The 115,343-nt window shown below is 57.2% G+C and carries 98 protein-coding genes (1 of these 98 only partly in view); 36 read left to right on the plus strand and 62 right to left on the minus strand.

What is annotated here, in order from left to right; all coding sequences use genetic code 11:
- The 4 genes from E0L20_RS03115 to E0L20_RS03130 all read right to left on the minus strand — a co-directional run.
- Positions 1-1,085, minus strand: partial view of a type II toxin-antitoxin system HipA family toxin gene (locus E0L20_RS03115; RefSeq protein WP_131632636.1) — the 5' portion only. 247 nt of this gene lie to the left of the window's left edge; 1,085 of the gene's 1,332 nt are visible here — the first part of the coding sequence; it begins with the start codon at positions 1,083-1,085; its stop codon lies beyond the left edge, outside the window.
- The gene (gene hipB / locus E0L20_RS03120) at positions 1,085-1,351 is read right to left on the minus strand and encodes a type II toxin-antitoxin system antitoxin HipB (RefSeq protein WP_131632637.1); all 267 of its coding nucleotides are present in this window, start codon (positions 1,349-1,351) and stop codon (positions 1,085-1,087) included. Before hipB ends, E0L20_RS03115 begins: the two co-directional genes overlap by 1 nt.
- A gap of 103 nt (positions 1,352-1,454) precedes the next feature.
- Complete coding sequence (locus E0L20_RS03125; RefSeq protein ID WP_131632638.1) at positions 1,455-2,747, minus strand: glycoside hydrolase family 28 protein; 1,293 nt, start codon at positions 2,745-2,747, stop codon at positions 1,455-1,457.
- A 113-nt stretch (positions 2,748-2,860) separates the two neighbouring features.
- Positions 2,861-3,625 carry a DeoR/GlpR family DNA-binding transcription regulator gene (locus tag E0L20_RS03130; protein ID WP_131632808.1) on the minus strand — a complete coding sequence of 255 codons (765 nt, stop codon included), beginning with the start codon at positions 3,623-3,625 and terminating at the stop codon, positions 2,861-2,863.
- A gap of 86 nt (positions 3,626-3,711) precedes the next feature.
- Here E0L20_RS03130 and E0L20_RS03135 point away from each other — a divergent pair, with 86 nt between their 5' ends.
- Positions 3,712-4,296 (plus strand): NUDIX hydrolase, encoded by a 585-nt coding sequence (locus E0L20_RS03135; protein ID WP_131632639.1) that lies wholly within the window; start codon positions 3,712-3,714, stop codon positions 4,294-4,296.
- 80 nt (positions 4,297-4,376) lie between these two features.
- Positions 4,377-5,135: a trans-aconitate 2-methyltransferase gene (tam, locus tag E0L20_RS03140; protein ID WP_131632640.1), complete on the plus strand. Its 759-nt coding sequence runs from the start codon at positions 4,377-4,379 to the stop codon at positions 5,133-5,135.
- Positions 5,136-5,153: 18 nt separating this feature from the next.
- On the opposite strand, the gene E0L20_RS03145 is transcribed toward tam, so the two are convergent.
- The 5 genes from E0L20_RS03145 to E0L20_RS03165 form a co-directional block, all read right to left on the minus strand.
- Complete coding sequence (locus E0L20_RS03145; RefSeq protein WP_131632641.1) at positions 5,154-6,344, minus strand: cytochrome c biogenesis protein/redoxin; 1,191 nt, start codon at positions 6,342-6,344, stop codon at positions 5,154-5,156.
- A gap of 137 nt (positions 6,345-6,481) precedes the next feature.
- Positions 6,482-7,780 (minus strand): sensor histidine kinase, encoded by a 1,299-nt coding sequence (locus tag E0L20_RS03150; RefSeq protein WP_131632642.1) that lies wholly within the window; start codon positions 7,778-7,780, stop codon positions 6,482-6,484.
- A complete protein-coding gene (locus tag E0L20_RS03155) occupies positions 7,777-8,517 on the minus strand; it encodes a response regulator (protein ID WP_131632643.1) in 741 nt (246 codons plus the stop codon). Before E0L20_RS03155 ends, E0L20_RS03150 begins: the two co-directional genes overlap by 4 nt.
- Positions 8,518-8,561: 44 nt before the next feature.
- On the minus strand, positions 8,562-9,557 hold the full coding sequence (locus E0L20_RS03160) for an alpha/beta fold hydrolase (protein ID WP_131632644.1): 996 nt from the start codon (positions 9,555-9,557) through the stop codon (positions 8,562-8,564).
- Positions 9,558-9,706: 149 nt separating this feature from the next.
- Positions 9,707-10,177, minus strand: coding sequence for a GNAT family N-acetyltransferase (locus E0L20_RS03165; protein WP_131632645.1), 471 nt, complete (start codon positions 10,175-10,177; stop codon positions 9,707-9,709).
- A gap of 107 nt (positions 10,178-10,284) precedes the next feature.
- On the opposite strand from E0L20_RS03165, the gene E0L20_RS03170 reads away from it, so the two are divergent.
- A complete protein-coding gene (locus E0L20_RS03170) occupies positions 10,285-10,833 on the plus strand; it encodes a GNAT family N-acetyltransferase (RefSeq protein WP_131632646.1) in 549 nt (182 codons plus the stop codon).
- On the opposite strand, the gene E0L20_RS03175 is transcribed toward E0L20_RS03170, so the two are convergent.
- From E0L20_RS03175 to sad, 10 genes are all read right to left on the minus strand, one after another.
- On the minus strand, positions 10,821-11,735 hold the full coding sequence (locus tag E0L20_RS03175; RefSeq protein WP_131632647.1) for a bestrophin family protein: 915 nt from the start codon (positions 11,733-11,735) through the stop codon (positions 10,821-10,823). The two genes, E0L20_RS03170 and E0L20_RS03175, sit on opposite strands and share 13 nt — an antisense overlap.
- A gap of 201 nt (positions 11,736-11,936) precedes the next feature.
- Entirely contained in the window at positions 11,937-13,388 is a 1,452-nt protein-coding gene (locus tag E0L20_RS03180; protein WP_131632648.1) for a tagaturonate reductase, read from the minus strand.
- A 116-nt stretch (positions 13,389-13,504) separates the two neighbouring features.
- On the minus strand, positions 13,505-14,029 hold the full coding sequence (locus tag E0L20_RS03185) for a GNAT family N-acetyltransferase (protein ID WP_131632649.1): 525 nt from the start codon (positions 14,027-14,029) through the stop codon (positions 13,505-13,507).
- An 85-nt stretch (positions 14,030-14,114) separates the two neighbouring features.
- Positions 14,115-15,080, minus strand: a complete 966-nt coding sequence (locus E0L20_RS03190; protein ID WP_131632650.1) for a sensor domain-containing diguanylate cyclase — start codon at positions 15,078-15,080, stop codon at positions 14,115-14,117.
- 53 nt (positions 15,081-15,133) lie between these two features.
- Positions 15,134-16,126: a sensor domain-containing diguanylate cyclase gene (locus E0L20_RS03195; protein ID WP_131632809.1), complete on the minus strand. Its 993-nt coding sequence runs from the start codon at positions 16,124-16,126 to the stop codon at positions 15,134-15,136.
- A gap of 189 nt (positions 16,127-16,315) precedes the next feature.
- Positions 16,316-17,755: a GGDEF domain-containing protein gene (locus E0L20_RS03200; RefSeq protein ID WP_131632651.1), complete on the minus strand. Its 1,440-nt coding sequence runs from the start codon at positions 17,753-17,755 to the stop codon at positions 16,316-16,318.
- Positions 17,756-17,871: 116 nt separating this feature from the next.
- Positions 17,872-18,228: a DUF4186 domain-containing protein gene (locus tag E0L20_RS03205; RefSeq protein ID WP_131632652.1), complete on the minus strand. Its 357-nt coding sequence runs from the start codon at positions 18,226-18,228 to the stop codon at positions 17,872-17,874.
- Complete coding sequence (gene glsB, locus E0L20_RS03210; RefSeq protein ID WP_131632653.1) at positions 18,228-19,154, minus strand: glutaminase B; 927 nt, start codon at positions 19,152-19,154, stop codon at positions 18,228-18,230. Before glsB ends, E0L20_RS03205 begins: the two co-directional genes overlap by 1 nt.
- Before the next feature lie 62 nt (positions 19,155-19,216).
- Positions 19,217-20,806, minus strand: a complete 1,590-nt coding sequence (locus E0L20_RS03215) for a methyl-accepting chemotaxis protein (RefSeq protein ID WP_131632654.1) — start codon at positions 20,804-20,806, stop codon at positions 19,217-19,219.
- Between the two features lie 122 nt (positions 20,807-20,928).
- Positions 20,929-22,317, minus strand: coding sequence for a succinate-semialdehyde dehydrogenase (sad, locus tag E0L20_RS03220; RefSeq protein ID WP_131632655.1), 1,389 nt, complete (start codon positions 22,315-22,317; stop codon positions 20,929-20,931).
- A 99-nt stretch (positions 22,318-22,416) separates the two neighbouring features.
- Between sad and ptrR the strand changes: the two genes are divergently transcribed.
- Positions 22,417-23,295, plus strand: coding sequence for a putrescine utilization regulator PtrR (gene ptrR / locus E0L20_RS03225; protein WP_131632656.1), 879 nt, complete (start codon positions 22,417-22,419; stop codon positions 23,293-23,295).
- On the opposite strand, the gene E0L20_RS03230 is transcribed toward ptrR, so the two are convergent.
- From E0L20_RS03230 to E0L20_RS03240, 3 genes are all read right to left on the minus strand, one after another.
- The gene (locus tag E0L20_RS03230) at positions 23,249-23,731 is read right to left on the minus strand and encodes a GNAT family N-acetyltransferase (RefSeq protein ID WP_131632657.1); all 483 of its coding nucleotides are present in this window, start codon (positions 23,729-23,731) and stop codon (positions 23,249-23,251) included. The two genes, ptrR and E0L20_RS03230, sit on opposite strands and share 47 nt — an antisense overlap.
- A 79-nt stretch (positions 23,732-23,810) precedes the next feature.
- Positions 23,811-24,605 carry a PhzF family phenazine biosynthesis protein gene (locus E0L20_RS03235; protein ID WP_131632658.1) on the minus strand — a complete coding sequence of 265 codons (795 nt, stop codon included), beginning with the start codon at positions 24,603-24,605 and terminating at the stop codon, positions 23,811-23,813.
- A 27-nt stretch (positions 24,606-24,632) separates the two neighbouring features.
- Complete coding sequence (locus E0L20_RS03240) at positions 24,633-25,421, minus strand: PhzF family phenazine biosynthesis protein (RefSeq protein ID WP_131632659.1); 789 nt, start codon at positions 25,419-25,421, stop codon at positions 24,633-24,635.
- A gap of 176 nt (positions 25,422-25,597) precedes the next feature.
- Here E0L20_RS03240 and E0L20_RS03245 point away from each other — a divergent pair, with 176 nt between their 5' ends.
- On the plus strand, positions 25,598-26,794 hold the full coding sequence (locus E0L20_RS03245; RefSeq protein ID WP_131632660.1) for a sugar transporter: 1,197 nt from the start codon (positions 25,598-25,600) through the stop codon (positions 26,792-26,794).
- Positions 26,795-26,997: 203 nt separating this feature from the next.
- Here the strand turns inward: E0L20_RS03245 and E0L20_RS03250 are convergent, their stop codons facing one another.
- Positions 26,998-27,282 carry a hypothetical protein gene (locus E0L20_RS03250; protein WP_131632661.1) on the minus strand — a complete coding sequence of 95 codons (285 nt, stop codon included), beginning with the start codon at positions 27,280-27,282 and terminating at the stop codon, positions 26,998-27,000.
- 106 nt (positions 27,283-27,388) lie between these two features.
- The gene (locus E0L20_RS03255; protein WP_131632662.1) at positions 27,389-28,054 is read right to left on the minus strand and encodes a MarC family NAAT transporter; all 666 of its coding nucleotides are present in this window, start codon (positions 28,052-28,054) and stop codon (positions 27,389-27,391) included.
- A gap of 256 nt (positions 28,055-28,310) precedes the next feature.
- On the opposite strand from E0L20_RS03255, the gene marR reads away from it, so the two are divergent.
- The 3 genes from marR to marB are packed head-to-tail and all read left to right on the plus strand — an operon-like array spanning position 28,311 to position 29,408.
- On the plus strand, positions 28,311-28,745 hold the full coding sequence (gene marR, locus E0L20_RS03260) for a multiple antibiotic resistance transcriptional regulator MarR (RefSeq protein WP_131632663.1): 435 nt from the start codon (positions 28,311-28,313) through the stop codon (positions 28,743-28,745).
- Between the two features lie 19 nt (positions 28,746-28,764).
- A complete protein-coding gene (marA, locus tag E0L20_RS03265; RefSeq protein ID WP_001303241.1) occupies positions 28,765-29,145 on the plus strand; it encodes an MDR efflux pump AcrAB transcriptional activator MarA in 381 nt (126 codons plus the stop codon).
- 47 nt (positions 29,146-29,192) lie between these two features.
- Complete coding sequence (gene marB, locus E0L20_RS03270) at positions 29,193-29,408, plus strand: multiple antibiotic resistance protein MarB (RefSeq protein ID WP_131632664.1); 216 nt, start codon at positions 29,193-29,195, stop codon at positions 29,406-29,408.
- 37 nt (positions 29,409-29,445) lie between these two features.
- Here the strand turns inward: marB and eamA are convergent, their stop codons facing one another.
- Positions 29,446-30,345, minus strand: coding sequence for an O-acetylserine/cysteine exporter (eamA, locus tag E0L20_RS03275; protein WP_131632665.1), 900 nt, complete (start codon positions 30,343-30,345; stop codon positions 29,446-29,448).
- 192 nt (positions 30,346-30,537) lie between these two features.
- On the opposite strand from eamA, the gene ydeE reads away from it, so the two are divergent.
- Positions 30,538-31,731 (plus strand): efflux MFS transporter YdeE, encoded by a 1,194-nt coding sequence (gene ydeE, locus E0L20_RS03280; protein ID WP_131632666.1) that lies wholly within the window; start codon positions 30,538-30,540, stop codon positions 31,729-31,731.
- Between the two features lie 44 nt (positions 31,732-31,775).
- On the opposite strand, the gene zinT is transcribed toward ydeE, so the two are convergent.
- From zinT to E0L20_RS03320, 8 genes are all read right to left on the minus strand, one after another.
- Positions 31,776-32,414 (minus strand): metal-binding protein ZinT, encoded by a 639-nt coding sequence (zinT, locus tag E0L20_RS03285; protein ID WP_131632667.1) that lies wholly within the window; start codon positions 32,412-32,414, stop codon positions 31,776-31,778.
- Between the two features lie 52 nt (positions 32,415-32,466).
- On the minus strand, positions 32,467-33,165 hold the full coding sequence (gene urtE, locus E0L20_RS03290; protein WP_131632668.1) for an urea ABC transporter ATP-binding subunit UrtE: 699 nt from the start codon (positions 33,163-33,165) through the stop codon (positions 32,467-32,469).
- A gap of 9 nt (positions 33,166-33,174) precedes the next feature.
- Entirely contained in the window at positions 33,175-33,972 is a 798-nt protein-coding gene (urtD, locus tag E0L20_RS03295; protein WP_131632669.1) for an urea ABC transporter ATP-binding protein UrtD, read from the minus strand.
- On the minus strand, positions 33,972-35,045 hold the full coding sequence (urtC, locus tag E0L20_RS03300) for an urea ABC transporter permease subunit UrtC (protein WP_131632670.1): 1,074 nt from the start codon (positions 35,043-35,045) through the stop codon (positions 33,972-33,974). Before urtC ends, urtD begins: the two co-directional genes overlap by 1 nt.
- Positions 35,045-36,619, minus strand: a complete 1,575-nt coding sequence (urtB, locus tag E0L20_RS03305) for an urea ABC transporter permease subunit UrtB (protein ID WP_131632671.1) — start codon at positions 36,617-36,619, stop codon at positions 35,045-35,047. The genes urtC and urtB overlap by 1 nt, the downstream gene beginning before the upstream one ends.
- Positions 36,620-36,643: 24 nt before the next feature.
- The gene (urtA, locus tag E0L20_RS03310) at positions 36,644-37,915 is read right to left on the minus strand and encodes an urea ABC transporter substrate-binding protein (protein ID WP_131632672.1); all 1,272 of its coding nucleotides are present in this window, start codon (positions 37,913-37,915) and stop codon (positions 36,644-36,646) included.
- A gap of 201 nt (positions 37,916-38,116) precedes the next feature.
- The gene (locus E0L20_RS03315) at positions 38,117-39,220 is read right to left on the minus strand and encodes a cobalamin-independent methionine synthase II family protein (protein ID WP_131632673.1); all 1,104 of its coding nucleotides are present in this window, start codon (positions 39,218-39,220) and stop codon (positions 38,117-38,119) included.
- A gap of 156 nt (positions 39,221-39,376) precedes the next feature.
- Positions 39,377-39,790, minus strand: coding sequence for a rhodanese-like domain-containing protein (locus E0L20_RS03320; RefSeq protein ID WP_131632674.1), 414 nt, complete (start codon positions 39,788-39,790; stop codon positions 39,377-39,379).
- A 73-nt stretch (positions 39,791-39,863) separates the two neighbouring features.
- Here E0L20_RS03320 and ftrA point away from each other — a divergent pair, with 73 nt between their 5' ends.
- Positions 39,864-40,862 carry a transcriptional regulator FtrA gene (gene ftrA, locus E0L20_RS03325; RefSeq protein WP_131632675.1) on the plus strand — a complete coding sequence of 333 codons (999 nt, stop codon included), beginning with the start codon at positions 39,864-39,866 and terminating at the stop codon, positions 40,860-40,862.
- A 146-nt stretch (positions 40,863-41,008) separates the two neighbouring features.
- On the opposite strand, the gene E0L20_RS03330 is transcribed toward ftrA, so the two are convergent.
- Complete coding sequence (locus tag E0L20_RS03330; protein WP_131632676.1) at positions 41,009-41,371, minus strand: hypothetical protein; 363 nt, start codon at positions 41,369-41,371, stop codon at positions 41,009-41,011.
- A gap of 218 nt (positions 41,372-41,589) precedes the next feature.
- Here E0L20_RS03330 and E0L20_RS03335 point away from each other — a divergent pair, with 218 nt between their 5' ends.
- Positions 41,590-41,820 carry a DUF2554 family protein gene (locus E0L20_RS03335; protein ID WP_131632677.1) on the plus strand — a complete coding sequence of 77 codons (231 nt, stop codon included), beginning with the start codon at positions 41,590-41,592 and terminating at the stop codon, positions 41,818-41,820.
- On the opposite strand, the gene E0L20_RS03340 is transcribed toward E0L20_RS03335, so the two are convergent.
- Together E0L20_RS03340 and E0L20_RS03345 are read right to left on the minus strand one after the other, a co-directional pair.
- Positions 41,821-43,785 (minus strand): peptidase U32 family protein, encoded by a 1,965-nt coding sequence (locus E0L20_RS03340; RefSeq protein ID WP_131632678.1) that lies wholly within the window; start codon positions 43,783-43,785, stop codon positions 41,821-41,823.
- Positions 43,786-43,865: 80 nt separating this feature from the next.
- Positions 43,866-44,393, minus strand: a complete 528-nt coding sequence (locus tag E0L20_RS03345) for a helix-turn-helix domain-containing protein (RefSeq protein ID WP_131632679.1) — start codon at positions 44,391-44,393, stop codon at positions 43,866-43,868.
- Between the two features lie 92 nt (positions 44,394-44,485).
- Between E0L20_RS03345 and E0L20_RS03350 the strand changes: the two genes are divergently transcribed.
- The gene (locus E0L20_RS03350) at positions 44,486-45,652 is read left to right on the plus strand and encodes a benzoate/H(+) symporter BenE family transporter (RefSeq protein ID WP_131632680.1); all 1,167 of its coding nucleotides are present in this window, start codon (positions 44,486-44,488) and stop codon (positions 45,650-45,652) included.
- Here the strand turns inward: E0L20_RS03350 and E0L20_RS03355 are convergent.
- Positions 45,632-46,504: a helix-turn-helix transcriptional regulator gene (locus E0L20_RS03355; RefSeq protein ID WP_131632681.1), complete on the minus strand. Its 873-nt coding sequence runs from the start codon at positions 46,502-46,504 to the stop codon at positions 45,632-45,634. The two genes, E0L20_RS03350 and E0L20_RS03355, sit on opposite strands and share 21 nt — an antisense overlap.
- Positions 46,505-46,677: 173 nt before the next feature.
- On the opposite strand from E0L20_RS03355, the gene E0L20_RS03360 reads away from it, so the two are divergent.
- A complete protein-coding gene (locus E0L20_RS03360; RefSeq protein WP_131632682.1) occupies positions 46,678-47,574 on the plus strand; it encodes a DMT family transporter in 897 nt (298 codons plus the stop codon).
- Positions 47,575-47,606: 32 nt separating this feature from the next.
- Here the strand turns inward: E0L20_RS03360 and E0L20_RS03365 are convergent, their stop codons facing one another.
- Both E0L20_RS03365 and E0L20_RS03370 read right to left on the minus strand, forming a co-directional pair.
- A complete protein-coding gene (locus E0L20_RS03365) occupies positions 47,607-48,281 on the minus strand; it encodes a DUF3313 domain-containing protein (RefSeq protein WP_131632683.1) in 675 nt (224 codons plus the stop codon).
- Positions 48,282-48,414: 133 nt separating this feature from the next.
- Positions 48,415-50,010 (minus strand): ABC transporter substrate-binding protein, encoded by a 1,596-nt coding sequence (locus E0L20_RS03370; protein WP_131632684.1) that lies wholly within the window; start codon positions 50,008-50,010, stop codon positions 48,415-48,417.
- A 112-nt stretch (positions 50,011-50,122) separates the two neighbouring features.
- On the opposite strand from E0L20_RS03370, the gene pepT reads away from it, so the two are divergent.
- The gene (gene pepT / locus E0L20_RS03375; protein WP_131632685.1) at positions 50,123-51,352 is read left to right on the plus strand and encodes a peptidase T; all 1,230 of its coding nucleotides are present in this window, start codon (positions 50,123-50,125) and stop codon (positions 51,350-51,352) included.
- On the opposite strand, the gene tehB is transcribed toward pepT, so the two are convergent.
- Positions 51,349-51,942: a tellurite resistance methyltransferase TehB gene (tehB, locus tag E0L20_RS03380; RefSeq protein ID WP_131632686.1), complete on the minus strand. Its 594-nt coding sequence runs from the start codon at positions 51,940-51,942 to the stop codon at positions 51,349-51,351. The genes pepT and tehB overlap by 4 nt on opposite strands.
- Positions 51,942-52,934: a dicarboxylate transporter/tellurite-resistance protein TehA gene (tehA, locus tag E0L20_RS03385; protein ID WP_131632687.1), complete on the minus strand. Its 993-nt coding sequence runs from the start codon at positions 52,932-52,934 to the stop codon at positions 51,942-51,944. Before tehA ends, tehB begins: the two co-directional genes overlap by 1 nt.
- Before the next feature lie 122 nt (positions 52,935-53,056).
- On the opposite strand from tehA, the gene ydcK reads away from it, so the two are divergent.
- Positions 53,057-54,037, plus strand: a complete 981-nt coding sequence (gene ydcK, locus E0L20_RS03390; RefSeq protein WP_131632688.1) for a YdcK family protein — start codon at positions 53,057-53,059, stop codon at positions 54,035-54,037.
- On the opposite strand, the gene rimL is transcribed toward ydcK, so the two are convergent.
- The 4 genes from rimL to E0L20_RS03410 form a co-directional block, all read right to left on the minus strand.
- On the minus strand, positions 54,032-54,571 hold the full coding sequence (gene rimL, locus E0L20_RS03395) for a 50S ribosomal protein L7/L12-serine acetyltransferase (protein WP_131632689.1): 540 nt from the start codon (positions 54,569-54,571) through the stop codon (positions 54,032-54,034). The two genes, ydcK and rimL, sit on opposite strands and share 6 nt — an antisense overlap.
- 94 nt (positions 54,572-54,665) lie before the next feature.
- Positions 54,666-56,321 carry a glucan biosynthesis protein D gene (locus E0L20_RS03400; protein WP_131632690.1) on the minus strand — a complete coding sequence of 552 codons (1,656 nt, stop codon included), beginning with the start codon at positions 56,319-56,321 and terminating at the stop codon, positions 54,666-54,668.
- Positions 56,322-56,549: 228 nt separating this feature from the next.
- Positions 56,550-57,323, minus strand: coding sequence for an ABC transporter substrate-binding protein (locus E0L20_RS03405; RefSeq protein WP_131632691.1), 774 nt, complete (start codon positions 57,321-57,323; stop codon positions 56,550-56,552).
- Between the two features lie 31 nt (positions 57,324-57,354).
- A complete protein-coding gene (locus E0L20_RS03410; RefSeq protein ID WP_131632810.1) occupies positions 57,355-58,524 on the minus strand; it encodes a pyridoxal phosphate-dependent aminotransferase in 1,170 nt (389 codons plus the stop codon).
- A gap of 115 nt (positions 58,525-58,639) precedes the next feature.
- Here E0L20_RS03410 and E0L20_RS03415 point away from each other — a divergent pair, with 115 nt between their 5' ends.
- Positions 58,640-59,482: a LysR family transcriptional regulator gene (locus E0L20_RS03415; RefSeq protein WP_131632692.1), complete on the plus strand. Its 843-nt coding sequence runs from the start codon at positions 58,640-58,642 to the stop codon at positions 59,480-59,482.
- Here the strand turns inward: E0L20_RS03415 and E0L20_RS03420 are convergent.
- A complete protein-coding gene (locus tag E0L20_RS03420; RefSeq protein WP_131632693.1) occupies positions 59,469-60,974 on the minus strand; it encodes a carboxylesterase/lipase family protein in 1,506 nt (501 codons plus the stop codon). The genes E0L20_RS03415 and E0L20_RS03420 overlap by 14 nt on opposite strands.
- Before the next feature lie 42 nt (positions 60,975-61,016).
- On the minus strand, positions 61,017-62,360 hold the full coding sequence (hglS, locus tag E0L20_RS03425; RefSeq protein ID WP_131632694.1) for a 2-oxoadipate dioxygenase/decarboxylase HglS: 1,344 nt from the start codon (positions 62,358-62,360) through the stop codon (positions 61,017-61,019).
- A gap of 455 nt (positions 62,361-62,815) precedes the next feature.
- Between hglS and E0L20_RS03430 the strand changes: the two genes are divergently transcribed.
- From E0L20_RS03430 to E0L20_RS03460, 7 genes are all read left to right on the plus strand, one after another.
- The gene (locus E0L20_RS03430; RefSeq protein WP_119936120.1) at positions 62,816-63,001 is read left to right on the plus strand and encodes a con-10 family general stress protein; all 186 of its coding nucleotides are present in this window, start codon (positions 62,816-62,818) and stop codon (positions 62,999-63,001) included.
- Between the two features lie 77 nt (positions 63,002-63,078).
- Complete coding sequence (locus E0L20_RS03435; RefSeq protein ID WP_131632695.1) at positions 63,079-63,576, plus strand: YciE/YciF ferroxidase family protein; 498 nt, start codon at positions 63,079-63,081, stop codon at positions 63,574-63,576.
- Between the two features lie 58 nt (positions 63,577-63,634).
- On the plus strand, positions 63,635-64,141 hold the full coding sequence (locus E0L20_RS03440) for a ferritin-like domain-containing protein (RefSeq protein WP_131632696.1): 507 nt from the start codon (positions 63,635-63,637) through the stop codon (positions 64,139-64,141).
- 15 nt (positions 64,142-64,156) lie between these two features.
- Positions 64,157-65,029: a manganese catalase family protein gene (locus E0L20_RS03445; protein ID WP_131632697.1), complete on the plus strand. Its 873-nt coding sequence runs from the start codon at positions 64,157-64,159 to the stop codon at positions 65,027-65,029.
- Between the two features lie 69 nt (positions 65,030-65,098).
- Positions 65,099-66,502 carry a cytochrome ubiquinol oxidase subunit I gene (locus tag E0L20_RS03450; protein ID WP_010435240.1) on the plus strand — a complete coding sequence of 468 codons (1,404 nt, stop codon included), beginning with the start codon at positions 65,099-65,101 and terminating at the stop codon, positions 66,500-66,502.
- Positions 66,502-67,512, plus strand: coding sequence for a cytochrome d ubiquinol oxidase subunit II (cydB, locus tag E0L20_RS03455; RefSeq protein WP_119936125.1), 1,011 nt, complete (start codon positions 66,502-66,504; stop codon positions 67,510-67,512). Before E0L20_RS03450 ends, cydB begins: the two co-directional genes overlap by 1 nt.
- Positions 67,513-67,520: 8 nt before the next feature.
- A complete protein-coding gene (locus E0L20_RS03460; protein WP_131632698.1) occupies positions 67,521-69,146 on the plus strand; it encodes an alpha-amylase family protein in 1,626 nt (541 codons plus the stop codon).
- On the opposite strand, the gene E0L20_RS03465 is transcribed toward E0L20_RS03460, so the two are convergent.
- From E0L20_RS03465 to E0L20_RS03480, 4 genes are read right to left on the minus strand one after another with little or no spacing between them, the layout of a single operon-like run.
- Complete coding sequence (locus tag E0L20_RS03465; RefSeq protein ID WP_131632699.1) at positions 69,147-70,133, minus strand: SDR family oxidoreductase; 987 nt, start codon at positions 70,131-70,133, stop codon at positions 69,147-69,149.
- Between the two features lie 10 nt (positions 70,134-70,143).
- On the minus strand, positions 70,144-70,659 hold the full coding sequence (locus E0L20_RS03470) for a 2-oxo-tetronate isomerase (protein WP_131632700.1): 516 nt from the start codon (positions 70,657-70,659) through the stop codon (positions 70,144-70,146).
- Positions 70,660-70,670: 11 nt separating this feature from the next.
- Positions 70,671-71,117, minus strand: a complete 447-nt coding sequence (locus E0L20_RS03475; protein ID WP_131632701.1) for a DUF421 domain-containing protein — start codon at positions 71,115-71,117, stop codon at positions 70,671-70,673.
- A 9-nt stretch (positions 71,118-71,126) separates the two neighbouring features.
- Positions 71,127-71,630, minus strand: a complete 504-nt coding sequence (locus E0L20_RS03480; RefSeq protein ID WP_131632811.1) for a hypothetical protein — start codon at positions 71,628-71,630, stop codon at positions 71,127-71,129.
- A gap of 139 nt (positions 71,631-71,769) precedes the next feature.
- Between E0L20_RS03480 and E0L20_RS03485 the strand changes: the two genes are divergently transcribed.
- The 4 genes from E0L20_RS03485 to E0L20_RS03500 all read left to right on the plus strand — a co-directional run bounded on the left by E0L20_RS03485 (position 71,770) and on the right by E0L20_RS03500 (position 76,873).
- Positions 71,770-72,159, plus strand: a complete 390-nt coding sequence (locus E0L20_RS03485; RefSeq protein ID WP_131632702.1) for a YdeI family stress tolerance OB fold protein — start codon at positions 71,770-71,772, stop codon at positions 72,157-72,159.
- 65 nt (positions 72,160-72,224) lie between these two features.
- The gene (locus tag E0L20_RS03490; RefSeq protein ID WP_131632703.1) at positions 72,225-73,109 is read left to right on the plus strand and encodes an SDR family oxidoreductase; all 885 of its coding nucleotides are present in this window, start codon (positions 72,225-72,227) and stop codon (positions 73,107-73,109) included.
- Between the two features lie 165 nt (positions 73,110-73,274).
- On the plus strand, positions 73,275-74,198 hold the full coding sequence (locus E0L20_RS03495) for a LysR substrate-binding domain-containing protein (RefSeq protein WP_131632704.1): 924 nt from the start codon (positions 73,275-73,277) through the stop codon (positions 74,196-74,198).
- A gap of 290 nt (positions 74,199-74,488) precedes the next feature.
- Positions 74,489-76,873: a glucose/quinate/shikimate family membrane-bound PQQ-dependent dehydrogenase gene (locus tag E0L20_RS03500; protein WP_131632705.1), complete on the plus strand. Its 2,385-nt coding sequence runs from the start codon at positions 74,489-74,491 to the stop codon at positions 76,871-76,873.
- A gap of 75 nt (positions 76,874-76,948) precedes the next feature.
- Here E0L20_RS03500 and E0L20_RS03505 read toward each other — a convergent pair whose 3' ends face one another.
- The 3 genes from E0L20_RS03505 to E0L20_RS03515 form a co-directional block, all read right to left on the minus strand.
- Positions 76,949-78,640: a methyl-accepting chemotaxis protein gene (locus tag E0L20_RS03505; RefSeq protein WP_131632706.1), complete on the minus strand. Its 1,692-nt coding sequence runs from the start codon at positions 78,638-78,640 to the stop codon at positions 76,949-76,951.
- 159 nt (positions 78,641-78,799) lie between these two features.
- Positions 78,800-79,918 carry an S-(hydroxymethyl)glutathione dehydrogenase/class III alcohol dehydrogenase gene (locus E0L20_RS03510; protein ID WP_131632707.1) on the minus strand — a complete coding sequence of 373 codons (1,119 nt, stop codon included), beginning with the start codon at positions 79,916-79,918 and terminating at the stop codon, positions 78,800-78,802.
- A gap of 30 nt (positions 79,919-79,948) precedes the next feature.
- Complete coding sequence (locus tag E0L20_RS03515) at positions 79,949-80,224, minus strand: metal/formaldehyde-sensitive transcriptional repressor (protein ID WP_131632708.1); 276 nt, start codon at positions 80,222-80,224, stop codon at positions 79,949-79,951.
- Positions 80,225-80,364: 140 nt separating this feature from the next.
- Between E0L20_RS03515 and E0L20_RS03520 the strand changes: the two genes are divergently transcribed.
- From E0L20_RS03520 to E0L20_RS03540, 5 genes are all read left to right on the plus strand, one after another.
- Positions 80,365-81,033: an epoxyqueuosine reductase QueH gene (locus E0L20_RS03520; RefSeq protein WP_131632709.1), complete on the plus strand. Its 669-nt coding sequence runs from the start codon at positions 80,365-80,367 to the stop codon at positions 81,031-81,033.
- 119 nt (positions 81,034-81,152) lie between these two features.
- Positions 81,153-81,425: a CsbD family protein gene (locus E0L20_RS03525; protein ID WP_131632710.1), complete on the plus strand. Its 273-nt coding sequence runs from the start codon at positions 81,153-81,155 to the stop codon at positions 81,423-81,425.
- A 228-nt stretch (positions 81,426-81,653) separates the two neighbouring features.
- The gene (ycgZ, locus tag E0L20_RS03530; RefSeq protein ID WP_131632711.1) at positions 81,654-81,893 is read left to right on the plus strand and encodes a regulatory protein YcgZ; all 240 of its coding nucleotides are present in this window, start codon (positions 81,654-81,656) and stop codon (positions 81,891-81,893) included.
- 159 nt (positions 81,894-82,052) lie between these two features.
- Positions 82,053-82,313, plus strand: coding sequence for a hypothetical protein (locus E0L20_RS03535; protein ID WP_242673380.1), 261 nt, complete (start codon positions 82,053-82,055; stop codon positions 82,311-82,313).
- Positions 82,314-82,337: 24 nt separating this feature from the next.
- Positions 82,338-82,616, plus strand: a complete 279-nt coding sequence (locus tag E0L20_RS03540) for a biofilm development regulator YmgB/AriR family protein (protein ID WP_131632713.1) — start codon at positions 82,338-82,340, stop codon at positions 82,614-82,616.
- A 79-nt stretch (positions 82,617-82,695) separates the two neighbouring features.
- Here the strand turns inward: E0L20_RS03540 and E0L20_RS03545 are convergent, their stop codons facing one another.
- Positions 82,696-84,159: an EAL domain-containing protein gene (locus E0L20_RS03545; RefSeq protein ID WP_131632714.1), complete on the minus strand. Its 1,464-nt coding sequence runs from the start codon at positions 84,157-84,159 to the stop codon at positions 82,696-82,698.
- A 327-nt stretch (positions 84,160-84,486) separates the two neighbouring features.
- Between E0L20_RS03545 and E0L20_RS03550 the strand changes: the two genes are divergently transcribed.
- Positions 84,487-85,371 (plus strand): MarR family transcriptional regulator, encoded by an 885-nt coding sequence (locus tag E0L20_RS03550; RefSeq protein ID WP_131632715.1) that lies wholly within the window; start codon positions 84,487-84,489, stop codon positions 85,369-85,371.
- A gap of 36 nt (positions 85,372-85,407) precedes the next feature.
- Here the strand turns inward: E0L20_RS03550 and E0L20_RS03555 are convergent, their stop codons facing one another.
- From E0L20_RS03555 to E0L20_RS03570, 4 genes are all read right to left on the minus strand, one after another.
- A complete protein-coding gene (locus tag E0L20_RS03555) occupies positions 85,408-86,583 on the minus strand; it encodes an HlyD family type I secretion periplasmic adaptor subunit (protein WP_131632716.1) in 1,176 nt (391 codons plus the stop codon).
- Positions 86,580-88,745 (minus strand): type I secretion system permease/ATPase, encoded by a 2,166-nt coding sequence (locus E0L20_RS03560; RefSeq protein ID WP_131632717.1) that lies wholly within the window; start codon positions 88,743-88,745, stop codon positions 86,580-86,582. The genes E0L20_RS03555 and E0L20_RS03560 overlap by 4 nt, the downstream gene beginning before the upstream one ends.
- Before the next feature lie 176 nt (positions 88,746-88,921).
- A complete protein-coding gene (locus E0L20_RS03565; RefSeq protein ID WP_131632718.1) occupies positions 88,922-106,927 on the minus strand; it encodes an Ig-like domain-containing protein in 18,006 nt (6,001 codons plus the stop codon).
- A gap of 121 nt (positions 106,928-107,048) precedes the next feature.
- Complete coding sequence (locus tag E0L20_RS03570) at positions 107,049-108,386, minus strand: TolC family outer membrane protein (RefSeq protein ID WP_131632719.1); 1,338 nt, start codon at positions 108,384-108,386, stop codon at positions 107,049-107,051.
- Between the two features lie 720 nt (positions 108,387-109,106).
- On the opposite strand from E0L20_RS03570, the gene E0L20_RS03575 reads away from it, so the two are divergent.
- Entirely contained in the window at positions 109,107-109,850 is a 744-nt protein-coding gene (locus tag E0L20_RS03575) for a DeoR/GlpR family DNA-binding transcription regulator (protein WP_131632720.1), read from the plus strand.
- Between the two features lie 13 nt (positions 109,851-109,863).
- Complete coding sequence (locus tag E0L20_RS03580) at positions 109,864-110,931, plus strand: oxidoreductase (RefSeq protein WP_131632721.1); 1,068 nt, start codon at positions 109,864-109,866, stop codon at positions 110,929-110,931.
- Positions 110,932-111,015: 84 nt separating this feature from the next.
- On the opposite strand, the gene cybB is transcribed toward E0L20_RS03580, so the two are convergent.
- On the minus strand, positions 111,016-111,546 hold the full coding sequence (gene cybB / locus E0L20_RS03585; protein ID WP_131632722.1) for a cytochrome b561: 531 nt from the start codon (positions 111,544-111,546) through the stop codon (positions 111,016-111,018).
- A 190-nt stretch (positions 111,547-111,736) separates the two neighbouring features.
- Between cybB and gap the strand changes: the two genes are divergently transcribed.
- Positions 111,737-112,738 (plus strand): type I glyceraldehyde-3-phosphate dehydrogenase, encoded by a 1,002-nt coding sequence (gene gap, locus E0L20_RS03590; RefSeq protein ID WP_131632723.1) that lies wholly within the window; start codon positions 111,737-111,739, stop codon positions 112,736-112,738.
- Positions 112,739-112,775: 37 nt separating this feature from the next.
- On the opposite strand, the gene aldA is transcribed toward gap, so the two are convergent.
- Both aldA and E0L20_RS03600 read right to left on the minus strand, forming a co-directional pair.
- Positions 112,776-114,215, minus strand: a complete 1,440-nt coding sequence (gene aldA, locus E0L20_RS03595; RefSeq protein WP_131632724.1) for an aldehyde dehydrogenase — start codon at positions 114,213-114,215, stop codon at positions 112,776-112,778.
- Positions 114,216-114,413: 198 nt separating this feature from the next.
- Positions 114,414-115,205: a YdcF family protein gene (locus E0L20_RS03600; RefSeq protein WP_131632725.1), complete on the minus strand. Its 792-nt coding sequence runs from the start codon at positions 115,203-115,205 to the stop codon at positions 114,414-114,416.
- Positions 115,206-115,343: the final 138 nt, after the last annotated feature.

The following is a 115,343-nucleotide window of genomic DNA, read 5'->3' on the forward strand; positions in this document are numbered from 1 at the left end:
CGACCTTTTGAAGCATTCAGGCTCATTGCCAGTTTCAAATCGCTGATGTGTATACCGGCTCCGCCGAGTACGGGAAACGCGGAGATAATGTCGTAAAAGGGCGTTAAACGATAGCTTCCACCCGGCTGAATAAAGACCGAGAAGTTTTTTGCATGCCCATCCGTCGCCCCCAGAAGCCACTGAAAAACCTGAAACTTCATGAAATTATCACGATCGCCCAGGGCGTCGCTGGAGCCGAGTAAAAACGTCATAATCTGCGCAATACCCGGGCCGCCATCGGATTCATATTTTAGTGACGACGGCAGCCCGAAGGCCTGGCACATATCTTCCTGCGGCAGCCGGAACAATACGGAGCGATCGGCGTTCCAGCGCCTGTCAAAGCGTTCAACCGCCAGCGCCCGCATCCCGCCAGCCGTGATTATTTCGGCATTCGGCACGTCAAAACCGAGTGTTTTTGCCAGTTGCAGACAAAAGTACTCGTTATCAACGCTGTCGCTCAGATCCAGCGTGGCGTTAGGCTGCTTAATCTCGCCAATAGGTAGCTTAATGATATGGGTTGTCGGCGTCGTACCTTTGGGAATACACCACGTGTTTCCCATTTTGAGCAGCGCCGTTTTTTCCTGCGCACCGGCAACGGAAATGCGAAAATCATTTTCACCGTCAATCATCCCCAACGGAATATCCGATTTATACGCGGACAGAACGGCTTCCAGCTTTTTCTCGCTCAGCGTTTCCCACGTCAAGCGTTGCGCGCTGACATCCTCATCTTCGGGAAGCAACGTCACGGCACCCACGCTGTCTCGCCCTACTTCTGCGAGTAAATCAAAGGGTTGCTTTGAGCGCGCACGGTAGCGTTTCACAATACGGTCCCGAACCACCGGGCTGTCGGGCAGCAAATTATCAAAGAAGTTGAACACGGCATCGGACGTTATATTGCCAAACTGCAAAGGCAGCGAAAGTGACAACGGCCGCGCGTGGCGATTGTCCATCCAGTCGCGAGAATATTTAAACGTGTGCGCCCCGTTCGGCTGCTTTGTTAATTCACCGACGCGTTCATTGTTCATCCACGTCACGAGCTTAGGCATTACCAGTCAAGATCCTGTTGGTTAGTATCCTCGTCGAGCATGGCATCAGCGCTTTCATACAGCGCCATCGTCATACCCAGCGACTGTAAAATCTTAAAGAAGGTTGTCAGCGTCGACTTATCAGGATTATTTTCGAAATTGGATACGGTGGCTTGCTTGATGCCGATTTTTCTCGCCAGCGCGACCTGCGTCCAGCCATTTTTCTGGCGAACCAGCTTCATATAATTCGCCAGCTGGGTCGGGCTGTAAATCATGGGTGGTTTCATGGCGTTCACTCTCCAGGGCTTATCCTCTTGCAGGGATAATGAGAGTATTATCCCCACAAGCGGATAATGCAAGCTATATCCGCTTGTGGGGATAAATCACGGCTTAGCGCTCGTAGCTGTCATTACAATCGCGCGTGATTTCCGCTGCGGTGACATAGACATCGTCGAAGCGTAGCCCTTCAACGCCCGATATTTTACCGAACTCATTCGCCTCCACGAAAATTGATGACAGTGCTAACTCGCGTACAGGCCGCTCCGGATAACCCTCGATGAAGAACGCGCGTGAAAAAGGCTGACTGGCTGAACGGCGGGCAGTGATATTTTCCAGCGTCACATGGCTTACCTCCGTGAGGCCAGCCTCTCCTTCGACACCTTCGGCGAGCTTGCGCCAGTGTTCGGGCTTCGCCGAAAGATCCTCTTTGGCGGCGTAGCTGTACTGCGGAAACCAGTTTAGCTGGATAAGAACTGGGAAGCGCACGTCGACCAGCTGCAGATCCCGGACGGTGATATTGCGTATAAACCCGCCGCGGTTGCGGGCCGACTTAATGCGAAACCCAACGCCCGTGCCGTTAAAACGGTTCTTCTCGATCGTTACGCGCTCGATACCGCCAGACGTCTCGCTGCCCAGCGTAATGCCGGACCCTTTGTTCAGCGTACAATCGCGAATGATAATGTCTCTGGCGGTGCGTAGCTTTTGCGCGGCTTCAAGACCGCGGCCCGCTTTAATACAAATATTGTCGTCATTGCAGGATACCGTACAGCGCTCAATGCGAACCCGTTCACAGGAGTCTATGTCGATACCGTCAGTGCTCGGCCCCGCCGAATTGGCGATCTGAACCCCAGCGACCTGGACATCTCGCGAATAACACAGGTGCACATTCCAGAAGCCTGATTCACGGCTGGTGAAATCCTTTAGGGTAATATTGTCGCTTTCGTAGACCAGAATATTACGCGGACGCTGGCAGTCATAATCCACGACCCAGCGCAGGCCTTTGGCACTGTATTCCCCCACCATACCACCTTGCTCATCGTCCCCCCAGAAGCGCTGCCACCACGTCAGGCCCTGCCCGTCGATGACGCCGGCGCCGGTTATGTTAACGTTCTGGCAGTTGATCATATTGATGATTGCCGCGGGCCATCGCATATCGATGCCGGCAACGCGGGTATCGATCGTCGGGTAATCGCTGAGGTCCTGACTGCCGATCAGCTGCGCGTCGGCCTCAAGATGCAGCGTTATGCCGCTTTTCAAAAAGAGTGAGCCGGTAAGAAAACGCCCAGCGGGGATAATCACCCTGTCACCGGGCCGGGCGGCAGAAATTGCCTCCTGAAGCGCAGCCGTCGATGGCCGTTGAGCTGTCGGATCGGCGCCATATTCGCAAACAGTAATGTCAGTCATGATGGGTCCTGATTTTAGACAAATCATGAGTATATGAAGCGATGCGCAGGATAACCTTTATCTCATCGACACGATGCCGCTGCGGATGGCAATACCACCGTGGTACGCGTGCGTTATGACTCAGACGTTTTCACTACCGAAACACCCTTCTCTTCTATGGCGCGTATCCAGGCAGCGTCGGTGTCCTTTTCAACAACAAGCGTATTCACCAGCGAAAGATCGCCAATGGCAAAGGACGATGCGGTATTAATTTTTTCAGGCGATGCCAGAACGATGGTTTCAGCCGCTCTGCCGGAAAATGCACGTTTGATGCACGCTTCTTCAAAATCGCCCGTGGTCAGCCCTGCTTCTGGATGGATGCCGGTGACGCCCATAAAGAAGAGATCGGCATGAATTTTTTCGATTCCCTCAATCGCTGCCGCTCCCACTGTGACAATGGAGTGTTTGTACAGTCGGCCACCGATAAGGATCACCTCAATGGAAGGATGCTCAACCAGCCCAATAGCAATGCTCGGGCTGTGCGTAACCACGGTGATGGGTAAATCTGGAGGCAAGAACGTTATAAGCTCGGACGTTGTCGTGCCACCGTCGATAATGACCACCTGACCTGCAGAAATCAGCTGGGCGCCTTTACGCGCCACCTTTTTCTTGGCATCCATTTTTACCGATTTGCGCTCGGCAAACGGGGCAATCGCCGTAGAAGACGGCAGCGCCCCGCCGTGTACCCGCTGTAGGCGCCCTTCTGCCGCCAGCTCACGTAAATCACGACGGATCGTATCCTCAGACACGGTAAAGAAAACGCTGAGCGCTTTCGACTGGACCTGACCTTCCGCCTCGAGTTTTTCGAGGATTAACTGCTTGCGCTGGCTGGTGAGCATCATGGATTCCTGATGTTGCATGTTTTATCTTGAATGTGCACGATAATGCTGTTTATGATAATCACTCTACGTAAGGAGGAACAAACGTGCAATCGAAACGCGCAGATATACGCATCATCGCGAGTGAAACGCTGTCGGATAACTGGTACATCCTCAAAAAATACACCTTCGATCAGCGTCATCGCGATGGTGAATGGCAGCGGCAGGACCGTGAGGTTTACGACCGGGGCAACGGAGCCACAATCCTTCTGTATAACCGCGATAAAAAAACGGTGATCCTGACCCGCCAGTTCCGCTTCCCGGTATTTATCAACGGCCATGAGGATGACCTCATTGAAGCCGCTGCCGGTCTGCTGGACAACATGGAGCCTGAAAGCCGCATTAAAGCAGAAGCAGAAGAAGAAACCGGCTTTAGGGTAACGCACGTTCAAAAGATATTCGAAGCCTACATGAGCCCGGGCTCCGTTACGGAGAAGCTCTATTTTTATGTTGCAGAGTACCATCCGCAGGATCGGTTACATGCGGGGGGCGGAATCAAGTCTGAAGGTGAAAATATCGCGGTACTGGAAATGACGCTGGAAGAGGCATTGCAGGGAATTGAAGCGGGCAAAATCGTTGACGGAAAGACCATTATGCTGCTTTACCACGTCGCCCTGAAGGGCATTATGTAATATTCACGTTCGCAGAGACCTGCCGCGGCGCAGGTGTCTGCCTGTGCTATTCTTGGGGAGTATTCAAACGGAGACGCACTATGGCCGACTGGAACCCTTCGCTATACCTGCAGTACGGTGCTGAACGAACACGCCCTGCCGTTGAACTGCTTGCCAGAGTCACGCTGGACGAGCCCGCCGCCATCGTTGATTTAGGCTGCGGGCCGGCCAACAGCACCGCCCTCTTAAAGCAACGCTGGCCTTCCGCGCACATTACCGGCGTGGATAATTCCCCGGCGATGCTGGCGGAAGCGCGCAGCAATTTGCCTGACTGCAGCTTTGTTGAAGCCGATATTCGCCACTACAGGCCGGGCCGCCCGCTGGATCTGATTTATGCCAACGCCTCTCTTCAGTGGCTCCCCGACCATTACGACCTGCTGCCTCATCTTGTCTCTTTGCTGACGTTACGGGGCGTTCTGGCGATCCAGATGCCTGATAACTGGATGGAACCCACGCACGTTTCCATGCGCGAGGTCGCTTATGAGCAGGGCTATCCCGATCGGGGCCGCGAGCCGTTGCCTGGCGTGCATGCCTATTACGATATTCTTACCGATGCGGGATGCGACGTGGATATCTGGCGGACAACCTATTTTCACAAAATGCGTTCACACCAGGCGATTATTGACTGGGTGAGCGCCACGGGGCTGCGGCCATGGCTGAAGGAACTAAACCAAAGCGAGCAAGAGGCTTATCTGAGGCGGTATCATGAGCTGCTTGAAGAGCAGTATCCGCTCCAGGAGAACGGGCAGATACTGCTGGCATTTCCACGGCTGTTCATCGTCGCTAAACGTCAGCCCTGAGCGGTTCTTTAATAAGTATCAGGAGCGTGCCTCTTTAAGCAGCTGTTGAATGACCTTTTCCTGCTGGTCGACATTTCCTTCGCCAAACGAGGTATAGCGCAGCTGCCCTTTTGCATCGAAAAAGTAATGTGCAGGCCAGTACTGGTTACCAAATGCATTCCAGATCTGATAGTTGTTATCCGTCACAACCCGATAGGGCAACTGCCATTTGTTCACCGCATTTTTTACCGACGAAATCGGTTTTTCCCAGGGATATTCCGGCGTGTGGACACCGATGACCACAAGGCCCTGTGGCTGGTACTTATTCGCCCATTCACGCACGTGCGGGAGCGTGTGCTGGCAGTTGATACAGTCCCAGGTCCAGAAGTCGATCAGCACCACCTTGCCCCGCAGGGACTCAGACGTGACAGGGTCACCGTTTATCCAGCCGGTACCTCCGCTTAATGACGGCAGCTGGCTGCGGGTCACGGGCATCTCCACCGGCTGGAGCTTCACCGAAGGCGCAGCCGGTTCCGTCAGGCTCAGCAGCGTATTTTCCAGCCTGTCCGCCACGCCGTTGGCCCCTTTTACTGCCGACGTCATGCCCGTAGCGTTAAACACCACCGCTGCCAGCATCATAACCCCCGCGCCCTGACGCAGCCTTGCCATGAGCGCAGACTTCGCGCGCAGGGGTGCCATCAGCGCTTTGCCTCCCATGATAAGCAGGCCCAGCATCAGGGCACATCCGCTGCCGTAGGCGGCCAGCAGCGCCCCCGTGGCGATAGCCGAGTGCCCGGCAATATTGATGCTGAAAATGGCGCCCAGTATTGGGCCCGCGCACGGCGACCAAAGCAATCCGACGGCCAGTCCCGCCAGGAAGGCAGAGCCCATACCGCGCGTTTGCCCGCTGCGGGTATTCAGGATATTGCCCGCGCTGACCGCAGGCCCCGCAATGCGCTGGGCGAAGGGAGGAAAAATAAGCGCCAGCGCGGCAATCGCGAAAATGGTAAGCGCCACCCAACGCCCTATTATCGTGGCGCTGGCGATCCACTCGCTGGCAGCCGTGACGACCATGGCTACCAGCGTGAACATCACAATCATACCGACCAGGAGCGCCAGTATATGTCGCCGCTGGCCCTGAAAGCCGGCAAACAGCAGGGGAATAACGGGAAGCGTGCACGGGCTAAGCAGGCTTACCATCCCGCCTAAAAACGCGATTATTAAAAACATATTAACCTCACATGACAAGTTACCTGCGAAGCTGCAGTAAGGTCATTTCAACGCGCGGATATGTTCAGGATATGTGCAAAACGGGGTGTTTTGTCTGCCTGCGTATCGACACGGCAGGCAGATACAAAACCGTACAATCAGCGGCGCGGCAAGGTGATGGACACGTCCAGACCGCCTTCGATACGGTTAGCCAAATGCAGCTTACCCTCAAGCTGTACGGTGAGCTGCGCCGCGATCGCCAGGCCAAGCCCTGTGCCCCCGGTATCCCGGTTGCGTGACGTTTCAACCCGATAGAACGGCTGCAGGACGGCGTCAAGTTCGGCCTCGGGTATGCCAGGCCCACCGTCAATAATATGAATAACGACCTGCCCGGGATCGGAATCCTCAATCTCAATGATGGCGTAATCCCCAAACTTAAGCGCGTTATCCAGCAGGTTTGTCATCACCCGGCGGAGCGCCTGCGGACGAGTGACGATGGGCAATCGTGCTTCACCTGCCTGAAACTGCACGTTTTTACCAATATCCTGATAATCACAGGCAATGCTGTTTACCCAGGCATTTAGCTCCATCCTGAGCGGCGTCTCTTCAAGGGATTCTGATGACCGGGCATAGGCAATGCCCTCGCGTACGAGACGCGACATGTTGTCCAGGTCGTTCATCAGCTTGTCGCGCAGCTCGGGGTGATCCGCCATTTCGACGCGCAGCTTCATCCGGGTGATTGGGGTTTGCAGGTCGTGAGAAATCGAGGCCAGGATCTGGGCGCGCTCGCGAAGATAAGACTGGATACGCGACTGCATGGCGTTGAAGGCGTGCGCTGCCCGCTGAACCTCTACGGGCCCCTGCTCCGTCATCGGCGTATTTGCCGCCGGGTCAAGCGAGTCCACCGCGCGGGTAAACAGCGAAAAGGGTCGCACCACCTGACGAACGGCAATCCATGAACAGGCCGCTACGAGCAGCAGCTGCAGGACAAGCACAACCGGCAACCAGCTGGCGACGGGCGGCATGCGGGGGATCAGATCGATGGTTAACGGCGCGCCGTCGCTCAGGGTGAGATGGGCCTGAATATGGGAAAAGGGTCCGGGAACGGCGGTAAAGCTGAGAGGATAATCTCCCGAGAGCGTCTCTTTCAGGGTGCGGATCGCATCATGAGAGCGCTTATCCTTCGGCGCCGCCCCCGGCTCGCCGGGACCAAGAATGTAACGGTAGTTACCCCGATCCAGGCGCCCCAGCCAGGCCGCGCGCTCTTTCGCCGGCAGCCTGTCGAGGATCGCCACGCTGGTCGCGACATCGTACTCCAGATTGCCTAGCATCACCGTGCGGGCGCTGCGCATCCGCTCGACCATCACCAGCGTCAGGCTAAGCGCATTTGCCAGCAATAGCCCAACAAGAACGATGATGAGCAGCCGGGCCAGCAACGAGCGGGGCCAGAGCGTCATTCATTGGCCTCTTTTATCGTGACAGGCATGGTGAATACGTAACCTTCGCTGCGCACGGTCTTAATATAGGCAGGCGTGCGCGCATCTTCGTTCAGACGCTGGCGAACGCGGCTCACCAGCAGATCGATTGAGCGTTCAAACAGCTCGGCATCGCGGCCCTGCGTCAGGTTGAGAAGCTGATCCCGCGTCAGAACGCGCTGAGGGTGATCGAGAAAGACGCGCAACAGCCGGTACTCCGCCCCGCTCAGCGCCACGATTGTCCCTTCGCCGTCTATTAAATGACGCGCCACGGTGTCCAGCTGCCATTCACCGAAGCTTACCAGCCGCCCGGCTTCCGTTACCTGAAGATTAGGCGGCATCGTGCGAAAACGTCGCAAAATAGCCTTGATACGTGCGAGCAGCTCGCGGGCAACAAACGGTTTAACCACGTAATCGTCTGCGCCCATCTCCAGGCCCAGGATGCGATCGGTATCTTCGTTACGCGCCGTCAGCATCAGGATCGGCAGATCTTTATGCTTGCCGCTGCGTAGCTGTCGACACAGCGTAAGCCCGTCATCGCCCGGCATCATCACGTCCAGCACCACAAGGTCGATATGCTGTTTGTCGAGCACGGCGCGCATCTCTTTGCCGTTTGCCGCCCCGGACGCGTGATAGCCGGACTTGATGAGATAGTCGACAACCAGTTCACGGATATCCCTGTCGTCATCGACGACAAGGATATGATCAATATGCTCCACCGGACTCTCCTGAATGAGGGGTAACGTATTGAAAATAGCACATTTCAGAGTTTATCAGCGTCGATAACCGCTTTGACAAAGTCCTGAGGATCTTCCTGCGGCGGGTTATGTCCGACGGTAGCCCCAAAGGTGCGATGTTCATATTTGCCGGTGAACTTACTCGCATACGCCTGCGGCGCAGGATGTGGTGCCCCGTTGTTTCCGCCTTCGATAGTGATGGTCGGAACGCTGATGTTCGGCAGCGTGGCCAGTTTCTGCTCGTAGCCGTCGTATTTGCGTTCCCCTTTTTCCAGACCTAAACGCCAGCGGTAGTTGCTGAGCGTGACCGCAACGTGATCCGGATTATCCAGCGATTTAGCGCTGGCGTTAAAGGTAGCGTCGGTGAATTTCCAGTCCGGCGACGCCTGGGACCAGATCAGGCGGGCAAAATCATGGGTATTTTTAGCATAGCCTTCAGCACCGCGCGGGGTGGCAAAATAGAACTGATACCACCACTGCAACTCCGCTTTCGGCGGCAGCGGCTGTTTGCCAATGTCCTGGCTGCCGATCAGATAACCGCTTACCGAGACCAGCGATTTTACGCGCTCAGGCCAGAGCGCCGCGACGATGTCCGCGGTGCGTGCCCCCCAGTCGTACCCTGCGAAAACGGCCTGCTTAATATTGAGGGCATCCATCAGGTTAACGATATCTTTCGCCATGGCTGAGGGCTGACCGTTGCGCGGCGTTTTGGCAGAGAGGAACCGCGTGGTGCCGTACCCGCGAAGCGAAGGAACGATGACCCGATAGCCTTTAGCCGCCAGCGCGGGTGCGACGTCGGCGTAGCTGTGAATATCATACGGCCAGCCGTGAAGCAGAATCACCGGCTGGCCATTTTTCGGTCCGATATCGACATATCCGACGCTGAGATCGCCGGCGTTAATCTGCTGAGGTTGATTAAACGCTGCGGCGTAATCGGCGCCGGCTGCTTCGGCCTGACATGACATTACGGTACCGAGAGAAACGGTTAAAGCCAGAGCTGAATATGCAAGTTTGCTAAACATGGTGTTATCTCCGATTGGGTTTAAATCACGGGGATATAACACCATTTATTTGTATAGCGGATATGTGCGAAAAGGTCTTTATTGTATGCCCGTGTAGGTATCCGGAAACCCGATACACTGTGATACAAACGCAGGCGATTAAGCCTGGGTTACAAATCAAGTGCCATTGCAAAACAGCGTAGTTTCGCACCGGCCATGCGGGAATCATGTTCATTTTCACCCAGCGTGACGAACCCTTGCTTCTGATAAAAAGCGTGAGCGTTGGGTGTTGCATCAAGCATTAGTCGCGTAATACCGCGGGCCTGAGCCTCTTGTTTCAGTGCTTCCATAATCTGCGTCGCCAGCCCCTTTCCTCCCGCCTCCGGCAAGGTGAATATCGCCTCTATGCAATGGGTTTTAAGATCCAGATAGCCGGTAGCGGCTATGTCGCCGTTTACATCTTCGACCACGTAAAAGGGATTTTCGATCACCATCTGGCGATAGTGTTCCGGCATTTTCTCGGGCGTCCAGCGCGTAATGACGTCCGCGTCGTAGCTGGCTTTGCAGCCATATCGGATTGCCTGGTTGCGAACGTTCCAGAGTATTTCCGCCTCATGGGGTTCAGCGCGTCTTAACGTCATTGGCACCTCCGCAAATTTAAGTAGTGATGAAATCAAAGAGAGTGTGTTAAAGATAAAAAATACCAGAAGGCCAACAAAAACATAACGCTTAAATAAGGAGATCGCGGATGGCTTTACCGACGCTGGAGACAGAACGTTTGCTGCTAAAACCGCTGGTTGCCGGGGATGCGGTACCGATCCAGAGGCTGTATCCTCGCTGGGAAATTGTGCGCTACATGGTCTCCTCCGTGCCCTGGCCCTACCCTGAAAACGGCGCGGAGAACTATGTGAACAACGTGGCGCTGCCGGATATGGAAAAAGGCATCGCCTGGTTCTGGAGCATCCGCCGTCGCGAAACGCCGGATGAACTGATGGGGATTATCTGCCTGTATGACGTGGAAGATAACAACCGTGGATTCTGGCTGGCACCTGAGTATCAGGGCCGGGGATATATGCGTGAAGCCAGCATTGCCGCCACGGATTATTGGTTCAATACGCTGAATAAGCCAGTGCTGCGCGCGCCGAAAGCGGCCTGCAACAGCCGCTCCCGGCGTATTTCAGCCAGTAGCGGCATGCGGCTAATCAGAACGGAAAAGAAAGCGTATGTCAGCGGACTGCTGGACTCGGAGCTGTGGGAGATTACCCGCGAAGAGTGGAACGCCCGTCACGTCAGCTGATAGTACTTATCCGGGAATCGTCTTTCGGGAATGTTTTCTTCGTCGTTCATCTGCAGCAGATCGCGCTCCATCATGTTGCAGATGGCGTCCAGCGGCAGGTCGTTATCTTCCGTACCAAACGGATCTTCCAGCTCTTCTGCCAGCGTGTCCAGCGAGATAAAGGTGTACGAAATCAGCGCGGAGACAAACGGCGTCATGTAGTGCAGGTCAACAACCAGCGCAAACGGCAGCATGATGCAGAACAGATATACCGTCCGGTGCAGGATCAGCGTGTAGGCAAACGGCACGGGGGTTGTGGCAATACGCTCACAGCCGGAAAGAACAATCGACATATCATTAAGACGATTGTTCAGGCTGTGAAACAGGATGTCTGAAAGCTGTCCGTTTCGGCGGCGCACGGCCAGCCACTCCCCCATGATCAGTAAAATGCGATTCGCTGGCGAATTAGCGCCCATGACCTTGCGCAGATCGTCCGCGGTGAGATAAGGAGAGAGCTGTTCAGCATTGGTTTCACGGCGCAGCGTCATGCGCAGACAGTTTGCAAAGGCAATCTGCAGTCGAACAAACTCCCCCAGATGCTTATCGTCCGGTAAGGTATTTTTAACCTCGCGAAACAGAGAGCGTGCCGCTATCATCAGTTGTCCCCAAAGCTGGCGAGCTTCGACGTAGCGCGAGTAGCAGGCGTTGTTTCTGAAGCCGAGAAATATCGCGATAGCCACGCCGAGGATGCTAAACGGGGCGACGGTAAATTTGATGCCAAGCGAGGTGTACCATGGCAGCATCAGAATAACGGCGATAGAAAGCAGGAAGTTAAGCAGCAGCCGGGTATAAATTTTGGGTAATACCGAACCGTGCCAGACGAAAATCAGTTGTAACCAGTGCTGTTGAGGACGAACAATCATAGTCAGTTTCAGGCAAGTAAAGAGCGTGGCTATTAAACGTGATCCCCATCACGGTTGCAAGCTTGTTAACAGGCCATTGCATTTTCTGTCCTGGCTGGCCTAAACCGCACGGTGCTGCAGGCTATTTTTAAAAACGGGGTAAATAGTATGTTGTAACTAATATTATGTTATTAAAAACCCGGCCTGAGCCGGGCAATGTTGTTAGCAGAGCGGTTTAACCGCGGCACGCATACCCTGCTGCAGAATCGCATCAAGATCCCGCGTAACCTGTTCTACCAATCCGGTAACCTGAGTGAGATCGTTTTCCCAATGCTCGGCCACGCTCAGCACCGACGTCACCAGCTCGCGGGTGCTAATCTGCCTGTCGTGATGCTGGGTCCACAGCTGTTGGTAACGCTCAATCCAGTGAGCATCGTCCTGCACCGGATAGCTTTCGCCGTTACGCTCGCCGCGATAAAACGCAATCAGCGCAGCCAGGGCAAACGTCAGGCGTGACGGCAGTTTACCGGATGCCTTCTGCCCCGCCAGCAGCTGCGGCAGAATGCGCGTGCGGTACTTGGTCATCCCGTTGAGGGCAATCGACAGCAGCTGATGCTTGATGTACGGGTTACGGAAGCGTCCCGTAACCGCACTGGCAAAGGACTCCAGCTCATCACGCGGGAGATCCAGCACGGGGATAATTTCCTCGTAAATCGCTTTTTCGACAAACGCACACACGTCTTTATCGTTCATCGCTTCGCCGACCGTATCGAGGCCCGCCTGAAACGCGACGGGCACCAGCGCCGTGTGCGCACCGTTCAGAATCGCCACCTTACGCTCTTTGTACGGCTTAATGTCATCAACAATCAGCACGTTCAGCGGGAGTTTATCCAGGCGCAGCTCGCTGGCGAGGGATTTAGGCCCCTGGATCACGAACAGATAGAAGTGCTCGGCGGTATCAAGGAAGGCATCGTGATAGCCCAGCTCGCTCTCGAGCGCAGCCACTTCGTCACGCGGGTAGCCGGTAACAATACGGTCGACCAGGGTCGAGCAGAAGCTATTGGCATCGTTGAGCCACTGGGTAAAGGCCGCAGGCAGCGCCCACTCCTGGGCATAACGCAGCACAAGCTGACGCAGCGCATCGCCGTTGTAGTCAATCAGCTCGCAGGGAATGACGATCCAGCCTTTATCCGCTGCGCCGTTGAAATGGGTAAAGCGCTCAAACAGCAGTCGCGTCAGCTTCGCCGGATAGCTCACTGCGGGCGCGTCGTCGAATTTGTCGTTGGCGTGATAGCTGATGCCCGCTTCGGTAGTGTTTGAAAAGACAAAGCGCATTTCCGGATTGTGGGCAAGTTTAAGAAACTCGTCGTATTGGTCGTAAACGCTGATTTCGCGGTTAACGGAGCGGATAAGACGCGCATCGCTGACCGCCTCGCCCTTCTCGTTCAAACCGCGAATAATCGTGGTATACAGGCCATCCTGGGTGCTCAGGGATGGCGGGAAATCGCTCTGGATCGGGCGCACAATCACCACGCCAGAGTTCAGGTCGGTATGTTCGTTTAGCAGATCGATTTGCCAGTCGACGAACGCGCGCAGGAAGTTGCCTTCACCAAACTGAATGATGCGTTCTGGGTAGAGAGCTCCGGGGAAATCACGACGGTTGAGTGTGTTCACGGTGGGGTCCTTTAATGATTAGTCATACAGCCTGATAAGATTGGTGTAATAACTTATCAAACATTTCGACCAGGAACCCCTGTTTCGATCAATTCATGACGTAATTGTAAAAATAATCATAAGAACTTATAGAAGACGGACGTGGCCGTCATTTCTCCGTCCGGCATTAGCGCATAGCGCGGGATCTCCCCAACCTTTTGCCAGCCGGCACGGTGGTAAAAACGTTCCGCACCGCTCCCTGTTGACGTGTCGAGCACCAGTACAGAAATGCCCCTGGCGCGGGCCTCAGCTTCAAGCGCTTCCATCAGCGCCATTGCGGCCCCTTTGCGACGCGCTTTTTCATGCACCAGCAGTTTCGCCACGTCCGCGCGGTGCGGCTGGTTCTCTGGCAGATCGGTGATCAACTGTACCGTACCGATAAGCCCGTCCTGCGGGTCGAAGCAGCCGAGCACAGTGCGCTCGCTGCGCCCGACGCTGCGGGCGATACCGAGCCAGAAGGTGCGCGCCTTTTCCAGGCTGAAGGGCAGCATAAAGCTGACGGATGCGCCGCCGTTGACGCAGTTTTCGAGTACGGCGGCCAGCGCATCAAGGTGTGTGAGTATCTCTTCCCGGGAGAGGGCTTTAACGTGCAGTGAGGACATCGTTGTTTTTCCTTACGTAGAATGCCCTCACTTTGCATTTAACATTTTTGCAACGCAACCACATCGGACATAGGCTTTTGTTATGTCACTTTGCATGCTGACGCTGTTGCTTCATGGCGTACATTTTTTCATCGGCTTCTTTCAGCCACTGCTGGACGTCGTTGTCATTATGATCGAATTCACTCAGCCCCCACGAAAACGCTAAAGCCCACGGATGCAGCCTGCGCGCGTTGTACGCTTCTACCTGCTCGGCCAGATGCTGCATGGCGATCCAGGCGCCCTGCTCATCCGTATCGGCAAAGAGCACGGCAAACTCGTCCCCGCCAAAGCGCACCAGCAGATCCGCCTCGCGGAACGACTTCCGCATAATGCCCGCCATGGCCTTCAGCGCGTTATCGCCCTCTTCATGGCCGTAGCGATCGTTAATGGCCTTGAAATGATCCAGATCCAGCCAGCCCAGGGTTAACGGCTCGGCCCGACGCTGTGCCACCGAAAGCGTAAAGCGAACAAACTGGTTAAACCCGCGGCGGTTAAACAGCCCGGTGAGCTCATCGGTGGTTGCCGCACTCACCGCGGCAAATTCGCCTTCCACCAGCGCCCCAAGGTCATCTAAAACCGCAAGATCCCCCTCCGTAAACGCGCGTGGTGCATAATCTATAAGGCACAGCGACCCTACGCTCGCGCCATCCCTTAATCGCAGCGGAATACCGGCGTAAAAACGGATCCCCGGCTGACCCACCACCAGCGGATTATCAACAAAACGGGGGTCCTGTTGTGTGTCGTGGACCACCAGCGGATTCTGGCTCAGGATCACATGGCCACAAAATGAGATATTGCGGGGAACGGTGTCGGGCGCGTCGCCGTTAGCTGATTTGATCACCAGCGAATGTTCTTCTACCAGATTGACCATCGCCAGAGGAACCCCGAAAAAGCGCTTTGCCAGGCGAGTCAGTCGATCGAACGCCGGTGAGCGCTCAATCTCAAGCAGCCCGGACTCGCGCAGCGAGTTCAGACGGTCCATTTCGTTTTCAGGGGTTGCAGGTGTTTTCATAACGTCTCCTGACGCATAGCTCTACTAAAAGCGTAGCTTAAACAGAGACATTTTCAGTGTGCGAATATTCTGTTCTTACCATCCCGCTTGGCGCGATACAGGGCGTCATCTGCCGCCTGCAGCCAGTCGGTTACGCTTGCCATTTCACGCGTGGCGCTGGCGATGCCAATGCTGAGCGTACAGCGCACAGCCTCCTGCGCCACCTCTTCCATCACCGCCGTCGCGTCCATAATGCGCGTTGCGACGATATGGGCCTCTTCAATGGAGGTATTGGGCAGCAAAATCACGAACTCATCGCCGCCCAGCCGCGCCGGGGTATCCGCCGGGCGCGTTGCCAGATGCAAAATTTGCGACACGGTCGCCAGCATCGCGTCCCCCACTTTATGCCCATACCGATCGTTAACCTCTTTGAAATTGTCGATATCAATAAACATCAGGGCGGATTCGCGGCACGTCTGGCGCAGTTTCTTCAGCTCATGGTCAATGCGCTTTTCCAGTAGCCGACGATTGGCGATGTCCAGCAGCGGGTCCATCATGGCAATCCGCTCAAGCTCCCGACTCTTGATGCGCAAACGGAGCGCGATGCTGTCCGTCAGCACGCTCAGGGCAATAACATAAATGGCGATCAGCGGAAGCGTCGCAAACATCGTGCGCTGCGTGACGACGGTATCCACCGCCATTCCCTGCGTTAGCCAGGATGCGAGAAAAACGCCAAGCATCAGTGCCCCCGCCTTTTTCATCAGCGTATAGCCGCCCGCGGCGAGCCTGTCGGCAAGCAGGATAGTGGCAATTACCACTGAAGGCAGAGGATTAACCGCCATCATGGCGATCCAGAAGCCCCCTGCGCCAGCATCGAGCACCAGATTTTGGTGTTCAGTGGCCAGCGGAATGGGAGAATTACGCGCGCGTTGCCATGCAAGCGTGGGCCAGATAAAGGCGTTTATTCCCAGCAGAATCATAAGCCAGGCGGAACGTTGATGTTCAATCAGGACGGAGAGGATGGGAATGAAGCAGAGCAGCGTACCGAGAATACGCATCAGGTACATGCGTGTGACAAACCGGCTGCCTGGCGCGCGAGGTTTTTTACTCAGCCTGTCAATTCCATTCATTCTGCGATTTTTCCGATATATTTCTCTCGGTATCTTATTGAGCTTAAAAATACGTAGCAAGCAATTTATCAGCTTATCGTTAACATCAATGCCGCATTCTGGCTGGCGTGGTTACGTTTACACCCGTCAGGCTTCACTTTCGGGCGTGGCGGCGACCGGTTCGCCTGACAAACGGGCACTGGTACGATTTCGCCCTGCTTTTTTCGAACGATAGAGATAGTCATCCGCTTCGGCCATCAGCCTGTTAAAAACCTCGGTCAGCTGCCAGGAGCCCGCCCTTCCGCTTCCAAGGCCAATGCTTACCGTCAGCAACAGCGTTTGCTGCCGCCAGGTAAAAGGATGATTAGCGATCGTAACTCTAATACGTTCCGCCAGATTGAAACCGTGTTCGGCATCCCCGGTATTCACGACAACCGCGAACTCTTCGCCCCCCATACGCGCGACCAGCCCGTCCTCACCCACGACCTGCTGAACCTGGCGGGCAAAGGTCGCGAGCACGCGATCGCCACACTCGTGCCCGTAGTTGTCGTTAATGCTCTTAAAATAATCAATATCTAAGAGCATCACCGTCAGGAACCGAGAATGGCGGTGGCGCTCTTCTTGCTTAAGCGCTTCGTAAAGCCCGGAACGGGAATAGACGTGGGTCAGAAAATCAAAATCCGCCCGCAGGGAAACCTGCTGGATAAGAGAGTTGATCGCCGCCACGCTGACGGAAACCATGATCGGGCAAATTGCCATCGTGGCGATGCCAAGCCGCGCCGAGAACATCATCGGCGTCGACAGCGGTGCGGCGACGGCAATATTGATAATGGAATTAGCGACCAGGACGATCTCCACGGCACCCGTGACAAACGTCAGCAGGCAGGTGGCCGGTAAAGAGTAGCGCACCGCGCACCAGATAAGCGCAGGCAGCGGGAAGGCCAGGCTCCCCGCACCGCCAATCACCACGGATGCCAAAACGGAAACCACCAGGGCCAGCACGGGTAACAGCTGTTCAACGCGTATCCGAATCTGCCGCGTCGGCATTTTTACGGTCAGCATACACGGCACAATGAGCACACCCGTTGAAAACTGCTCGCTGAACCAGTCGGCATACAGCGGCCAGAAGGTTTGGCTATCAATACCGACCGAGCCCACCGCTCCCAGCAGGGCGCACAGCAGTGCGGCAATCAGACAGTAGTTAAACAGCCGCAGGGCGTTAAGGGGATCGGGGGTTTTCTTCATCAGCCGTTTATCGCGTATGACCAGCAGCGCGACCACCACGATAAACACCATATTCGACAGGTTAATCACCAGCGAGGCCGCACCCCAGCGGGTGGTCAACGCGTCGTACACCAGCATAGCGACGTAACACACCGCATAGTAATGCAGGCGATTAAGATAGGCGTAGCGGGCGAATATCCCGGCCATGACGCCGTTAAGCGGCCAGAAGAGGGATAGCGCTTCCACCAGGCGTAGCTCCGCGCCAACAAAGTAGAACAGCGTGGTGAGAACAAAGATAGCCGCAGCATTCTGCAGCGGGCCGTCTGGTCGAAAAAGCCTGAGGGTGGAAATCGCAGAACGCATTAAATATCAATCCATATAATTACGCGTTGCAATTATTTGCGGTTGTCAGCATGTGTGTGGGGATCATTCAACATGCATCTATAACACATATACAACAGGATCATAACTCGTCAAATTTAGGGGTTCATTTGCATCACCAGCCAGTGGTGAATGACGCCAACTATGTAATGCTGCTGCTCCCCGCTGAGCTGAACACCCTGAGGAATGTTATGCCATTTCGCCAGGCACCCGCGACAGCAGGTGGCGGTCGCATGCTGGGCGATAAAGACCGGATGCCCGCGCATCGGCGTTTGCTTTCCGTCGTTAGCGGGATGCGCGGGTGCAAGACGTTTTGCAATAAAATCGGCGGCGTGCCGATCGATGGTTTCGGCACCCTTGTCCCAACAGTATTGCCGTTCTTTGTCGCCCAGGCGAAAGCGCGACCGAAAAGGTGAACGCGCCAGGCGAGAAAATAGGGGTTCCAGCGTCGTCATCAGTAAACGGATCGCCCCAGGCGCTGGGTCAGTCTTTCCAGAACCGCCACGCCGGCAAGTGAATTTCCCGTTTCATCCAGTTCCGGGCTCCACACGGCTATCGCCATCTCATGCGGGACAATGGCGACCACCCCGCCGCCTACGCCTGATTTCGCGGGCAGCCCGACGCGCCAGGCAAACTCTCCGGCGTTCTGATACATCCCGCTGGTCGCCATCAGCGCGTTCACCTGGCGCGCCTGCATCGGAGTAACAACCTCCTGATCAAGATGCGGCGCATGGCCCTGATGCGCCAGGAAAAGAAACGTCTGGGCCAGTTCGACACAGTTCATCTTCAGGGCACAGTAATGAAAGTAGTTTTGCAGAACGGTCGCCACGTCGTTGTGGAAATTGCCGAAGGACTTCATGAGCCAGGCGATGGCCGCGTTGCGGGCGGAGTGTTCAAACTCCGAGCGGGCCACGACCGGATCGTAGGCAATATCCGATATGCCGGAAAGCTGGCGCACGATTTCGAGCATCCGCTGGCGAGGCGCGCTTAGGCGGCTTTGCAGCATATCGCACACCACCAGCGCCCCGGCATTGATAAAGGGATTACGCGGTTTGCCCTGCTCCATTTCGAGCTGAAGGAGCGAATTGAAGGGCTGGCCTGACGGATCTTTCCCGACCCGCTGCCAGATCTCCTCTTCTTCGTACTGACGCATGGCCGCGACCAGGCTCAGCACTTTGGAAATGGACTGAATCGAAAAACGCTCCGTCGCGTCACCGGCCTGAAAACGTTGTCCGTCTACGGTGCAAATGGCAATGCCCAGCTTATTGCCGCTCACCGAGGCGAGTGCCGGAATATAGTCGGCCACCTTCCCTTTTCCGAGTAAGGGACGAACCTGCGCCAGAACCTCGTCCAGCATCTCATTATGGATGACCGCAGCCACTCTTTGCTCCTTGCCCTCAGGCTAAAACGGGCTGCGAGTATAACAGACGCTTATATGTTGCGTCAGGCGCTAAGACGAAAACGGGAAACCGCCTGCAGCAAAAGGTCGGACGCGTTGTGCAGGCGATCCGATGCCGTCGACGCGTCAGAAACCAGCGCGTCCGTCTGGCGGGAAACCTGATTCAGCGCCTGCAGCCGGCGCGTCATCTGATGAATACTCTCTCCCTGACTCAGGGTGGCGGTTGAGATATCGTTCAGCAAGCTGCTTAAATTCGCCACCAGCCCGGTCACCTGCTGCAGATTATCCTCCAGACGGTTCACCGCCTTCGAGCCATCTTCAATCCCCTGCAGCGAGTGGTTAATCAGCTCCTGAATAGTTTGCGTCGAGTGGCTGCTCTTTCTGGCAAGCAATCCGACCTCCCGCGCCACCACGGCAAATCCGCGCCCCTGGTTTCCGGCATGGGCAGCTTCGATCGCCGCATTCAGCGCCAGAATATTGGTCTGGAACGCCACGCTGTCGATCATCGCCACGATCCCCCGCATTTCAGCGGATCGGCTGACGATCGCCTGCATGGAGTTATTTACGGTAGACATCATTTGATCGCCACCGGCCGCCGCCCGACGCGCCTCATCGGCACGCGTGCTGGCAAGTTTTGCATATCCCGTACTGCCTTCCACATGGGTTTCTAGCGTGGCGATATGGGCCGTTACGTCGTCCAGCTCTTTCGCCTGACGCGCCGACTGCTGGTAGAGCTTTTGGTTACCCTGCGCCAGAGAGCCAATGTTCTCGACCATTGAGGTTGTCGCATTGCTGACCTGGGTCACCAGCTGCTGCAGCCCCTGCTGCATGGTGGAAATACTGGCGCTGAGCTGCCCGATCTCGCGGTTAAAGCGCAGGACGTCCGGCGGCGTACCGGAGAGATCGCCTGCTGCGAGACGATTAATATGCGTAATCAGGCGACGCAGCGGTGCGATGACCCATTTCACCATGCCAAACCAGACCGCAACGGCGATCGCCAGCAGAACTATCGGCGCCAACAGGAATAAGCGCTGCAGGCCGGAAAGCCGTTCCATCAGGGACTGCCGCCCCTGAATCGCCCGCTTCTCGCTGAGCTGCTGATAGCGCGCATAGTTGTCGTTAAAGTCGCTCTGAAACGCCTGGGCCGGCACGGCAAAGAAGGCGTCAATGGCGTTGGTTTTAATCAGCCCTTCCGCCTGCTCTTTTATGGCACCGTAGAAAAGCTGATAGCTCGTGACCAGGGCATCATCTTTGGGGGGATTCAGCGCAAGCCACGCGTTCCATGCCTGCTGCGAGGCGTCCAGCGCCTGCCGCGCTTCATCCATCAGGCTATGCCAGCTTCCTTCGGAGCCGGTCTCTTTATCCTGCATGAAATACACGCCCGAGCGGTTAAGCAGATCGCTTGCGGCGAGCAGAGACACCCGCGCCAGATCCAGCTTGCCCTGCTGCTGATACGCCAGCTGGTTATGCCGTTCATTACGCTGGGCTTCTTTCAGGGAGGCGGTAAGCAGGAACGATGAGGAAAGCTGCAGGGCGGAGAAAAGACCGATAATACAAAAGATGCCGGCCAGCAGGCCAAACTGACGCGGGAGGATGCGCTGCGCAATACGGCGAAAAATTTGCGTTAGGTTCATAATTTTCTTCTGTAACAACACGTTAGACGCGAAGGAGTCTACGAGACGAAAATGACAGAACCATTGCAAAAAAATGACAGCGCGCGGAGAGTGCCGGGCGGCGCCACCGCCCGGCATCACAATCAAACGCGGTCTTTCCACACCGTCTGCACGTTACAGAATTCGTGCAGACCGAAGTGGGACAGCTCGCGACCAAAGCCGCTCTTCTTCACGCCGCCAAAGGCGACGCGCGCATCGCTGGCGCTGTAGCCGTTAATAAACACCCCACCGCACTCCAGCTCGCGGGAAAATCTATCGGCAAGCGCGGCGTCTGCGGTAAAGACCGTGGCAGACAGGCCAAAGTCGCTGTCGTTAGCCAGACGCAGGGCGTGATCCGCGTTTTTTGCTACCGTCACCGCCGCGACCGGGCCAAACAGCTCCTGACGGAACGCCGTCATCTCAGCGGTCACGTTGCCCAGCACGGTTGGCGCGTAATAGTTACCCTCACCCGCCATTTTCTCACCGCCCAGCAGCAGCGTAGCGCCTTCTGCCAGCGTGGCCTGCACCTGCTGATGCAGTTCATCGCGCAGATCGAAGCGCGCCATCGGGCCAATGTAATTTTCTTCCTCATCCGGTGCGCCCATCCTGAGCGCGGCCACTTCCTCAACGAAGCGCCGGGTAAAGGTATCCGCAATGCCTTCTTCCACAATGAAGCGTTTTGCCGCCGCGCACACCTGCCCGGTGTTTTGATAGCGTCCGGCGACCGCCGCCTTCACGGCCAGATCAAGATCGGCATCGTTCAGCACGATAAACGGATCGGAACCGCCCAGCTCAAGCACGCATTTTTTCAGCGCTGCGCCCGCCTGAGCACCAATTGCCGCCCCGGCGCGCACGCTGCCGGTAACGGTAACGGCGGCAATGCGCCGATCGCCTATCGCCTGGCTGACGCCGTCATTGGTGGCGTTTACCCAGCCAAACACGCCCTGCGGGAAGCCGGCATCGATGAAGATCTGCCCAATCAGCTCTGCCGAACCAAGCACGTTCGGGGCATGTTTCAGGAGATAGCTATTCCCGGCCAGCAGGATCGGTACCGCGCCGCGCAGCACCTGCCAGAGGGGGAAGTTCCACGGCATAACCGCCAGTATCGGTCCCATTGGACGATACTCAATGACCGCCCTGTTGTTCTCCACCAGGGTCGGTTCCGCGGCCAGCATCGCGGGTCCTTGCTCAGCGTACCAGTCGCAGAGGCTGGCCGATTTAGCCACTTCAGCACGCGCCTGTAAAATGGGTTTGCCCATTTCGCGGGACATCATCTGCGCCATCTCTTCCGCACGGTTACGCAGCGCGGCCCCAAGGTCACGAAGCTTTTGCGCGCGATGCAGCACGCTTTCGCTTCGCCACTGGCGAAACCCCGCGTCGGCCAGGGCAATCGCACAGTCAACCTCTTCGGCCGTCGCCCATGGATAGGCCGCGAGGACTGCGCCCGTGGCGGGATTAACGGAGAGTGCGTGTGTTTCAGGTGAATGAGTCATTTTGTTCTCCACATGATAAGAGTTGATTCATTGTGGCCCACTCTGCTATTTCTTAAAACTGAATAATACTAACCACCTTATTCACGAATCGAGAATGCCATGGACTTAACCCAGCTTGAAATGTTTAACGCCGTCGCGCTCACCGGCAGCATCACCCAGGCCGCGCAGAAGGTGCATCGCGTGCCGTCAAACCTGACCACCCGCATCCGCCAGCTTGAGGCCGATCTGGGCGTAGCGCTGTTTATTCGCGAAAACCAGCGCCTCAGGCTATCGCCCGCCGGACATAACTTCCTGCGCTACAGCAGGCAGATCCTGGCGCTGGTCGACGAGGCGCGAATGGTGGTCGCTGGCGATGAGCCACAGGGGCTGTTTGCCCTCGGCGCGCTGGAGAGCACCGCAGCGGTGCGTATTCCGGAAAGTCTGGCGCTGTTTAATCAACGCTATCCGCGTATCCAGTTTGCGCTTTCAACCGGACCGTCCGGGACGATGATTGACGGCGTGCTGGAGGGAACCCTGAGCGCTGCGTTTGTGGACGGTCCGCTATCGCACCCGGAGCTGGAGGGGATGCCGGTTTACCGGGAAGAGATGATGCTGGTGACGCCCGCGGGGCATAGGAAAGTAGCCAACGCTATGCAGGTCAGCGGCAGCGATGTCTATGCCTTCCGCGCTAACTGCTCCTACAGGCGGCATCTGGAAAGCTGGTTCCATGCCGACCGGGCCACGCCCGGGCGCATTCATGAAATGGAGTCGTACCACGGCATGCTCGCCTGCGCGATTGCCGGCGCAGGGATTGCGCTCATGCCCCGCTCAATGCTGGAAAGCATGCCGGGGCATCATCAGGTTGAAGCGTGGCCGCTGGCGGAAAACTGGCGCTGGCTGACCACCTGGCTGGTCTGGCGTCGCGGCGCGATGACCCGCCAGCTTGAGGCATTTATAGCGCTGCTAAACGAACGTCTTCAACCAGCGCCTTCTCCATAAACAGGCTTAGCGGATCTTCACTGTAGGGGGCAAATGCCGTACGCCGTTCATACCCGCTGTTTTCATACAGACGGACGGCGGCATGCTGCTTGATGCCCGTCTCCAGCCGAAGCGTATGGCAATCGCGGCTAAGGGCCTCATCCTCCAGGGCCGCCAGCAGCCGTTCCCCCAGCCGTTGGCCGCGATGGGCTGGATCGATATAGACTCGTTTCATTTCGCCGGTGCCGTCGCCGTTAAGCACAACGGCACCGCATCCCACGGCGTTAAGCTGCGGGTCGCGAATAATCATCAGGATTAACGACGCTTGCGGGAGTGCAGACAGATCGAGCAAATGGTTGCTCTCGGCCGGATAGAGTTCGCTCTGGTAGCGGTCGAGGGCCGCTATCAGGCTGAGAATATCGGGATGACGTGCAGACTCAGAGGTAATGGAATACATGGCAGGCTCCTTGTTATTTTCCTTCAACATAGCGCCCGCCACGTCTTCTCACCTCATAGTTTTTGTTTATGACGGCGGCCTACCGGCGAAGGAAGATCTTTCCTTTCAGATACAGCGTCGCCTGGCCGCCAATCAGCACGCGATCGCCCTTCAGCTCGCAGCGCAGGTCCCCGCCGCGGTTGGACACCTGGCGGGCGTTAAGTGCCGTTTTGCCCAATTTTTCGCTCCAGTAGGGAATCAGCATGCTGTGGGTTGAACCCGTCACCGGATCTTCGGGCACTCCTTCGCCCGGGCAGAAGAAGCGGCTGACGAAGTCATAGTCATCTCCTGGGGCCGTAACGCAGACCATTTTCCCAAACGGGATCATCGCCGCGATATCCGGAGTCAGGGCTTCGACCTGCCGCTGGTTTTCCAGCACCACCATGTAGTCACGCCCGACGCGCACCTCCCGGGCCGCCTCAATGCCCAGCGCGCTGAATAGCGCCGACGGTGGGTTATCGACAGACTCCGTTGACCAGGCCGGGAAGTTCAGCGTTAGCCAGTCACCGCTGCGTGAAACCGTCAGCTCGCCCACGAAGCGCGTTGAGAATGTGATTTCGGTATGCGGGTAATCAAGGTATTCGAAGATGACGTGGGACGCCGCCAGCGTCGCATGGCCGCACAGGTTGATCTCGTGCAGCGTGGTGAACCAGCGAAGCTCAAAGCCGTCGTCAGTGCGAACGAAAAATGCCGTCTCGGACTGGTTATGCTGCTGGGCCATCTTCAGCAGCGTCTCGTCCGGGAGCCACGCTTCAAGCGGACACACGGCGGCGGCGTTCCCGCCAAAGGCTTTATCGCTAAAGGCATCTACCAGATAAAAATCAATTTCCTGCATCGTCTCTACCTCTCTTGTTATACGTCGTTAGCGCAGAAATACTGTGCCTTTCAAATACAGGGCTGCCTGCCCGCTCATCAGCACGCGGTCGCCTTTCAGCTCGCAGCGCACGTCTCCTCCACGCGCCGAAACCTGACGCGCAAGCATCGCCGTTTTGCCCAGCCTCTCGCTCCAGTAGGGAATGAGCATCGTATGTGCCGACCCCGTGACGGGATCTTCCGGAACGGCAACGCCCGGCGAGAAGAAGCGGCTGACAAAATCATATTCGCCCTCTCCGCGCGCGGCGATCGCCACTTTATGATCGCCTGGGGTCATGGCGGAAAAGTTCGGGGCTATCGCCTCAACCTGCGCGCGGTTTTCCAGCACCAGCATCCAGGCGCGGCCTTTGCGGGCGTCAACATACTGGCTGATGCCCAGAGCCGCGAGCATTTCCGGCGGCGGCGTCTGTTCCTGCGTTGGACAGGCCGGGAAATCCAGCGTCATCCATTCACCTTCCCGACTCACGGTCAGTCGACCCGAGGCGGTCTCAAAATGGATTCTCGAGTCGGGATAATTAAGCTCGTTGAACAGGACGTAGGCTGCTGCCAGCGTGGCGTGGCCGCAAAGATTGACTTCGGTAAGCGTGGTAAACCAGCGAAGCTCAATGCCCCCTTTCGTGCAGACGAAAAACGCGGTTTCCGACTGGTTGTGCTGCTGCGCCATTTTAAGTAACGTCTCATCCGGCAGCCACGCTTTCAAGGGGCAAACGGCCGCCGGATTTCCGCCAAACGTGGTATGGCTAAACGCATCGACCAGATAAAAATCAATCTCCTGCATTGTCTTATCGCCTGTTATTGTTGTGTTGTTCTTTATATTCAATGAAAAAAACGCCCTTCGCTACCGCTTTGACAGGGTAAATTTTGAGATCTAAGTCACATAATGGTTGAGTTTTCGCCGTTTCTCGCTTTAAGATCGTCTCCTCATCTTTCAAGCAACGAATCCCAGATATCCCTATGACAACTCAGACTGTTTCCCGCAGGGTCGCGTGGCTACGGGTGGTCACGCTGGCCATTGCCGCGTTTATTTTTAATACCACTGAATTTGTTCCGGTTGGGCTGCTGTCTGACATCGCCGGGAGTTTCCAGATGGAGACGGCTCAGGTGGGCATTATGTTGACCATTTACGCGTGGGTGGTGGCGCTGATGTCGCTGCCGTTTATGCTGCTGACCAGCCAGATGGAGCGGCGCAAGCTGCTGATAGGCCTGTTTGTGGTGTTCATCGCCAGCCATGTGCTGTCGTTTATGGCGTGGAATTTTACGGTGCTGGTCATCAGCCGCGTCGGCATTGCCTTCGCGCACGCGGTGTTCTGGTCGATAACGGCCTCGCTGGCGATACGCCTGGCGCCGGCGGGCAAGCGCGCCCAGGCGCTGAGCCTGATTGCGACCGGTACGGCGCTGGCGATGGTGTTGGGCTTACCGATTGGCCGCATCGTGGGGCAATACTTCGGCTGGCGCACCACCTTCTTCGCTATCGGCATGGGGGCGCTGGTGACGCTGCTGTGCCTGATCAAGCTGCTGCCTAAGCTGCCGAGCGAACATTCCGGCTCGTTGAAAAGCCTGCCGCTGCTGATGCGTCGTCCGGCGCTGATGAGCATTTATTTGCTGACGGTGATTGTGGTGACCGCCCATTACACGGCCTACAGCTACATTGAGCCGTTTGTGCAGGTGGTTGCGGGCTTTAGCGCCAACTTTGCCACCGTCCTGCTGCTGATCCTGGGCGGTGCGGGCATCATCGGCAGCATTCTGTTTGGCAAGCTGGGAAATCAGCATGCTTCAGCACTGGTCAGCAGCGCCATCGGCCTGTTATTAGCCTGCCTGCTTTTATTGATGCCTGCGGCAGGAAGCGAAAGCCATCTGGCGATCCTGAGCCTGTTCTGGGGCGTGGCGATTATGATTATCGGGCTGGGTATGCAGGTTAAAGTGCTTGCTTTGGCCCCTGACGCAACCGACGTAGCGATGTCGCTATTCTCGGGGATTTTCAATCTCGGGATTGGCGCGGGCGCGCTGGTTGGAAATCAGGTAATACTGCACGTCTCGATGTCGGCGATTGGCTATCTGGGCGCGATTCCGGCGCTTGTGGCGCTGATCTGGTCGGTGCTGATCTTCCGTAAATGGCCGGTGGCGATGGAAGAACATGGCCAGCATGGGTGACGTTGTTTGTGCCGGGTGGCGGCTTCGCCTTACCCGGCCTACGCGACTGCGTTAATAATCTGCTTCCTCATTGCCACCCAAATAACGGAACCTGTCCTCCGTCATTTTAGTCTGGCAATTATAGATGCTGGTTCTGGTAGCAAGCGGCGTGGTAGTTGATGACGCGTCGCTAATTTTTCCACATTTCTTCGCTTTTTCGTTAATTAAGCCTTTTCCAGCTCGTTTTTATTCATGACCAGAATCGTCACGCCAGCCAAAGATTCAGAAATATAATCCCTGTTAGCGTATTCATATGAGACTGAAAGGTCTTTACCGTTGTCCGCTAACGACAATGCGTAGACAAATGCATCCCACTGAACGTTATTGTTGAGAACTTTAGCGTCACCCGTAGTGATGCCTTCCAGCATGCGCGGGTTGGAAGCGATGTAGTTCATGATGTCGGCCGGAACGGTGAGTAAAACTTTCGCTGTAATGCGGTTATTTTTCATCCTGAAACTTCGCAAAAGAATAAATTTTCAGAATTGATTTATATTCACAATGATTATGTTGGCAATAAGTAGGCCGGGTAAGGCGAAGCCGCCACCCGGCAAAAAATCAGTGGTAGTTTTTAATAATTTCCAGCACGCCGTTAATAATAAACTGCACGCCCATGCACACCAGCAGGAAGCCCATCAGGCGGGAAATGGCTTCGATACCACCCTTGCCCACCCAGCGCATGATCGCGCCTGAACTGCGCAGCGATGCCCAGACAATGACCCCGATAAGCGCAAAAATCAGCGGCGGCGCAACGGCCAGCACCCAGTCAGGGAAGGTAGAACTGTCGCGCACCGTGGACGCGGAGCTGATGATCATCGCAATCGTCCCGGGCCCCGCCGTGCTCGGCATAGCGAGCGGTACAAAGGCAATATTCGCACTTGGCTCCGTTTCCAGCTCTTCGGATTTGCTTTTCGCTTCCGGTGATTCATGCGCCTTTTGCGCGGGGAACAGCATGCGGAATCCAATAAAGGCCACGATCAGCCCGCCGGCGATACGCAGGCCCGGAATCGAAATCCCAAAGGTATTCATCACCACCTGTCCGGCGTAATAGGCAACCATCATGATGGCAAAGACGTAGATGGAGGCCATCATCGACTGATGATTGCGCTCCGCGCTGTTCATGTTGCCCGCCAGCCCAAGAAACAGCGCTACCGTCGTTAACGGGTTCGCCAGGGGCAGCAGCACCACCAGCCCAAGACCAATTGCTTTAATCAAATCCACCATAATACGTCGTTGTCCTTATCCATATTCAACACCGCAATTATAGGGTGAAACCATGACAATCAGCCATCTACACTACGTAAGCATTATTTACGCCGCACAATGATAACCCTCCGTTATGTTTTTGATTTGAAAGAGCACAAAAAAAGTTCATGAAACGTTTTAGCAATTCGTGGCATCGGCTTATTCATTCAGTTGACTTATACTTGCCTGAGCAATAATATCTGCCGTGACTAAACTACTTGCCAGGGCAACCATTGTGAAAAGCACCAGTGATCTCTTCAACGACATAATTCCACTGGGTCGTCTTATTCATATGGTTAACCAGAAAAAAGATCGCCTGCTCAATGACTACCTGTCACCGCTGGATATCACCGCGACACAGTTCAAAGTGCTGTGTTCCATTCGCTGCGAAGTGTGTATCACGCCGGTTGAGCTAAAAAAGGTGCTCTCTGTCGATCTGGGTGCGTTGACCCGCATGTTGGATCGTCTGGTCTGCAAAGGATGGATAGAACGAAGCCCTAATCCGAATGACAAACGTGGCGTCCTGGTGAAACTCACCGGCGACGGCGCGGCCATGTGCGAGCAATGTCATCAACTTGTAGGACAAACACTGCATCAGGAACTAACAAAAAACTTAACGGCAGATGAAGTGGCAACGCTTGAGCTTTTGCTTAAGAAAATACTGCCGTAAACAGAAAAGAGGTATGACGATGTCCAGACGCAATACTGACGCTATCACCATTCATAGCATTTTGGACTGGATCGAAGATAACCTGGAATCGCCGCTCTCCCTTGAAAAAGTGTCAGAGCGTTCAGGTTACTCAAAATGGCACCTGCAACGGATGTTCAAAAAAGAGACCGGTCATTCATTAGGTCAATATATCCGCAGCCGCAAGCTGACGGAAATTGCCCAAAAACTGAAAGAGAGCAATGAGCCGATCCTCTATCTGGCGGAACGTTATGGGTTTGAATCGCAACAAACCCTGACGCGAACGTTTAAGAACTACTTCGACGTGCCGCCTCATAAGTATCGTATCACCAGTATGCCGGGTGAATCCCGATATCTCTATCCGTTAAAACATTGCAGTTAACACGCTGTAGTTAATCATCGCCTGTAAAAGACATAACCGAGGAATTCATGAAAGTTATCGCCTCCGCCGCCCTCGCCTTGCTGGTGCTCGTTTCCAGCCAGACCTTCGCGGAGCAAACTCCCCGTGCAACGCAGCAAAATAATCGCGATGCGATGATTTTGCCGTCCGCACATGACCAGACGCCGTATGATTTCAACCACATGGGCGCTGGTAGTGACAAATCCGACGAATTAGGCGTGCCGTATTACAACCACGACCTCTGATTCGTTTTGCCCCGCAGATGCGGGGCTTTTTTCTGCCTTATCCCCGCACCCGCGCCGCCCGACGCAAACGCAACCCAAACACGTTGATGTACAGCCCGGTCATGATCAGCACCGCGCCCAGCAGCTGTAGCGCACTCAGGTGTTCATCCAGCAAAATGACCGCGCTGGCAAGCCCCACCACCGGCACAAGAAGCGACAGCGGCGCCACCCGCCAGGTTTCATACCGTCCGAGCAGCGAGCCCCAGATGCCGTAGCCCACAATAGTGGCGACAAACGCCAGGTAGATAAGCGACAAAATGGTCGTGAGATCGATGTCGAGCAGGCTATGTAGCATCGCGTCCGTGCCGTCCAGGATAGATGACGCAACCATAAAGGGCACAATGGGAATTAATGCGCTCCAGACCACCAGCGACATCACCGGCGGGCGCGCCTCATGCTGCATAATCAGCTTGTTGAAGATATTACCGCACGCCCAGCTCAGGCCTGCCGCCAGGGTTAGCATAAAGCCCAGCAGCGCCACGTGCTGGCCGTTCAGGCTGGCTTCAATCAATACCAGCACGCCAAACACCGCCAGCGTGATCCCTGCCAGCTGCTTGCCCTGCAGCCGCTCGCCAAACACAAACGCGCCAAGAATGATGGTAAAGAATGCCTGCGCCTGTAATACCAGCGACGCCAGCCCGGCGGGCATACCAAATTTGATAGCGCAGAACAGAAATGCGAACTGACCGAAGCTGATCGTCAGACCGTAGCCTAACAGTAATGTAAACGGGATTTTCGGACGGGCGACAAAGAAGATTGCCGGGAAGGCGACCAGCATAAAACGCAGGCCGGCCAGCATCAGCGGAGGCATGTTGTGTAAGCCCACCTTAATGACCACAAAATTTAGCCCCCATACTACGACCACCAGCAACGCCAGCAGTCCGTCTTTACGCGTCATACCCTGCCCCTGAATTATTAAATTTTTGTAAACACTTCAAGGTAACAGAAAAAATAGCGCCGCGAATAGATCATTATTTTTGGGAGTCAGTCGAAGCACTTAGGGATAAATTAGGCGCTATACAAGCCCCTTATGCCGTGGTAATCCTGTTAGAACACAACAAAAAAATATAAGCATTTGTCGGGCAGGAATATGAAACCATCAATCAGGCGCTCAACCGCAGCGCTGCTGGCATCGTCATTGTTATTAACAATTGGTCGCGGGGCAACGCTGCCGTTTATGACCATCTACCTCACGCGCGTCTATAACATGAGCGTAGAGAATATTGGTTATGCCCTCACCATTGCGTTGACCATTGGCGTGGTGTTCAGCTTAGGGTTTGGCATTCTGGCCGACAAGTTCGATAAGAAACGCTACATGCTCATTGCCATCGTCGCGTTTATTGCCGGCTTTGTCGCGATCCCGCTGGTGGATAACGTCACGCTGGTGGTGCTGTTCTTTGCGCTCATCAACTGCGCCTACTCCGTTTTCTCCACCGTGCTGAAGGCCTGGTTTGCGGATGTACTCACCTCCAGCGAAAAGGCGCGCGTTTTCTCGCTGAACTATAGCTTCTTGAACATTGGCTGGACGATAGGACCGCCGATTGGCACCCTTCTGGTGATGTACAGCCTGCAGCTGCCGTTCTGGCTGGCGGCCTTCTGCGCCGCGCTTCCGCTCGGCTTTATCCATTTCTTTGTGCAGAAAAGCGTTGCGTTAGATACCGCAGAGGAAAAGATGCCGTGGCAGCCTTCCGTGCTGTTGAAAGACCGCGCGCTGTTCTGGTACACGCTGTCCGGCCTGCTTGCATCATACGTTGGCGGATCGTTTGCAACCTGCATTTCGCAGTATGTTCTTGCTGCGCATGCCGACAGCGATTTCGCCGAAAAAGTGGTGGCCGTGGTGCTGCCCGTCAACGCCGCCGTGGTGGTGACGCTGCAGTATGCCCTCGGGCGTAAGATCTCCGCCAGCAACATCCGTCCTTTGATGACGGCGGCGACCCTGTTCTTTATCGTCGGGTTAGGCGGCTTTATGCTCTCCGGTGAAAACCTGGTTTACTGGGGCATCGCGGCGGCCATTTTTACGCTTGGGGAAATTATCTACGCGCCGGGGGAATATATGCTGATCGACAACATCGCCCCGCCGGGAATGAAAGCAAGCTATTTCTCCGCCCAGGCGCTAGGCTGGCTGGGCGCGGCGGCGAACCCGATGATCACCGGGCTCATCCTGACCCATCTGCCGCACTGGTCGCTGTTCGTAATTATGATGGCCGCCATCGTCATTGCGTGGCTGATGATTTTGCGCGGCATGAGCGTGAAAGCGTGGTGCGAAGCGCCCAAAGTCGCGTAACCCTGTAGGCCGGGTAAGGCGTAGCCGCCACCCGGCAATAAACATCAATGGTGCAACATCTCCTCCACCACCTGCTCTTTGTACATCTCATTTGGATAATAGGTCGGCCAGTTATCCATCTCTTTCAGCAGCACCTCATGGGAGGTGTTGCCCATGAAAATGTGGAAGTGTGAAGAGGCTTTCGGTCCAATAATATGGTCGCTGAACTGAACAAACTTCGGTGCCTTGCTGCTGGCATCCTTACACTCAAACAGATAGCGAACGCCTTTTTTGCCTGAGGCATAGGTCAGGATTTTGTAACCGCTGTAGTCATAGTGACAGCGGCTTACCGTTTCCCCCTGGTGGAATTCCATCACGCTATTTTCGATGCCGATAGATCCCACGTCCGTTGCGTAGCCCGTCCGGTAATAGGCTTTCACCGCCTCGACGGATGTGTGGTCCTTCTCCGCTTTCTTCTTAAACACCGGATCGAGCGAACCGTCCAGCAGGAACGGATAGACGGATTGCCAGGTGCCGTCCCAGTCGGAGAGCGCTCTGTCCTTGACGTCTTTATTCTCGAACACGCCGTTCGCCGCCTTCTGCTCCGCTTCGGTCATCTGGTGTCCGTGCGAATGGGCAAACAGCTGGCCGCTGACCAGCAGCGCCCCCAGAGTCATTGCAAATTTCCCAATATGTGCAGCCAAAACAAAACCCTCATTCCGTTTTATAAGAATGAGGATGTTATAGTATAACATTTCAAATCGCAACCAGCCCGCGCACGCCCTCCTGCTCCATATTTTCGCCGCGCCCGCGCTGGACGATCGCGCCTCGCGACATCAGCAGATAGCTGTCCGCCAGCTCTGCGGCGAAATCGTAAAACTGCTCAACGAGCAGAATAGCCATGTCCCCTCGATCCGCGAGCGTGCGGATCACCTGCCCAATCTCCTTGATGACCGAGGGCTGGATCCCCTCCGTCGGCTCATCGAGGATCAAGAGCTGCGGACGACTCGCCAGCGCTCGCCCAATCGCCAGCTGCTGCTGTTGCCCACCGGAGAGATCGCCGCCGCGACGATGCTTCATCTCTTTTAGCACCGGAAACAGCTGCCAGATATCGTCCGGTACGCTGTTTGCCTCACGCGCGGAAAATCGCGACAGCCCCAGAAGCAGATTCTCTTCGACGGTTAAGCGCGGGAAGATCTCCCGTCCCTGCGGAACATAGGCCACGCCGGACTGCACCCGCTGGTGCGGCCTGCTGTGCGTGATGGTTTTCCCCTGCCATATCACCTCCCCGGTTTTGGCCGGGATCAGCCCCATCAGGCACTTCAGCAGCGTGGTCTTCCCCACGCCGTTGCGCCCCAGCAGGCAGGTGACCTCGCCGGTCACGGCTTCGAAGCTCACGCCGCGCAGGATATGGCTTCCGCCGTAATATTGATTCAGTTCGTTAACCTGTAACATTCCGCCTCCCTAGCGACCAAGATAGACTTCAATCACCTGCTCGTTGGCCTGCACCTCGCGAAGCGATCCTTCCGCCAGCACGCGCCCCTGATGCAGCACCGTCACGTGGTCAGCGATAGTTTCGACAAAGCCCATATCGTGCTCCACGACCATTAACGAATGCTTGCCCGCCAGGGTTCTGAACAGCTCGGCGGTATATTCCGTTTCCGCATCCGTCATTCCGGCTGCGGGCTCATCCAGCAGTAAAAGATGCGGGTCCTGCACCAGCAGCATGCCGATCTCCAGGAACTGTTTCTGGCCGTGAGAGAGCAGCCCGGCACGGCGATCCCGCTCGGCGCTGAGGCGCAGCAAAACCAGCATCTCGTCAATTCGATCGCGCTGTTCGCCGTTGAGCTTTGCCCGCAGGCTGGCCCAGACGGACTTGTCGGTTTTCATCGCGATTTCGAGGTTTTCCCACACGGTCAGGGCTTCAAAGACCGTCGGCTTCTGGAATTTTCTGCCGATCCCCTGACGGGCAATCGCTGCGGGCTCCAGCGTGGTCAGGTCGATGGACTGATCGTAAATCGCCTTCCCGCTTTTTGGCCGCGTTTTGCCGGTGATCACGTCCATCAGCGTGGTTTTTCCCGCGCCGTTAGGCCCAATCACGCAGCGCAGCTCGCCCACGCCGATGTTCAGAGAAAGATCCGTCAGCGCCTGAAAGCCGTCAAAACTAACGTTGATGGCGTCAAGCTGCAGCACCGGATCGGTCTGGTCGCGGTAGCGATCGCCCGGCAGCTGGCGGGTAAAAAGTTCTTCAGCTGGCTGCATTATTTCTCTCCCCTGCGAAACAGGCCATAGACGCCGCGCGGCAAGAACAGCGTCACCGCGATAAAAATCAGCCCTAAAAATAGCTGCCAGTACTCCGGCATCGCGACCGTGAAGAAGCTCTTCGCGCCGTTGACCAGCGCGGCGCCTATCGCCGGGCCAATCAGCGTGCCTCGCCCGCCGAGCGCAACCCAGATCGCCGCTTCAATTGAGTTCGTAGGCGACATTTCCCCCGGATTGATAATACCCACCTGCGGAACGTACAGCGCTCCCGCCAGACCGCACAGCACGGCAGACAGCGTCCAAACCAGCAGCTTGAACCCACGCGGATCGTACCCGCAAAACGTCAGTCGGTTTTCCGCGTCGCGCACCGCGGTCAGGATGCGGCCAAATTTACTCTTCGCCAGCGCGAAGCCCACGCCCAGTGCCAACAGCAGCAGCATTACCGTCGCCAGAAATAGCGCGATGCGGGTGGTGGTCGCGGTCACGGAAAAGCCGAGCAGCGTGGTGAAGCCGGTAAAACCGTTGTTGCCGCCAAAGCCGGTTTCATTGCGAAAGAACAACAGCATGCCCGCGTAGGTCAGCGCCTGGGTCATGATGGAGAAATAGACCCCTTTGATTTTTGAGCGGAAGGCAAACCAGCCAAACACCAGCGCCAGCAGGCCGGGAACGGTGACGATAAGCACCAGAGTCCAGGCAAAGTGCTGCGTTCCCCACCAGAACCACGGCAGCTCGGTCCAGGAGAGGAAAGACATAAATGCGGGCAGCGCCTCCCCGGAAGCCTGACGCATCAGGTACATGCCCATCGCATAGCCGCCCAGCGCGAAGAAAATACCGTGCCCAAGGGACAGCATTCCGGCATATCCCCACACCAGATCGAGCGCCACCGCGACGATGGCATAGCAGAGGATTTTGCCGATAAGCGTCAGCATCCAGGTCGACAGCGCCAGCGGATGCGTTGCCGGCAACAGCGCGAAGAACGGTAGTAACAGCAGGCACGCCACCAGCAGGCTGCCTGCAATTTGCGTTGTACGCGGCGCTTTACGCGCCAGCGTTAAGGTCAGCGGCTGGCTCATCAGTCAATAACCCTCCCTTTCAGTGCAAACAACCCCTGCGGACGCTTCTGAATAAACAGGACGATCGCCACCAGAATCAGGATCTTGCCAAGAACGGCCCCCATTTGAGGCTCAAGGATTTTATTGAAAATGCCGAGCCCAAAGGCGGCGACGACGCTGCCGGCCAGCTGCCCAACGCCGCCCAGCACCACCACCAGGAAGGAATCGATAATGTATCCCTGACCCAGCTCCGGCCCCACGTTGCCCAGCTGAGATAGCGCTACGCCGCCCAGCCCGGCAATCCCGGACCCCAGCCCAAAGGCCAGCATATCCACGCGCCCGGTCGGTACGCCGCAGCAGGCCGCCATGCTGCGGTTTTGCGTCACCGCGCGCACGTTCAGGCCAAGACGGGTTTTGTTGAGAATAAGCCAGGTAAAGAACAGCACCAGCAGCACAAAGCCCAGCACCACGATGCGGTTCCACGGCAGCGTCAGGTTGGCAAACACCTGAACCCCGCCGGACAGCCATGCCGGGTTGGCGACTTCAAGGTTCTGTGCGCCAAAGGTCATGCGCACAAGCTGAATAAGCATCAGGCTGATCCCCCAGGTGGCGAGCAGGGTTTCCAGCGGACGGCCGTAGAGGTGGCGGATGATGGTGCGTTCAAGCACCATCCCAATGCCCGCGGTCAGGCAAAACGCCACCGGCAAAGCCACCACGGGATACAGCGCCAGCCACTGGGGAACCCACTGCGCCATCGCCTGCTGCACCATCCAGGTGGCATACGCCCCGAGCATCAGCATTTCGCCGTGGGCCATATTGATGACCCCAAGCAGGCCATAGGTGATCGCCAGACCAAGCGCCGCCAGCAGCAGGACCGATCCCAGAGAAAGCCCCATAAACGCCTGTCCCAGCAGCTCGCCCCACATCAGGCGGTGCTGAATACGCTCCAGACTCTCTGCGGCGGCGGTACGCACCCGCGCATCCGGTTCGGTTTGCGCCTGGGTGAACGGCGCGAGCGTGGCCTGCACGTCCGGATCGTCAGACTGACCCAGCAGCTCAACCGCCTTAAGCCGTGTTTCGGCCTGCGGGCTTGCCAGCTGAAGGTTTGCCAGGGCCAGCATCAGCGACTGCCGCGCAACGTCATCCGTTTCGCTGCCTGCCCGCTGCTGTAAAAAACCGAGCATATCCGGCCGGGCGTCACGCTGAAGCCGTTGCGCCGCCGCGCGCCTTTCTGTTACGCTGTCACTTACAAGCTGGTGCGTGGCGAGCGCCGTGGCCGCCAGGACCCGCAGGCGGTTGTTCAGGCGTACCGCTTTGGTTTGCCCTTGAGGGGTTTTTGACTCCCCCAGCGCAACCGTCTCGCCGCCGCTGCGCGTAAACGCGTGTTTTTGGCTGTCGGTTAACAGGTTTTCTTTTTGCAGCGCCTGGAGCAGCGGCACTCTCGCCGCGTCGGGCGCCGCCGCCCAGCAGGCCAGCATCTCTGCCTGCTGGCTGCGCGTCGCGGCAACAAAATTATCGGCATCCGATGCCTGCGCCATCCCTGGCAGCAGTCCGGACAGCCACACAATAGCGATGAACATGCGCATGGCGTTCATGACTTTTCTCCCTGCGGTGATGGCTTAGTTACTGGCGGTTTTCATCGGCTGGTCAGGCTTTTTGTCATTTCCGGCGATAAACGGGCTCCACGGCTGGGCGCGAACGGGCTCTTCCGTCTGCCAGACCACGTTGAACTGCCCGTTGCCTTCGATTTCACCAATCATGACCGGCTTATGCAGGTGATGGTTGTTGGCATCCATGGTCAGGGTAAAGCCAGACGGTGCCTTGAAGGACTGGCCTGCCATCGCCGCGCGTACCTTATCCACGTCAGTGGTGCCCGCTTTTTCAACCGCCTGCGCCCACATATGGATGCCAACGTAGGTCGCTTCCATCGGATCGTTGGTCACGACGGTATCGGCATTCGGCAGTTTGTGCGCTTTGGCATAGGCTTTGTAATCCGCCACGAAGGCCTGGTTGGTTGGGTTATCGACGGATTCAAAGTAGTTCCACGCCGCCAGATTCCCTACCAGCGGCCTGGCGTCGATGCCCCGCAGCTCTTCTTCTCCCACGGAGAACGCCACCACCGGCACGTCGGTCGCCTTCAGCCCCTGGTTCGCCAGCTCTTTGTAGAACGGCACGTTGGAGTCGCCGTTGATGGTCGAGACCACCGCCGTTTTGCCACCGGCGGAGAATTTCTTGATATTGGCCACGATGGTCTGGTAGTCGCTGTGACCAAACGGGGTGTAAACCTCTTCGATATCCTTATCCTCTACGCCTTTCGAATGCAGGAAGGCGCGCAGGATCTTATTGGTGGTGCGCGGGTAGACGTAGTCCGTCCCCAGCAGGAAGAAGCGTTTGGCACCGCCGCCGTCTTCGCTCATCAGGTACTCTACTGCGGGGATCGCCTGCTGGTTCGGCGCCGCGCCGGTATAGAAGACGTTAGGCGACATCTCTTCGCCTTCGTACTGCACCGGGTAGAACAGCAGGCCGTTCAGCTCCTCAAACACCGGCAGAACCGATTTACGCGACACCGAGGTCCAGCAGCCAAACACCACGGCGACCTTATCCTGGCTCAAAAGCTGCCGCGCCTTCTCGGCGAACAGCGGCCAGTTTGAGGCCGGGTCGACCACCACCGGCTCCAGCTTTTTACCCAGCACGCCGCCTTTGGCGTTGATTTCATCGATGGTCATCAGCGCGACGTCCTTCAGCGGCGTTTCGGAGATCGCCATCGTGCCGGACAGCGAGTGCATAATCCCCACTTTGATGGTATCGGCAGCCTGCACGCCAAAACTCATTCCCATTGCGGCCACGGAGGCCGACAGTGCAAAAGCTTTTAATAAGGTACGACGGTGCATATTTTCACTCCTGAAAAGAAAGCTGTGCGAAAGCGTCCGATACCGCAGGAACGCGTAAATAAAAGTGCCAGCTTTAGCAGAGCAAAAACGATGCCAGAATGGAGAGCGTGGATTTTCAGGGGGCGATCGGGATAAACGCGCGGGAACGACTCAGAATGGAACAGCGCTGCACTTTTATAATGCAGCGCCTTACTGCAGGGCTTACCAGACTTCGCTGGCGATACGGGTCACCAGGCGAACCTTATCCCACTGCTGGGCTTCGTTCAGGCTGTTGCCCTCTTCCGTAGACGCAAAGCCGCACTGCGGGCTGAGGCAGATCTGCTCTTTGGCAACGAATTTAGCCGCCTCTGCGAGACGCGCCTTCACTCCTTCAGGATTTTCCAGCTCACCGTTTTTGGTGGTAATGAGGCCCAGCACCACCTGCTGTTTACCCGGGCGAACGAAACGCAGCGGTGCGAAATCGCCGCTGCGATCGTTATCATATTCCAGGAAGAAGGCATCGACGTTGACCGTGCCAAACAGCACCTCAGCCACCGGCTCATAGCCGCCTTCCGAGATCCACGTCGAGCGGAAGTTGCCGCGACACACGTGCAGTCCGATAGTCAAATCGTCCGGCTTGCCTTCCAGCGCTTTGTTCAGCACGCGGGCATAGATGCGCGCCAGCTCGTCGGCATCGTCACCGCGCTCGCGGATCTGGCGTCGCTGGTCGTCGGAGCACAGGTATGCCCAGACGGTGTCATCCAGCTGCAGATAGCGGCAGCCGGCGTTGTAAAATGCCTGAATCGCATCGCGCCAGGTGGTCGCCAGATCGTCGAAATAATCATTCAGATCCGGATAGACGTTAGCGTCGATATCTTTGCGCCCGCCGCGGAAGTGCAGCACGCTCGGGCTGGGAATGGTCATCTTCGGCTGCGCGGTGCCGCTGATGCTTTTCAGGTAGCGGAAGTCTTCCAGCATAGGGTGGTCACCAAAGCCCAGCTTGCCGGTTACCCGCACGCCGTGGGCTTTGGTCTGCACGCCGTTGAACTGAATACCCTGCTGCGCGTCGTAACGCTCCACGCCCTGGAGCCCGTCGAAGAAGTCGAAGTGCCACCAGGCGCGACGAAACTCGCCGTCGGTCACCACGTGCAGGCCGCAGGAGCACTGCTGCTCGACAACGTGGCGGATCGCCTCATCCTCTACCGCGCGCAGCTGTTCGGCATCAATCTCGCCGCTGGCAAATTTCAGGCGGGCCTGCTTGATGGCGTCCGGGCGTAAAAAGCTGCCTACTACATCGGCGCGGTACGGGGCGTGCTGTCGTTGCATGGGAATCTCCTCTGTCTGTCGGCGATGGTTGACCACAGTGATAGTTCATTATTTGAATCTTTAGACTTCTGGATGTCTAAATGTCCAAAAAAGATGTCACACCAGCGCGCATCCGACAAACGAGAAAATTTCACGTGTGTTGAAAATAATTCATGTTTAACCCATTACGGTCGATTCGTCGTGGGCAAATTCAAATCCTTCATCTTCCCAACCCGTTATGCCCCCCAGCATAATTTTAACCGGCAGCCCCAGCCGGGCCAGCTTGAGGGCCGCCCGGTCCGCGCCGTTGCAGTGCGGTCCTGCGCAGTAGACGACGAACAGCGTCCCGGCTGGCCATTGCGCCATGCGTTCCGCGTCGATCTGGCTCCAGGGCAAATGCAGGGCGCCGGGCACGTGTCGGCGGGCAAACTGCTCCGCTTTACCCACCACGTGCAGCAAAACAAAGTCCTGCTCATCGTTCACCAGGGCGTGATGCACATCGGCGCAGTCCGTCTCGACGCTCAGGCGACGCAGAAAATGCGCAACGGCTTCCTGCGGCTCTGCAGCCGGAAATTCAGTGATGTAGCTCATGATCCTTCCTCATCTTTAGCGTTTGTGTTAACACTACTCTATCCACAAATTCAGCCAGTGAATGCCTCCGCTCATGCCAGAAAACAGCAAAAAGATGACAAACTTAATACAGCCCCCTCGTCCGCAGGTGGCCGTGCTGGCCTATGACGGTTTGTGCACCTTCGAGTTTGGCGTCGCGGTAGAAATCTTTGGCCTGCCGCGTCCTGAACTGGGCGATGAGTGGTATCGATTTGCCGTTGCGGGGGTTGAAAGCGGTGAGCTAAGGGCCACGGGCGGGGTCCGCATCATGACCGATGGCGATTTAAGCCTGCTTGCAACCGCCGATCTGATCGTCGTACCGGGATGGCGAGGCGTTGACGCCCCCGTTCCGGACGCGCTCTGCGAGGCGCTGCGACGGGCGCATTCCCGGGGTTGTCGGCTAATGTCCATCTGTTCAGGCGTTTTTGTGCTGGCCGCTTCCGGCCTGCTTGACGGTCGCAAGGCCACGACGCACTGGCGTTATATCGACGCGCTTAAAGCCCGTTATCCGGCCATTAGCGTGGTTGAGGATGTGCTGTATCAGGACGAAGGCGACATCCTGACGTCCGCAGGGAGCGCGGCGGGTATAGACCTGTGTTTACACGTCGTTCGTCGGGACTATGGGCGCGAAACCGCCAACAGCGTTGCCCGCCGCCTGGTGATCGCCCCACACCGGGACGGTTCGCAGCCGCAGCAGCTGAGCCGCCCGGTGGCGCACCTGCGCGAGAGCCAGCGTCTGGGGCAGCTGTTTGATTTTCTCCATAACCATCTGGCCATGCCCCACAGCATCGCGTCATTAGCGCGGCGGATCGGCATGAGCGAACGCACCTTTCTGCGTCGCTTTCAGGAAGCAACAGGTACCACGCCCGCACGCTGGCTGCTCAACGAGCGCTTGCTGCGGGCAAAAGATTTTCTGGAAAGCAGCCGTTTGAGCGTCGACAGCATTGCCGAACAGACCGGATTTAGTCAATCATCAACCTTTCGCCACCATTTCCGCCAGCAGTTCGCGCTCTCTCCCGTCCAGTATCGAAAGCAGTTCGTTCGTACAGAATGACGGGCAAAAAAAAACCGCCAGTATCTGGCGGTAAATGCTTGCATGGATAGATTTGTATTTTGGTCTCTACGTCCCGACATTTCATGGCGGGCAGCGGATCGGTTACTACCCTAGCATCCAGCGGCTCAACGAAGAGTAAACGAGCGTCAGCCGGCTTTGGTATTGATTTGCAGATAATGCATCAAACCCTGTCCGGCACTCTGTTTTGCATCGTCATTGATGGCTTCAAGATAGAACGAACGGGAGACGGCATACGGAGCGCGATCGGCGGAATAAACCGCATACTGGAAGTTCTTTCCCTTTGCCTGATTAATACAGCCTAATTCCCAGCGCTGTTCGTCAATTTTTGTGCTATTACAGGCAACCTTGCCGTAGTCGCTGGTTAAATAAGAACCTACCCGCGCCTCAGCCGACTGAATAAACTCTGGCTTATCATTCCACGAATAACTGACACACGCTGTTGCTCCCGCGACAATAACCAGCAGCGCAACACCCATTATTTTTTTCATTGAAATAGACCCGTTCCTTAGCCATAAAGTCTCATTATATAGGAATTTTCTTTAAAGGCATGTTTATTACCGTACCAAAAATGGCGGTTGATATATGCCTGTCCGCCTTGCCCGTGACAGAAATTGACATTCTCTTTTCGCTAATTTGAATATTTGAATAATAAACAAACGAAACTATTGGCATATTGAGCGCTGATTTGTTGTCCAGTGGTGAGCAGATGTTTAAGAAAGGGTTAACGCTTATTTTGCTGATCTGCGCCCTATTTTCCGGTCAGCTGATGGCAGGAGACAAAGGGCATGAGTATTTATGGGTCAAGAATGTCGATCACCAGCTTCGTCATGAAGCCGACAGTGATGAATTACGCAGCACCGCAGAGGATTCAGCGGAGGGGTTGCGCGAACACCACCTTTGGCAGAAATCGCGCAAACCGGATACTCACTTTCGCTAATTAATTACCCTTGCGTTTAGGCAGGGTTTTCATAAGGTCTTCGGGACTGACGGATGCCACAATGCTGCCGGGCTGTGGCATTTTGAAAATATGATTTTTCATCTTACCAATTACGTGCATTTCACACGGACGACAGTCGAACTTTAACGTCAGCACTTCGTCACCGTTTACCAGCTGCATCGGCGTGGCTTTCCAGCTCTTAATATTGCCTTTGGCCTGCTTTGGACACAGGTTAAACGCAAAGCGCAGGCAGTGTTTGGTGATCATCACCGGAACGTCGCCCTTTTCCTCGTGCGCTTCATAGGCTGCATCAATCAGCTGCACGCCATGGCGGTGATAAAATTCACGCGCTTTATGGTTATACACGTTCGCCAGGAAAGACAAATGGGTGTCAGGATACACCGGCGCTGGCACCGCTTCAGCCTTGCGGCTGCCGCGCGGGTAGTTTGCCAGACGAGCTTCATCCAGCCTCTCTACCGTTTCGCGGCGGAACTGGTTTAGCAGGCTGTTCGGCACAAACAGCGCGTCCGGCAGATTGACGTCGATATTGCGCGCGTAATAGAGCGTCTGCCCCAGCTTCGCGACGCCGTCTTTCAGGCTGTTAAACGCCTTCTCTGGGTTGTTGGCGACCTCAAACATGCCGTCGAGCGTATGGGTCACGCTGATGCCGTCTTCACAGGTCATGGTCAGAATCAGCTGCTCTTCCCAGCCGCCCAGCTCAATATCCACGGCGATACGGCGTTCGCTGGAGGTTTTCAGGAGCGCCTGCTGCCAGTTATGGTCGAGGTTACGGTTCAGCGCGGCGTTAGGACGCGCTTTGTAGAGATCCGCCGGCATTTCGTTAGGCCACACGCGATAGCGGTTTTCGCCGGTTTTTTCTACGGTATTGGCGCGAAAGCCAACCACGTCACGCTTGATCATCACGTTCAGGCCGTCGCCGTTGGCCAGCGGCTCCGTCACAGCTACGTCGAGGTGATCTTTCGCTACCTTCAGCACTTCGCCCACCTGCAGGCCGACAAACTTCGGCGAGTCGAACGCGCCGATATCGCCTTTACGGGCATTCACAAAGTAGTCGGTGCTGCCGCGGTGGAAGGTTTTGTCCGTTGACGGAATAAAGAAATGCTCGGTACGACCGGCAGAGGCGCGCGCCAGGTCGCCGCGATCGTCAATAATGGCGTCCAGCATCTGGCGATAGTGCGCCGTAATGTTTTTGACGTAGCTCATGTCCTTATAGCGCCCTTCAATCTTGAAGGAGCGCACGCCCGCGTCAATCAGCGCGCCGAGGTTGGCGGTCTGATCGTTATCCTTCATGGACAGCAGGTGTTTTTCGAAGGCCACAACGCGCCCCTGATCGTCTTTCAGAGTGTACGGCAGGCGGCAGGCCTGAGAGCAGTCGCCGCGGTTGGCGCTGCGGCCGGTCTGCGCGTGGGAAATATTGCACTGGCCGGAATAGGCTACGCACAGCGCGCCGTGGATAAAGAATTCAATCGTCGCGTCTGTCGCCTGGTGAATATCGCGGATCTGGTTCAGGTTAAGCTCGCGCGCCAGCACAATCTGCGAAAAGCCGACGTCGGAAAGAAACTTCGCCTTCTCGACCGTGCGGATATCGCACTGGGTGCTGGCGTGCAGTTCAATCGGCGGGATATCCAGCTCCAGCACGCCCATATCCTGAACGATCAGGGCATCAACGCCGGTCTGGTAGAGATCGGTAATCAGACGTTGCGCAGGCTCCAGCTCATCATCATGAAGAATGGTGTTCAGGGTCACGAACACCTTCGCGCCAAATCGATGGGCGAACGGCACCAGCTCGGCAATATCGCTCAGGCTATTGCTGGCGTTATGACGGGCACCGAAGCCAGGGCCGCCGATGTAGACGGCATCGGCCCCGTGAAGGATCGCTTCACGGGCAATCGCGGCGTCGCGGGCCGGGCTTAAAAGTTCGAGATGATGGGAGTGCAGGCGCATACTTCGTCGTTATCCGTTATGGTCAAAATGGCGGCTATTGTAGTCAGAAGTATGCGACAGCGAAACAGTTTTGCGAGCCTTTAGCGGGGATAATGGATCAGGGAGTGAAAATGTACCGTCCGGACAGTGCTGTTGCGGTAGGCGTGCGGTTTATCCCCGGCAAATCGCACGCCAGAATCCGCATAAAGGGTGCGCCACTCGCCGTCGATTTTCATCTCCAGCTCGCCGCTAATCACCACGACGTGCTCAATCACTCCGGCTTCATGGGGAGTGGATTCGCTCAGCGTGCCGGGGGCCAGCGCGATCGAGAAGTGATCGAACTTCAGCGCCTCATCCCACGGGAATAACGGTTTAACGACCATCGCCTGCTGTTGCGGATCGAAAACCGGCTGCCGGTCCGCCTCCGGGGTGATGAATGCGGAAAATGGCACGTTCAGCCCGGTGGCGATTTTCCACAGCGTCGACACCGTCGGGCTGGATTCATTGCGCTCAATTTGCCCCAGCATCGCTTTAGAGACTCCCGTCTCTTCCGCCAGCTTTGACAGGCTCCACCCGCGCGCCTGGCGCAGCGTTTTTAGCGTGGTAGCAAGATGTTGTGTAATGTCCATGTTCCCTCCAGGTGCCGATAAGCATACCACTTGTACGCTATAGCGCACAGTGTTACCTTATCGCGGACGTTATAACGCACAACGGAGTTTTCATGCGCCCTTCCTCTCCTCTTTTTCCTGCCATCCTTGCCGGTTTCGTTGCCGTACTGGTGGGATATGCCAGCTCTGCCGCCCTCATCTGGCAGGCCGCCGCCGCCGCGGGGGCAAACCCGCAGCAGATCGCCGGGTGGATGACGGCGCTCGGCATTGGCATGGGCGCGAGCACGCTTGCCCTTTCCTGGTGGTATAAAGCCCCGGTCCTCACCGCCTGGTCGACGCCAGGCGCGGCGCTGCTGGCCACCAGTCTGCAGGGGGTATCGCTTGCTGAAACCATCGGCATCTTTATCTTTGCCAATGCGCTGATTCTGCTCTGCGGCGTCACCGGCGTATTCGCGCGCCTGATGAGGCTCATCCCGCACTCGCTGGCCGCCGCCATGCTGGCAGGCGTGCTGCTGCGGTTCGGTCTACAGGCGTTCAGCAATCTCGACGGGCATCTGATGCTGTGCGGCAGCATGATCGCGGCGTGGCTGATGGCAAAAGCGCTGGCGCCCCGATACGCCATCGTCGCCACGCTGCTGGTGGGTATTATTGTCGCATGGGCTGGAGGTGACGTTGTCACGAAAGAGCTGACGCTATCCGTGGTCATGCCTGAATTTATCGCCCCGACATTCTCCTTCACCAGCCTGGTGAGCATCGGCTTGCCCTTCTTCCTGGTCACCATGGCTTCGCAAAACGCGCCCGGATTCGCCACTATGCAGGCCTCGGGTTATCCGCTGGCCGTCTCTCCTCTGATGATTTTTACCGGCGGGCTGGCCCTGCTGCTGTCGCCCTTTGGCGTGTACTCCATCTGCATCGCCGCTATCACCGCGGCGATTTGCCAAAGCCCGGACGCGCACCCGGATGCGGGAAAACGCTGGCTGGCCGCGATAGCCGCGGGTGCGTTTTACCTGCTGGCGGGGATCTTCGGCGGCTCCATAAGCGGGCTGATGGCCGCGCTTCCGCTTAGCTGGGTCCAGACGCTGGCGGGGCTCGCGCTGCTGGGCACCATAAGCGGCAGCTTATACCAGGCGCTGAATAACGATGCGGAGCGTGACGCGGCAATTGTCACCTTTTTGATGACCGCCAGCGGGGCGACGATCGTCGGAATTGGCTCTGCTTTCTGGGGGCTGGTGCTGGGGGGCGTTTGCTACGCCGTCTTTTCACGCGTTCGCCGCGCGTAGCTGCGAAGGCGTCATGCCCGTTACGCTGCGGAAGCGGTTGCTGAAATGGCTCGCTGAGTTAAATCCGCAGGCAAGCGCAATTTCGGTGAGCGGCATGGCGGTGTGTTGTACCAGCGCTTTCGCCTTCTCCATTCGCCGCTGCATGACGTACTGATGGGGCGCCAGCCCCATCGACTGGCGAAACATCCTCGCAAAATGGTACTCGCTCAGCGCCGCCTGCGCAGCCAGGTCGGCTAGCGTCAGCGGCTGAGAAAGGCTCTCTTCAATAAACTCAAGCACGTTTCTCAGCGTGAACGGCGACAGGCCGCCGGTCACAACCGGCAGCTTCCACTGCACGCTGGAATAGTTCTGCAGCAGATGCGTCATAAGCAACGTGGACGCGGTGCTCAGCGTGAGCTGGTTGGCCTTTTGCTGCCAGTCGCAGCCGAGCAGAAACTGACGATAGAGCGCGGTGATTTTCGGATCGCTGCCGAAGATTTTTTCATCCAGCGTCAGCGACAGCGGCCGCTTGTCCCAAATTTTCTCGCCCACGTCGCGCAGGTGTTCGTCGGTACAGTAGAGGTGCACAAACGACAGATCGTCCCGAATATCCCAGGTCGACTCGCTCTCTTTCGGCATCAGGCAAAAACGGTCCGGGCCGCCGCCGTTTTTCCAGCCGCCCGGCGTTTTTTGATAGCTCTCATAGCCGTCCGCAACGTACAGGCTCAGCGTATGGTGGTTGCTCTTAACGGTGATCGTATCGTGCTTGTTGTACCACGCCGCCAGCTGAATACCGGAATTCAGCGCAACGGTTTCCCGCAGCACGGCATTCTGTTGGCGAAGCGTTTCAAAGGTATCGTAAGCGCGAGGCATAACCGTGTTCACGTGATTAATGGAAACGTCAGTCTAAGAAGTGTTGCTTCCGGTTGCCAGACCTGTCGCGATAAAAAAGCGCAAGATTTTGCAAGTCAGCCGCAAACCGGTGAAAGCCGCACGCGAGCGCTCTCGCCACAATAGGGTTTCCGCGCTTTGAGAAGAGAGAAACAATGAACGCAATACTGTATGGGCTGGTGGTGGTGATATGGGGAACGACGTGGATTGCTATTTTCCTGCAGCAGGGCCCCGTCGCCGCGCCTGTCTCGATATTCTGGCGCTTCGCCGTGGCCAGCGTCACGATGATGATAGTCTTGGTTGCCCTGCGCCGTTTACGCAAGATGGCCCTGCGGGATCACCTCTTCTGTATGCTCCAGGGGTGCTGCGTGTTCTGCTTCAACTTCTGGTGTTTTTATACTGCCGCGGCCCATATCAATACCGGGCTGGAGTCGGTAATCTTCTCTATGGCGGTACTTTATAACGCCATCAATAGCTTCATCTTCTTTGGTCAACGTCCCCCCGCCCGCTTCTGGACGGCTGCCGCGCTGGGTCTGATCGGCATTATCACCCTCTTCTGGGACGATCTGCTGGCAAGCGGCTGGAGTGCATCGCTGCTCACCGGCATTGGCCTGTCCGCGCTTGGTACGTACGGATTCTCGCTGGGCAACATGATCAGCATGCGCCATCAGCGCAAGGGGCTGGAAACCATGACCACCAACGCCTGGGCAATGCTTTACGGCACCCTGGTCATGGGCTGCATTGCGTTATTCCGTGGGGATAGCTTCATTCCTGAATGGACGGTGAGCTATATGGGCGCGCTGCTGTACCTCGCCATCTTTGGCTCGGTCATCGCCTTTGGGGCGTACTTCACGCTGGTAGGCCGTATTGGCCCGGGGAAAGCAGCCTATAGCACCCTGCTGTTCCCGCTTGTGGCTCTATCGATTTCGACGTTCTATGAAGGCTACGTCTGGCACATGAATGGAATTGTCGGATTGCTGCTGATTCTGGGCGGGAATATGGTGATGTTCACGAAACCCGAAACCTGGTTCAGCCGACTGAGAACGGCATAAAAAAACGGCCTGCACCTCGCAGGCCATTTTTCTTATTTTGCGGTTTTATGCACGTCAAACATGGTGGCGTCCGTCGCCATGTCATCCACAACCTGTTTCAGCGTAGCAAAGCCCATCGGCGTATTTTCATTCGCCAGCTCTTTACCTTCGCCTTTGCGGACGACCTTCATCACAGGCTTGTTGGTCGCGGCATCGATCAGCTCACCCTCGAAGAAGAGATGCGTATCCATCGTGCGGTGGCCGGTTGCCATCTGCGTACCTGCAACAACCAGTGCAACAGGAACCACTTCATAGAACTGCAGACCTTCTTTCTGCGAACTCACGCCGGTAATGGCACCACGGAAAATCAGGCTGTGTTTGCCCGGCGTGGTCACAATCGGCTTGCGCTGGCCAATGGCCGTTTTCATTTTGGTGTTGGTGTAGTTCAACAGCTCATCAAGCGTCTTTTGACCAATCTGAGTGGTCGGTTTAGGCGCTGGATAATAGGTAATCGGCGTCCAGATAATACTGTCGTAGTTCGCTTCGTTATACGAAGGATCAACCCAACGCAGCGTCGGTTTACCGGTCGCCGACGTCGTTTGCTGCAAGCCAGAATAATCTTTTAAAAAGCCTGAATATTGTTCGGGAGCTGCCACTTTTGATGCACAGCCAGCCAACGCCAACAGGCCAGAAAGCACTGCAACTTTAAAAAAAGTGTGAGTACGCATGATGGTATTCCATGTTATCTGCAAGTATGCATTTGAAGTTATAGCAAAAGTGAGGGGTATTTGTTGTGGCAAAAAATGATGCGGAGAGCACAAATTGCAAAAAGACTGCCCGGACGGAGCCGGGCAGTGAAAATTACTTTTTAATGTCCACCTGCCAGAAGAGATGTTTGCCAAACGGGTCTATTTCGTAGCCTGTTACCTCTTTGCGCACCGGCTCAAAAATGGTGGAGTGGGCAATCATGACCGCAGGCATTTGGTCGTGCATTATCTGCTGCGCCTCTTTGTATAACGCCTCGCGTTTTTGGCGATCGGTTATCGATTTTGCCTCAGCGATAATCTTGTCAAACGGCTTGTAGCACCACTTCGCCGAGTTCGAGCCACCGTTCGCCGAGGTACAGGTAAACAGCGGACCAAAGAAGTTATCCGGATCGCCCGTGGCCGTCGTCCAGCCCATCAGCGCCGCCTGATGTTCACCGCCCTTCACGCGCTTAAGGTATTCGCCCCACTCGTAGGTGACAATGTTGGTTTTCACCCCAACTTTTGCCCAGTCGGCCTGGATCATCTCGGCCATGCGTTTAGCATTCGGATTGTATGGACGCTGCACCGGCATCGCCCATAAATCGATGCTCACGCCGCTGGCAAAACCGGCCTCTTTCAATAGCGCTTTGGCTTTATCAGGATCGTAGTCGTAGTCCTTTAGCTCGCCGTCGGCGCTCCAGACGCCGGGCGGCAGCAGGTTTTTTGCTGCGGTTCCCGTTCCGTGGAACACGGCGTCAATGATGGCCGGTTTGTTGATGGCGATAGCCAGGGCCTGGCGGACCTTGACGTTGTCCAGCGGCGGTTTTTGGGTGTTGAACGCCAGGAACCCGGTATTCAGCCCCGCCTTGCTCATCAGGTTGATATCTTTGTTCGCCTTCATGCGCGGTAAATCTGCCGGATTCGGGAACGGCATCACCTGGCACTCGTTCTTTTCAACTTTGGCAAAGCGCACGGAAGCGTCCGGCGTGATGGTAAAGACCAGCCGATCCAGCTTCGATTTACCCTGCCAGTATTCCGGGAAGGCGGTGAACAAAATGCGGGAGTCTTTCTGGTACTGCGCCAGCCTGAACGGCCCGGTGCCGATAGGGTCCATATCGACCTTCTCCGGCGTACCGGCCTTAAGCATTGCGTCGGCATATTCTGCGGAGAGGATAGACGCAAAATACCACGCCAGATCGGCAACAAACGGCGCCTCAGGATGCGCCAGCGTAAAGCGCACGGTATGGTCATCGACTTTATCAATCGCCGTAATCAGGCTACCAAACTCCAGGCTTTCAAAATTGGAGTAGCTGCCGCTGGAGACGTTATGGTACGGATGATTCACATCCTTCTGGCGCATAAACGAAAAAATCACGTCGTCAGCGTTAAGGTCGCGCGTCGGCTTAAAGGATTTATTGCTGTGGAATTTCACCCCCTTGCGCAGATGGAAAGTATAAACCTTCCCGTCGTCGCTCACCTCCCAGCTTTCCGCCAGGCTCGGCACCAGCTCGGTAGTGCCTGGCTTAAAATCGACCAGCCGGTTATAGACCGGTACCGCGCTGGCGTCCACGCTGGTACCCGAGGTATATAGCTGAGGATTGAAGTTCTCCGGCGATCCCTCGGAGCAATACACCAGCGTTTTCGCCGCGACGGTGGAACTGACCGTCAATGCTGCGAGCGCCAGAGCTAACGTTGTGAGTTTGCTTTTCATCTTTTTATTCCTGTCTTTTTTATTCGACGGCTAATTAATTCTTTTGCCATTTCATAAATAACATTAAAGTGAGATTGCAAACACCTGAAAAATAAATAAAGAAGGAATCACTATGGGCACCGCACTTTCCAGACAATTAACGCACCGCTTCTTTCGCTATCTCGCCATCACCAGCCAGAGCGACCCGAAGGTGAAAACCCTGCCCTCAACGCAGGGCCAGCACGAGATGGCGCGCGAGCTGGCGCAGGAGCTGCAGCAGCTGGGCTTAGCGGATATCGTGATCGACGAATTTGCCACAGTCACAGCGGTGAAGAAAGGCAATGTCTCGGGTGCGCCGCGCATCGGCTTTATTACCCATATCGATACCGTGGACGTCGGGTTATCACCGGATATTCATCCGCAAATATTAACGTTCCGGGGTGAAGATCTCTGTTTAAATAAAGAGAAAGACATCTGGCTTCGCGTCAAAGAACATCCCGAAATTCTGGCTTACCCCGGCGAAGAGATTATTTTCAGCGACGGAACCAGTGTATTAGGCGCAGATAATAAATCCGCGGTGACGGTAGTGATGACGGTGCTGGAAAACCTGACGGCAGAGCATCAGCATGGCGATATCGTGGTCGCCTTCGTCCCGGACGAAGAGATCGGCCTGAACGGCGCGAAGGCGTTAGATCTCAAACGCTTCGACGTCGACTTCGCATGGACAATCGACTGCTGCGAGCTGGGCGAGATCGTTTACGAAAACTTCAACGCTGCGGCCGCTGAAATCCGCTTTACCGGCGTGACCGCGCACCCGATGTCGGCCAAGGGCGTGCTGGTGAATCCCCTGCTGATGGCGACCGACTTCATCAGCCATTTCGATCGCCAGCAAACGCCGGAGTGCACCGAGGGGCGCGAAGGCTACATCTGGTTTAACGGCATTCAGGCCGGGCAAAACGAGGCGGTGCTGAAGGCCAACATTCGCGATTTTGACCAGGCAAACTTTGCCGCCCGCAAGCAGCAGATCGCCGATGTGGCGGCGCTCATTGCGGCGTCGCATCCTACCGCCGCCGTGGAATATCACATCGAAGATACCTACAGCAACATCAGCAATGCGATCGGTGACGATCGTCGGGCCATCGACCTGATGTTTGAGGCGATGGAATCACTCGGGATCGTTCCAAAACCAACCCCAATGCGCGGCGGCACCGACGGTGCAGCCTTGTCTGCCAAAGGGCTCCTCACCCCGAACTTCTTCACCGGAGCCCATAACTTCCACTCGAAGTTTGAGTTTTTACCGCTGTCGTCGTTCGAGGCGTCTTATCGCACTGCCCTGCAGATCTGCCTGCTGGCCGCCCGTTAAGCGGGCTTGCGTGCCAGCATAGTGGCAAAGCGCAGCTTGATGCGGTTGCCGTTTGCATCGGTGCGGTGCAGTTCACCGACCTCTTCGTTGTACTTGAGCAACTCCCAGCCTTCGTAGTAGTTGCTCAGTTCACCGGTTTTAAACGCGAACGGGAAGCCAACGGTGCAGGGATAATCGGCCGTATCCATGGCGGCGACGATCAGGTTGTAACCCCCGGGTTGAGTGCAACGCTGCATATTGGCGATGAGGCCAGGGATGGTTTTCGCTTCGAGGAACATCATCACCACGGTGGAGAGAATAAAATCATACTCGCCGTCAAAGCTGAGGCTGTTCAGATCCTGAATCGCCGTTTGCAGATTGACGATGCCCTCCTCAGCCTTGATGCGCTCGATGTTATCGATGCTCATCGGATTTTTGTCCCACGCCGTGACGTCAAAACCGTTTGCCGCGAGGTAAAGGCTGTTGCGGCCATTGCCGCACCCGAGGTCGAGCGTTTTTCCGGGCTTAACGATCTCCGCGCTGTAAAGCACCTCTGAGTGCGTACGGGTCAGGCCATATTTTTCGGTAAAGTAATCAGCATCAACGGTCATTATTTTTCCTCAGATTGCATAAGCAATGCCTTATCAGCGCGAACCAGAAGTTTGCCCTGCATCAGCAAGATAAATGTACGAACCAACAGCAGCGCAATGATGATGTTGGTAAAAATAAACAGCGGGACGGCAAGCGCATGAAAAAATCCCGACGGGCTGCTGTGTCCCAGATGTAGCCCGGTGGTCGCCAGCGCCGACACGCCGAATGAGAAGCTCCAGAACGAGGCGTTAAAGGGCTGGGATAAGTACCACGGCATCAGGCGCAGCATAAACAGCAGCTGAAGCAGACCGTAGCCAAACAGCATTTTAGCGAACGTGTCGGCCTCACCGCCGTTGACGCTCAGCCAGGCGCTGCAGGCCACCAGCGCGGGGGCGAGCTGAATGCCGAGCGACGTGCGCAGCGGTGCGGGCAGTTCACCTGCGCTGCGCAGGCGCTGCAAAATCACCGGCTCCAGGCTCAGCCAGGAGAAAACGCCCGCCCCGAGAAACACCAGCCCCGCATCGTTGAACCCCAGGGCGCCGCAGGCCATGGCGCTGATAAAGTTATTCGCCACCGTCGGCAGATACAGCCCCGGCGTCGTGGCGTCCTCGGGGTGCTTGCCCCGCCACAGCCCGGCGCTTTGCCAGGCGGCATAGCTGAGCTGTATCACCACGCCGATGCCAAACAATGCCAGCGAAACCGGACGACACCACGGGACAAAGCCAATCGCCACCAGCATCGTGGTGGCCGGAAACAGGCTAACAAAGCTGCTCATTACCGGGTGGCGCATCTCTGCCAGCACGCTGCGCGGAAAACGGATCGCACGCGCGGCAAACGCCAGCGTCAGCAAAAACCAGATCGCGACAGCAAGCGCGACCAGAATCTCTCCCGGCCAGCGCGTTACGGGCCAGAGGGTATTCGCATAGCGCCAGGCGAAGCCCATACCGATGGTCCCCAGCACCATACCGAAATAACCCGCAGGCAGGTTTAGGACCTGTTGCTTTTTATTCATTTCATTGAAATTTTAAAATGTATTTTAAATGCTATTTTAGGGCGTTTGCGCGGTCGATGCCAGCACTTCGACTCGCGAAAAGTTTGCTACGTTTAGTAAAGACGCAATTCAGAGACAACCCCATGAAAAAATATCGCCTCAGCGATGAAACCCGCCTCTGGCAGTGGCAGGACGGCGACGCGAAGCACAGCGCAACGCTACGGCAAATTATCGCCACCGCAGATTTCAACGACGTCACCGCCGGCAGCAAAGGCGGCTGGATAGAGGATGAAAGCGCGCTGGCCCAGGAGGGCCACTGCTGGATCTACGACGAAAACAGCGTGGTTTTCGCCGGCGCGACGGTCAGCGGTAACGCCCGCCTGACGCAGCCTTGCGTTGTCAGCCATCGGGCGCGTATCGGCGGTAACTGCTGGCTGGACGGCGCCGAGGTCAGCCATGACGCCGTTATAGGTGACAACGTCACCATCCAGCGTTCTGCCGTGCGCGGCGAATGCCATATCTATGGCGATGCCCGCGTGATGCATAACAGCATGGTGATTGCCGCCAAAGGGTTAACGCCCGACCGCGAGCAGATCCTCAGAATTTACGACCGGGCCACGGTAAGCGAGTCGCGCATTGTGCATCAGGCGCAAATCTATGGCGATGCCCTGCTGCAGTACGCCTTTGTTGAGCACCGCGCGGAAGTGTTCGACAGCGCGATCCTTGAAGGCAATGAGGTGAACAACGTCTGGGTGTGTGACTGCGCCAAAGTGTACGGCAATGCCCGCCTGATTGCGGGCCTGGATGACGACGCCATTCCTACCGTGCGCTACAGCTCGCAGGTGGCGGAGAACGCCGTTGTGGAGGGCAACTGCGTCATCAAGCATCACGTTCTGATTGGCGGGCAGGCATGGCTACGCGGCGGGCCGATTCTGATTGACGATAAGGTGGTTATTCAGGGGCGCGCGCGCATCATTGGCGATGTGCTGATTGAGCACCGGGTGGAGATTGCCGACGATGCGGTTATCGAAGCCTTTGCGGGCGAGAGCATTCACCTGCGGGGAGAAAAAGTGATAAACGGCGAACAGCGCATCACGCGTACGCCGCTTCTGGGTGCGCTATAGCGGGAATAGCCTCGCGTAGAGGTTCACGTCGTCATAGCGTCCGTTAAGGTACTCGGCCTCGCGCAGGCATCCTTCGAGGGTAAAACCGTTGCGCAGCGCAACACTGTTGCTGCTGTGGTTATCAACCCGACACTTGATCACAAACCGACGAACGGTCCCAAGCGCAACGTAATGGCGCATAAACGCCTGCAGCGCCTGCGACATCGTTCCCTGTCCCTGATGCCCTTCATCCAGCCAGTAGCCGATATAGCCCGTTTTGTTCGCGGGCTCAATGGCGTTGAAGGACAGCACGCCTGCCAGCCTGTCGTCCTGAAAAATCAAAAACATTTTGGCGTAGCCGCGCTGGTGCAGCATCTGGTTGCTCTGCACGTTGCGGCGGGTATCCTCTTCGCTCCCGACGTGCTGCGCCCAGTCGAACGCGGTTTGCAGCCGGGCCTTATTTTTGACAACCAGGTCATGCAGCTCCACGGTATAGCGCTCGTCGACGGCGCGAAGTTCAATGTGTTGCGAAACGGGGATGATTTCTGACGTCATGCGGCCTCTCATAGCCCGGTGGCGCTAACGCTTACCGGGCCTACGGTGTCGAAAAGTAGGCCGGGTCAGGCGAAGCCGCCCCCCGGCACAAGGACTAGCGCATTACCCGGTCGTCAACGTAGTTACGTTTATCCGGCGCCGGCGGGAAGTACTGATAAAGCCAGGTCTCGCTGATGGCATCCCCCTGACAGCGCAGGAACAGGCGCATATCTACCGGCTCCGTTGAATCCGAGGTTGGATACCAGTCGAACAGAATTCGATACCCGTCAAACGGCTCAACGTAGAGGATCTCAACCTGCTTCGCTTCACCGCTGGAGAGCGTAATCACCGGTTCAATCCCCTTCGGCGCAGCCGCTTTCAAATCACCACCCACAAAGTCAATAGCGAAACGGCGCGCCCACACCTTCGGGTAGTGCTCGCCCGGCGCCCAGCCTTCCGGGAATCCGCCCATGCCGGTACGGGTCGCAAAGACGTTCGCCAGTGGAGAACGCACCGGAGGCTGCGCGCTCCAGTAAAGACGGTATTTGAAGTTCAGCTCATCGCCCGCCTGCACCGGCTTTTCTGGCTGCCAGAAGCAGACGACGTTATCCAGCGTTTCGCCCGTCGTTGGGATCTCCATCAGCCCAACGGAACCTTTCCCCCAGCTGTTGCGCGGCTCAACCCACAGGCTTGGGCGCTTGTTGTACCAGCCCATGATGTCCTGATAGTGGGAAAAATCGCGGTCAAGCTGCAGCAGACCAAAGCCTTTTGGATTTTTATCCATAAAGGCGTTGAACTGCAGCTTCTGAGGGTTATTCAGCGGACGACAGATCCACTCGCCGTTACCGCGCCACATTGCCAGACGGTCAGAGTCGTGGATTTGCGGATGAATGGTGTCGCACATGCGGCGCTCGTTGTTGCCGCAGCTGAACATGCTGGTCATCGGCGCGATGCCCAGCTGCTTAATGTCCTTGCGCGCATAGAGGCGGTTTTCCACCTCCATGATCACCTGGCTCTTCTCGCAGTGGATCACGAACTTATAGGCGCCCGTGATGCTTGGGCTATCCAGCAGCGTATAGACGGTAAAGGTGGTATCGCCAGGCTTAACGGTTTCAAACCAGAACGCGGTGAAGTCCGGGAACTCCTCCGGCGTATCGGTAAAGGTATCTACCGCCAGGCCACGAGCGGAAAGCCCGTACTGATAGGTATCATCGACCGCGCGGAAGTAGCTTGCGCCAAGGAAGGAGACGATATCGCGACGCGCCAGTTCAGGCGCTTTAAAGGCGCGGAAGCCCGCAAAGCCGAGATCGCTTTGCCCTTCCAGCTGTTTCGTATCTACGCCCGTCTCCCCATAGCTGAACAGCTCCGGGCGGAAGTGGATCTCGCGGGCCTGGGAGGTGGTCTGGTCCAGCGAGAACATTCGAACGCGGCGGCGGAACCCCATTCCCATATGGAAGAACTGCACGTCAAGCTGACGCCCTTCTATGTTGTTCCACAGCGACTGCTTTTCGTCGTAGCGAATGGCGTTGTAGGCCTGCGGCGTCATGGTCGCCAGCGTATCTGGCAGCGGGCGCGGCGCGCCTCCCCACGGGGTTTTTGCCAGGTCATGCGCCATAGATTGCAGTACGGAAAAATCAAAGCGACGGCTCTGACCGTCTGCAATGTCTGAGTCAGCAGCGTATGCCGCCTGCGAAAACAGTGAAGCAAGGCCAGATGTGCCGCTCAGGGCAGCCATTGCCAGGGAGCCTTTTAAAAAACGTCTGCGATTCATGCCTGGAAAAACGTCCTTATGGTCGTGTGAATGTATTTCGCACGTGGCGAAACGACGGCAAGAAAGAACGCACAGCCTAAACAAAAACGGTTAAGAATCCAATTGTTGGCGGGTGATTATCTGAGCAAAGTGAGAAATATTTTCTGTCGACCAGAACGGCCTGAAAGTGATGTAAAGAAAGGTATAAAAATCCCGGCTGGACATCGACAGCCGGGACAAACGAGGCGGTTATTTTACGCTGACATCGATACCCGGGAAGTACTTATCAGCGAGTTTAGCGATCGTGCCATCGGCACGTACTTTATCAATTGCGGCATCAAGCTGCTTTTTGGTGGCCTCATCCCCCTTACGCAACCCGAAGCCGATACCACTGCCCAGGATAGTGTCGTCAGACACCGGTTTGCCGATGAAACCAAACCCCTTACCCTGCGGCTTGCTCAGGAAACCTGCCTGTCCGGCCGCGGACATCACCAGCGAGGCGTCGATGCGGCCATTCAGCAGGTCAGCCCAGGCCATATTCTGATCTTTATACGACACTACGGTGACACCGTGCTTTTCCCAGTGCTCTTTGGCATAGGTTTCCTGAATAGATCCCTGCAGCACGCCGATGGTTTTACCCTTCAGCCCTTCCCCAGAGGTGTCTACCGCCGTCCCGGCTTTGCCCACGAGCTGAGAGGGAATGCGATAGATTGGCTGGGTAAAATCAATGCTTTTACGACGCTGGTCGGTGATATTCATCGCCGAGTTAATGGCGTCGAATTTCTTTGCCACCAGGCCCGGGATCAGGGCGTCAAACGAGGTTTCAACCCAGGTGCACTTTAGCGCTGCCGCTTTGCAGATAGCGTTGCCCAGCTCAACGTCGAACCCTTCCAGCTCGCCAGACGCATTACGGCTTTCGAACGGCGGATATTCCGCCTCCAGACCGTAACGCAATTCGGACGCCGCGAACGACGAAAACGTACACAGCAATCCCATGCCGATCATTAACGCGCGTAATTTCATCTCATACTCCTGAGAGCCTAATGGTATAGGCTCAGCGTGGTTGAACCCGACACAGGGCCTGAGCACCTGCCCGTAACGTCGCCTCATCTTTCGCGAAAGAGAGACGAATCAATTTATTGTCCGTGCCGTCAGCGTAAAACGCCGACAGCGGAATGGTGGCAACACCGCACTCAACGATCAGCCGTTTCACCATCTCGCTGTCGCACTCGTCGCTGAAACGGCTGTAATCCGCCAGCAGGAAGAACGAACCGGCGCTCGGCAGCAGCTTAAACGGTGATTCGGCCAGCAAACTTTGCAGCAGATCGCGCTTGCGCTGATAGAACGCGGAGAGCGAGAGCCAGGTCTGCGGGTCCGTCATGTGTTCGGCAAAGGCGTGCTGCATGGGAGTATCGGCAGAAAACATCAGAAATTGATGCACCTTGCAAATTTCGTCCATCAGCACCGCTGGCGCAACACAGTAACCCACGCGCCAGCCGGTGACGTGATAGGTTTTTCCGAAAGATGAAATAATGACGCTTCGCTCCGCCAGCTGCGGGTGCGTGGCCATACCGTGGTGCGGTTCGCCGTCAAAGACCACGTGTTCGTACACTTCGTCAGACAAAATAATGATGTCGGTATGGCGCGTCAGCGCCGCAAGCTGCTGCAGATCGTCCGCGGAAAAGACCTGCCCGCTCGGATTATGCGGCGTATTGACGATGATCATGCGCGTTCGGGGCGTAATCGCCGCGCGGACCTCCTCCCAGTCAACGGCAAAATCCGGCACGGTCAGCTTGATGGCGACCGGGGTCGCGCCCTGCAGGCGCACGATGGGCGCATAGCTATCAAATGACGGCTCAAAGTAGATCACCTCGTCGCCGGGGTGAACCAGCCCGCTGATGGCTGAATAGAGGCCTTCGCTGGCGCTGGCGGTCACCAGCACCTCGCTGCCGGGGTCGTACCGGGTGCCGTAAAGCGTGGCAATCTTCTCGGCAATGCGCTCCTTCAGGGACTGCAGGCCGGTCATCGACGCGTACTGGTTGTGCCCCGCTTCCATCGCGCGGGTCACGCCGGCCACCAGCTTCGGATCGCAGGCAAAATTCGGCGCGCCCTGAGAAAGGTTGATGGCGTTATGCTGGGCGGAAAGCTGTCCGATAACGGTGAATATGGTCGTGCCCACGTCAGGCAATTTCGAGCGTGTCTGCACCGGCGTTTGTAAAGTCATCATCTGTCCCTTCTCATGAATATTGCATAACTATTCAAACAATAAGTGAGTTGTCGGGACAATCGAATTGTTGTCATAATAGCCATGACAAAAATGCATAGCTGAGGTGTTTGATATGTCGCGCCGTTCTCTTCCGCTCAATGCCATCGACGCATTTTTAATTACCGCGCGGCATCTGAACCTCACCCACGCCGCCAGAGAGCTGTGCCTGACGCAGGGCGCGGTAAGCCGGAAAATTGCCGCTCTGGAAGAATGGTTTGGCTTTCCGCTGTTTGAGCGCCACGCGCGCGGCCTGCGCCTCTCTTCTCAGGGAAGCGCCCTGCTGCCGGAGCTGCAGTCCGCCTTTGAGCATCTGCTCAACGTCGCCGATCGGGCCCGTTCTCAGCAAACCGTCATCCGCCTGAAGGCCCCCACCTGCGCCATGCGCTGGCTGGTGCCGCGCCTTCTCGACGTCGAGCGCAAACAGCCGGAGCTGCAAATTGCGTTAACGACCACAACCGATCACAACGTCAACTTCAAAACCGAATCTTACGACGCGGCGATTGTTTTCGGCACCCATATGAGCGCGGGCGATCTCCTGTTTGAAGAAGCATTAACGCCGGTGCTGAGCCCGCTGCGGGCAGGTTCAACCCCGGAGCAGCTTACTTTCCTCCACCCGACGCGGGATAAGACCGACTGGTCGCTGTGGCTGGCAAAACAGGATGGCCCGACGTTTGCCATGCGCAAAAATCAACACTTCGACACCATGGACTTAGCCATTACCGCGGCGATACAGGGGTTAGGCATCGCCATCGTCGACGAAACGCTGGTGAAAGAGGATATCCGCGCCGGGCGCCTGACGCGCCCCTACCGAACGAGCATTAAAACCGGGGCAAGCTACAGGCTGGTATTTCGCGAATCGCCAGGCGCAGAGAATGGCCTGGCCGCGTTCCGTTCCTGTCTGCTTAATCAAGACTAACGTGATGCTTCATCACGCGCTTAAACAGGCTCATCCGCGCGCGCATAAAGCGGTTTTCAAGCCGGAATCCTGCATGTTTATTCACGCCAATGCGCAACAGCACATCCCTGCCTTTGCGGCAGGCCGGCCAGTGCGTCGGGCCGGGTAAGCTGTCCCGACGTCCTGCCTCGCGCGCGAAACTCACCCAATAGTCCGCCACGCGGGCAGAAAACTGCAGGTCACGTTCGGTCACGTAATGCCGAGAAGGTTCAACCTGGCCGAGGGTATCAAACGCATACGGCACCTCATTTCCGTGCCAGGCGCCGTTAGCGTAGGTGTCATGTTCCGCTTCCGCCACGTAGTCAAACCAGTAGCGCCAGCAAGGCGCGCCCGCGCGCTGCTGCGCCTGCATCACCACGTATCCCATCGTCGTAAAGGCCATATCACGGCACACCTGCCTGCCCAGCTCCTCATCCCCCTTCACGCCCGGATAAAGCAGCCTGATCAGCCCCAGGCCAAAACGTCGTTCGCGGCGAAGCTTCTGGATTTGCCCGGCAAGATCGATGCCGAATACCGCCATCACGCTGGCCTCGTCGCTGTTTGAGCCAATCATTACCGGAACGGGATGCTGGCGCGCGGCAAAAAACACGTCGAGCATCGCCTCCGGCAGAACGCAATCACCGACAATGGGCGCAGGGGCAACGTTTAGCGGTGCCGTCAGGGGCCAGAACGCATCAGGAGGAATGGCGCGCAGCTGTTCGGCACTGGCGTTTTCCAGCCCAAAGTGCGCGGCCAGGGCTTCCCCTTTTATCAGCGCCTGCTGGCGCGGGGTATCCGGCAGGGTGTAGCCACTTTGCACTATTGCCTTATGGAAAAGCCCCTTCGCTAAAGGTGACGCCAGAAGTGACAGTACGCTCCGCGCGCCTGCGGATTCGCCAAACAGCGTAATGCTGTCAGGGTCGCCGCCAAAAGCGGCAATATTGTCCCTTACCCATTCCAGGGCAGCGATCTGATCGAGCAGTGCAAAGTTATGCACCACGCGGTCTTCCTCACCCTCCAGCGCGGGATGGGCAAAGAAGCCAAGATGACCGAGGCGATAATTGAGCGTAACAACAACCACGTCGCGTTGTGCGAGGGCTTTACCGTTGTATGGAGGCAATCCACCCGCGCCGAGGGTAAAGCCCCCGCCGTGGAGCCAAACCATAACAGGAAGCGGCGCGGCGCGTTGCGCGGGTGACCAAACGTTGAGATACAGACAATCTTCAGAGAACTGGCCGGGATCGCCACCGCCAAGCTCCTTGCAGTACTCGCTGCTTTGCCAGCTGGACGGCGAAAAGGCTGTCGCCGGGCGCACGCCTTCCCAGCGTTCGGGCGGCCGTGGAGAACGCCAGCGCCAGTCGCCCACCGGCGGTGCGGCATAGGGAATACCGCACCACACGTTAATATCGCCATCGGTAAAACCAGTCAATGCACCCTGGCGCGTTTCAACCACAGGGGCGGAGGGATTTTGCATAACTACCTTCTTTTTCCATCACACCCCAGCAGAGTAACGATTTCAGAGCAAACCGCAACGCTGTTTACTGCGCGTCTCAGCCTCCTGGTAGAGCGTAAACTCATCGTACACCGGACATCCCAGCGCCGTTTCGAACGCATCCCGGCTGGCGTTGCCGTGGCTGCGCGCCTGCGTTTCGTTCCCAAGGTTGGACTGGAAAATGCCCGCCGCGCTGACGGGCAAGAAATCCTCGTAGGTAATCGGCTGGGCGATCACCCAGCCCCGCTCAATCAGCGGCTGCGGGTCGTCCCCGGGACGAAACGCGTGCCGGTGCGCTTCCCCTGCCGGGGTCAGGCGATAGCGGAAATAGGCCAGCTCCTGGCGCCGCATTAACATTTCGCTGTCCGGGAAGTCGCTGAACGCCTCCCGCAAATGAAGCTGGTGCATCAGGTTGTCTTTGCCGGTTCCGGCCTGGCCGAGCAGCTTATCGTATAGCTGGCGCCCTTTCGGCGTAAGCGCGACGCCGCGCTGTTCAATTTCGCCAAACCGCGCCGTATGGGTGCCTTTATGCTCTCCGGCAAAGAGAACCGGCTCCTCCAGCGCTTTAAAGCTGGTCTGACGCAGCAGCACCGGCACCTCACGGCGCGGCGGGCCTTCAATCAGAATTTTCGGTTCAATTCCGTATTTAGGCATCAGCTCCTGCACCCGGTCGATATCCAGCGTGCGCGGCGTGAGATGGTTAATGTGGCAACCGGGGAAACAGACCACGTCGGCAATCAGCCGATGTTCATTGCTCAGCGCCTGATAGGTGTCCCAGTCGACCGTCGCATGGCGGTGCCAGCGGAAAGTCTCTAGCGCTTCCTTCACAAACTCCCGAGCCTGCGGGTCGGTAAACTGCCCTTCCGCCTCGTGCAGTTCAATGAGCTCCAGGCAGCGCGGCGTAAAGATAGCGCGGCGAGAGAGGATCTTCGCGGCCCGCTCGCGCAGTGATGGATTTTCGATTAACTCAAGCCGCAGCAGCGACGTAAAAATGCGAAACGGATTGCGGCACAGCGCCGCATCGTCAACGGGACGAAACGCCGTTGAGTGAACGGGGACGCCTGCCTGAGAGAGATCGTAATAGCTGACCGGATACATCCCCATAATGGCAAACATGCGGCGTAGGGTGGCAAGCTCACGCGCCGTACCAACGCGGATCGCGCCGTGGCGCTCGACGTTCAGCCGCGCAAGCTCATCGGCGTTCGCCAGTTGTTCATGTAAATGTGGGTTGTTTTCGAGAACCGCCAGGTTCACATCCGCAACCAGTTCAAGCAAGGTGCCGTACTGCGGAACTTCCTGCTGGTACATCGCCGACATAGCCTGCGAAAAATGTTCCCGAATATCATCAGCCGTGATGGTGTTCGCCATGATGTCATGCCTCCAGTGAATACTACCTGGAGTGTAGAAAAGGCCGCTCCTTCCGGTGGGAAGAATTTAGGATTTGTGATCTTAAGACGTGAGTGGTTAAGCCGTGCGCGGCTATGCCACTTGTTCAGAACAAGAAAAATTAATCCAGGATTAATCTGCATTTATCATCAAATTTTATTTCAATTGGCTTATATGAAGGATGTAAATATATGTTGTCGCATTAATAATGCGGTTACCCCCATTAAACACAACCGGTTACGTCGCTCCGTCAAAAATATATTACCTGCAAGCGAAGCGTTAATTACCCCCTTTTAGTTAGCCATAAACGCCAGATATCCAAATTATATTTGACTCAGCGCCACCAGCGTCTAGAGTTATTAATCGAACGACGAGTGATACGGATTATTTTCTTCGTATCTTACTGACATAACCAATATATGAATATGAGGTTTAATATGGCAGAGCATCGTGGTGGTTCCGGTAATTTCGCTGAAGACCGTGATAAAGCATCAGAAGCTGGTAAGAAAGGTGGCCAGCACAGCGGTGGGAATTTTAAAAATGATCCCCAGCGCGCGTCAGAAGCCGGTAAAAAAGGTGGTCAGAACAGTCACGGCGGAGGCCGAAAATCTGACAATTCCTGATCGTATTTTATGACCAGTGAGTATGCTGCGGGCCTCACGGCTCGCAGTAACCTTTACCTGTTTAACCGGAGCGTAATATGAATATGAAAAGTATTGAAGACGTCTTTATCCATCTCCTGTCCGACACCTACAGCGCGGAAAAACAGCTGACCCGCGCGTTAAGCAAGCTCTCCCGCGCCGCCTCCAGCGAACAACTCAGCGCCGCGTTCGCTGCGCACCTGGAAGAGACGCAGGGGCAAATTGAGCGTATTGACCAGATTGTTGAACAAGAGTCGGGGATCAAGCTCAAGCGTATGAAGTGTGTGGCAATGGAGGGTCTCATCGAAGAAGCAAACGAGGTCATTGAAAGCACGGAGAAAAATGAAGTGCGAGACGCGGCGTTAATTGCTGCAGCGCAAAAAGTCGAACATTACGAAATTGCCAGCTACGGCACCCTTGCCACGTTAGCAGAACAGCTTGGCTATAAAAAAGCCGTCAAGCTTCTTGCCGAAACGCTGGAAGAAGAGAAAGAAACCGATCTTAAATTAACCGATTTGGCCGTTGGCAATATTAATCAAAAGGCCCAAAAAGGTTAACCCAGGAAATAATGAGCATCAGCATTTAAATTATTTAAATCACTCCCAGGAGTTTATTATGAATCATGTAGAACACTACCATGATTGGCTGCGCGATGCCCATGCGATGGAAAAGCAAGCTGAATCCATGCTGGAATCGATGGCCAGCCGCATCGATAATTATCCTGACCTGCGCGCGCGTATTGAGCAGCACGTCAACGAGACAAAACGGCAAATTACATTGCTGGAAGAAATTCTCGATCGTAATGATATTTCTCGCTCTGTCTTGAAAGATTCCATGAGCAAAATGGCCGCTCTCGGTCAGTCCATTGGGGGGATGTTCCCTTCCGATGAGATCGTAAAAGGCTCGATCAGCGGCTACGTTTTCGAACAGTTTGAGATCGCCTGCTATACCTCCCTGCTGGCGGCGGCCAAAAAAGCGGGTGACACCGCCTCGGTGCCCGCTATCGAAACCATCCTCGCGGAAGAACGCGAAATGGCCGACTGGCTGATTCGCCACATTCCGCAGACAACGGAACAGTTCCTGCTGCGCTCTGACGCGGACGGCGTTGAAGCGAAAAAATAACAAGAGGGAGTGTATATGTTCCGACACGTAAAACAGCTGCAGTATACGGTTCGCGTTGCCGAACCGAATCCGGGCCTGGCTAACCTTTTGCTGGAACAGTTTGGCGGGCCGCAGGGCGAGCTTGCCGCCGCCTGTCGTTACTTCACTCAGGGACTGAGCGATGACGATCCTGGCCGCAAAGATATGCTGATGGATATCGCTACCGAGGAGCTGAGCCACCTCGAAATTATCGGCACCCTGGTCGGTATGCTTAACAAAGGGGCCAAAGGCGAACTGGCGGAAGGCGTTGAAAGCGAAGCAGAGCTGTATCGGTCCATGACCGAAAACGGTAACGACAGCCACATCACTTCGCTGCTTTACGGTGGCGGTACGCCGCTAACCAACTCGGCGGGCGTCCCCTGGACCGCGGCTTATATTGACACCATTGGTGAGCCGACCGCCGACCTGCGCTCTAACGTGGCGGCAGAAGCAAGAGCCAAGATCATCTATGAACGGCTGATTAACGTGACCGATGACCCCGGCGTTAAGGATGCGCTGGCGTTTCTGATGACGCGTGAGGCGGCGCATCAGCTCTCATTTGAGAAGGCGCTGCAGTCCATCCGCAATAATTTCCCCCCCGGAAAACTGCCGCCCATCCAGGAGTACACCAACAAGTACTACAATATGTCTGAAGGTGGAGAAGTCCGCGGAAGCTGGAACAGCGATAAGCACTTCGATTATGTGGAATCTCCCCAGCCAGCGGTCGACGGCGGTGATGGCAGTGCAAGCGTGACGCTCACGAAAGAGCAAGCCACGTTGGTTAAGGCCATGTCTGCGCGCACAAAGTCCGATCCTAAAGCCGATCCGCTAACCGGCGCCGAGCTTGGCGCAGGGAAGAAAAAACCGTAATCGGTTTTGCCAGGCGGCCCAGCGCTGCCTGGCAATTCTCGTTAGCCCTCCGTTCCAGAGGTACGGCCCATGTTCGAACTCGATGCATTTCATCTGGCCAGAATCCAGTTTGCCTTTACCGTCTCCTTTCATATCCTTTTTCCTGCCATCACCATCGGGCTCGCCAGCTATCTGGTGGTGCTCGAAGGCATGTGGCTGCGCACCAAAAACGACGTCTGGCGCTCGCTGTATCATTTCTGGCTCAAGATCTTTGCCGTTAACTTCGGCATGGGCGTGGTGTCAGGGCTGGTGATGGCCTACCAGTTTGGGACCAACTGGAGCGGTTTTTCTCAGTTCGCAGGCAGCATCACCGGACCGCTACTCACCTATGAGGTACTTACCGCCTTCTTCCTCGAAGCCGGTTTTTTAGGCGTGATGCTGTTCGGCTGGAACAAGGTCGGCCCGGGGCTACACTTCTTCGCGACCTGCATGGTGGCGCTGGGTACCCTGATGTCTACCTTCTGGATCCTCGCCTCCAACAGCTGGATGCACACGCCGCAGGGCTTCAGCATACAGAACGGTCAGGTCATCCCCGAAGACTGGCTGGCCATCATCTTTAACCCCTCCTTCCCGTACCGGCTGATTCATATGTCGATTGCCGCGTTCCTCAGCAGCGCGCTGTTTGTGGGCGCATCGGGCGCGTGGCACCTGCTGCGCGGTAACGACACCCCTGCCGTGCGCAAAATGTTCTCCATGGCAATGTGGATGGCGCTGCTGGTCGCCCCCATCCAGGCCGTGGTGGGCGATATGCACGGCCTGAACACGCTGGAGCACCAGCCCGCCAAGATTGCGGCCATCGAAGGACACTGGGAGAACCCGCCAGGAGAAGCCACGCCGCTGCTGCTGTTTGGCGTGCCGGACATGGACGAAGAGCGTACCAAATACGGGCTTGAGATCCCCGCGCTCGGCAGCCTGATCCTGACGCATAGCCTGGATAAACAGGTGCCCGCCCTGAAGGATTTTCCGAAAGAAGATCGGCCTAACTCGCTCATCGTCTTCTGGTCGTTCCGCGTCATGGTCGGGATGGGGCTGCTGATGATTGCGCTCGGCGCGCTCAGCGTCTGGCTACGGTATCGGCACCGGCTGTACCACTCGCGCCCGTTCCACTGGTTTGCCCTGTGCATGGGGCCCGCCGGGCTGCTCGCGCTGCTGGCAGGCTGGGTGACTACCGAAGTGGGCCGTCAGCCGTGGGTGGTTTACGGCTACCTGCGCACGATAGACGCCGTATCGCTGCACAGCACGCTGCAGATGAGCATCAGCCTGCTGGCCTTTATCGTGGTCTACTGTTCGGTATTTGGCGTGGGCTATGTCTATCTCGTCCGGCTGATTAAGAAAGGGCCGCAGCCTGTCGGCACGCTGACCTCTAATACCTCGGGCACCCCTGCCCGTCCGCTGTCTGCCGCTGAATCTGTTCCTGAAGAGGAGAGAAGCTGATGGGCGTTGATATCTCGGTTATCTGGTTTGCGATCATCGTCTTTGCCACGCTGATGTACATCGTTATGGATGGCTTTGACCTCGGGATTGGGATGCTCTTCAGCTTTGTTGGCGATGCCAAAGAGCGCGACGTGATGGTGAACAGCGTCGCGCCGGTCTGGGACGGAAACGAAACCTGGCTGGTGCTCGGTGGCGCGGGGTTATTCGGCGCCTTTCCGCTGGCCTATGCGGTGATCGTGGATGCGCTGACCATTCCCCTTACCGCCATGCTGATTGGCCTGATCTTCCGCGGCGTGGCGTTTGAATTTCGCTTTAAGGCCACCCCGTCGCACCGCAAATTCTGGGACTACTCCTTTGCGGGCGGATCGCTGCTCGCCACCTTCAGCCAGGGCATCGTCGTGGGCGCAATGATCAACGGCTTCGACGTGGAAGGCCGCCGCTTCGTGGGCTCATCGCTGGACTGGCTGACGCCGTTCAACCTGTTCTGCGGGCTGGGGCTGATCGTCGCCTATACCCTGCTGGCGACCACCTGGCTCATCATGAAAAGCGAAGGCGCGCTGCAAACCCGCATGCGCGAGCTGACCCGCCACGTGCTGCTGGCGCTGATGGTGGTCATCGCCGTGGTGAGCATCTGGACGCCGCTTGGCTGGCAGTACGTGGCCGACCGCTGGTTCACCCTGCCGAATTTCTTCTGGTTCCTGCCGGTCCCCATTCTGGTGGCGGTGTTTAGCCTGCTGATCTGGCGGCTGACCCGCAATCCGAACAGCCATGCCCGCCCGTTCCTGCTGACGCTTGGTTTAATCTTTCTCGGCTTTAGCGGGCTGGGCATCAGCCTGTGGCCGCACATTATTCCGCCGCGCATTACCCTCTGGGAGGCCGCCGCACCGCCTGCCAGCCAGCTGTTTATGCTGGTCGGGACGCTGCTGATTATTCCGGTGATTCTGGTGTACACCGCCTGGAGCTACTATGTCTTCCGGGGCAAAGTGTCTGATACGGAAGGCTATCACTGAGGTGCGCTATGGCAGGCTGGCATACACGAGCCATTATCTACCAGATTGATACCGCCCTGTTTTACGACCTGAACGGCGATGGCTGCGGAGACATCGCCGGAATAGGGGCAAAGCTGCGCTACATTCGCCGGATGGGGGCGACGGTTATCTGGATCACCCCGTTTTATCTGACGCCGTTTCTGGATGAAGGCTACGACGTCAGCGACCATCTGCAGGTCGATCCGCGCTTTGGAAAACTGAAGGATATCATCGCGTTTATCGAGCAGGCCCGCGAGCTGGGCATGCAGGTGATTATCGAGCTGCTGATCCAGCACACCTCGGACGCGCACCCCTGGTTTCAACAGGCGCGCCGCAATCCGCAGTCCCCCTTTCGCGACTATTATCTGTGGTCAGACAGCGATGATGACGATACGCCGCCGATGTTTCCCGGCGTCGAAAAGAGCGTCTGGTCATGGGACGACGAGGCCGGGCAATACTACCGGCACATGTTCTATCGCCACGAGCCGGACCTCAATCTCGCCTCGCCTGCCGTACTCAAGGAGATCGACAACATCATCCTCTTCTGGCTCAAGCTCGGCGTATCGGGCTTTCGCCTGGACGCCGCGTCTCACCTGACAAAACAGGCCGGGCGTGGGGAGGAGAAAAAGGGGCTGTGGATCCTCGAGCATATGCGTCAGCTGATTGAGCAACATAACCCGGATGCGATCCTGCTTGGCGAAGTGGACGTCGAGGTAGAGGAATATAAAGACTACTTTGGCGATAACGATCGCCTTAACCTGGTGCTGAACTTCTGGCTTAACAAGTACTTCTACGTCAGCCTGGCCGAGAAGAGCGCCCGCCCGCTGCGCAACGCGGTGAAGAAAATGATCGTGCCGCCCGATTCCTGCTGCTTCGCCAACTGGCTGCGCAACCACGACGAGCTGGACCTCGAGGGCATTGGTCAAAAAGCCAAACAGATCGTGCTAGACACCTTCGCGCCGGATGAAAATATGAACGTGTATCAGCGCGGCATTCGACGCCGTCTGGCGCCGATGCTGAATGGCGATCAAAAACGGCTGGCGTTCTGTCACGCGGTGCTGTTCTCTCTGCCGGGCGTACCGGTGATGCGCTACGGGGATGAGATCGGCATGGGAGACGATCTGGCGCTGGAAGAGCGCTACGCCGTGCGCACGCCGATGCAGTGGGCGGGCTCGCAGGGCGGTGGATTTTCGGATGCCGATCCTGACGCATTTATCGCCCCCATCATCGATCGCGGCCCCTACCGCTACCACAAAGTCAACGTGGCGGACTCGCTCCTGCACCGCAGCTCCCTCCTGCACCGGATCATGGATATCGCTAACACGCGCTCGGAGTTCCCGGAAATCGCCGTTGCGCCGTTTCGGCTCATCAATGTGGATAACGATGCCGTGCTGGGGATTTACTACGAGGCCGACGAACGCAGCATTCTGACCTTTGTGAACTTTAGCGACAAACCGGTTACGTTCTTCGCCAAAGGGATCCGGCACGCGACCTGGACCGCCTGTCTGGCAGACAAACATTACGATGATGCGCTACTCCCCGGCAAAACGGTTGAGCTGAGCCTCAGCGGCTACGGTTACCGCTGGTTCTGGACCAGCCGCACCGCGCTGCGCTGACTATTTTTTTCGGATCGTCAGCAGACGAGCCAGGACCACGCCCGCCACCGCGAGCGAACCGAGCAGTACCTTCCCCGGCACGCCGGAGGTCATGGTCACGGCGCGGTTCTTCGCTTCGGCAGTAAAACGCCCGTGGATCCTGTGAAGATCGTTGACGGGGCGATCGAGGTAGTCCTGACGATCTTCGGCATTCAGCGTATCGGTCATCTGCCCTTCCCAGGCTTTGCTGGCCATCAGCCGATCGAGAAAATTGGGGAACAGGAACTGCCCGACAATTGACTGGACGGTGCTGCTGCCCACCCAAAGTTCGCGCACCGGTTTTTGCGCGACCTTAAAAATGGCGCTGGCCGCCACTTCGGGCTGGAAGACGGGCGGAACGGGGCGCATCGCCCAGGCAAATTTATTCCTCGCCCACTCAAACTGCGGCGTATTGAGCCCCGGCATCTGCACCATTGATATCGACACCCGGCTATTTTCGTGCATCAGCTCGGTGCGCACGGCGTCGGTGAACCCCCGTATGGCCGCTTTCGCGCCGCAGTAGGCGGACTGCAGGGGAATGGAGCGGTAGGCCAGCGCAGAGCCGACCTGGATAATCACCCCGCGATCGCGAGGCACCATCAGCTCCAGCGCGGCGCGGGTGCCGTTGACGTAGCCCAGATACGTCACCTCCGTGACGCGGCGAAACTCCTCGGGCGTCATTGTCCGAAACGGTGCCAGCACGGCCCCCATGGCGTTATTAATCCATACGTCAATCGCGCCGAGACGATATTCGATGTCGTTGGCGGCGTCGGCTACCGCCTGGCTATCCGCCACGTCGGCCTGAACGGCGTACGCGTTCACCCCAAAACGGCGCAGTTCTTCCTGCGTAGAGTGCAGGCTGTCTGCGTCGCGGGCAATAATCCCCACGTCATACCCCGCTTTGGCAAAGTGCAGCGCCGTGGCTTTACCCACGCCCGCCGTCCCCCCGGTAATGACAATTACGGCCATATCCCCTCCATCATGACGTCAAGCCCGATAGCTCCCCGATCAGCTCCGTTAACGAATAACGGACCGCTTTTTCCACCACGTCCTGGCATTCACCGGAAAAGTGCACGGTGCTCGTTTCCGTACGCCCCCGTAAATTCCAGGCGAAGCAGACGGTACCTGCTGCCGTACCGTCGTCGCCCCCTTCCGGGCCAGCGTATCCGCTGATGGCGATACTGATATCGGCCTCGGCAATCTCGCGAATTTTTGCGGCCATTTCGGTGACCGTCTGCTCGCTGACGGCGGTGAAGCGCTCAAGGGTTTCGCGACGTACGCCCAGGATCCTCTCCTTGGCCTCATCGCTGAACACCACCATCCCGACATCATAGAACTCTGCCGTGTTCTCCTCAGCGCAGAGCGCAACCGCCAGATTGCCGCCGGTGCAGGACTCCGCCGTGGTTAAGCGAAGCCCTAAATCCGTCAGCTTCGTTGCCAGCTTTTTGGTGAGCTCGCCCGTGGTCTCGTTTTTATCGTGATCCAGATTGCTCATTAGGGTGCCTCTTAATTTTCAAAGGGAATGATTGAAATATGCCCATTCCGTTCAAGAATAGCGTATTTAATTTTAGCGAACTCGGTAATGCCATTATTTTGCCGGGCTGACACAAGAATATCATCGCAGGAAACATCAACTTTCTTCAGCTTATCGGTGAGCGGGACACCGTTTTCCACCAGAATAACCGGCGTGCCGTCCAGAATATTTTCAACGGGTGAAAAATATTTCTTCATCAGGCCAAATATTATATCCACCACCACCAGCGTAGTTATCGTAATCATTGCCCCGGCGACCGAGAAATCCTCGCCCAATAGCGCCTGCTGCGTCGCCTCGCTGATAATCAGGAGCAGAATCAGGTCGAAACTGGTCATCTGCAGCAAGGCTCGCCGCCCGGCCACCTTAAATACCACCACCAGAAACAGATATATAGCCAGAGCACGAAAGACCATATCCATGTTCGTCTCCTAAGGATAAATAACCTGCCAGAAAGGTATTTCGGGCTCGTTGTTGACACGCAGCGTATTTGTCCACTTACCCGCTTTAGAGGGCGTCAAAAACAGCTGGATGGAGAATTTTTCATTCTGCTCCAGGTTGTTAAAGACAAAGAAGAGCGTATTACCACGGCTGTACATGCTGTCCGGCTGTGGCCAGATGCTGCCAGGTTCATAAGCTTCCCGGTCCTCGCTGGTCATGCCGATCACGTACTTTCCCGGCGCCTTAACCGGAAATGCGATCCGTACAGGAAACTCCGTTTCACGCCGTCCGAAGCGCTCATAGCTAATCGTGAGCGTTTTTGCCGAATTTGTTTTTTCGGTATCACTCACCATTCCGCTTGAAAACAGACCGGCAATCGCGGCCACAATAATGCCTAACAAGACCACAAAACCGACCTGGCGAAAGGCATATTCGAACGTCAGCAAGCGATAACTTTCATTTATACCGGGCAACTTTTCATTTTTACGATTCATCTGCGGCATCACCGTTTCGCTTATTTAGTGAACGTTATGATTTTCATACCAAAATGCTTTTAGGACTTATCACATTTGCCACATAAAGGAATAGCAATAATACTTAATAAGTCAAGACAGCCATAATGAAGGATATCAAATGAAATTATCAGTCATTCCAGCATTATTTATATTACTCGCCCCTGCCGCGTGGGCCGATAATAACGGTGGTTTAGAAAAGGGAGAAGCTCCCCCGCCGCCGCACGCCCTGGATGATGGCTATCGAGGCACTGACGACGCGCGAATTATGACCATTAATCAGGCAAAAGAAATGCACGATGGCGCATCGATTTCACTGCGCGGTAACCTGATTGATGGCAGCGGCGATAAATATGTTTTCCAGGATAAAACGGGCAAAATAGACGTTATTATCCCTAAGGCGGTATTTGACGACAGAACCGTTAAGCCCGATCAGATGATCAGCATTAACGGCTCGCTCGATAAAAAATCATCTCCTCCCGTCGTCCGAGTCGATCGTTTACAGAAATAAGTTCAGCGAAGCGTTAACGCTGCCACTATCCATCAAATCTCACCCCTTGGCCTAAGGAGTCAGCTATGAGTGATACTCAACAACGTACCGACGCTTACCCGCAACCTCCCTTCCCGGAGCAGCCCCAAACGCCGCCGGGTCTGGCCTCTGACATGCAGCCTGCCCCCGACCACGGGGAAACGAGCTATAAAGGCCACGGTCGCCTGGCCGGGAAAAAGGCGCTGATCACCGGCGGCGACTCCGGTATTGGTCGGGCCGTCGCGATTGCCTACGCCCGTGAAGGCGCAGATGTCGCTATCAACTATCTCCCCGAAGAAGAAAAAGATGCCGCTGAGGTGATTGACCTGATAAAGGCGGAAGGACGCACGGCCGTCGCGCTGCCCGGCGATATTCGGGACGAGAATTTTTGCCAGAATCTGGTGGAGGAAGCCGTCACGCAGCTGGGCGGGCTGGATATTCTGGTGAATAACGCGGGCCGCCAGCAGTATCGGGAATCGCTGGAAGACCTCACGACCGAGGATTTCGACGCGACGTTCAAAACGAACGTCTACGCCCCTTTCTGGATCACGAAGGCCGCGCTGCGCCACCTTAAAGCGCCAGCCTCTATTATTAATACCTCCTCCGTGCAGGCAGTAAAACCCAGCGCCGTGCTGCTGGACTATGCGCAAACCAAAGCGTGCCTTGCCGTGTTTACCAAAGCCTTAGCCAAGCAGCTTGGGCCAAAAGGGATACGCGTGAACGCCGTCGCGCCCGGCCCTTACTGGACGGTGCTGCAGCCCAGCGGCGGACAGCCGCAGGAAAAAGTGAAGCAGTTCGGGGGAGATACGCCGCTGGGCCGCCCCGGTCAGCCCGTTGAGATCGCCCCGCTCTACGTCACTCTGGCCTCGGATGAATGTTCGTATACGTCGGGCCAGGTATGGTGTTCTGACGGCGGTGACGGGGTAATTTAAGCCCCCAGACGAAGCAGGAGAGGACAAGGACGTCTTCCGACCCACCCGCTGCGAAAAATGCGTTGTAACTCAAACAGATTAAATGTTAAAAATATTTTGCTATCAAGTTATCAAAATTAAACAACTTAGCTTGTCACCCGCATCGCTCTGTTTTTAACATCGCCTATGGAAAAAAATGGTCTGTTCAGTCAGCGCATACGCTTGCGCCATTTGCATACATTTGTGGCCGTCGCTCAACAGGGAACGCTGGGGCGAGCGGCTGAAACCCTTAACCTAAGCCAGCCAGCGCTGTCAAAAACGCTGAACGAACTGGAACAACTCACCGGGACACGGCTGTTCGATCGTGGCCGTCTTGGCGCGCAGCTCACGCTCGTGGGCGAACAGTTCCTGACGCACGCCGTTAAGGTCCTGGATGCGTTGAACACCGCGGGCCAGGCGCTAAACCGCAAAGACGAGCAAACCACCGAGATTGTGCGCGTGGGCGCGCTTCCTACGGCTGCACTCGGCATATTGCCCCCCGTCATTGGCCAGTTTCACAAGCACCAGCGGCATACCACTATCCAGGTCGCCACAATGAATAACACCATGCTGCTCGCGGGGCTGAAATCTGGCGAGCTGGATCTGGGGATTGGCAGAATGTCGGACCCTGAGCTGATGGGCGGCCTCAACTACGAACTGCTTTTCCTGGAATCGCTGAAGCTGGTCGTTCGTCCTAAGCACCCCCTGCTGCAGGATACCGTGACCCTGAGCCGCGTCATGGAATGGCCTGTTGTGGTATCCCCCAAAGGCACCGTCCCACGGCAAAATGCCGAAACGTTGCTGCAGATGCAAGGCTGTACGATGCCATCCGGCTGTATCGAAACCCTCTCGGCGTCACTTTCTCGTCAGCTGACGGTGGATTTCGACTACGTTTGGTTCGTGCCGTCGGGCGCGGTCAAAGACGATCTGCGCCAGGGCACGCTCACCTCACTACCGATCATCTCGCCGGGCGCGGGAGAACCCATCGGTATATTAACCCGCGTTGACGCCCCGCTTTCTGCAGGGGCACAGACCCTGCTGAGCGCCATCCGCAAATCGATGCCCGCCTGATACCTCCTTATTGCCTGATTTTCTAACCCGTCATGGTGACGGGTTTCTTCTGCTCTCTAATCAAATAATGCGAAATCATTCATTAACAATTGCGCAAAACAATTTAACAGTTTTATCATAGCCACGAATTCACCAAATGGTTCGCACTACGTTTGTTAACCGTGAATTTATGCGCTAGCGAACCTCTCCCTAGCGTTATAACCAGCATAACCCCGTCTTTTGTTATCCATTTGGTACAGATGCCACACAGCACGGACCCTAACAAGACGGGCGTATTTAAGGAGACAGAAATGGCATTTGGCAGCGCGCCGCGCGGGATCCCTCGTATCCTGCAGTGGCTCCTTGCCGGACTGATGGCGCTCATCGGTCTGGCGGTCGGCGGCTTGGGCTTCAAGCTCGCGACGGTGGGAGGAAGTTGGTACTTCCTGATTATGGGCGTGGTGATGGTGATTGCCGCCATCCTGATTTTCACCGGCCGCACCAGCGGCATTGTGCTCTACGCAATCGCGTTTATCGCTTCACTCTTCTGGGCGGTGAGCGACGCAGGCTGGGATTTCTGGCCGCTCTTCTCACGCCTGTTCACGTTCACCGTGCTGGCGTTTCTGAGCGCCATCGTCTGGCCTTATCTGCGTGCTGCCAACGCCAGCGCGCCGGTGAACAAGACCCCGGCCTTTGGCGTCGCGGCAGTGTTGGCCGTGGCCATGCTGGTCAGCTTCGGCTGGATGTTCAAACCGCAAACGCTGGTGTCGGCCAACGAACCGGTGCCGGTGAAACCCGTCGCGCCGGGCGAACAGCAAAAAAACTGGGAGCACTGGGGTAACACTACCCACGGCGACCGCTTCGCCGCGCTGGATCAAATCAACAAGCAAAACGTTGGCGACCTGAAGGTTGCCTGGGTGGCGCACACCGGCGATATCCCTCAGAGCAACGGGTCAGGTGCCGAAGATCAAAACACCCCGCTGCAGGTTGGCGACACGCTGTACGTCTGTACGCCATACAGCAAGGTGCTGGCGCTGGACGTCGACTCCGGCAAGGAGAAATGGCGTTACGATTCGAAAGCCACTGCGCCAAACTGGCAGCGCTGCCGTGGTCTGGGCTACTTTGAAGATCATCAAAATGTGACAACGTCACAGGCCGATGCGCAGCCTGCCGCCTGCTCTCGTCGTCTGTTCCTGCCTACCACCGACGCCCGCCTGATTGCCATTAACGCCGACAGCGGCAAGGTCTGTGAAGACTTTGGCGATCGCGGTATCGTTGACCTGAGCGTCGGTATGGGCGAGATCAAGCCGGGCTACTACCAGCAAACGTCAACGCCGCTGGTGGCGGGTAACGTTGTGGTAGTCGGCGGACGCGTGGCGGATAACTTCTCCACCGGCGAACCGCCGGGCGTGGTGCGCGCCTATGACGTTCATACCGGTAAACTGGCATGGGCATGGGACCCGGGTAACCCGAACCTGACCGGCCTGCCGCCTGAAGGCCAGACCTACACACGCGGCACCCCGAACGTCTGGTCTGCGATGTCTTACGACGCCAAACTCAACCTGATCTATCTGCCGACCGGCAACGCCACCCCGGACTTCTGGGCGGGTGAACGTACCGCGCTGGACGATAAATACAGTTCATCCATCGTGGCCGTGGATGCTACCACCGGCCAGGTGCGCTGGCATTTCCAGACCACCCACCACGACCTGTGGGACTTCGACCTGCCTTCCCAGCCGCTGCTGTACGACCTGCCGGACGGTAAAGGCGGTACGACGCCCGTGCTGGTGCAGACCAGCAAGCAGGGCATGATCTTCATGATCAACCGCGAAACCGGTAAGCCGGTTGCGAAGGTGGAAGAGCGTCCTGTTCCGGCGGGTAACGTCGAGGGCGAGCGCTACTCTCCAACCCAGCCGTATTCCGTCGGCATGCCGATGATTGGCAACCAGACGCTGACCGAATCCGACATGTGGGGCGCCACGCCTGTCGACCTGCTGCTGTGCCGCATTCAGTTCAAAGAGATGCGTCACCAGGGCGTCTTTACCCCTCCGGGTCTGGATCGCTCCCTGCAGTTCCCCGGCTCGCTCGGCGGAATGAACTGGGGCAGCGTATCGGTCGACCCGAACAACGGCCTGATGTTCGTTAACGACATGCGTCTTGGCCTGGCGAACTACATGGTTCCGCGCGCGAATGTTGCCAAAAATGCGAGCGGCATCGAGATGGGCATTGTGCCAATGGACGGAACGCCGTTCGGCGCCATGCGCGAACGCTTCCTGTCGCCGCTGGGCATTCCGTGCCAGAAACCACCGTTTGGAACCATGTCCGCAGTTGACCTGAAATCCGGCAAGCTGGTGTGGCAGGTTCCGGTTGGTACCGTTGAAGACACCGGACCGCTGGGCATTCGTATGCACATGCCAATCCCAATCGGCATGCCGACGCTTGGCGCATCGCTGTCTACACAGTCTGGCCTGCTGTTCTTTGCCGGCACCCAGGACTTCTACCTGCGCGCGTTTGACACCGCCACCGGGAAAGAGATCTGGAAAGACCGTCTGCCGGTGGGCAGCCAGTCCGGGCCGATGACCTACGTTTCGCCGAAGACCGGTAAACAGTACATCATCATTAACGCGGGCGGTGCGCGTCAGTCGCCGGATCGCGGTGATTACGTTATCGCCTACGCGTTACCCGATAAGAAATAAGATGTGAAAAAGGGACCGAAAGGTCCCTTTTTTGTAGGTCGGGTAAGCGAAGCGTCACCCGACACTGCTGCCAACTCAGAACGTCTCCCAGTTATCCCCGGAAACCGCCGCCGCTGGCCGTAACGGCGCGCTCGTTGCTATAGGTGCAGACGGCACCGCGCGGCCCGTCTTTGCACCGCTCAGACGAAACGCCCCTACCGCTTCGGTCAGACGCGCGCCCTGTTCTTCCAGGGATGCCGCCGCCGCTGAGGCCTCTTCCACCAGCGAGGCGTTCTGCTGCGTCACTTTGTCCATCTCAGAAATCGCCTGGCTCACCTGCACGATGCCGCGGCTCTGCTCGTCGGACGCTGCGGCAATTTCCAGCATGATGTCGGTAACGCGCTTCACCGCCTCAACGATTTCATTCATGGTATTCCCTGCGGCAACCACTTCACCCGACCCCTGGTCGATCAAATTCACCGATTCGTTGATCAGGCTTTCAATCTCCTTCGCGGCGTTGGCGCTGCGGCTTGCCAGCGTACGCACCTCGCTCGCCACCACCGCAAAACCGCGCCCCTGTTCGCCCGCGCGCGCCGCTTCTACCGCAGCGTTGAGCGCCAGGATGTTGGTCTGGAAGGCGATGCTGTTAATCACCGCGGTGATTTCAGAGATTTTCTTCGAGCTGGTGGAGATGTTGCCCATGGTTTTCACCACGCCGGAGACCATCTGGCCGCCCCGGCTGGCTTTGCCGGAAGCGTCCTCCGCCAGCTTGCTCGCGTGGTGCGCGTTGTCGGCGTTTTGCTTCACGGTTGCGGTCAGTTGCTCCATGCTCGCGGCGGTCTGCTCAATGGCCGCGGCCTGCTGTTCGGTGCGTGAAGAGAGATCGGTATTACCCGCAGAAATTTCGCTGGTGCCGCGGTAAATCTCCTCGGCCCCCTGACGCACGGTGCCCACCGTGGTGACCAGCGAGTGCTGCATGGTCTGGAGGTCGCGCGAGAGTCGGCCAATTTCACTGCGTCCCGTGGCGTCGTCCGGCATCGTTAAATCGCCCCTGGCGATATTCTCAATGCGGGTGGCGGCACGCTGCAGCGGGTTAATGACCGTGCGGCGCAGCACGATAAAGGTGATTGCCGTCAGCACCAGCGCCAGCGCGAAGGCACCTACCATAAACATCAGGCCGAGCTGCGTACGCTTGTGCGCCTGAGAGGTGAGCGCGTTGGCACGATCGGTACGGATCTTAATCGCCTTCAGCAGAACATCGTTATAGGCATCGTCCAGCGGGCGCGCGGATTCGTTTTCATGATTGATGATGGCCTCAAACATGCCGTTTTTCGCGTATTTGAGCATCGGCTGAAGGCCGGCAACGTAGGCCTCGTAGCGTGTTTTGAGATCGCCATCCAGCGCCTCGTCTGCCGGAGTACGCACGCTGCGGTGCATGTAGGCGTTGAACCCTTCTTGCGACTGCTTAATCCGCTTTTCTGCCTCGCTGATGTTTTGCTTCATCGCATCCATTTCAGCGATACGGCTTGCGGCACCCGCATGGATCATATTGATGCGCGCGGTACGTAAATGGTTGGAGCTGTTCGATAACCCCGTACGCACCTGGATTTCAGCCGTGACATCCTGCTGGTCGTTATCTGCCTGCAGCAGGAAATAGCCCGCCAGCGCTGAGCTCAAGGCAAACAGAAGAATGATGCCACCGAGAATGGAGGAAAACAGCGGAACCAGCCTGATGTGATGCAAGAAGCTCAGCCTGTGCTGCGCCTGCATCGAAGTTGTGTTGTCCATGACCGTCGACTCTCTTATAGGTAAGATGCGTAAAAACACGCCTGTAAAATAGTCATCGGCACGGCGGGAAATTTGATTACGGCTAAAAGCGCCGGACAGGTCACACTTTAGAGAAGATTATTAGAGAAATGCCAGCGGCAAAAACCGCTGGCAGAATAATCAGTTGTCGCCGAAATGTATGACGGTACGGATGGATTTACCTTCATGCATCAGATCGAAGGCGTCGTTGATCTGCTCCAGCGGCAGGCGGTGGGTAATAAACGGGTCGAGCTGGATTTTCCCGGCCATGGCATCTTCAACCATGCCCGGCAGCTGGGTACGGCCCTTCACGCCGCCGAACGCTGAACCGCGCCACACGCGCCCGGTCACCAGCTGGAACGGACGGGTTTTGATCTCCTGACCTGCGCCCGCCACGCCGATGATGATGCTCTCACCCCAGCCTTTGTGACAGCACTCAAGGGCGGAACGCATCACGTTCACGTTGCCGATACATTCAAAGCTAAAGTCCACGCCGCCGTCGGTCAGCTCAACAATCACCTCCTGAACCGGCTTATCATGATCCTTAGGGTTAACGAAATCGGTCGCGCCCATTTCGCCCGCCAGCTTGAATTTCTCCGGGTTGGTATCCACGGCGATAATACGTCCGGCTTTCGCCTGTACCGCGCCCTGGATGACGGCCAGACCGATCCCGCCCAGGCCAAACACCGCGACGGTATCGCCCTCTTTAACTTTCGCCGTGTTGTGCACCGCGCCAATGCCGGTGGTCACGCCGCAGCCCAGCAGGCAGACTTTGTCCAGCGGCGCCTGCGGGTTCACTTTTGCCAGAGAGATTTCTGCGCAAACGGTGTACTCGCTGAAGGTGCTGGTGCCCATGTAGTGATAGATTGGCTCGCCGTTGTAGGAGAAGCGCGTGGTGCCGTCCGGCATCAGGCCTTTACCCTGCGTGGCGCGAACGGCCTGACAGAGGTTCGTTTTGCCGGATTTACAGAACTTACACTCGCCGCATTCGGCGGTATAGAGCGGAATAACGTGGTCGCCCGGCTTGAGGCTGGTCACGCCCTCGCCCACTTCTACCACCACGCCGCCGCCTTCATGGCCGAGTACCGCCGGGAAGACGCCTTCCGGATCGTCGCCGGACAGGGTAAACGCATCGGTATGACACACGCCGGTATGGGTAATTTTGATCAGCACTTCGCCCTTCTTCGGCGGTGCAACGTCGATTTCAACGATTTTCAGCGGCTGGCCGGGGCCAAATGCGACAGCTGCGCGAGATTTCATATTGTCTTCCCTTATGTGAGGTCTATGGGTTTATTTTAGATAAGAGCGTAGCAAATGGCCGACTTCTGCCATTCGCACCGCTCGCTGATCCGGTGTTGTCTCCCCCGTGACCAGCTCGTCTTTAAGGTGAATTTCGACCATTTCGCCCATCAGGCCGTTTGCTGCGCCGCGTACGGCGGCAATTTGCTGCAGGATGGCCAGGCACGGTTCGCCTGATTCCAGCGCGCGTTCCAGGGCATCAACCTGCCCGCGGATGCGGCGTACGCGGGTGAGAACGCGCTTTTTATCTTCGGGTGAATGCGGCATATGCGCTCCTGAATATACTGTAGGGGGGTATGGTATTTTATCCTGATGCATCCTGTAAAGCAGCGATCGACGCCGTTCATTTATAAGAGTCACGTATTGATGCTACAATTCTATAAATTTCATAAATATACGTGGATACGATGAGTACAACTAACTTTATCCGGCCTCAGCTTCAGCTGCCTAATGGCGCCGATAAGCTGCTCCTGCACTCATGCTGCGCGCCCTGCTCTGGCGAAGTGATGGAGGCCATCCAGGCCTCGGGTATTGAATACACCATTTTTTTCTACAACCCGAATATCCACCCTCAGAAGGAATATCTCATTCGCAAGGAAGAGAATATTCGCTTTGCCGAGAAACACGGCGTACCGTTTGTTGATGCTGATTACGATACGGATAACTGGTTTGAACGGGCCAAAGGCATGGAATGGGAGCCTGAGCGCGGGGTCCGCTGCACGATGTGCTTCGATATGCGTTTCGAACGGACGGCGCTGTACGCGGCGGAAAATGGCTTTAGCGTCATCAGCAGTTCGCTGGGCATCTCCCGCTGGAAAAACATGCAGCAGATAAATGATTGCGGTCAACGCGCGGCGGCACATTATCCGGGAATGACGTACTGGGACTACAACTGGCGTAAACAGGGCGGTTCTTCCCGCATGGTCGAAATCAGCAAGCGAGAGCAGTTCTATCAGCAGGAGTATTGCGGATGCGTGTACTCGCTGCGCGACAGCAACCTGCACCGTAAGACGCAAGGCCGACCGCTGATCAAGATTGGGAAACTCTTTTACGGCAAGGATGAGGGCGACGAGTAGGATCTCACTGCGGTAAAGATATATCCGAAAATCGACACCTTTCGTGCTTTTTTGCTGTTTCTTTCTGTCAGATCGCTCAGTTAACGCTAACCTTTAAGTATCTACAAAAGGAGGTAATGATGTCTGATTTCGACGCTGATAAACACGCAGATTACGCTGGAGATAAAGCGAAAAACAAACTCGACGAGCTGGCTGGCTCAGCCCAACAGCAGTTTGGCGATTTCGTCGACTCACCAAAGCATCAGGTGAAGGGCGCGGCCAGAAAATATGCCGCTCAGGCCAGTGACGCGGTTTCCGATGTCACTGAAGCCGTGCGTAACAACCCGCTGTCGGGCTTGATTGCTGCCGGTGCGGTAGGTGTTGTTCTCGGCCTTCTTCTGGGCCGCAAATGATTGCAGGCCCTCCGGGGCCTGATTCTTCATCTCCTCGCCATTTCCCCTCTGCCACACCGTTTACATCCCGCAGCGTTGCTTCATTTTTTCCGCCTATGCGTAAAACCTCAGTGAATACAGGTATTTTAAAAAGCAAAAACTTGTACATTTTTTCTGTACAGTTATCGTCTCATGGTATAGATTCAATCACATCGATGTTACTAAAATGTTCTACAACGGTGGAAAACCATGAGAAGCAACCGCGAAGCATCTTCAGCAGAACACGCTATTACGTTGTATTTTAACAAAAACAACGTACCTACCCAGCAGGAGACGCTTGGGTTGATCGTGGGTGAAATCATTAAAGAAAATGTACAACTGAGCAGAATGACAATTTGTACAAAACTTTTGCGGCGTATTGAAGAATCCTCATGCGAGGAGGAAAAGGCCCACTACAACGGCCTTATTGCCCTCTTCTTTGAGCGATAATGCGAAAAAGATTTTTAACTTACTAAGTTGGTTTCGCTGGGATAAAGAATATATTTATCGATACGCGATAACTAACCCAGTGCTGCAGCCTGAAGTGTGCAGCAGAGTGAGATTGAAGCTATGCATAGAACCAGATTTGAACGACTAAAAGATGACTTAATGGGTGAAGCCGTCTTATCAATTTTGAAAGAAAACGCGCCAATCACCTTTGCATCTCTGGCTAATCGGCTAAAAACGATGGCTAACGTTGAATCAAATGATGAACGCAAAAATGCATTGATCGCAGCTGAGGATGAGGTACGTCAAAGGATAACGGGCGTTTCACGCGAGCGAGGGAGCGTGATGGGCGATTACGACGTTGGCAGAATTCGTTCTCTCTTTAAAAAAGACACTCTTCTTCCCCCGGATAAGAAACACTAATTTGCAACGGACACGGTGACCACCATGAGCAAGGCGATGAGACAGCAGACGTATAATTTTGAAGCACTGCACGATAAAGGACTGGCCGATCATTTTCTGAATGCGGGTAATCACCTCAATGATGAGGCTGAAGTGTTAGGCTCTGCCATCCGCTGTATTATGCTTTGTGGTGATAACCTCTCTAATAAAGAGGTGATATTGCAGCTGATACACGCGCTTGAAATTACGCACGAGCCTGAAGCCTGCGATGTGATTCGTAATACGCTTGAAATTGTTGTCGGGTTTACGCGCGACGATATCTGAGATCGATACAGAACATTTATAAATTAAAAACTAACGCGCTGGTGGGCGAACTTCACCGCCCACCAGCGCCATTATTATTTTAGCTAAACAACCTCACCATGCGATCCAACTCCTCCTCCTTAACCGCCTTTGAAAGATAATATCCCTGAAAGCTTTTCACGCCTAAGGCAACAAGCTTATCGAATTTCTCTTCGCTATCGACACCTTCCGCAATGCAGTCACTTCCGGTCATATCGCTATAAAACTGGATCGCTTTAATAAGATTATAATCATTGTCATTGGCGACAAAATTGTCGACGATATCACGATCCAGCTTAAGCCCATCAAAATGAACGTGGCGGACGGGAAATAAGGTATGGTGGCTTGAGAAACAATCATCCAGGAACAATCGACAGCCGGTATTACGCAAACGCTGCATTGTTTCGGGGATCGTATGATCCTTTGTGACGTCAATGGTTTCAGCAAATTCAAACACCAGCTTCTCTGACCACTGCGGGTTAAGCAGCATCTCCGTCGCCTTTTTTGCCATTCCGGGGAGCGCATTTCCCGTTGCTAACGGCGGTGGAATATTCACTGAAAAATAATATTTCCCGTTGTATTTGTTAATCCCGGAAACGGCCGCGTGGATAACGAGCGCCGTTATTTTCAACCAAATTTCGACGTTGGAAATATCACATAAAAAGGCTGTTGGCTTCAGGATCTTACCGTTTTGATTCCAGCGCAAGAGGATCTCAAAGCCGACTCCCTTTTTATAGCGATCGGTGATAATCTGATACGCAGGGAATATTTCTCTTTTAAGCAACGCGTTAAATACCTCAGCTTCCCGGCTGGTTAGCGCCTCTTTTTCAATTTTTCGACCGCCAGCGCACTCCATTTTAAACGCATTCGGATCGTTCAACCACAGACGGATATGATGAAGTTTTCGTATTCCTTCCTTTCGATGCGTATAGATTGTCTTATCTGACAAGCCCATTATTTTGCATTGTTCTTTCACAGTCATTCCGCGGTAGAAATTCAATAATACATCTACTTCGCGTTTCGTCAGGCCTTTCAAACTATCCTTATAAGAATAAGCCAGGTTTCCCTCGCGCAATAAGCGCGCGCAATTCTTTACTGCCTTTGGGTTGTTTTTCACACATTCTATAATATCCGAAAGAGAGGCGATTCGAATCCGGGACAATTTGCTTTTGCTATTCAAAAGGCTGCCAAGCGTTTGTTGTAACCAGCTGTCCGGTATTGTTCCATAGAGCGTAACCCGCTTTATGACGGGCAGCGCATTCAGAACCGAAGCAAGCTTCTTTAAGCTTTCAAGCAGGTTGACAATATCTCTGCCAAGAAAAACTGAAATGATAGCATCATGATTTAACAGCATATTCTTTACATCCTGCTGCCTTACGTCGTCCGCATCAAACTGGATGCGCGAAGCGCCTATTCCCTGCTCCTTAAGAAACAAGCTATATCCCTGAAACGTAAAGCCACAGGTTGAGATAACAAACTCTTGCTCATGACAAGCAGTATTTTCGTGATACATATTTTGGGCCATAAGCTGCTCCTGGGTAAAAGGCACGATTCCGCTGGCAGAAAAGAATCACTGCTAAAACGAAAGCGTCTATTTACGAATGTGCGAATGTTAACGTTAACCTTTTGTAAAAATAATCTTACAGTACACCCGCATTTTTATACACATTAATTAACGCTAAGAGGCAGAACATCTTTGTGTTAATCAACCCTCGAATTCATACGCAGCATAAATATAACAATCTTTTCAAATAACGACGGTAAATATCTCATTTGCAGGGTATAATGACGTTGCCGAACAGAAGACTGGATACTTCATTTCATCAGTTCGTTAAAACAAGAGAGAAATGCCATGGATAATCATATCTCATCCAGGGCTTTGCTACATCGAAGAGATGTCATCAAGAATAACCCTCGATTTAGCGAAGCAATATTAGAGCACTACAAAATAAATGACACCATCTACAAAAAACAACCCTTGTTCTACAAGACAATGCTTCAGGAATCCCGATTCAACATTATCCTTTCAATGTGTTGCTTTATATTTGGTAATCAGGCCGAGTCAGTTTCCGAGATAAAGGAGTTATGCTCTCGATATCAGATAGCCAGCCCGAACAGCGTCATTGCAATCATCACGTTACTTCGCACGACCGGACGCATTAAGACCTGGCGATGCACGGAAGACCGGCGCAAAACTATAATTGCACCAACGCAAAAAGGGCTGGATGAACTTAAACGCTATATGTCTGGCGCTTTTATACCTGTCAGTATTTTGTATCCAGCCTTCAACATTAACGTCAACCTTTTAGATAACGATGCTTTAAGAAATAATTTTTTCCGCCGAGCAGCAGAATACCTGTTTCGGGGATTAACATTCAGAAAGGTTTTACCCGAAGTAGGGTTATTTATCGATAAAGACGGAGGGCGTATGATTATGCTGTATATCTATCTGCAGGCCGTTAAAAATAAAACCGCACACGGTGCCATAATTGATTATTCAGCCAGCACGCTTGCAAAGGAATTTTTTGTTTCGCGGATCCACGTAAACCGGATAATGAAAACGGCTCAGGAGTCAGGCTACCTTAAAGATCGGGGCGACGGTCGCATGTCGGTCTATCCCTCATTTATTGAGCTTGTCGAAAATTATGCCGGGCTCTACTTTGCCTACGTGACGCATTACATTAACGTTGTTCCCAAAGAGAGACGCACCACGCTTAGCATGACCTCCACGGTATAACAGCACCGGCGTTCGGATAACCGAACGCCGGTTTTTTTATCTTTCCCGCATTGCCTCTTTTGCTTTGTTCAGCGGCTTCAGCAGATAATCGATAATGGTTTTGCTCCCCGTTTTGATATCTACGGTGGAGATCATGCCCGGAAATACCGGAAAGGTTTTACCCTGCTTATTCGTCAGATGGTTGCTGTCGGTACGGATGTAAACGCGGTAGTAATAAACATCCCTTTTCACCTCATCCTGAAGCGTATCCGGTGAAATCATCGTGACCTCACCTTCAAGACCGCCGTAGATGGAGTAGTCATAGGCGGTGATTTTCACCAGCGCTTTCTGGCCAGGATGAATAAAGGCGACATCGCGCGGCGAAATTTTCGCTTCGATGAGCATCTGATCGTCAAGCGGCACCAGGCTCATCAGTTTTCCATTCGGCGGAATGACGCCGCCGACGGTCGTTACGTCGATATCCTTTACGATCCCGCGCACGGGCGCATTAAACGTCAGGCGCGTCAGCGAGTCTTCCCGCCCTTTCATGACCGACCGCTGCGCTTCCATTTCGGCATTCGCTTTCGCCAGCTCTTCCCGGGCGCGAACGTAGTACTGGTTTTTCATCTCGGTGATTTTGCTCTCAAGCTCATTTTTTTGACGCTCAAGACGCAGGACCTCAACCTTGCTGGCCGCGCCCTGGGTGACCAGGGGACGCGTCAGGGACAGTTCGCGCTGCACAAGCTCTGCGCCCTGGCGTAGCCCCGCCAGCCCTTTTTCGAGACTTTCACGGCGCGACTGATAAAGCGCGGTTTCCTGTTTAACCAGCTCAACGTCATCATCCAGTTCCGTCGGGAATACCAGCGCGGTGTCGTTCACCTCGGCATTCAGGCGCGCGGCCGTTGCCATCGCGGCGTTTAGCCGGGATTCACTCTCCAGCACGCTGGACTCGGTTTTTGTCCGATCGAGCTGGGCAAGCTGCTGACCACGCTCGACGATATCGCCCTCGCGCACCAGCAGACTGTGAATAATCCCCCCTTCCAGGGACTGGATCACCTGCTCATGAGAGGACGGGATCACCTTGCCGCTGCCGGTGGTGACTTCATCCAGATGGAACAGGCTCGCCCAGGTGATAAACACGACCAGCAGGGCAAACAGCGACCAGGCGACAAGCGTAGATCGCGGCAGACGCGGCTCCTTCAGCCGGCTGTTAAAGCGGGAGAAATCATTCATGCCACGCCCTCCGTTTTCAGGGTGACGGTACGCTGCGGTGCTTTCTGCGCCGCCATGCCGTGCTGGCTCAGGATGGCGTCGCGCGGGCCATCCATGACGACCTTGCCGCTTTCCAGGACAATGATGCGGTCGACCAGATCCAGAATCGGCAGACGATGGGTCGCCACCACCAGCGTCCGGCGCTTGCCCAGCCACTGGTGAAGATGCTGGATAAACTGCTTCTCGCTAACCTCGTCCAGCCAGGCGGTAGGTTCATCCAGCAGCAGAATGTTCGGCGACGTAATCAGCGCGCGCGCCAGCAATAGTGCCTGACGCTGCCCGCCGGACAGGCCCGCGCCGCCTTCGTTGATGATGTAGTTCAGCCCCATCTTCTGCTTGCGCACAAACTCCAGCGCGCCGCTGTTCACCAGCGCCTGGTGGATCTCATCGTCGGTCGCCAGCGGGTTGCCCATCAGGATGTTGTCGCGCACGGAGCCAAAGAACAGCCGCGCCTGCTGGCTGAGCAGCTGCATATCGCGGCGCACGTCAGCCGGGTCCAGATGATTCAGCGCAATATCGTCCAGCAGGATGCTGCCCTGCTGCGGCTCCTGCATCCCCGCCAGCAGGTGCAGCAGCGTGCTTTTACCCGAACCATTCCGCCCGAGCACCGCGACGCGCTCCCCGGCGCGGATCTTCAGCCTGCCGATGTTGAGCACGGTGAGCTTCTCCTCCTCGTCGTACCAGAACCCTACGTCCTCGAGGGCGTAATCGCCGCGCAGGTGGGCCTTGTGCACCTTCTTGCCGTACTGCGGATCGTCAATCGGGCGCTGCATCAGGTCATCAAGCCCCTTGCGCGCGACTTTTGCCGACTGCCAGCGTGAAAGCACGCCGGAAATCTGCGACAGCGGCGCAATGGTCCGCGACGCCAGAATCGAGGTTCCCACCAGCGCACCGGTGGTCATGTCGCCGCTGATGACCAGGTAACAGCCCACCAGCAGCACCACCGCGTAGACGATGGACTGCACTTCCTGCGTCCACGTAAGCAGCAGCCCCGTCAGCCAGCGCTGCTTCATGCCGACGCTGGCGGCCACGTCATTGGTGTTATTCCACTGATTCTGGAAGCGCTGCTCGGCGCGCATCAGCTTGATGTCCTCAAGCCCCTGCACCGCTTCAACCAGCGTAGCGTTGCGAATGGCGGATTCACGCATCCCTTCGCTGGAGAGTTTCCCCAGCGGGCGCTGCACCAGCAGGCCGGGGATCAGCAGCAGCGGCACGGCGAGTAACACTACCAGCACCAGCGGGCCGCCAATCATCCACAGAATGAAGACGAACAGCAGGAAGAACGGCAGATCGGAGATGGCCGCAATGGTCGTAGAGGTGATCAGCTCGCGCACCGACTCCAGCTCGCGGATCTGGGCGATGAATGACCCGGTCGACTTAGAGCGCGCGCCGTTTTTGATCCGCAGCGCGTGGGCAAAAACGCGCTCGGAAATACGCAGGTCGGCGCGTTTCCCCACTACGTCCGAAATATGCACGCGCAGCATGCGCATGATGAATTCAAACACGATGGCGATCATCACGCCGCCAAACAGCACCCACAGCGTGGCCTCCGACTGCGACGGCACCACCCTGTCGTATACCTGCATGGAAAAGACCATGCCCGAGAGCGCCAGCACGTTGGCGACCAGCGCCACCAGCATAATGTCGCTGTAACGACGCCAGTCCTTCAGGGCGAGCTGCCAGAACCAGTTTTTCTCGTACGGCTTGATGTAGTCATCCACGCGCGCGTCCGGCGTGGACTCCAGCGGACGCAACACCATCAGCCCTTTCAGACGTGGCCCAAGCTCCTCACGCGTGAGCGTCGTCTCAAGGCCGCCGTCGCCACTAAACTGCAGGCTGACGTTGCCTTCGCTATCCATACGATTGATAACGGCAATCTGGCCGCCGGTGAATTCTGCCAGCAGCGGTAAACGCCACGGGTCCAGGGATACCGCCTCCGCCGCCACCCAACGCATCCCCAGCCCAAGCTGGCGCGCCATCTCCTCCAGCACCAGCTGGCGCGGAGACTGACTTTCATGGTTAATCGTGACCCGAACATGCTCTGCCGAAAAATCCAGCCGATAATGCTTCGCGATAATGAGCATGCCCTGCAGCCAGGGTTCGTACTGTGGGTGTGTCTTCATAATGCTACGTCCTGTTCAGGGCGATTATTCCGCACTGAAATGATACCCTTCCGGGATGATTAGAAATCGAACAATTCCTAAACGAACCGGCAAAATAATCTTATGAAAAATAGGGTTATGACTATTCATGTAAAGAAACGCAAAAAGCCGCGAGGATCGCTCCCCGCGGCGGTGTTTTACGCAATTAACAGCTGATGGTTCGCCAGCAGCGTCGCCAGATCCGTCTGCACGCCGTTCAGCGTGACCAGGGTGGTCGGCGAGAACTGGCCGCCCGTCCCGTCCAGATCCACCTGGATCTCGGTGTTGCTGCCGTTCTGCACCACGCGGATATAGTCGGCGATGTTGCCCGCGCTGCTGTCCAGCGTCGCCACGCCGTTGACATAGCTCGCCGAGCCGGTGCCGGTATAGCCGCTGTCGGAGAGCAGGTCGCGCAGGTCGATACGGTCCGTGTCCGCGGTGCCTTCCCAGGTGCCAACGGTGAAGCCGTTCACCACGTCGTGACCGTTACCGCCCGTCGCATCCGTGGCGTTGATCAGCTTGTAGAGCAAGGTATCGTGACCGCCGCTGCCGATATTGAAGGTGTCGTTCCCGCCGCGGCCTTCGAACTGGTTATCACCGCTGTTGCCGGTAATGACGTCGTCGAAGTCCGAGCCGTTGATCCCTTCAATGTTCAGCAGTCGTGACGTACCGAACCCGGTGTCCTGCGCGGTAGAAAGGCGCAGGTCAACGGTAACGCCGGAGGTCGCATTGCGGTAATCCACCACGTCCATGCCGCCGGTATTGCTCCAGGTGTCGTAGTCGGAATGGGTATTCCAGCCGCCGGAGCCGTTATAGGTATAGGTGCCATCCTCTGCGATAAAGGTGTCGTTATACCCGGTCCCGGTGATAGTTCCGCTGTGTCCGCCGGTGGCGGCTTCGGCAGTGAGGACATAGCCCTCTTTACCGTTGCCCGCGTCCAGACCTGTCCAGGTGACGTTATCCGATACCCCGTTAGTAATCTTCACGATCTCCGCCGAGTAGGTCTCATTCGGATCCAGCCCGTAGAAGCTCACCAGCGCAGAGGTATCGTTCGAGCCGATACCGGACTGGGCGTTGACGATCTGCGACGCCACCAGCACGCCCGCCGCGTTGTACAGATTGATCGTATTACCGTAGTAGGCGTTGATGCCCTCGCTGTCGACAATGTGCAGATGCATCGCGGTACCGTCAGCAATCTTCGCGTTGTTTTGCACCAGCACCACCTTGCCGTTCTGCTGGGACACCAGCAGATCCTTCGAACCGTCCCAGTTGTAGTCGACGGCGGCCACGCCGGTGACGTTCGCCAGGCCGGAAGCCAGCTGGCTTGAGGTCCAGGTTGAGCCATAGCCGTTGTTGGTAAACAGCGTTGCGGTTTGCGAGCCCCCGTAGGTGCTGAGCTTGACGATGTCCATCTGCCCGTCGCCGTTCCAGTCTACCGCTACGGACAGATAGCCCGCCGTGGCGTTAGAGGCTTCCACCGCGCTCTTGGTCGTGGAAAGTTTCCCGGTACCGTCGTTGTAGTAGATCACGCCGCCGTTGTTGTTGTAGCTGCTGCCCAGATACAGGTCCATATAGCCATCGCCGTTGAAGTCCGCCCACGTCATGGATGCCGCCGTGGTGGAGTTCGAGGTGTTCGCCACAAACACGTTGGTCAGGTTCTGGCCGATGGAGAGCGTGCCGTTGCCGTTGTTGTTGATCACGGTTAACGAGTACGCGCCGCTGCGGTTGGTGTGCTGCACAATATCCACCGTACCGTCGTTGTTCAGGTCGACGCCGGAGATCTCACGCCCGGAGTCGAACTGGCCGTAGAAACCGCCTTCCCCGCCGGTGCCGTCCGGCGTCAGCACGCCGTTGTTATTCACCAGGTAGGTCAGGGAGTCCATACCGGCATCGCCGTAGGCCAAGTCCAGATAGCCATCGCCGGTTTTGTCGTAGGCAATCACGCCGCCGAACCAGATGGTGGTCCCCATCGCCAGCTGGCTGGCATTGTAGGTGCTGCCATCGTAGGTCCACATAACCTGCGTAGAGCCTGCGTAGGTGTTCTCGGTCGCGAAGATGTCCTGCGTGCCGTTACGGTCAAAGTCGGCCGCCGTCTGGCTTACCACGTAATAACCACGGGTGTTGGTCAGCGTATTGCCGGCGTAGGTTGAATTATCGCTGCTGGAATAAGACTGTCCGTTAGCAATGATATTCCACAGCCCGCTGCTGTTCGTGCCGAGGGTCATGGTGGCGTTGTTGCCGTTCCCCGCCGTGGTTGCCCAGTCGGTATTCACCGAGGTGGTATCAATGACCAGGCTGCCGCTCGCCGTACCGGTGGTATTGCCGTTACCCGCACTGCTCTTCACCTGCGCCGTCACGCTGTAACTCGCCACGCCCAGGGCATCGCCGTCCGGGATCTGCAGATACCAGGTATTGTGATCCGGGTCGACCACTACCGCGCCGCCGGTCTGCGAGGTGTAGGTTTTGCCGTTCACAATCACCACCAGGTATTCCCCGTTCACCAGGTCCGCGGACACCGTGCCGTTGATAATTGGCGTGGTATCCGACGTGGTCTGGGCGGTAATCGCCGCCGTGGTGGTCGGGATGCTGGTATCGACGTTCAGCACAAAGCCGTCGGATTCCGTGTAGTTACCGGCTTTGTCGGTCACGCGCAGAATGTAGGTGTGATTGCCGTCCAGCAGGCCGTTGTCCTGATAGGACCAGCTTGCGCTGCCGTTCATCGTCACCTGACCCAGCAGGACGCCGTCGCGATAGAGCTGCACAATCTCGCCGTCGTCCGGGGCGCGGTTAAGCGTGCCGTTGATCAGCGGAGAGTCGTCATCGGTGGCGACGGCGCTGCCGAAGGTGCCCGTACGCTCGCCTTCCCCGTCGGTGTAGCTCACCACCGTGCCGACCGTGGCTGGCGGCGTGGTATCGACCGTCACCACCTGCGACGAGGTCGAACCGACGTTGCCCGCCTGGTCGATTATCCGCACCTGATAGGTGTAATCCCCGTCCGCCAGATCGCGGGTATCGGTGTAGCTCCAGCGCTGGTTAGTGACGGTAGCGTCAGTCCAGGTATTGCCGCCGTCGAGGCTGATCTGCACGCGCTCGTCGCTTGCCAGCGCGCTGCCCAGCGAGCCGTTAACGGTGAGCGTGGTGTCCATGGTGATGAAATCACTGCTGGACTGCCCGGTGTCCTCGCTGATGCTGTCGATGGTGATGCCGTACTGCGGCGCCTGGGTATCCACCGTCACGTCCTGCGCGGTGGTAGCCCCGACGTTCCCCGCCTGGTCAACGACCCGCACCTGATAGTTATGGCTGCCGTCGCTCAGGGTACGGGTGTCGCTGTAGCGCCACTGCGTACCGCTTACGGTGGCGTACACCCAGGTCGTGCCGCCGTCCATGCTGACCTGCACGTTCTCACCTGCACCCAGCTCCGCCCCGAGCGTCCCGTTCAGGGTGTACGAGGTCGAACTGGTCAGGAAGTCGTTATTGTCGAAACCGGTATCCACGGTGATGTTATCCACGGTCACCGTAATCGCCGCGTCCGGGGCGACCGTATCGACGGTCACCTGCTGATGGGCGCTTGAACCCACGTTGCCCGCCGCGTCCACCACGCGAACGTAGTAGTCGTAGGTCTGGTTACCCAGCGTGCGGCCGTCCACGTAGTACCAGCTGTTGCCGGTCACACTCACGTTCTGCCAGGTCCCCCCGCCGTCGATGCTGATCTGGGCATATTCGCCGTCGGCCAGCGTCGCGCCAAGGGAGCCGTGCAGCGTCAGGGACGTATCGTTGGTGATAAAGTCGCTGCCGCTCAGGCCGGTATCATCGCTGATGCTGTCGATGGCGATCGTTTTGCTGGCGTCCGGCGCCACGGTATCAATGGTCACCACCTGGCTTGTGGTGGCGCTGATATTCCCCGCGTCGTCAATCACGCGCAGCTGGTAGTTGTAATCCCCGTCGGCCAGCGTGCGGCCATCGACATAGGTCCAGGTCAGGCCGCTGACGCTCACGTCGGTCCAGGTGACGCCGCCGTCGAGGCTGATCTGGGCGTGGTCGCCGCTGCCCAGCGCCGCGCCGAGCGTGCCCTTGAGGCTGATCTGGTTGTCGCTGGTGATAAAGTCGCTGCCGGAAAGACCGGTATCCTGGGTTACGGAATCCACGGTAATGGTCGCCGCCGCAGGCTTCGTCAGATCAATCACCACGTCCTGGCTGTCCGTTGCCCCTACGTTCCCGGCGTTATCGATCACGCGCACCTGGTACTGGTACGTGCCGTCGGTCAGGGTACGACCATCGGCGTAGCGCCAGGCGGTGCCGGTCACGGTCAGTTCAATCCAGGTGGCCCCGCCATCGAGGCTGATCTGCGCCTTCTCGTTATTGCCGAGCTGCGCGGTCAGCGACCCGTTGACCACGACCTGAGCGTCGTTGGTGATGAAATCGCTGGCGCTCAGGCCGGTGTCATTCTGCAGGGAATCAATCGTAATTCCCATCGACGGCGCGGTCAGATCGACGGTGACGGTGTGATTGTCGCTGGCGCTGTTGCCGATGGTGTTACTCACCTGCGCGTTAATCACGTACGAACCGCCGTCCGCGAGCGCGGTCACGTCTGCGCTGCCGACCGTATAGCTCCAGGTGCCGTCATTCTGCACGGTCGCCGCGTAGGTTTTACCGTTCAGCGTAATGGTCACCGTCTGGCCCGCCGGGGCGTCGGTGGTGCCGCTGATCGCCAGCGCCGTACCGTGCTCGGCGGCGTTGACGATATCGTCCTGCGCAAAGGTGTTAATGGTGATGGTTGGGACATCGCCGTTCAGCGTCACGTCGTGCGTTGCGCTGCCCGGGTTGCCCGCCTTATCGTTTACCGAAGCGGTGATGGTGTAATCCCCGTCGCTCAGGCCGAGGAAATCCCGACCCGGCACGAAGACTGACCATGTGCCGTTCGCCGCCACGGTCGCCTGATAGCTGTGGCCGTTGAAGGAGACGGTGACCGTCTGCCCCTGTTCCGCGGTGGTGGTGCCGCTGATGGTCTGGCCCGCCAGCTGCTCCGCGTTGTTGACGATATCGTCATCGGCCACGGTGCTGATGGTTACGGTTGGCGCGACGGTATCGACCGTTAAGGTGTGCGTGGTCTGGCCGTTATTACCCGCTTTATCGTCGACCGAGGCGGTCACCGTCAGCGCGCCCTGGCTCAGCGCAGCCAGATCGGCTGCCGGAACATCCAGCGTCCACGTCCCGTCGTTCGCGACGGTGGCGGTGTAGGTTTTGCCGCCCAGCGTCACGGTCACGGTCTGCCCCGCCTCCGCGCTGGAAGAGCCGTGAACGGTCAGCGGCAGCTGTGCTTCCGCCGCGTTCAGCATATCGTCACCCGACAGCGCCGCAATGCTCACGACCGGCGCGGTGGTATCCACGCTGATGCCGTGCGTCGCCGAGGCGCTGTTGCCCACGCTGTCCTGGGCAGAAACAGTAACCTGATAGCTCGCGCCGTCGGCCAGCGCGCCAACGTCGGCGACCGGCACGGTGGTGGTCCAGGTACCGTCGTTCTGAATGGTGGCCGTATAGGTTTTGCCGTTCAGGGTTACCGTCACCTGCGTGCCGCTGGCGAACTGCGCGCTTGAGCCGCTAATCACCAGCGAGCTGCCCGCCTCCGCCGCGTTGATCACGTCATCGCCGCTAACGGTGTTGACGGTCAGCGCAACCGATGCGGTGTTAACCACGACGTCGTGCGTTTGGGTGCTGCTGTTGCCCGCGCCGTCGGTAATGGTCGCGCTGATGGTCACGGTGCCGTCGTTCAGGGCCGAAATCACGCTGGCCGGAACGCCCACGCTCCATTTGCCGCTGGCGTCGACGGTGGTGGTGTACTGATTCGAACCGATGGTGATGACCAGCTTATCCCCGACGCTCGCGCCGGTTGCCGTACCGCTGACGATCTGCGCCTGCCCGTGCTCGACGCTGTTAATGACGTTATCGCCCGCCACGACGTTAAAGCTGACGGTCGGCGGCGTGGTATCGAGCGTAATTGCTTTGCCCGCGCTGCCCGGGTTACCCGCGGCATCGCTCACGCTGACCTGCACGGTATAGCCGTTGTCCGCCAGCGCGGACAGGTCGGTGCCCGGCACGTTCACGCTCCAGACGCCGCCCTGCTGCACCTGCGCGGTATAGCTCTTACCGCCCAGCGTCACGGTCACCGTCTGGCCGACTTCCGCCGTGGTGGTGCCGGAAATGTCCACGCCCGCAGCCGCTTCGCTGCCGTTAATCACGTTGTCGCCTGCAACCGTATCAATGCTCACGCCTGGCGCGGTCGCATCCACGCTGTACTCGCGGCCCGCCGAGGCGCTGTTGCCGTTCACGTTGGTGACGCTCACCTGCACGCTGGCGTCGCCGTCTCTAAGACCGGTGAGATCGGCAGACGGCACGGTGGCCGTCCAGCTACCGTCGGCGTCCACTTTCGCGGTGTAGGACTTGCCGCCAAAGGTGATGGTGACGGTCTGGTTCTCCTCCACGTTGGACGTGCTGCCGGACAGCACCAGATCCGCGCCTTTTTCCGCCGCGTTAATCACGTCGTCGGTGGCGATGGAATTGATGCTGACGGCCACCGCCGCCAGATCGACGGTGACATCGTGGCTAATGGTGACCGGATTGCCCGCGGTGCTCTGGCCTGCCACGGTGACGGTCACCGTGCCTGCTGCCAGGGCCCCGACGTCTGCCGCCGGGATAGCCGCGCTCCAGGTGCCGTTAGCCAGCACGGAAGCGGCATAGGTTTTACCATTAACGGTGACCGTCAGCGTCGTGCCGGTCGCCAGCCCGTCGCTGGAGCCGGTGATAATCAGGTTTTGAGTATGTTCAATGCTGTTGATCACGTCGTCGCCCGCCACGGTATCCACGCGCAGGCCCGGCAGGCTGGCGTCGATAGTGATCTCGCGCTCGCCCGTTCCCGTGTTGCCGTGGCCGTTGGTGACGGTCGCCGACACGGTCAAATCGCCGTTGCCCAGCGCCGTAAGGACGGATTCCGGCACGTTGACGGACCAGGTGAGATCGTTCTGCACCGTTGCGGTGTAGCTGTTGCCGCCAAGGGTGACGGTAACGGTATTGCCCGCTTCCGCGTTCGCTACTTTGCCGCTGAGGGTCTGGCCTGCGGCCACTTCCGCCGCGTTGATGACGTTATCACCTGCGACAGTATTGATGGTCACGGTCGGCAGCGCGGTGTCCACCTGCAGGTTCGCGGTGTTGCTGATGCTGTTGCCTACGCCGTTTGTGGCGGCGGCGCTCAGGGTGTAGTTGGCTTCGCCGAGGCCCGCCAGATCCGCCGCCGGAACGGTGAGGCTCCAGCTTCCGTCTGCCGCGGTTGTCCCCGTGTACTGTTTACCGTTCAGCGTCACGGTCACCACGGTGCCTTCCGCCAGGTTGGCGCTGGTGCCGGTAACGCTCAGATCCTGACCTTTCTCCACCGCGTTCAGGACGTTATCGCCGCTGATGGCGTTAAAGCCCACGGACGGCAGGCCGGTATCGACGGTCACGTTATGGCTGCCGGAACCGGTATTGCCCGCCGCGTCGGTGACCGACGCCGTAACCGTCGCGGTGCCGTCCTGCAGCGCGGAAATCACGCTTGCCGGGACGCCCACGCTCCAGTTACCCGCCGCGTCCAGCACGGTGGTGTACGTCTGACCGCCGATGGTGACGGTGACCTTGTCGCCCGCAGCCGCGCCGGTGGCGGTGCCGCTGACGATCTGCGCCTGAGCGTGCTCGGTGATGTTAATCACGTCATCGCCCGCCACGGTGTTGATGGTGACCGCAGGCACGGTCACGTCCACCGTCAGAGTGCGATCGACCGACGCCGGGTTGCCCGCCTTGTCGCTGACGCTCGCGGTCACGGTGACGCTTCCGTCGGTTAATCCTGCCAGGTCAGCCGCCGGTACGTTCAGCGTCCAGCTGCCGTTCGCGCCTGCGGTTGTGGTGTAGTCTTTGCCGTTCAGCGTCACGGTCACGGTCTGGCCCGCTTCGGCGGTGGTGGTGCCGGACACGGTCAGATCGCTCTTCGCTTCTGCGGCGTTCAGAATGTCGTCGGCCGCCAGAGTGTTAACGGTCACGGACGGCGCGGTAGCATCCACGCTGTACTCGCGGCCCGCCGAGGCGCTGTTGCCGTTCACGTTGCTGACGCTCACCTGCACGCTGGCGTCGCCGTCCTTCAGGCCCGCCAGATCCGCCGACGGTACGGTGTAGGTCCAGCGACCGTCGTCACCCACGGTGGTGGTGTAGATTTTGCCGTTCAGGCTCAGCGTCACGGTCTGTCCGGCCTCCACGTTGGTGGTCGCACCGGACAGCACCAGATCCGCCCCCTTCTCCGCCGCGTTAATCACGTCGTCGGTGGCGATGGCGTTGATGCTGATGGCAACGCTCGCCAGATCCACCGTCACATCGTGGCTGATGGTAATCGGGTTACCCGCTGTACTGTCGCCGGTAACGCTGATTTTCACGGTGCCTTCCGGCCACGCGCTGACGTCGGTGGACGGGATCGCCGCGCTCCAGGTGCCGTCCGCCAGCACCGTGGCCGCGTAGTCTTTACCGTTGACGGTGACGGTCAGCGCCGTGCCCGGCGCCAGCCCGTCGCTGGAGCCGTTAACGATCAGGTTCTGATTGTGCTCGATGCTGTTCACCACGTCGTCGCCCGCCACGGTATCCACGCGCAGGCCCGGCAGGTTGGCATCGATAGCGATCTCGCGCTCGCCGCTGCCGGTGTTGCCGTGGCCGTTGGTGACGGTCGCCGTCACGCTCAGGCTGCCGTTGCCCAGCGCGGTCAGCACGTCAGACGGCACGTTCACGGACCAAGTGAGATCGTTCTGCACCGTCGCGGTGTAGGTGTTGCCGCCGATGGTGACGGTAACGGTATTGCCCGCTTCCGCGTTCGCCACGGTACCGCTCAGGGTCTGGCCTGCCGCCACTTCTGCCGCGTTGATGACGTTGTCGCCCGCCACGGTGTTGATGGTGACGGTCGGCAGCGCGGTGTCCACCAGCAGGTTCGCGGTGTTGCTCACGCTGTTGCCCACGCCGTTGGTGGCGGTCGCGTTCAGGGTGTAATTGGCCTGACCGAGACCGGCCAGATCCGCCGCCGGAACCGTCAGGCTCCAGGTACCGTCCGCCGCGGTCGTGGCCGTGTAGTTTTTACCGTTCAGGGTCACGGTCACCAGGGTGCCTTCCGCCAGGTTGGCGCTGGTGCCGTTGACGTTCAGATCCTGTCCTTTCTCCACCGCGTTCAGGACGTTGTCATCGCTGATGGCGTTAAAGTTGACCGACAGCAGGCCGGTATCGACGGTCACGCTGTGGGTGCCGCTGCCGGTGTTGCCCGCCGCGTCGGTGACGGACGCCGTCACGGTCACGGTGCCGTCGCTGAGGCCGGAAATCACGTTCGCCGGTACGCCCACGCTCCAGTTACCCGCCGCGTCCAGCACGGTGGTGTAAGTCTGGCCGCCAATCGTGACGGTGACCTTGTCGCCCGCAGCCGCGCCGGTGGCGGAGCCGCTGACGATCTGCGCCTGACTGTGTTCAGCCACGTTAATCACGTCATCGCCCGCCACGGTGTTGATGGTCACCGCAGGAACGGTCACATCCACCGCCAGATTGTGGTCAACGGACGCCGGGTTGCCCGCCTTGTCGCTGACGCTCGCGGTTACGGTGACGCTGCCGTCGGTTAATCCTGCCAGGTCAGCCGCCGGTACGTTCAGCGTCCAGCTGCCGTCCGCGCTGACCGTCGCGGTATAGTCTTTGCCGTTCAGCGATACCGTGACCGTCTGGCCCGCCTCGGCGGTGCTGGTGCCGGAAATCGCCAGGTCAGACTGCGCTTCCGTGGCGTTGAGGATGTCGTCTGTTGCAATCGTATTGATGGTCACGGACGGCGCGGTGGCATCCACGCTGTACTCGCGGCCCGCAGAGGCGCTGTTGCCGTTCACGTTGCTGACGCTCACCTGCACGCTGGCGTCGCCGTCCTTCAGGCCAGCCAGATCCGCCGACGGTACCGTGGCGGTCCATTTGCCCTCCGCGTCCACCGTGGCGGTGTAGCTCTTGCCGCCAAAAGTGATGGAGACGGTCTGGTTTTCCTCCACGTTCAAGGTGGTGCCGGAGAGCACCAGATCCGCGCCCTTCTCGGCGGCGTTAATCACGTCATCGGTGGCGATGGCGTCAATGCTGATGGCAACGCTCGCCAGATCCACCGTCACATCGTGGCTGATGGAAACCGGGTTGCCGACGCTGCTCTGGCCCGCAACGCTTACGGTAACGGTGCCTGCGCCCAGCGCGCCCACGTCCGCCGCCGGGATCGCCGCGCTCCAGGTGCCGTCCGCCAGCACGGTGGCCGGATAGGTTTTGCCGTTGACGGTCACGGTCAGCGCCGCGCCCGCCGCCAGCCCGTCGCTGGTACCGGTGATAATCAGGTTCTGTCCGTGTTCGATGCTGTTGATCACGTCATCGCCCGCCACCGTGTCGACGCGCAGCCCCGGCAGGTTAGCGTCTATAACGATTTCGCGCTCGCCCGTTCCGCTATTACCCACGCCGTTGGTCACGCTGGCTGACACGGTCAAATCACCGTTGCCCAGCGCCGTCAGGTCGGATTCCGGCACGTTAACGGACCAGGTCAGATCGTCCTGTACCGTGGCGGTATAGGTGTTGCCGCCAATCTTCACGGTCACGGTGTTGCCCGCTTCGGCATTCACCACCTTACCGCTGATGGTCTGGCCGGTAGCCAGCTCGGAGGCGTTGATCGCATCGTCACCCGCGACGGTGTTGATGATCACGCCGGGCAGCACGGATTCGACGTTCACGGTATGCGACGCGCTGGTGCTGTTGCCGACGCTGTCCGTTGCGGAGGCGGTGACGGTGTAAAGCGCTTCGCCCAGCTGGCCCACCTCGCTCGCCGGAACGGTGGTGGTCCACAGGCCGCTGTCATTCACGGTAGCGCTGTAGGCTTTGCCGTTGAGCATCACGGTTACCACCGCGCCCGCTTCCAGCCCGGAAGCCGAGCCTGCGATGGTCAGATCCTGCGTTTTCTCGGTGCTGTTGATCACGTCGTCACCGGAAACGGTGTCGATGGTCAGCGCGGGTGCGGTCAGGTTGACTTCAACATCGCGCGTGGCGCTGTTGCTGTTTCCGGCCTTATCGGTCAGCGCCGCGGTGATGGTGTAATCCCCGGCGGTCAGTGCACCGACGTCTGCGGCAGGCACGCCCACGCTCCAGTTGTCAGAGGCGTCCAGGGTCGCGGTGTAATGTTTGCTGTTAATGGTGACGGTTACCACGTCGCCCGCCGCCGCGCCGGTCACGGAACCGGTGACAATCAGCGCCTGCGCGTGCTCGGCGCTGTTGATCACGTTGTCGTCGGAAACGGTATTGATGGTCAGCTGCGGCACCGTAGTATCGACCAGCACGTCGCGGCCTGCAGAGGCCGGGTTCCCCGCCTTATCGGTGACGGCGGCGCTGAGGGTGTAGCTGCCGTCGGTAATCGCGCCCACGTCCGCAGACGGCACGGTCACGCTCCAGCCGCCGCCAGCCTGTACGGTGGTGGTGTAGTCTTTGCCGTTCAGCGTCACGGTGACGGTCTGGCCCGCTTCGGCGTTTGAGACGCCGTTAACGACCAGATCCTGCTGCGCTTCGGCGGCGTTGATGATGTTGTTATCGCTGACGATCTCGATAGACACCGTCGGCGCGGTGGCGTCCACGCTGTACTCGCGGCCCGCCGAGGCGCTGTTGCCGTTCACGTTGGTCACGCTCACCTGCACGCTGGCGTCGCCGTCCTTCAGGCCTGCCAGATCGGCAGACGGCAAGGTGGCCGTCCAGTTACCGTCGGCATCGACCTTCGCGGTATAAGACTTGCCGCCTAAGGTGATGTAAACGGTCTGGTTTTCTTCCACGTTGGTCGTCGCGCCCGAAAGCACCAGGTCCGCGCCCTTTTCGACGGCGTTAATGACGTCGTCCGTCGCTATGGCGTCAATGCTGATAGCCACCGTCGCCAGATCGACCTTCACGTCGTGGCTGATGGAAACCGGGTTGCCCGCCGCGCTCTGGCCGTCCACGGTCACGGTGACCGTGCCCGCGCTCAGCGCCCCGACGTCCGCAGCCGGAATGGCCGCCGTCCAGGTGCCGTCCGCCAGCACGGTGGCCGCGTAGGTTTTGCCGTTGACGGTCACCGTTAACGCCGCGCCCGTTGCCAGGCCTTCGCTGGAGCCGGTAATAATCAGGTTCTGAGCGTGCTCAATGCTGTTGATGACATCGTCGCCCGCCACGGTATCGACGCGCAGGCCCGGCAGGTTGGCATCAATGGTGATGTCGCGCTCGCCGCTGCCGGTGTTGCCGTGGCCGTTGGTGACGCTTGCGGACACGGTGAGATCGCCGTTACCGATGGCGGTTAAGACCGTGGACGGCACGTTGACCGACCAGCTCAGATCGTCCTGAACCGTCGCGGTATAGGTATTGCCGCCGATTGAAATGGTGACAGTGTCACCGCTAGCCGCACCGCTCACTTTGCCGCTCAGGGTCTGCCCGGCAGCCACTTCCGCTGCGTTAATCACGTCGTCGGTGGCAACCGCATTAATGGTCACCTGCGGCAGCGCGCTGTCGACCAGCACGCTGTGGCTGGCGCTTGCGCTGTTGCCCGCCGCGTCGGTCACGCCTGCCGTAACCGCGTAGCTCGCTTCGCCCAGCGCAGAGACGTTTGCCGCCGGAACGGTAACGCTCCAGTTCCCGCTGGCATCGGCGGTGGCGGTATAGCTGATTCCGTTCAGGGTTACGGTAATGGTGGTGCCGTCCGGCTGGTTGCTGGTGCCGGACACCTGCAGATCCTGGCCTTTCTCGGTCGCGTTGATCACGTCGTCAACCGCGAGGGTATTGATGGCAATTACCGGCGCGGTCAGGGAGACGTCAAACTCATGCGTCGCGCTGGCGCTGTTGCCTGCTTTATCGGTGAGGGTTGCGGAAATCGTCTGGTCGCCGTTTGCCAGCGCGCCCACGTCCGTCGCCGGAATGCCCACGCTCCAGCTGCCGGAGGCGTCGAGCATCGCGGTGTAGTCTTTGCCGTTAAGGGTGACGGTAATCAGGTCGCCCGCCTGCGCGCCCGTCACCTTGCCGGAGACGATCAGCGCCTGGCCGTGCTCGGCGATATTCACGACGTCGTCGCCCGCCACGATGTTGAACGAAATCTGCGGTACGGTGGTGTCGACCAGCACGGATGCACCCGCGCTGGCCGGGTTGCCCGCCTTATCGGACACGGTCGCCGTGACCGCCGCGCTGCCGTCGGTAATTCCTGCAAGATCCGCCGCCGGGACGTCCAGCGTCCAGCTGCCGTTCGCCTGCACCTGCGCGGTATACTGATTGCCGTTGAAGGTCACGGTGACCGTCTGGCCCGCTTCGGCAGTAGAGGTGCCGCTCAGGGTCAGATCCTGCGCGGCCTCTGCCGCGTTCAGCATGTTGTCGCCGCTGATAGTGTTGATGGTCACCGTCGGCGCGGCGGTATCGACGCTGAATTCCTGCGCCGAAGACGCCGCGTTGCCGTTCACGTTAGTGACGCTGACCTGCACGCTGGCGTCACCGTCCTTCAGGCCGCTCAGATCGGCAGCCGGTACGGTCCAGGTCCAGTCGCCGTTGGCATCCACCGTGGTGGTATAGGTTTTACCCGCGACGGTGATGGTCACGGTCTGACCCGCTTCAACGTTGGAGGTGGTGCCGGACAGCACCAGGTCCTGGCCCTTTTCCGCCGCGTTGAGCACGTTATCGTCGGTCACGCTGCTGATGGTGATGGCGACAGGCGCCAGATCGACGTCCACCACGGTGCCGATGTTCACCGGGTTGCCCGAGGCATCCTGCGCGCTTGCTTTAATATCCAGCGAGCCGTCGGCCCACTGGGACACATCGGCCGCCGGGACCGCCGCCTGCCAGGTGCCGTCCGCCAGTACCGTTGCGGAATAATCTTTACCGTTGATGGTCAGGGTCACGGTACTGCCGGATGCCAGATCGGTGCTGGAGCCGGAGACAATCAGGTTCTGGCCGTGTTCGATGATATTGATAACGTCATCGCCCGCCACGGTATCAATGCGCAGGCCCGGCAGCTGGGCGTCGATGGTAAAGTCCATCGATGATGCGCCGGTATTGCCGTGCGCGTTGGTGACGCTTGCCGAGACGGTAAGTTCGCCGTTGCCGAGCGCGGTGAGCTGGGTCTCGCTTAACGGCAGGCTCCAGGTCAGATCGTCCTGCACGGTGGCGGTGTAACTCTGTCCGCCAAGGATAATAGTGACAGTGTCACCTGCCGCCGCGTTAGCCACCTTGCCGGTCAGGGTTTGTCCTGCCGCCACCTCCGCTGCGTTAACGATATTATCGCCCGCAAGGGTGTTGAGGGTGACAACCGGGAGCGAACTGTCCACCAGCACATCGTGTGAGGTAGAGGCGCTGTTGCCCACGCTGTCGGTGACGCTCGCCGTCACGGTGTAATGGGCTTCGCCCAGCGCGCTGACGGCAGAGGCCGGCACGGTCACGCTCCAGTTACCGCTGGCGTCGGTGGTGGCGGTGTAGTTGATGCCGTTCAGGTTAACGGTGATGCTGGTCCCTTCCGGCTGGTTGCTGGTGCCGGAAAGCAGCAGATCTTCGCCCTTCTCGGTCGCGTTGATCACGTCGTCCGCCGCCAACGTGTTAATACCGATAACAGGCGTTACGGTGTTCACCACCACGTCCAGCGAACTGCTGCCGGTGTTGCCGGATCGGTCGGTCACGGAGACGTCGATGGTCCAGGTGCCGTCGGTCAGACCCTGCACGACGGACGCGGGCAGGCCGAGGCTCCAGTTGCCCGATGCATCCACCACCGTGGTGTAATCCACGCTGTTAATGGTGATGGTCACCCGGTCGCCCGCCGCCGCGCCGGTGACGGAGCCGCTGAGGATCTGCGCCTGCGAATGGGCGAGCTGGTTAACGGTGTTGGTGTCGGTAACAAATTCGTTGATGGTCACCTGCGGCACGGTGGCATCCACCAGACCAACGCGATCGGCGCTGCTGCTGTTGCCCGCCACGTCGCTGACCGTAGCGGTCACGGTCACCGGACCATCCGTCAGGGCACCCACGTCGGCGGCCGGTACGTTCAACGCCCAGGTCCCGTCCGTCTGGACGGTGGTCTGATACGTTTTGCCGTTCAGCGTCACGGTGACCGTCTGTCCCGCTTCCGCAGTGCTGGTACCGCTTAAGGCTAAATCCTGCTGCGCTTCTGCCGCGTTGATGATGTTGTCGTCGGTCAGGTTATCAAGCGTAATGGCCGGAGGCTGCGTATCCACCGTGACCACGCGCGCGGCGTCCGCGCTGTTGCCGCTGACGTTGGTCACGCTGACGCTCACCTGCGCACGCCCGTCGATCAGGGTTTCCATCGCGCTGGCCGGCACGTTCAGGCTCCAGGAACCGTCCTGCTGCACCTGCGCGGTAAAGGTCTGGTCGGCGAATTTCACCACCACGGTCTGCCCTGGCTCCACGCCCTGCGTCTGGCCGGAGAGGGTTAAATCTGCGCCTTTTTCCGCCGCGTTCAGCATGTCATCGCTGGAGACGGTATCAATGGTCACCGCCACGGCGTTCAGGTCGAGTTCAATCGGGTGTTCAGCCGCAACGGTATTGCCCCAGGCATCCTCGGCGCTGACGTTGACCGTCACCTCACCCGCCGTCCAGGCCTGCAGGTCCGCCGCCGGGACGCCAATCTGCCAGCTGCCGCTGGCGTTCACCACGGCGTTATACTCAACGTTGTTAATGATGACGACGATCGGCGTACCCGCGGCCAGGTGGGTGCTGGAGCCGGTGACGGTCAGATCGTGCTGCTGCTCGATGGCGTTGATCACGTCATCGCCGGAAATGGTATTCACTCGCAGGCCCGGCAGCGCGGCGTTGATGTTGATATCGCGTTCGCCGGTACCGGTATTGCCGTGCGCATTGGTTACGGAGGCGCTGAAGGTCAAATCGCCGTCGCCAAACGCCTGAAGATCCGCCGATGGGATTTTCACGCTCCAGGTCAGATCGCCGCCAACCGTCGCGGTGTAGCTCTTGCCGCCTACGGTGATTGAGACGGTATCACCCGCCGCCGCGCCCGTGACGCGTCCGCTGAGGGTTTGATCAACCGCCACTTCTGCATTATTGACCAGGTTATCGCCCGCAAAGGTGTTGATGATCACCTGCGGCAGCACGGTATCGACCAGCAGATTTGCCCCGGCGGAGCCGCTGTTACCCACGCTGTCGGTGCCGCTGACGCTGACGGTGTAAAGGGTGTTCGCCAGATTCAGCACGTCGGAAACCGGCACCTGAACGGACCAGACGCCGTTTGCAACGGTGGCCTGATAGCTGACGTTGTTTAGCGTCACGGTGACGGCGCTGCCGTCCGGCAGGTTGCTGGTGCCGCTCAGGCTCAGGGGCTGCATCGCTTCCTGCGCATTCAGGACGTTATCCTGGCTGATGGCGTCAATCGTGAATTCCGGCGGGTTGCCGCTCAGCGTAATGCCGTGCGTCGCGCTGCCGGTGTTGCCCGCCGCGTCGGTCACGGAGACGGAAATCGCGTGGCTGCCCTCACCGAGCGCGCCGATGACGGAGGCAGGCACGCCGACGCTCCAGCTGCCGTCCGCCTGCACCACGCCGGTATAGGTCTGGCCGCCGACGGTGACGGTCACCACATCGCCCGCCGCCGCGCCGCTTGCCTGGCCGGAAATAATCTGCGCCTGGCCCTGCTCGCTGGTATTCAGAATGTCGTCGCCCGCGACGGTGTTGATCGTCACAACGGGCGCTGCGGTATCAACCGTGAAATCGGCGGTGGTGGAAGAGCCGTTGCCCGCTTTGTCGCTGACGTTGGCCGTCAGGGAGTGCTCGCCGTTAGCCATCGCCTGAACTTCACTGGCCGGAAGCGTGACGGACCAGGTGCCGTCGCTGCCCACGGTCGCGGTGTGGTTTTTGCCGTTCAGCGTGACCGTCACAATCTGGCCCGCTTCCGCGTCGGTTTTCCCCGTCAGCGTCAACGGCTGATTGTGTTCCGCCGCGTTGATAATGTTGTCCTGCGCGATCGTATCGACGGACAGGGTTGGCGCAGCGGTATCAACGCCGATCGTCTGGCTGCCGCTGACGGTATTGCCCGCCGCGTCTCTTCCGCTTACGTTGACCGTCCAGGTACCGTCACCCAGCGCCTGCGCGTCTGCGGCAGGCACCTTCACGCTCCACGCGCCGTTTGCCCCCACCTCTGCGGAATAGGTTTTGCCGTTCAGCGTGACGGTCAGCGCCGTACCCTGCGCCAGGTTTTTACTGGTGCCGGAGAGCGTGAAGCCCGCGGACTGTTCGCTGGCGTTGATCGCGTTATCGCCCGCCGTCGTGGCGAGCGTCACGGTGGCGTCTGCGGTCGACACGGTCACGGTGATGCTGCCCGCAGAGGTGGTTTTGCTGCCGTCGATCTGCACGACGGACCAGGTATGTTCCCCGTCAGCCTGGGTCGGGAGTTTTACCGTCCAGGTGCCGTCCTTCGCGACCATGGCGCTGGCGATGGTGCTGCCGCTGCTGTCTTTGATCTGAATGGTTGCGCCGGGCTGGCCCGTACCGCTAAAGGTTGGGGTGTTATCATCCGTGACCTCTTTTGCACTCAGCACCCCCTGCTTGTCACCCGCTTTGTCCGTCAGCAAAAATGTTGGCGTCGCGCTTTCTACTTCTTTCGTATTATCAATAACTTTAATTTTGGTTTCGCCATCACCCCCGTTAGCCAGCAGCGCGCCGATAGCGCCGCCGCCTAACGCCGCACCGGCGATCCAGCCCCACGGCGCATCGCTTAAGACGCTTCCCTGCTCCAGGAAAGGTTCAATGCTGCTAATCGGTGCGGCCTGCGCGGTTAATTCAGTGACGGCAACGCCTGACGCTTCCCCGGCATCGGCAAAAGAGATATGAGTCAGCTCCTGATTATCATTGAACACCAGCTCTGACTGGTTGTGCGTCTCAGGATCTTCAACAAAATAGTTATTGCAGCGGATCACGCTGCCATCTTTCATATAAATGAGAAGGTCTTTACCCTGGCGGACATAGCGCGCCACGTCCTGAGCAGAGCCCTGGATTTCAATCACGCTCGGGGATGAAATAGAGACCGAGAGATTGCCCTCTCCGGTTAATTTCGTTTTCTCCGCCGTTTTGCGAATAATGACATCAACAACTTTTACGTTACTCATATTCTTCTCCTTGCAGGTGTACGGATTCCTGTGGATATGTCCACCAGATGGATGTAGCTATCCCTGGGAAAATTCACCCATTATTGTCAGACTTATATCGCGCAGAAAGGCGCGTCTTTTATTAACTCAAATCGGGTAATTTCGCAGCAGCGTTTTTCTCGATGCCAATAAGGGGCATGAGATTGTCTACAGCTGATGCGTAATTAATTGCCGAACTCCAGCCATCATATTCGGCGATTATTTTTGCCGAGGTCGCGGCCCACACGTCCTGTTCGACGCTGAGCAAATCGTTAATGCTGCGCTTGCTCAGGGTATATTCGTTTTTATAGACATCGCGGGCGCGCAGCGCATTTTCCAGCTGTCGTTTTCCCGCCTCCACTCTGCCGCGCGCGCCGGTCCAGTCGGCCTGAGCAACCGAGGCTTTTTGCAGTACATCAAATCGCGCCTGGTCAACCTGAGACGATGCCATCGCCCTTGTGCCCTCGGCCTGGCGCACGCGTGCCGATACGGCGCCCCCCTGGTAAAGCGGTGCGTCAATATTGAGCTGTATTTGGTCGTCCCAGTAGGAACGGTTGTCCGACTCATAGCGCGTGCGGCCGCCCTTCAGGCTTAACGTCGGCCAGTGCTGGGACTTCGCCGTTTCAACGCCATACTGGGCGGAGCGCTCCATGTTCTGCGCGGCCATCACCGCGGGTATCAGCGAATAATCAATGCGGTTCAGCGAATCAGGCTCGACGGCGAGATTCGCGGGCACAGGCGAATAGCGCTCCGCCTGCATTCCGGTCAACACCGCCAGTCGTGCGCGGGCGCTGTTTAAGGAAGCGTTATACTGCTGAACCGTCGCCTGCATGCCCGCGATCCGCGTGCGGGTCTGAAGTTCGTCGGATGTCGAACTCACGCCTGCATCCGCACGCAGCTTCGCCAGCTGCTCGACGTTTTTAAGCGCCTGCACATTCTCTTTTGCCGCCTGCAGCAGATCGGTGTAGCGCTTAACCTCCACGTAGCTGAGGGCCGTTTTTTCCGCTACGTCAGACAGCGTGCCCATCAGCTGATAGCGATAGCTATCGCGCTGGGCCGAAGACTGGCTGATGCTGTTGTTGGTTTTGCCAAAATCGTAAACCAGCTGCGTCAGGCTGAGGCCCCAGGCCGCAGAATTACGCAGCGATCCGCTGGAATCTGTCGTTTGGCTATGGCCCGTGCTGCCGTTTAAGGATATTTGTGGCATCCAGCCGCTGCGCGCTTCATCTATTTGCGCCTGGCCAATACCCAGCTGCGCCGCCTGCTGGCTCACGGAAGGATCGCGATCGATGGCGAAAAGGATACTTTCTTTGAGCGTTGTCGCGGTAATTGGCGCAATGCCAACCTGGCTGCTATTGGCGTAAGCCGTATTGACGACCAGGGCAATAAGCGCCACGGCTGTCGGAAATCTGAATAAACTATCGTTACGCCATGCAGTCATTTTATCCCCCTGACTCTGAGTGCTGACCAAATACTTACCCAAAAGTGGTAGTGATAATTAGACAAATACTCTTCACTCCCTCTGCGCCAAATTTAAGGTGAAAGCTGCCCATCCCATTTCCACTGAAAATGAGAGCCGACCGTATTAAATAAAATTAGGAATTTACTTATTTTTAAAGCTGGATTGCAGCATAACAAAATGCTTTATATGCAACTACACCCACAGTGTTAATAAGGTGTTACAAATAAGAAAAATCGCAAGGTTTCTCGACAATAGTCTTAAAAAGGCCTTTCACATGAAACAAATAAACCCCTTGTTATTTAAGTAAAATTCCTAAAATGCGCCCTGTACATTTTTGCGTTAATTTCCGAGTGCGTCAGACACAAAGATTTTCAAAGAACTGTCAATTTAAGTAACCTTCTAAGCTTAAGGAAGATTTAATTTTATAAAATACAAAGCAACCAGCTTATTATTCCATTAATAAAGTAAATAAAGGAGTAATACGCTAATTACCCGCACTATAGCGGTCACATAGCCCAAATAGTTAAACAAAACATAACGATAACATCGTGATTAACATAAAAAACAGTTTAGAAAGACTTAATTAATTAAATTTTAATAATCACTTAATTGAACCATGCGCTAGGTTTGACTATTCCCTTTCATGAGAAATGCGGTAATATGCAAACTATTGCGATATTTTGCAGGATTACGCTTACCATGCATAAAACGGCGAGACAAAAATACGTTCTGGAGATGCTCAGCGAACAGGGCCAGGCCAGCATCACCGAGCTGGCAGAAAGGCTAAACGTCTCTGCAGATACCATCCGCCGGGATTTGACCGACCTGGAAAATCAGGGGCTGGCGCAGAAAAACCACGGCGGCGCTATCGCGCTGGATCTTTCCGCCATGAGTCGTCACAGCAGAAATACGCTGCTGCCCGAAGCCAAACAGCGCCTGGGGAAGCGGGTTGCACGGAGCGTTCCGCCGGGTTCAACGCTGTTTCTGGACGCGGGAAGCACGGTTCTGGCGGTCGCCTCTTTCCTTGAAGGCCCGCTGACCGTCATTACTACGTCGCTGGATATCGCTCAGTTGTTCAGCGACCGGACGGATATCGACCTGATCCTGCTCGGCGGGAAATGGGACCAGAAACAGCGCCTGTTTGCCGGCAGCGCGACCCTCTCCCTGCTCTCGCGCTACCGGGCGGATATTGCCATTCTCGGCGCCTGTGCTATCCACGCCGAGCTGGGCCTGAGCGCCAGCCAGGAGGCCGATGCCGAGGTTAAGCGAGCCATGCTGGCAGCCAGCCACCAGCACTGGATCGTAGCCGATCGCCTCAAGCTGAACCGCTGTGAACCCTGGCTTGTCTGTGGGCTCGCCGACATTCATCAACTGTTTTTAGATCGTCCCTGGGCAGAGCCTGGGGATACTGGCGCACTGCAGATTACGGTTTGCGCAAATTAAGGTGGAGTTCGTTATGAATAAAGTGAAGACAATCAACGTTGCGCTCATCGGCTATGGTTTTGTCGGCAAAACGTTTCATGCCCCGCTTATCCAGTCGGTGGAAGGATTAAAACTGGCGGTGGTTTCCTCGCGTGATGAAGAGAAGGTAAAACGCGATCTGCCGGATGTTCAGGTAGTTGCCACCCCCGAAGAGGCCATTCAGCATCCCGATATCGATCTGGTGGTCATCGCCTCGCCTAACGCTACCCACGCGCCGCTGGCGACGCTTGCCCTGAACGCAGGCAAACATGTGGTCGTCGATAAGCCGTTTACGCTCGACATGCAGGAGGCCCGCGACCTGATTGCCCTGGCGGATGAAAAAGATCGCCTGCTCTCGGTGTTCCATAACCGCCGCTGGGACAGCGATTTCCTCGGCATCAAGCAGGCTATCGAGCAAGGCCGTATCGGCAAGGTTAAACTTTTTGAGTCGCACATTGACCGCTTCCGCCCGGAAGTGCGCGTGCGCTGGAGAGAGCAAAACGTGCCGGGCAGCGGCCTGTGGTTCGACCTCGGCCCGCACCTGATCGACCAGACGCTGCAGCTTTTCGGGTTGCCCGAGTCGGTTCAGGGCAATATCGCCACCCTGCGCGACGGCGTGGAAATTAACGACTGGGCGCACGTGGTCCTGAACTACCCTGAACATAAGGTGATTCTGCACGCCAGCATGCTGGTGGCTGGCGGTACGTCGCGCTTTACCGTTCACGGCGATAAAGCCAGCGTGGTGAAGGCATGCATCGATCGGCAGGAAGCACAGCTGCTGGCGGGTGTTGTTCCGGGCAGCGAAAGCTGGGGAGAAGACAGCGACGATATGGTGCTGTTTGATGCCAACGGCGACGCAACGCGCCTGAAAACGCCGAAGGGCGATCAGCGTCAGTATTACATCAACGTACGGGATGCGCTGATGGGCAAAATCGAGAACCCGGTTCATCCGGTTGACGCGCTGGCGGTAATGGCGGTGCTGGAAGCGGCGGTGAAGTCATCTGAAACAGGGTCAACCCAGACGCTGGAATTAACACCTGAAGAGCGTGCTCTGCTGCGTTAAAAAACAAGCCGGGTGGCGCTGCGCTTACCCGGCCTACAAAAGGTTCTGAATCGTAGGCCGGATAAGCGCAGCGCCAGTTAAAGACTACTGACGCTTTTTCGGCATCATGCGCAGCAGCGTGTTGTCTTTCCAGAAATAGTGGTGCATCAGCGCCGCCAGCGCGTGCAGGCCAATGACGAAATAGCCCAGGTTTGCCAGCGTCACGTGCCACTCTTTAAGCACATCCACCAGGTCAAAATTCCCTTCCGCCGCGTGCGGCATCACCATACCGAAGGCAAACCAGTCATTCCCCCGGTTATACATCATCACAATGCCGATCAGCGGCAGCGCGATAAACAGCACGTACACAATCAGGTGGCCCAGATGCGACAGGCCGGTGATCATCGGTTTGGGCTTCGGCTGAATGGGCGGAGCCGGGTACTTAAGGCGGATCAGCAGGCGCGCCACCATCAGCACCAGGATGGAGATCCCGCAGGAAACGTGGATCATGTTTATCAGCGGACGGTCTGTTCGCGGAAAAAAGCCTCTGAACTCCATGGCGCAGTAGGCCACGATGACTAACAGAAACACCAGCCAGTGAATGCCGATTTGCAGGCCTGTATATTTAGTGCGCATGTGATTTCCTGATGAATAACAAATACAGCGCCAACATAATCCGCTTTGCTTAAAAATTCATTAACTTTTCTGTATGGTTTTTCAAATACTTCCTTACGCATGAAGCATCTTCAATTGCCGCCCGGCCCGTGATGGTCTAAGCCTGGATGAGTTCAAACTGTCGCATCGACATGTTCACCAGGAGAATACGATGAGTAAAATTGGTATTAACGGATTTGGACGTATCGGACGCCTTGTGCTGCGTCGCCTTCTTGAAACCCAGGACAGCAATACCGTCGTCGCCATCAATGACCTAACCTCTCCAAAAGTGCTGGCCTACCTGCTGAGGCATGACTCTAACTACGGCGGATTTCCGTGGAGCGTCGACTTCACCGAAGACGCGCTGATTGTCGATGGTAAAACCATCGCGGTTTACGCCGAAAAAGAGGCCAAACATATCCCCTGGAAATCGGCAGGCGTGGATATCGTCGTGGAATGCACCGGTTTTTATACCTCGGAAGAGAAATCCAGAGCGCATCTGGATGCAGGTGCCAAAAAGGTGCTGATCTCCGCCCCGGCGGGCGAGATGAAAACCATTGTGTTCAACGTTAACGACGACACTATCGATGCCAGCGACACCATCATCTCCGTCGCCTCCTGCACCACGAACTGCCTCGCCCCGCTGGCGAAAGCGCTCCACGACGCGTTCGGCATTAAGGTGGGCACCATGACCACCATTCACGCCTATACGGGTACGCAGGCGCTGGTAGATGGGCCGCGCGGGAAAGATCTGCGCGCCTCGCGCGCGGCGGCGGAAAACATCATTCCCCACACGACCGGTGCCGCCAAGGCCATTGGGCTGGTGATCCCGGCGCTGAGCGGCAGGCTGAAAGGTCATGCGCAGCGCGTGCCGGTCAAAACGGGTTCCGTAACGGAGCTGGTGGCCATTCTTGAGAAAAAGGTCACGGTGGAGGAGATCCACGCCGCGCTGAAAAAAGCCACCCAGGGCAACAAATCCTTTGGCTACACCGACGAGGAAATTGTCTCCTCCGACGTGATCGGCTCACACTTCGGTTCGATATTTGACGCGACGCAGACGGAAGTGACCGAGGCGGGCGATGTGCAGCTGGTGAAGGCCGTCGCCTGGTATGACAACGAGTATGGGTTCGTCACGCAGCTGGTGCGGACCCTGGATAAATTTGCCTCGCTGTAAGGCAAAAACCCCCTCTCCTGCGGGAGAGGGGTATTCATTAAGACTGTAGATAGACCACCTGCGTTTGCAGATATTCATTCAGCCCGTGCTTACCGTCCGCGCCGCCAATCCCGGACTTGCGCCAGCCCGCGTGGAAGCCCTGCATGGCTTCAAAGTTCTCGCGGTTAATATAGGTTTCGCCAAACTTCAGCCCTTTAATCGCCTTCATGGCGACGTTCAGATCCTGAGTATAGAGTGATGACGTTAAGCCGTAGTCGCTGTCGTTAGCCATTTTCAGCGCCTCCTCCAGCGTATCAAAAACCACCACCGGCAGTACCGGGCCAAACGTCTCTTCATGCATAATCGCCATTTCCTGGCGCACGTCCAGCAGCAGCGTCGGCGGATAATAGTAGCCTTTCCCCTCGACCGCCTTGCCGCCGAGCACCACTTTCGCCCCTTCCTGTACCGCGCGCGCCACTTTCTGTTCCACGCGCTCAAGCGCGGCGGCGTTAATCAACGGCCCCATCGCAATGTCGTTTCGTTCGGCGGGATTGCCAAACTGAACGGCTTTCATCGCTTCCCCAAGACGGTTAACGAAGCGGTCATAAATCCCTTTCTGCACGTAGACGCGCTCGGCGCAGTTACATACCTGCCCGGTGTTGATGACGCGGGAATCGACGATGGCTTTTACCGCCAGCTCCAGGTTGGCATCATCCATTACAATGGCGGGCGCTTTACCGCCCAGCTCAAGCCCTACTTTGGTGATGTTTTTCGCCGCCGCCGCCATGATCTTCTCACCCGCGCCGACGCTGCCGGTCATGCTGACCATCGCCACTTTTGGATTCCCCGCCAGCTCCTGGCCGACGGTTTCGCCCCGGCCCAGCACCAGGTTGAAGACCCCTTTAGGCAGGCCAATGTCGTCGACGATTTTGGCAAAAGCAACGGCGTTATTAGGCGTAAATTCGCTTGGCTTAATGACGATGGTGTTTCCCGTCAGCAGCGCGGGCGCGAGCTTGCGGGCAATCAGAAAGAACGGGAAGTTCCACGGCAGGATGCCGGTGGTGACGCCCAGGGCGCGCTTGAAGACCAGAATGTTCTCGCCGGGACGGTCGCTCTGGATAATTTCCCCTTCGTAGCGACGCGCCCACTCGGCCATATAGTCGATGTAGTCGGCGGTAAAGTTAACTTCTACCTCCGCCAGCTGCTGAATTTTGCCGCCTTCTGCCACGATCAGGGCGCTGATTTCGCTCACGCGCTCGCGGATACCGGCGGAGATTTTACGCAGCCAGCCGGCGCGTTCGATGGCGGGCAACGCCTCCCACTGAGGCTGAGCGCGCTCGGCGGCGTCGATGGCCCTGGCCGCATCTTCAGCGCGACCGTCGGGAATACGGGAAATGACCTCTTCGGTGGCCGGGTTGATGACATCAATCCAGGCGTCGCCCTGCCAGGTAACAAACTGTCCGTCGATATACATAGGATGTTGTACGGGTACTGTCATAACCTGCTCCTGTAATTACACTGTTTTTAACAAGTAAACTTATTGTTAAAAACTACAGTTGCAGGCGAAGTTGCCTACTCTATCACGCTGTTTTTGTGAGATATCTCAAAAAAGAACCGGGTCAACAAAAGGTCATCATTACAAATTCGCAACATCAATTGCCCGTTTGCGGCAAAGGTTACGCAAACGGGCAACGGCTCAGGAAACTGAACGTTGGTTCAGCAGCCCGGTCAGGATTGTGTCCTGCCGCAACGTCTCCCACGCCGCGCTCACCGCATCGGGAAATTCAACGTGGGTAATGAAATCGCGCCCCGCCGGGCCATAGCCGTTGATGTCATCATACAGGCGCGGAAGCTCCCCCAGCAGCAGCGAGATATAGCGTTCAACCGGCCACAGGCCGTCGCGATCCGGGCTAAACGCCACGCCGCCCTCACCGTTATGAAGACGGGGAATAAAGCCCGGATGGCTTAGCCACTGCGGTGAGACAGGCTCATCGCGGCACACCCGGGCGAAGGTTGCCAGCGTACGGCGCTGCATGGTGGGGTCTTGCACGACCAGCACCCGCCCGGCGCGCTGCCGATGCCGTTTGAGCAGTTCCCAACTAAAGCGGGCATTTTCCCCGCAGTTGGTTGAGCGATCTTCAATCAGGATTTGGCTGGTGGGGATCTGCCAGAACCGGCTGGCGATATCCCCCAGGATGCTCGCCTCCGCGCGCCCGGCGGTGGGGATCGCGTGATAGCGAGGATGACCGGCAACGGCTGCATATAAAAATGAGGTCGAATGCCCGATCCCGCCGCTGATCAGGAGCGGAATACCGTTTTGCGCGGCGATGCGGCACGCCGCGTCAATCGTGGGAATCACCGCATTTCCGGCCAGGATTACTCTGTCAACGTCAGACACCTGTCGGTCATCCTGCGCCAGCCACGCCCCGACGGTGTTGATTGCCGCCAGCGTGGCGTCCGGCAAGCCGGGAATGTTAGCCTGTTCCATTGCGGTCTCCTCCTGATATGGTCTCTTAGGGTAGCGGCATTAGCCTGACGGGCGCAACCGTGGGCACGCTTCACGCAGGTGAGCCCGCCCTCATTTCGTTTTTTTCCTTAACTATCCCTTCAACATGCGGTTAACATG

Source organism: Enterobacter wuhouensis, from assembly GCF_004331265.1.
GTDB lineage: Bacteria > Pseudomonadota > Gammaproteobacteria > Enterobacterales > Enterobacteriaceae > Enterobacter > Enterobacter wuhouensis.

Bases quoted from the DNA above. Each gene is read 5' to 3' on its own strand.
- tam (WP_131632640.1), top strand. From the start codon at position 4,377: ATGGCCGACTGGAACCCTTCGCTATACCTGCAGTACGGTGCTGAACGA.
- E0L20_RS03465 (WP_131632699.1), bottom strand. From the start codon at position 70,133: ATGGCCGTAATTGTCATTACCGGGGGGACGGCGGGCGTGGGTAAAGCC.
- E0L20_RS03430 (WP_119936120.1), top strand. From the start codon at position 62,816: ATGGCAGAGCATCGTGGTGGTTCCGGTAATTTCGCTGAAGACCGTGAT.
- cybB (WP_131632722.1), bottom strand. From the start codon at position 111,546: ATGCGCACTAAATATACAGGCCTGCAAATCGGCATTCACTGGCTGGTG.
- E0L20_RS03415 (WP_131632692.1), top strand. From the start codon at position 58,640: ATGTCGCGCCGTTCTCTTCCGCTCAATGCCATCGACGCATTTTTAATT.
- E0L20_RS03470 (WP_131632700.1), bottom strand. From the start codon at position 70,659: ATGAGCAATCTGGATCACGATAAAAACGAGACCACGGGCGAGCTCACC.
- E0L20_RS03440 (WP_131632696.1), top strand. From the start codon at position 63,635: ATGAATCATGTAGAACACTACCATGATTGGCTGCGCGATGCCCATGCG.
- E0L20_RS03570 (WP_131632719.1), bottom strand. From the start codon at position 108,386: ATGACTGCATGGCGTAACGATAGTTTATTCAGATTTCCGACAGCCGTG.
- E0L20_RS03355 (WP_131632681.1), bottom strand. From the start codon at position 46,504: ATGCCTCGCGCTTACGATACCTTTGAAACGCTTCGCCAACAGAATGCC.
- E0L20_RS03555 (WP_131632716.1), bottom strand. From the start codon at position 86,583: ATGAATGATTTCTCCCGCTTTAACAGCCGGCTGAAGGAGCCGCGTCTG.
- E0L20_RS03365 (WP_131632683.1), bottom strand. From the start codon at position 48,281: ATGCGTACTCACACTTTTTTTAAAGTTGCAGTGCTTTCTGGCCTGTTG.
- E0L20_RS03200 (WP_131632651.1), bottom strand. From the start codon at position 17,755: ATGCGTTCTGCGATTTCCACCCTCAGGCTTTTTCGACCAGACGGCCCG.
- E0L20_RS03370 (WP_131632684.1), bottom strand. From the start codon at position 50,010: ATGAAAAGCAAACTCACAACGTTAGCTCTGGCGCTCGCAGCATTGACG.
- ydcK (WP_131632688.1), top strand. From the start codon at position 53,057: ATGAAAAAATATCGCCTCAGCGATGAAACCCGCCTCTGGCAGTGGCAG.
- E0L20_RS03550 (WP_131632715.1), top strand. From the start codon at position 84,487: ATGGATAATCATATCTCATCCAGGGCTTTGCTACATCGAAGAGATGTC.
- ptrR (WP_131632656.1), top strand. From the start codon at position 22,417: ATGGACTTAACCCAGCTTGAAATGTTTAACGCCGTCGCGCTCACCGGC.
- E0L20_RS03505 (WP_131632706.1), bottom strand. From the start codon at position 78,640: ATGGACAACACAACTTCGATGCAGGCGCAGCACAGGCTGAGCTTCTTG.
- E0L20_RS03350 (WP_131632680.1), top strand. From the start codon at position 44,486: ATGCGCCCTTCCTCTCCTCTTTTTCCTGCCATCCTTGCCGGTTTCGTT.
- cydB (WP_119936125.1), top strand. From the start codon at position 66,502: ATGGGCGTTGATATCTCGGTTATCTGGTTTGCGATCATCGTCTTTGCC.
- E0L20_RS03250 (WP_131632661.1), bottom strand. From the start codon at position 27,282: ATGAAAAATAACCGCATTACAGCGAAAGTTTTACTCACCGTTCCGGCC.
- E0L20_RS03205 (WP_131632652.1), bottom strand. From the start codon at position 18,228: ATGACGACGCTGGAACCCCTATTTTCTCGCCTGGCGCGTTCACCTTTT.
- E0L20_RS03545 (WP_131632714.1), bottom strand. From the start codon at position 84,159: ATGGCCCAAAATATGTATCACGAAAATACTGCTTGTCATGAGCAAGAG.
- E0L20_RS03540 (WP_131632713.1), top strand. From the start codon at position 82,338: ATGAGCAAGGCGATGAGACAGCAGACGTATAATTTTGAAGCACTGCAC.
- aldA (WP_131632724.1), bottom strand. From the start codon at position 114,215: ATGACAGTACCCGTACAACATCCTATGTATATCGACGGACAGTTTGTT.
- E0L20_RS03480 (WP_131632811.1), bottom strand. From the start codon at position 71,630: ATGAATCGTAAAAATGAAAAGTTGCCCGGTATAAATGAAAGTTATCGC.
- E0L20_RS03495 (WP_131632704.1), top strand. From the start codon at position 73,275: ATGGAAAAAAATGGTCTGTTCAGTCAGCGCATACGCTTGCGCCATTTG.
- urtB (WP_131632671.1), bottom strand. From the start codon at position 36,619: ATGAACGCCATGCGCATGTTCATCGCTATTGTGTGGCTGTCCGGACTG.
- E0L20_RS03450 (WP_010435240.1), top strand. From the start codon at position 65,099: ATGTTCGAACTCGATGCATTTCATCTGGCCAGAATCCAGTTTGCCTTT.
- E0L20_RS03150 (WP_131632642.1), bottom strand. From the start codon at position 7,780: ATGACGCTCTGGCCCCGCTCGTTGCTGGCCCGGCTGCTCATCATCGTT.
- E0L20_RS03400 (WP_131632690.1), bottom strand. From the start codon at position 56,321: ATGAATCGCAGACGTTTTTTAAAAGGCTCCCTGGCAATGGCTGCCCTG.
- E0L20_RS03345 (WP_131632679.1), bottom strand. From the start codon at position 44,393: ATGGACATTACACAACATCTTGCTACCACGCTAAAAACGCTGCGCCAG.
- ftrA (WP_131632675.1), top strand. From the start codon at position 39,864: ATGCCAGAAAACAGCAAAAAGATGACAAACTTAATACAGCCCCCTCGT.
- E0L20_RS03130 (WP_131632808.1), bottom strand. From the start codon at position 3,625: ATGCTCACCAGCCAGCGCAAGCAGTTAATCCTCGAAAAACTCGAGGCG.
- E0L20_RS03435 (WP_131632695.1), top strand. From the start codon at position 63,079: ATGAATATGAAAAGTATTGAAGACGTCTTTATCCATCTCCTGTCCGAC.
- sad (WP_131632655.1), bottom strand. From the start codon at position 22,317: ATGACTCATTCACCTGAAACACACGCACTCTCCGTTAATCCCGCCACG.
- E0L20_RS03600 (WP_131632725.1), bottom strand. From the start codon at position 115,205: ATGGAACAGGCTAACATTCCCGGCTTGCCGGACGCCACGCTGGCGGCA.
- E0L20_RS03330 (WP_131632676.1), bottom strand. From the start codon at position 41,371: ATGAAAAAAATAATGGGTGTTGCGCTGCTGGTTATTGTCGCGGGAGCA.
- E0L20_RS03560 (WP_131632717.1), bottom strand. From the start codon at position 88,745: ATGAAGACACACCCACAGTACGAACCCTGGCTGCAGGGCATGCTCATT.
- E0L20_RS03315 (WP_131632673.1), bottom strand. From the start codon at position 39,220: ATGCAACGACAGCACGCCCCGTACCGCGCCGATGTAGTAGGCAGCTTT.
- E0L20_RS03360 (WP_131632682.1), top strand. From the start codon at position 46,678: ATGAACGCAATACTGTATGGGCTGGTGGTGGTGATATGGGGAACGACG.
- E0L20_RS03420 (WP_131632693.1), bottom strand. From the start codon at position 60,974: ATGCAAAATCCCTCCGCCCCTGTGGTTGAAACGCGCCAGGGTGCATTG.
- E0L20_RS03320 (WP_131632674.1), bottom strand. From the start codon at position 39,790: ATGAGCTACATCACTGAATTTCCGGCTGCAGAGCCGCAGGAAGCCGTT.
- E0L20_RS03175 (WP_131632647.1), bottom strand. From the start codon at position 11,735: ATGATTGTTCGTCCTCAACAGCACTGGTTACAACTGATTTTCGTCTGG.
- E0L20_RS03195 (WP_131632809.1), bottom strand. From the start codon at position 16,126: ATGTACCTGATGCGTATTCTCGGTACGCTGCTCTGCTTCATTCCCATC.
- E0L20_RS03460 (WP_131632698.1), top strand. From the start codon at position 67,521: ATGGCAGGCTGGCATACACGAGCCATTATCTACCAGATTGATACCGCC.
- urtC (WP_131632670.1), bottom strand. From the start codon at position 35,045: ATGAGCCAGCCGCTGACCTTAACGCTGGCGCGTAAAGCGCCGCGTACA.
- E0L20_RS03145 (WP_131632641.1), bottom strand. From the start codon at position 6,344: ATGTTTTTAATAATCGCGTTTTTAGGCGGGATGGTAAGCCTGCTTAGC.
- eamA (WP_131632665.1), bottom strand. From the start codon at position 30,345: ATGACGCGTAAAGACGGACTGCTGGCGTTGCTGGTGGTCGTAGTATGG.
- urtA (WP_131632672.1), bottom strand. From the start codon at position 37,915: ATGCACCGTCGTACCTTATTAAAAGCTTTTGCACTGTCGGCCTCCGTG.
- tehA (WP_131632687.1), bottom strand. From the start codon at position 52,934: ATGAATAAAAAGCAACAGGTCCTAAACCTGCCTGCGGGTTATTTCGGT.
- tehB (WP_131632686.1), bottom strand. From the start codon at position 51,942: ATGACCGTTGATGCTGATTACTTTACCGAAAAATATGGCCTGACCCGT.
- E0L20_RS03240 (WP_131632659.1), bottom strand. From the start codon at position 25,421: ATGCAGGAGATTGATTTTTATCTGGTCGATGCGTTTAGCCATACCACG.
- E0L20_RS03485 (WP_131632702.1), top strand. From the start codon at position 71,770: ATGAAATTATCAGTCATTCCAGCATTATTTATATTACTCGCCCCTGCC.
- E0L20_RS03575 (WP_131632720.1), top strand. From the start codon at position 109,107: ATGCATAAAACGGCGAGACAAAAATACGTTCTGGAGATGCTCAGCGAA.
- ydeE (WP_131632666.1), top strand. From the start codon at position 30,538: ATGAAACCATCAATCAGGCGCTCAACCGCAGCGCTGCTGGCATCGTCA.
- E0L20_RS03185 (WP_131632649.1), bottom strand. From the start codon at position 14,029: ATGTCCTCACTGCACGTTAAAGCCCTCTCCCGGGAAGAGATACTCACA.
- E0L20_RS03165 (WP_131632645.1), bottom strand. From the start codon at position 10,177: ATGACGTTAAGACGCGCTGAACCCCATGAGGCGGAAATACTCTGGAAC.
- E0L20_RS03405 (WP_131632691.1), bottom strand. From the start codon at position 57,323: ATGAAATTACGCGCGTTAATGATCGGCATGGGATTGCTGTGTACGTTT.
- urtD (WP_131632669.1), bottom strand. From the start codon at position 33,972: ATGCAGCCAGCTGAAGAACTTTTTACCCGCCAGCTGCCGGGCGATCGC.
- E0L20_RS03410 (WP_131632810.1), bottom strand. From the start codon at position 58,524: ATGACTTTACAAACGCCGGTGCAGACACGCTCGAAATTGCCTGACGTG.
- E0L20_RS03215 (WP_131632654.1), bottom strand. From the start codon at position 20,806: ATGAACCTAACGCAAATTTTTCGCCGTATTGCGCAGCGCATCCTCCCG.
- marA (WP_001303241.1), top strand. From the start codon at position 28,765: ATGTCCAGACGCAATACTGACGCTATCACCATTCATAGCATTTTGGAC.
- E0L20_RS03535 (WP_242673380.1), top strand. From the start codon at position 82,053: ATGGGTGAAGCCGTCTTATCAATTTTGAAAGAAAACGCGCCAATCACC.
- hipB (WP_131632637.1), bottom strand. From the start codon at position 1,351: ATGAAACCACCCATGATTTACAGCCCGACCCAGCTGGCGAATTATATG.
- E0L20_RS03520 (WP_131632709.1), top strand. From the start codon at position 80,365: ATGAGTACAACTAACTTTATCCGGCCTCAGCTTCAGCTGCCTAATGGC.
- ycgZ (WP_131632711.1), top strand. From the start codon at position 81,654: ATGAGAAGCAACCGCGAAGCATCTTCAGCAGAACACGCTATTACGTTG.
- E0L20_RS03500 (WP_131632705.1), top strand. From the start codon at position 74,489: ATGGCATTTGGCAGCGCGCCGCGCGGGATCCCTCGTATCCTGCAGTGG.
- hglS (WP_131632694.1), bottom strand. From the start codon at position 62,360: ATGGCGAACACCATCACGGCTGATGATATTCGGGAACATTTTTCGCAG.
- E0L20_RS03580 (WP_131632721.1), top strand. From the start codon at position 109,864: ATGAATAAAGTGAAGACAATCAACGTTGCGCTCATCGGCTATGGTTTT.
- E0L20_RS03230 (WP_131632657.1), bottom strand. From the start codon at position 23,731: ATGTATTCCATTACCTCTGAGTCTGCACGTCATCCCGATATTCTCAGC.
- E0L20_RS03245 (WP_131632660.1), top strand. From the start codon at position 25,598: ATGACAACTCAGACTGTTTCCCGCAGGGTCGCGTGGCTACGGGTGGTC.
- E0L20_RS03490 (WP_131632703.1), top strand. From the start codon at position 72,225: ATGAGTGATACTCAACAACGTACCGACGCTTACCCGCAACCTCCCTTC.
- E0L20_RS03125 (WP_131632638.1), bottom strand. From the start codon at position 2,747: ATGACTGACATTACTGTTTGCGAATATGGCGCCGATCCGACAGCTCAA.
- E0L20_RS03170 (WP_131632646.1), top strand. From the start codon at position 10,285: ATGGCTTTACCGACGCTGGAGACAGAACGTTTGCTGCTAAAACCGCTG.
- pepT (WP_131632685.1), top strand. From the start codon at position 50,123: ATGGGCACCGCACTTTCCAGACAATTAACGCACCGCTTCTTTCGCTAT.
- rimL (WP_131632689.1), bottom strand. From the start codon at position 54,571: ATGACGTCAGAAATCATCCCCGTTTCGCAACACATTGAACTTCGCGCC.
- E0L20_RS03340 (WP_131632678.1), bottom strand. From the start codon at position 43,785: ATGCGCCTGCACTCCCATCATCTCGAACTTTTAAGCCCGGCCCGCGAC.
- E0L20_RS03190 (WP_131632650.1), bottom strand. From the start codon at position 15,080: ATGAAAACACCTGCAACCCCTGAAAACGAAATGGACCGTCTGAACTCG.
- E0L20_RS03445 (WP_131632697.1), top strand. From the start codon at position 64,157: ATGTTCCGACACGTAAAACAGCTGCAGTATACGGTTCGCGTTGCCGAA.
- E0L20_RS03515 (WP_131632708.1), bottom strand. From the start codon at position 80,224: ATGCCGCATTCACCCGAAGATAAAAAGCGCGTTCTCACCCGCGTACGC.
- marB (WP_131632664.1), top strand. From the start codon at position 29,193: ATGAAAGTTATCGCCTCCGCCGCCCTCGCCTTGCTGGTGCTCGTTTCC.
- E0L20_RS03235 (WP_131632658.1), bottom strand. From the start codon at position 24,605: ATGCAGGAAATTGATTTTTATCTGGTAGATGCCTTTAGCGATAAAGCC.
- E0L20_RS03565 (WP_131632718.1), bottom strand. From the start codon at position 106,927: ATGAGTAACGTAAAAGTTGTTGATGTCATTATTCGCAAAACGGCGGAG.
- urtE (WP_131632668.1), bottom strand. From the start codon at position 33,165: ATGTTACAGGTTAACGAACTGAATCAATATTACGGCGGAAGCCATATC.
- E0L20_RS03335 (WP_131632677.1), top strand. From the start codon at position 41,590: ATGTTTAAGAAAGGGTTAACGCTTATTTTGCTGATCTGCGCCCTATTT.
- gap (WP_131632723.1), top strand. From the start codon at position 111,737: ATGAGTAAAATTGGTATTAACGGATTTGGACGTATCGGACGCCTTGTG.
- E0L20_RS03525 (WP_131632710.1), top strand. From the start codon at position 81,153: ATGTCTGATTTCGACGCTGATAAACACGCAGATTACGCTGGAGATAAA.
- E0L20_RS03475 (WP_131632701.1), bottom strand. From the start codon at position 71,117: ATGGATATGGTCTTTCGTGCTCTGGCTATATATCTGTTTCTGGTGGTG.
- E0L20_RS03510 (WP_131632707.1), bottom strand. From the start codon at position 79,918: ATGAAATCTCGCGCAGCTGTCGCATTTGGCCCCGGCCAGCCGCTGAAA.
- E0L20_RS03255 (WP_131632662.1), bottom strand. From the start codon at position 28,054: ATGGTGGATTTGATTAAAGCAATTGGTCTTGGGCTGGTGGTGCTGCTG.
- E0L20_RS03160 (WP_131632644.1), bottom strand. From the start codon at position 9,557: ATGTTTAGCAAACTTGCATATTCAGCTCTGGCTTTAACCGTTTCTCTC.